At 33.7% G+C, this 115,343-nt stretch carries 123 protein-coding genes, 3 tRNA genes and 1 riboswitch (1 of these 127 running past the window's edge); of the genes, 39 read left to right on the forward strand and 87 right to left on the reverse strand.

Annotation, left to right across the window (positions count from 1 at the left end):
- Positions 1-116 precede the first annotated feature (116 nt).
- The 9 genes from AB671_RS15320 to AB671_RS15360 all read right to left on the reverse strand — a co-directional run bounded on the left by AB671_RS15320 (position 117) and on the right by AB671_RS15360 (position 9,111).
- Positions 117-1,424 (reverse strand): hypothetical protein, encoded by a 1,308-nt coding sequence (locus AB671_RS15320; protein ID WP_157444225.1) that lies wholly within the window; start codon positions 1,422-1,424, stop codon positions 117-119.
- Between the two features lie 158 nt (positions 1,425-1,582).
- The gene (locus AB671_RS15325; protein ID WP_066679796.1) at positions 1,583-2,905 is read right to left on the reverse strand and encodes a DUF58 domain-containing protein; all 1,323 of its coding nucleotides are present in this window, start codon (positions 2,903-2,905) and stop codon (positions 1,583-1,585) included.
- Positions 2,906-2,959: 54 nt separating this feature from the next.
- Complete coding sequence (locus AB671_RS15330; protein WP_066679797.1) at positions 2,960-3,310, reverse strand: four helix bundle protein; 351 nt, start codon at positions 3,308-3,310, stop codon at positions 2,960-2,962.
- Positions 3,311-3,361: 51 nt separating this feature from the next.
- The gene (locus tag AB671_RS15335; protein WP_066679798.1) at positions 3,362-4,402 is read right to left on the reverse strand and encodes an AAA family ATPase; all 1,041 of its coding nucleotides are present in this window, start codon (positions 4,400-4,402) and stop codon (positions 3,362-3,364) included.
- Positions 4,403-4,632: 230 nt separating this feature from the next.
- Positions 4,633-5,100, reverse strand: coding sequence for an IS200/IS605 family transposase (tnpA, locus tag AB671_RS15340; protein WP_066679799.1), 468 nt, complete (start codon positions 5,098-5,100; stop codon positions 4,633-4,635).
- Positions 5,101-5,218: 118 nt separating this feature from the next.
- Positions 5,219-6,376 carry a DUF4350 domain-containing protein gene (locus tag AB671_RS15345; protein ID WP_066679800.1) on the reverse strand — a complete coding sequence of 386 codons (1,158 nt, stop codon included), beginning with the start codon at positions 6,374-6,376 and terminating at the stop codon, positions 5,219-5,221.
- Positions 6,377-6,391: 15 nt separating this feature from the next.
- Positions 6,392-7,189: a DUF4129 domain-containing protein gene (locus tag AB671_RS15350; protein ID WP_066679801.1), complete on the reverse strand. Its 798-nt coding sequence runs from the start codon at positions 7,187-7,189 to the stop codon at positions 6,392-6,394.
- Positions 7,182-8,141 carry a DUF4013 domain-containing protein gene (locus tag AB671_RS15355; RefSeq protein ID WP_066679802.1) on the reverse strand — a complete coding sequence of 320 codons (960 nt, stop codon included), beginning with the start codon at positions 8,139-8,141 and terminating at the stop codon, positions 7,182-7,184. The genes AB671_RS15350 and AB671_RS15355 overlap by 8 nt, the downstream gene beginning before the upstream one ends.
- Positions 8,128-9,111: a stage II sporulation protein M gene (locus tag AB671_RS15360; protein WP_066679803.1), complete on the reverse strand. Its 984-nt coding sequence runs from the start codon at positions 9,109-9,111 to the stop codon at positions 8,128-8,130. Before AB671_RS15360 ends, AB671_RS15355 begins: the two co-directional genes overlap by 14 nt.
- A gap of 27 nt (positions 9,112-9,138) precedes the next feature.
- Between AB671_RS15360 and AB671_RS15365 the strand changes: the two genes are divergently transcribed.
- A complete protein-coding gene (locus AB671_RS15365; RefSeq protein WP_066679804.1) occupies positions 9,139-9,888 on the forward strand; it encodes an RDD family protein in 750 nt (249 codons plus the stop codon).
- A 133-nt stretch (positions 9,889-10,021) separates the two neighbouring features.
- On the opposite strand, the gene AB671_RS15370 is transcribed toward AB671_RS15365, so the two are convergent.
- Positions 10,022-10,498, reverse strand: coding sequence for a hypothetical protein (locus AB671_RS15370; protein WP_066679805.1), 477 nt, complete (start codon positions 10,496-10,498; stop codon positions 10,022-10,024).
- Positions 10,499-10,699: 201 nt separating this feature from the next.
- On the opposite strand from AB671_RS15370, the gene AB671_RS15375 reads away from it, so the two are divergent.
- Positions 10,700-10,990, forward strand: coding sequence for a GNAT family N-acetyltransferase (locus AB671_RS15375; protein ID WP_066679806.1), 291 nt, complete (start codon positions 10,700-10,702; stop codon positions 10,988-10,990).
- On the opposite strand, the gene AB671_RS15380 is transcribed toward AB671_RS15375, so the two are convergent.
- The 5 genes from AB671_RS15380 to smpB all read right to left on the reverse strand — a co-directional run bounded on the left by AB671_RS15380 (position 10,979) and on the right by smpB (position 15,782).
- Positions 10,979-11,950, reverse strand: coding sequence for a glycosyltransferase family protein (locus AB671_RS15380; protein ID WP_066679807.1), 972 nt, complete (start codon positions 11,948-11,950; stop codon positions 10,979-10,981). The two genes, AB671_RS15375 and AB671_RS15380, sit on opposite strands and share 12 nt — an antisense overlap.
- A gap of 1 nt (position 11,951) precedes the next feature.
- Positions 11,952-12,776 (reverse strand): UDP-2,3-diacylglucosamine diphosphatase, encoded by an 825-nt coding sequence (locus tag AB671_RS15385; protein ID WP_066679808.1) that lies wholly within the window; start codon positions 12,774-12,776, stop codon positions 11,952-11,954.
- Between the two features lie 144 nt (positions 12,777-12,920).
- A complete protein-coding gene (locus tag AB671_RS15390; RefSeq protein WP_066679809.1) occupies positions 12,921-13,661 on the reverse strand; it encodes a YebC/PmpR family DNA-binding transcriptional regulator in 741 nt (246 codons plus the stop codon).
- 94 nt (positions 13,662-13,755) lie between these two features.
- On the reverse strand, positions 13,756-15,246 hold the full coding sequence (locus AB671_RS15395; protein WP_066679810.1) for an OmpA family protein: 1,491 nt from the start codon (positions 15,244-15,246) through the stop codon (positions 13,756-13,758).
- 77 nt (positions 15,247-15,323) lie between these two features.
- Complete coding sequence (gene smpB, locus AB671_RS15400; protein WP_066679915.1) at positions 15,324-15,782, reverse strand: SsrA-binding protein SmpB; 459 nt, start codon at positions 15,780-15,782, stop codon at positions 15,324-15,326.
- Positions 15,783-15,900: 118 nt separating this feature from the next.
- On the opposite strand from smpB, the gene AB671_RS15405 reads away from it, so the two are divergent.
- Positions 15,901-17,523, forward strand: coding sequence for an ABC-F family ATP-binding cassette domain-containing protein (locus AB671_RS15405; protein WP_066679811.1), 1,623 nt, complete (start codon positions 15,901-15,903; stop codon positions 17,521-17,523).
- Between the two features lie 77 nt (positions 17,524-17,600).
- Here AB671_RS15405 and AB671_RS15410 read toward each other — a convergent pair whose 3' ends face one another.
- From AB671_RS15410 to AB671_RS15420, 3 genes are all read right to left on the reverse strand, one after another.
- Positions 17,601-18,416, reverse strand: a complete 816-nt coding sequence (locus AB671_RS15410; RefSeq protein WP_066679812.1) for a M48 family metallopeptidase — start codon at positions 18,414-18,416, stop codon at positions 17,601-17,603.
- Positions 18,417-18,519: 103 nt separating this feature from the next.
- Complete coding sequence (locus AB671_RS15415) at positions 18,520-19,335, reverse strand: ferritin-like domain-containing protein (protein ID WP_066679813.1); 816 nt, start codon at positions 19,333-19,335, stop codon at positions 18,520-18,522.
- Between the two features lie 19 nt (positions 19,336-19,354).
- The gene (locus AB671_RS15420; protein WP_066679814.1) at positions 19,355-20,065 is read right to left on the reverse strand and encodes a ferritin-like domain-containing protein; all 711 of its coding nucleotides are present in this window, start codon (positions 20,063-20,065) and stop codon (positions 19,355-19,357) included.
- 216 nt (positions 20,066-20,281) lie between these two features.
- On the opposite strand from AB671_RS15420, the gene recJ reads away from it, so the two are divergent.
- From recJ to AB671_RS15450, 6 genes are all read left to right on the forward strand, one after another.
- Positions 20,282-21,994, forward strand: coding sequence for a single-stranded-DNA-specific exonuclease RecJ (gene recJ, locus AB671_RS15425; protein WP_066679815.1), 1,713 nt, complete (start codon positions 20,282-20,284; stop codon positions 21,992-21,994).
- A 36-nt stretch (positions 21,995-22,030) separates the two neighbouring features.
- Entirely contained in the window at positions 22,031-22,390 is a 360-nt protein-coding gene (locus AB671_RS15430) for a four helix bundle protein (protein ID WP_066679816.1), read from the forward strand.
- A 25-nt stretch (positions 22,391-22,415) separates the two neighbouring features.
- On the forward strand, positions 22,416-23,000 hold the full coding sequence (nadD, locus tag AB671_RS15435) for a nicotinate (nicotinamide) nucleotide adenylyltransferase (RefSeq protein WP_066679817.1): 585 nt from the start codon (positions 22,416-22,418) through the stop codon (positions 22,998-23,000).
- Between the two features lie 62 nt (positions 23,001-23,062).
- Positions 23,063-23,401, forward strand: a complete 339-nt coding sequence (locus AB671_RS15440) for a DUF3817 domain-containing protein (RefSeq protein ID WP_066679818.1) — start codon at positions 23,063-23,065, stop codon at positions 23,399-23,401.
- Between the two features lie 239 nt (positions 23,402-23,640).
- Positions 23,641-25,887 (forward strand): TonB-dependent receptor domain-containing protein, encoded by a 2,247-nt coding sequence (locus AB671_RS15445; protein ID WP_066679819.1) that lies wholly within the window; start codon positions 23,641-23,643, stop codon positions 25,885-25,887.
- Positions 25,888-25,960: 73 nt separating this feature from the next.
- A complete protein-coding gene (locus AB671_RS15450) occupies positions 25,961-26,812 on the forward strand; it encodes an alpha/beta hydrolase (RefSeq protein ID WP_066679820.1) in 852 nt (283 codons plus the stop codon).
- 43 nt (positions 26,813-26,855) lie between these two features.
- On the opposite strand, the gene AB671_RS15455 is transcribed toward AB671_RS15450, so the two are convergent.
- From AB671_RS15455 to eno, 7 genes are all read right to left on the reverse strand, one after another.
- Entirely contained in the window at positions 26,856-28,613 is a 1,758-nt protein-coding gene (locus AB671_RS15455) for a discoidin domain-containing protein (RefSeq protein WP_066679821.1), read from the reverse strand.
- Between the two features lie 120 nt (positions 28,614-28,733).
- Positions 28,734-29,657 carry a citrulline utilization hydrolase CtlX gene (gene ctlX / locus AB671_RS15460; protein WP_066679822.1) on the reverse strand — a complete coding sequence of 308 codons (924 nt, stop codon included), beginning with the start codon at positions 29,655-29,657 and terminating at the stop codon, positions 28,734-28,736.
- 64 nt (positions 29,658-29,721) lie between these two features.
- Positions 29,722-30,636 carry a dimethylarginine dimethylaminohydrolase family protein gene (locus AB671_RS15465; protein ID WP_066679823.1) on the reverse strand — a complete coding sequence of 305 codons (915 nt, stop codon included), beginning with the start codon at positions 30,634-30,636 and terminating at the stop codon, positions 29,722-29,724.
- Positions 30,637-30,977: 341 nt separating this feature from the next.
- Positions 30,978-33,149 carry a TonB-dependent receptor domain-containing protein gene (locus AB671_RS15470; RefSeq protein WP_066679824.1) on the reverse strand — a complete coding sequence of 724 codons (2,172 nt, stop codon included), beginning with the start codon at positions 33,147-33,149 and terminating at the stop codon, positions 30,978-30,980.
- A gap of 80 nt (positions 33,150-33,229) precedes the next feature.
- Complete coding sequence (locus AB671_RS15475) at positions 33,230-34,198, reverse strand: helix-turn-helix domain-containing protein (protein ID WP_228391046.1); 969 nt, start codon at positions 34,196-34,198, stop codon at positions 33,230-33,232.
- A 543-nt stretch (positions 34,199-34,741) separates the two neighbouring features.
- Positions 34,742-36,028, reverse strand: a complete 1,287-nt coding sequence (locus tag AB671_RS15480) for a citrate synthase (RefSeq protein ID WP_066679826.1) — start codon at positions 36,026-36,028, stop codon at positions 34,742-34,744.
- 89 nt (positions 36,029-36,117) lie between these two features.
- Positions 36,118-37,410: a phosphopyruvate hydratase gene (gene eno / locus AB671_RS15485; protein WP_066679827.1), complete on the reverse strand. Its 1,293-nt coding sequence runs from the start codon at positions 37,408-37,410 to the stop codon at positions 36,118-36,120.
- 148 nt (positions 37,411-37,558) lie between these two features.
- Here eno and AB671_RS15490 point away from each other — a divergent pair, with 148 nt between their 5' ends.
- The gene (locus tag AB671_RS15490; protein ID WP_066679828.1) at positions 37,559-37,978 is read left to right on the forward strand and encodes a hypothetical protein; all 420 of its coding nucleotides are present in this window, start codon (positions 37,559-37,561) and stop codon (positions 37,976-37,978) included.
- Positions 37,979-38,035: 57 nt separating this feature from the next.
- On the opposite strand, the gene rplQ is transcribed toward AB671_RS15490, so the two are convergent.
- From rplQ to rplC, 28 genes are all read right to left on the reverse strand, one after another.
- Positions 38,036-38,554 carry a 50S ribosomal protein L17 gene (rplQ, locus tag AB671_RS15495; RefSeq protein ID WP_066679829.1) on the reverse strand — a complete coding sequence of 173 codons (519 nt, stop codon included), beginning with the start codon at positions 38,552-38,554 and terminating at the stop codon, positions 38,036-38,038.
- 6 nt (positions 38,555-38,560) lie between these two features.
- Positions 38,561-39,556: a DNA-directed RNA polymerase subunit alpha gene (locus AB671_RS15500; RefSeq protein ID WP_066679830.1), complete on the reverse strand. Its 996-nt coding sequence runs from the start codon at positions 39,554-39,556 to the stop codon at positions 38,561-38,563.
- 33 nt (positions 39,557-39,589) lie between these two features.
- Positions 39,590-40,198 carry a 30S ribosomal protein S4 gene (gene rpsD / locus AB671_RS15505; protein WP_066679831.1) on the reverse strand — a complete coding sequence of 203 codons (609 nt, stop codon included), beginning with the start codon at positions 40,196-40,198 and terminating at the stop codon, positions 39,590-39,592.
- Positions 40,199-40,217: 19 nt separating this feature from the next.
- Positions 40,218-40,607, reverse strand: a complete 390-nt coding sequence (gene rpsK / locus AB671_RS15510) for a 30S ribosomal protein S11 (RefSeq protein WP_066679832.1) — start codon at positions 40,605-40,607, stop codon at positions 40,218-40,220.
- A gap of 12 nt (positions 40,608-40,619) precedes the next feature.
- Complete coding sequence (gene rpsM, locus AB671_RS15515) at positions 40,620-40,997, reverse strand: 30S ribosomal protein S13 (protein ID WP_034678036.1); 378 nt, start codon at positions 40,995-40,997, stop codon at positions 40,620-40,622.
- Between the two features lie 3 nt (positions 40,998-41,000).
- Positions 41,001-41,117 carry a 50S ribosomal protein L36 gene (gene rpmJ, locus AB671_RS15520; RefSeq protein WP_007839480.1) on the reverse strand — a complete coding sequence of 39 codons (117 nt, stop codon included), beginning with the start codon at positions 41,115-41,117 and terminating at the stop codon, positions 41,001-41,003.
- A gap of 112 nt (positions 41,118-41,229) precedes the next feature.
- A complete protein-coding gene (infA, locus tag AB671_RS15525) occupies positions 41,230-41,445 on the reverse strand; it encodes a translation initiation factor IF-1 (protein ID WP_055861802.1) in 216 nt (71 codons plus the stop codon).
- A 3-nt stretch (positions 41,446-41,448) separates the two neighbouring features.
- Entirely contained in the window at positions 41,449-42,828 is a 1,380-nt protein-coding gene (gene secY, locus AB671_RS15530; RefSeq protein ID WP_066679833.1) for a preprotein translocase subunit SecY, read from the reverse strand.
- Positions 42,829-42,837: 9 nt separating this feature from the next.
- A complete protein-coding gene (gene rplO / locus AB671_RS15535; protein WP_066679834.1) occupies positions 42,838-43,287 on the reverse strand; it encodes a 50S ribosomal protein L15 in 450 nt (149 codons plus the stop codon).
- Between the two features lie 19 nt (positions 43,288-43,306).
- Positions 43,307-43,483: a 50S ribosomal protein L30 gene (gene rpmD, locus AB671_RS15540; RefSeq protein WP_007839493.1), complete on the reverse strand. Its 177-nt coding sequence runs from the start codon at positions 43,481-43,483 to the stop codon at positions 43,307-43,309.
- Positions 43,484-43,493: 10 nt separating this feature from the next.
- Entirely contained in the window at positions 43,494-44,015 is a 522-nt protein-coding gene (gene rpsE / locus AB671_RS15545; RefSeq protein WP_056026804.1) for a 30S ribosomal protein S5, read from the reverse strand.
- An 18-nt stretch (positions 44,016-44,033) separates the two neighbouring features.
- Entirely contained in the window at positions 44,034-44,387 is a 354-nt protein-coding gene (rplR, locus tag AB671_RS15550) for a 50S ribosomal protein L18 (RefSeq protein WP_066679835.1), read from the reverse strand.
- A 14-nt stretch (positions 44,388-44,401) separates the two neighbouring features.
- Positions 44,402-44,947, reverse strand: coding sequence for a 50S ribosomal protein L6 (gene rplF / locus AB671_RS15555; protein ID WP_066679836.1), 546 nt, complete (start codon positions 44,945-44,947; stop codon positions 44,402-44,404).
- 17 nt (positions 44,948-44,964) lie between these two features.
- Positions 44,965-45,363: a 30S ribosomal protein S8 gene (gene rpsH, locus AB671_RS15560; RefSeq protein ID WP_066679837.1), complete on the reverse strand. Its 399-nt coding sequence runs from the start codon at positions 45,361-45,363 to the stop codon at positions 44,965-44,967.
- 148 nt (positions 45,364-45,511) lie between these two features.
- On the reverse strand, positions 45,512-45,781 hold the full coding sequence (gene rpsN, locus AB671_RS15565) for a 30S ribosomal protein S14 (RefSeq protein WP_047442254.1): 270 nt from the start codon (positions 45,779-45,781) through the stop codon (positions 45,512-45,514).
- Positions 45,782-45,784: 3 nt separating this feature from the next.
- Positions 45,785-46,336 carry a 50S ribosomal protein L5 gene (rplE, locus tag AB671_RS15570; RefSeq protein WP_066679838.1) on the reverse strand — a complete coding sequence of 184 codons (552 nt, stop codon included), beginning with the start codon at positions 46,334-46,336 and terminating at the stop codon, positions 45,785-45,787.
- Positions 46,337-46,347: 11 nt separating this feature from the next.
- Entirely contained in the window at positions 46,348-46,674 is a 327-nt protein-coding gene (rplX, locus tag AB671_RS15575) for a 50S ribosomal protein L24 (RefSeq protein ID WP_066679839.1), read from the reverse strand.
- Between the two features lie 19 nt (positions 46,675-46,693).
- Positions 46,694-47,062: a 50S ribosomal protein L14 gene (gene rplN, locus AB671_RS15580; RefSeq protein ID WP_034684837.1), complete on the reverse strand. Its 369-nt coding sequence runs from the start codon at positions 47,060-47,062 to the stop codon at positions 46,694-46,696.
- Between the two features lie 2 nt (positions 47,063-47,064).
- Complete coding sequence (gene rpsQ, locus AB671_RS15585) at positions 47,065-47,319, reverse strand: 30S ribosomal protein S17 (RefSeq protein WP_027383312.1); 255 nt, start codon at positions 47,317-47,319, stop codon at positions 47,065-47,067.
- An 11-nt stretch (positions 47,320-47,330) separates the two neighbouring features.
- Positions 47,331-47,516, reverse strand: coding sequence for a 50S ribosomal protein L29 (gene rpmC / locus AB671_RS15590; protein ID WP_066679840.1), 186 nt, complete (start codon positions 47,514-47,516; stop codon positions 47,331-47,333).
- A 12-nt stretch (positions 47,517-47,528) separates the two neighbouring features.
- Complete coding sequence (gene rplP / locus AB671_RS15595; protein ID WP_066679841.1) at positions 47,529-47,954, reverse strand: 50S ribosomal protein L16; 426 nt, start codon at positions 47,952-47,954, stop codon at positions 47,529-47,531.
- Between the two features lie 78 nt (positions 47,955-48,032).
- Positions 48,033-48,779, reverse strand: coding sequence for a 30S ribosomal protein S3 (gene rpsC, locus AB671_RS15600; RefSeq protein WP_066679842.1), 747 nt, complete (start codon positions 48,777-48,779; stop codon positions 48,033-48,035).
- Positions 48,780-48,787: 8 nt separating this feature from the next.
- Positions 48,788-49,186 carry a 50S ribosomal protein L22 gene (gene rplV, locus AB671_RS15605; RefSeq protein WP_066679843.1) on the reverse strand — a complete coding sequence of 133 codons (399 nt, stop codon included), beginning with the start codon at positions 49,184-49,186 and terminating at the stop codon, positions 48,788-48,790.
- 2 nt (positions 49,187-49,188) lie between these two features.
- A complete protein-coding gene (gene rpsS / locus AB671_RS15610) occupies positions 49,189-49,467 on the reverse strand; it encodes a 30S ribosomal protein S19 (protein WP_066679844.1) in 279 nt (92 codons plus the stop codon).
- 2 nt (positions 49,468-49,469) lie between these two features.
- Positions 49,470-50,291: a 50S ribosomal protein L2 gene (gene rplB, locus AB671_RS15615; protein ID WP_066679845.1), complete on the reverse strand. Its 822-nt coding sequence runs from the start codon at positions 50,289-50,291 to the stop codon at positions 49,470-49,472.
- Between the two features lie 22 nt (positions 50,292-50,313).
- A complete protein-coding gene (gene rplW / locus AB671_RS15620; protein WP_047442263.1) occupies positions 50,314-50,604 on the reverse strand; it encodes a 50S ribosomal protein L23 in 291 nt (96 codons plus the stop codon).
- A gap of 3 nt (positions 50,605-50,607) precedes the next feature.
- Positions 50,608-51,237, reverse strand: a complete 630-nt coding sequence (rplD, locus tag AB671_RS15625; RefSeq protein ID WP_066679846.1) for a 50S ribosomal protein L4 — start codon at positions 51,235-51,237, stop codon at positions 50,608-50,610.
- Positions 51,228-51,854 (reverse strand): 50S ribosomal protein L3, encoded by a 627-nt coding sequence (gene rplC, locus AB671_RS15630; protein WP_066679847.1) that lies wholly within the window; start codon positions 51,852-51,854, stop codon positions 51,228-51,230. Before rplC ends, rplD begins: the two co-directional genes overlap by 10 nt.
- A gap of 240 nt (positions 51,855-52,094) precedes the next feature.
- Here rplC and AB671_RS15635 point away from each other — a divergent pair, with 240 nt between their 5' ends.
- The 3 genes from AB671_RS15635 (at position 52,095) to AB671_RS15645 (ending at position 56,383) form a co-directional block, all read left to right on the forward strand.
- Positions 52,095-52,508: a hypothetical protein gene (locus tag AB671_RS15635; RefSeq protein ID WP_066679848.1), complete on the forward strand. Its 414-nt coding sequence runs from the start codon at positions 52,095-52,097 to the stop codon at positions 52,506-52,508.
- Positions 52,508-53,479, forward strand: a complete 972-nt coding sequence (locus tag AB671_RS15640) for a hypothetical protein (RefSeq protein ID WP_066679849.1) — start codon at positions 52,508-52,510, stop codon at positions 53,477-53,479. Before AB671_RS15635 ends, AB671_RS15640 begins: the two co-directional genes overlap by 1 nt.
- 198 nt (positions 53,480-53,677) lie before the next feature.
- Positions 53,678-56,383, forward strand: coding sequence for a hypothetical protein (locus AB671_RS15645; RefSeq protein WP_066679850.1), 2,706 nt, complete (start codon positions 53,678-53,680; stop codon positions 56,381-56,383).
- Positions 56,384-56,426: 43 nt separating this feature from the next.
- On the opposite strand, the gene AB671_RS15650 is transcribed toward AB671_RS15645, so the two are convergent.
- From AB671_RS15650 to rpsL, 8 genes are all read right to left on the reverse strand, one after another.
- The gene (locus tag AB671_RS15650; protein ID WP_066679851.1) at positions 56,427-57,263 is read right to left on the reverse strand and encodes a GLPGLI family protein; all 837 of its coding nucleotides are present in this window, start codon (positions 57,261-57,263) and stop codon (positions 56,427-56,429) included.
- A 354-nt stretch (positions 57,264-57,617) separates the two neighbouring features.
- Entirely contained in the window at positions 57,618-58,103 is a 486-nt protein-coding gene (locus AB671_RS15655; RefSeq protein WP_066679916.1) for a low affinity iron permease family protein, read from the reverse strand.
- 130 nt (positions 58,104-58,233) lie between these two features.
- Positions 58,234-60,417 carry a TonB-dependent siderophore receptor gene (locus AB671_RS15660; protein ID WP_066679852.1) on the reverse strand — a complete coding sequence of 728 codons (2,184 nt, stop codon included), beginning with the start codon at positions 60,415-60,417 and terminating at the stop codon, positions 58,234-58,236.
- Positions 60,418-60,553: 136 nt separating this feature from the next.
- Complete coding sequence (locus AB671_RS15665; protein WP_066679853.1) at positions 60,554-61,381, reverse strand: GLPGLI family protein; 828 nt, start codon at positions 61,379-61,381, stop codon at positions 60,554-60,556.
- Between the two features lie 185 nt (positions 61,382-61,566).
- Positions 61,567-61,872 carry a 30S ribosomal protein S10 gene (gene rpsJ, locus AB671_RS15670; RefSeq protein WP_002661363.1) on the reverse strand — a complete coding sequence of 102 codons (306 nt, stop codon included), beginning with the start codon at positions 61,870-61,872 and terminating at the stop codon, positions 61,567-61,569.
- 19 nt (positions 61,873-61,891) lie between these two features.
- A complete protein-coding gene (gene fusA / locus AB671_RS15675; RefSeq protein ID WP_066679854.1) occupies positions 61,892-64,009 on the reverse strand; it encodes an elongation factor G in 2,118 nt (705 codons plus the stop codon).
- A 6-nt stretch (positions 64,010-64,015) separates the two neighbouring features.
- Positions 64,016-64,492 carry a 30S ribosomal protein S7 gene (rpsG, locus tag AB671_RS15680; protein WP_027387226.1) on the reverse strand — a complete coding sequence of 159 codons (477 nt, stop codon included), beginning with the start codon at positions 64,490-64,492 and terminating at the stop codon, positions 64,016-64,018.
- Positions 64,493-64,515: 23 nt separating this feature from the next.
- Positions 64,516-64,929: a 30S ribosomal protein S12 gene (gene rpsL / locus AB671_RS15685; protein WP_027383325.1), complete on the reverse strand. Its 414-nt coding sequence runs from the start codon at positions 64,927-64,929 to the stop codon at positions 64,516-64,518.
- A gap of 393 nt (positions 64,930-65,322) precedes the next feature.
- Here rpsL and AB671_RS15690 point away from each other — a divergent pair, with 393 nt between their 5' ends.
- From AB671_RS15690 to AB671_RS15725, 8 genes are all read left to right on the forward strand, one after another.
- Entirely contained in the window at positions 65,323-65,799 is a 477-nt protein-coding gene (locus AB671_RS15690; RefSeq protein ID WP_066679855.1) for a Dps family protein, read from the forward strand.
- 96 nt (positions 65,800-65,895) lie between these two features.
- Positions 65,896-67,074 (forward strand): nicotinate phosphoribosyltransferase, encoded by a 1,179-nt coding sequence (gene pncB / locus AB671_RS15695; RefSeq protein WP_066679856.1) that lies wholly within the window; start codon positions 65,896-65,898, stop codon positions 67,072-67,074.
- Between the two features lie 11 nt (positions 67,075-67,085).
- Positions 67,086-67,595 (forward strand): YciI family protein, encoded by a 510-nt coding sequence (locus tag AB671_RS15700; protein WP_228390967.1) that lies wholly within the window; start codon positions 67,086-67,088, stop codon positions 67,593-67,595.
- A gap of 10 nt (positions 67,596-67,605) precedes the next feature.
- A complete protein-coding gene (locus tag AB671_RS15705) occupies positions 67,606-68,346 on the forward strand; it encodes a hypothetical protein (RefSeq protein ID WP_157444226.1) in 741 nt (246 codons plus the stop codon).
- Between the two features lie 66 nt (positions 68,347-68,412).
- Positions 68,413-69,291 carry an alpha/beta hydrolase family protein gene (locus AB671_RS15710; RefSeq protein WP_066679858.1) on the forward strand — a complete coding sequence of 293 codons (879 nt, stop codon included), beginning with the start codon at positions 68,413-68,415 and terminating at the stop codon, positions 69,289-69,291.
- A 147-nt stretch (positions 69,292-69,438) separates the two neighbouring features.
- On the forward strand, positions 69,439-70,194 hold the full coding sequence (locus tag AB671_RS15715; protein WP_066679859.1) for a DUF5995 family protein: 756 nt from the start codon (positions 69,439-69,441) through the stop codon (positions 70,192-70,194).
- Between the two features lie 275 nt (positions 70,195-70,469).
- Positions 70,470-71,963 (forward strand): DNA recombination protein RmuC, encoded by a 1,494-nt coding sequence (rmuC, locus tag AB671_RS15720; RefSeq protein WP_066679860.1) that lies wholly within the window; start codon positions 70,470-70,472, stop codon positions 71,961-71,963.
- A gap of 158 nt (positions 71,964-72,121) precedes the next feature.
- Positions 72,122-72,889: an RNA methyltransferase gene (locus AB671_RS15725; protein ID WP_066679861.1), complete on the forward strand. Its 768-nt coding sequence runs from the start codon at positions 72,122-72,124 to the stop codon at positions 72,887-72,889.
- 74 nt (positions 72,890-72,963) lie between these two features.
- Here the strand turns inward: AB671_RS15725 and AB671_RS15730 are convergent, their stop codons facing one another.
- On the reverse strand, positions 72,964-73,191 hold the full coding sequence (locus tag AB671_RS15730; protein ID WP_066679862.1) for a hypothetical protein: 228 nt from the start codon (positions 73,189-73,191) through the stop codon (positions 72,964-72,966).
- Between the two features lie 184 nt (positions 73,192-73,375).
- Between AB671_RS15730 and AB671_RS15735 the strand changes: the two genes are divergently transcribed.
- Both AB671_RS15735 and AB671_RS15740 read left to right on the forward strand, forming a co-directional pair.
- Positions 73,376-74,542 carry a hypothetical protein gene (locus AB671_RS15735; RefSeq protein WP_066679863.1) on the forward strand — a complete coding sequence of 389 codons (1,167 nt, stop codon included), beginning with the start codon at positions 73,376-73,378 and terminating at the stop codon, positions 74,540-74,542.
- A complete protein-coding gene (locus AB671_RS15740; RefSeq protein WP_066679864.1) occupies positions 74,526-75,107 on the forward strand; it encodes a hypothetical protein in 582 nt (193 codons plus the stop codon). The genes AB671_RS15735 and AB671_RS15740 overlap by 17 nt, the downstream gene beginning before the upstream one ends.
- Here the strand turns inward: AB671_RS15740 and AB671_RS15745 are convergent.
- Together AB671_RS15745 and AB671_RS15750 are read right to left on the reverse strand one after the other, a co-directional pair.
- Complete coding sequence (locus AB671_RS15745) at positions 75,056-75,631, reverse strand: 5-formyltetrahydrofolate cyclo-ligase (protein ID WP_066679865.1); 576 nt, start codon at positions 75,629-75,631, stop codon at positions 75,056-75,058. The two genes, AB671_RS15740 and AB671_RS15745, sit on opposite strands and share 52 nt — an antisense overlap.
- 202 nt (positions 75,632-75,833) lie before the next feature.
- On the reverse strand, positions 75,834-77,186 hold the full coding sequence (locus tag AB671_RS15750) for a rhodanese-related sulfurtransferase (protein ID WP_066679866.1): 1,353 nt from the start codon (positions 77,184-77,186) through the stop codon (positions 75,834-75,836).
- Between the two features lie 293 nt (positions 77,187-77,479).
- On the opposite strand from AB671_RS15750, the gene AB671_RS15755 reads away from it, so the two are divergent.
- Positions 77,480-79,015: a trypsin-like peptidase domain-containing protein gene (locus AB671_RS15755; RefSeq protein ID WP_066679867.1), complete on the forward strand. Its 1,536-nt coding sequence runs from the start codon at positions 77,480-77,482 to the stop codon at positions 79,013-79,015.
- Positions 79,016-79,082: 67 nt separating this feature from the next.
- On the opposite strand, the gene AB671_RS15760 is transcribed toward AB671_RS15755, so the two are convergent.
- The 4 genes from AB671_RS15760 to AB671_RS15775 all read right to left on the reverse strand — a co-directional run bounded on the left by AB671_RS15760 (position 79,083) and on the right by AB671_RS15775 (position 83,650).
- Entirely contained in the window at positions 79,083-79,916 is an 834-nt protein-coding gene (locus AB671_RS15760; protein ID WP_066679868.1) for a GLPGLI family protein, read from the reverse strand.
- A gap of 198 nt (positions 79,917-80,114) precedes the next feature.
- Positions 80,115-80,567, reverse strand: a complete 453-nt coding sequence (locus tag AB671_RS15765) for a hypothetical protein (RefSeq protein ID WP_066679869.1) — start codon at positions 80,565-80,567, stop codon at positions 80,115-80,117.
- Complete coding sequence (locus tag AB671_RS15770; RefSeq protein ID WP_066679870.1) at positions 80,567-80,947, reverse strand: RidA family protein; 381 nt, start codon at positions 80,945-80,947, stop codon at positions 80,567-80,569. The genes AB671_RS15765 and AB671_RS15770 overlap by 1 nt, the downstream gene beginning before the upstream one ends.
- Before the next feature lie 114 nt (positions 80,948-81,061).
- Positions 81,062-83,650, reverse strand: coding sequence for a putative LPS assembly protein LptD (locus tag AB671_RS15775; RefSeq protein ID WP_066679871.1), 2,589 nt, complete (start codon positions 83,648-83,650; stop codon positions 81,062-81,064).
- Positions 83,651-83,702: 52 nt separating this feature from the next.
- Here AB671_RS15775 and AB671_RS15780 point away from each other — a divergent pair, with 52 nt between their 5' ends.
- The 12 genes from AB671_RS15780 to AB671_RS15835 all read left to right on the forward strand — a co-directional run bounded on the left by AB671_RS15780 (position 83,703) and on the right by AB671_RS15835 (position 93,252).
- Entirely contained in the window at positions 83,703-84,995 is a 1,293-nt protein-coding gene (locus tag AB671_RS15780; RefSeq protein ID WP_066679872.1) for an N-acetylmuramoyl-L-alanine amidase, read from the forward strand.
- A 55-nt stretch (positions 84,996-85,050) separates the two neighbouring features.
- Positions 85,051-85,125 (forward strand) — tRNA-Glu (locus AB671_RS15785).
- 175 nt (positions 85,126-85,300) lie between these two features.
- A complete protein-coding gene (locus AB671_RS15790; protein WP_066679873.1) occupies positions 85,301-85,864 on the forward strand; it encodes a hypothetical protein in 564 nt (187 codons plus the stop codon).
- Positions 85,865-85,870: 6 nt separating this feature from the next.
- Positions 85,871-87,994, forward strand: a complete 2,124-nt coding sequence (locus AB671_RS15795; RefSeq protein WP_066679874.1) for a cation:proton antiporter — start codon at positions 85,871-85,873, stop codon at positions 87,992-87,994.
- Positions 87,995-88,198: 204 nt separating this feature from the next.
- Complete coding sequence (locus tag AB671_RS15800; protein ID WP_066679875.1) at positions 88,199-88,519, forward strand: hypothetical protein; 321 nt, start codon at positions 88,199-88,201, stop codon at positions 88,517-88,519.
- Positions 88,520-88,596: 77 nt separating this feature from the next.
- Complete coding sequence (rpsT, locus tag AB671_RS15805; RefSeq protein WP_066679876.1) at positions 88,597-88,851, forward strand: 30S ribosomal protein S20; 255 nt, start codon at positions 88,597-88,599, stop codon at positions 88,849-88,851.
- Between the two features lie 10 nt (positions 88,852-88,861).
- Positions 88,862-88,933: transfer RNA gene (locus tag AB671_RS15810), tRNA-Glu, on the forward strand.
- A 97-nt stretch (positions 88,934-89,030) separates the two neighbouring features.
- A tRNA-Glu gene (locus AB671_RS15815) sits at positions 89,031-89,102 on the forward strand.
- A 50-nt stretch (positions 89,103-89,152) separates the two neighbouring features.
- On the forward strand, positions 89,153-89,980 hold the full coding sequence (locus AB671_RS15820; protein WP_066679877.1) for a helix-turn-helix domain-containing protein: 828 nt from the start codon (positions 89,153-89,155) through the stop codon (positions 89,978-89,980).
- 97 nt (positions 89,981-90,077) lie between these two features.
- Positions 90,078-91,274: a multidrug effflux MFS transporter gene (locus AB671_RS15825; RefSeq protein WP_066679878.1), complete on the forward strand. Its 1,197-nt coding sequence runs from the start codon at positions 90,078-90,080 to the stop codon at positions 91,272-91,274.
- A 67-nt stretch (positions 91,275-91,341) separates the two neighbouring features.
- Positions 91,342-91,998, forward strand: a complete 657-nt coding sequence (locus AB671_RS15830) for a FadR/GntR family transcriptional regulator (protein ID WP_066679879.1) — start codon at positions 91,342-91,344, stop codon at positions 91,996-91,998.
- Between the two features lie 48 nt (positions 91,999-92,046).
- Positions 92,047-93,252 carry an MFS transporter gene (locus AB671_RS15835; RefSeq protein WP_066679880.1) on the forward strand — a complete coding sequence of 402 codons (1,206 nt, stop codon included), beginning with the start codon at positions 92,047-92,049 and terminating at the stop codon, positions 93,250-93,252.
- Positions 93,253-93,355: 103 nt separating this feature from the next.
- On the opposite strand, the gene AB671_RS15840 is transcribed toward AB671_RS15835, so the two are convergent.
- From AB671_RS15840 to AB671_RS15850, 3 genes are read right to left on the reverse strand one after another with little or no spacing between them, the layout of a single operon-like run.
- Positions 93,356-94,297 (reverse strand): transporter, encoded by a 942-nt coding sequence (locus tag AB671_RS15840; RefSeq protein WP_066679881.1) that lies wholly within the window; start codon positions 94,295-94,297, stop codon positions 93,356-93,358.
- Between the two features lie 12 nt (positions 94,298-94,309).
- Positions 94,310-95,365 carry a cytochrome-c peroxidase gene (locus AB671_RS15845; RefSeq protein WP_066679882.1) on the reverse strand — a complete coding sequence of 352 codons (1,056 nt, stop codon included), beginning with the start codon at positions 95,363-95,365 and terminating at the stop codon, positions 94,310-94,312.
- The gene (locus AB671_RS15850; protein WP_066679883.1) at positions 95,349-96,176 is read right to left on the reverse strand and encodes an MbnP family protein; all 828 of its coding nucleotides are present in this window, start codon (positions 96,174-96,176) and stop codon (positions 95,349-95,351) included. The genes AB671_RS15845 and AB671_RS15850 overlap by 17 nt, the downstream gene beginning before the upstream one ends.
- Positions 96,177-96,468: 292 nt before the next feature.
- On the opposite strand from AB671_RS15850, the gene AB671_RS22320 reads away from it, so the two are divergent.
- Positions 96,469-96,627: a hypothetical protein gene (locus AB671_RS22320; RefSeq protein ID WP_157444227.1), complete on the forward strand. Its 159-nt coding sequence runs from the start codon at positions 96,469-96,471 to the stop codon at positions 96,625-96,627.
- On the opposite strand, the gene AB671_RS15855 is transcribed toward AB671_RS22320, so the two are convergent.
- The 10 genes from AB671_RS15855 to AB671_RS15895 form a co-directional block, all read right to left on the reverse strand.
- Positions 96,624-96,992, reverse strand: a complete 369-nt coding sequence (locus AB671_RS15855; RefSeq protein WP_066679884.1) for a hypothetical protein — start codon at positions 96,990-96,992, stop codon at positions 96,624-96,626. The two genes, AB671_RS22320 and AB671_RS15855, sit on opposite strands and share 4 nt — an antisense overlap.
- A gap of 4 nt (positions 96,993-96,996) precedes the next feature.
- Positions 96,997-97,671: a superoxide dismutase gene (locus AB671_RS15860; RefSeq protein ID WP_066679885.1), complete on the reverse strand. Its 675-nt coding sequence runs from the start codon at positions 97,669-97,671 to the stop codon at positions 96,997-96,999.
- A gap of 123 nt (positions 97,672-97,794) precedes the next feature.
- Complete coding sequence (locus AB671_RS15865) at positions 97,795-98,478, reverse strand: SCO family protein (RefSeq protein ID WP_185114109.1); 684 nt, start codon at positions 98,476-98,478, stop codon at positions 97,795-97,797.
- On the reverse strand, positions 98,465-98,740 hold the full coding sequence (locus AB671_RS15870) for a YHS domain-containing protein (RefSeq protein ID WP_066679886.1): 276 nt from the start codon (positions 98,738-98,740) through the stop codon (positions 98,465-98,467). The genes AB671_RS15865 and AB671_RS15870 overlap by 14 nt, the downstream gene beginning before the upstream one ends.
- Before the next feature lie 82 nt (positions 98,741-98,822).
- Entirely contained in the window at positions 98,823-99,185 is a 363-nt protein-coding gene (locus AB671_RS15875; RefSeq protein WP_066679887.1) for a hypothetical protein, read from the reverse strand.
- A 134-nt stretch (positions 99,186-99,319) separates the two neighbouring features.
- Positions 99,320-99,490, reverse strand: coding sequence for a hypothetical protein (locus tag AB671_RS22325; protein WP_157444228.1), 171 nt, complete (start codon positions 99,488-99,490; stop codon positions 99,320-99,322).
- The gene (locus AB671_RS15880; protein ID WP_082987331.1) at positions 99,490-101,436 is read right to left on the reverse strand and encodes a heavy metal translocating P-type ATPase; all 1,947 of its coding nucleotides are present in this window, start codon (positions 101,434-101,436) and stop codon (positions 99,490-99,492) included. Before AB671_RS15880 ends, AB671_RS22325 begins: the two co-directional genes overlap by 1 nt.
- A gap of 44 nt (positions 101,437-101,480) precedes the next feature.
- Entirely contained in the window at positions 101,481-101,900 is a 420-nt protein-coding gene (locus tag AB671_RS15885) for a Fur family transcriptional regulator (RefSeq protein WP_066679888.1), read from the reverse strand.
- A gap of 120 nt (positions 101,901-102,020) precedes the next feature.
- Positions 102,021-103,514 (reverse strand): RagB/SusD family nutrient uptake outer membrane protein, encoded by a 1,494-nt coding sequence (locus AB671_RS15890; protein WP_066679889.1) that lies wholly within the window; start codon positions 103,512-103,514, stop codon positions 102,021-102,023.
- A 19-nt stretch (positions 103,515-103,533) separates the two neighbouring features.
- Positions 103,534-106,452, reverse strand: coding sequence for a SusC/RagA family TonB-linked outer membrane protein (locus tag AB671_RS15895; RefSeq protein WP_066679890.1), 2,919 nt, complete (start codon positions 106,450-106,452; stop codon positions 103,534-103,536).
- Positions 106,453-106,535: 83 nt separating this feature from the next.
- A riboswitch (SAM riboswitch) is annotated at positions 106,536-106,632 on the reverse strand.
- Positions 106,633-106,873: 241 nt separating this feature from the next.
- Here AB671_RS15895 and AB671_RS15900 point away from each other — a divergent pair.
- Both AB671_RS15900 and AB671_RS15905 read left to right on the forward strand, forming a co-directional pair.
- On the forward strand, positions 106,874-107,296 hold the full coding sequence (locus tag AB671_RS15900; RefSeq protein ID WP_066679891.1) for a type II 3-dehydroquinate dehydratase: 423 nt from the start codon (positions 106,874-106,876) through the stop codon (positions 107,294-107,296).
- A gap of 30 nt (positions 107,297-107,326) precedes the next feature.
- On the forward strand, positions 107,327-107,770 hold the full coding sequence (locus AB671_RS15905; protein ID WP_066679892.1) for a hypothetical protein: 444 nt from the start codon (positions 107,327-107,329) through the stop codon (positions 107,768-107,770).
- Between the two features lie 58 nt (positions 107,771-107,828).
- Here the strand turns inward: AB671_RS15905 and pckA are convergent, their stop codons facing one another.
- The 6 genes from pckA to AB671_RS15935 form a co-directional block, all read right to left on the reverse strand.
- Entirely contained in the window at positions 107,829-109,445 is a 1,617-nt protein-coding gene (gene pckA, locus AB671_RS15910; RefSeq protein WP_066679920.1) for a phosphoenolpyruvate carboxykinase (ATP), read from the reverse strand.
- Positions 109,446-109,572: 127 nt separating this feature from the next.
- Entirely contained in the window at positions 109,573-110,478 is a 906-nt protein-coding gene (locus AB671_RS15915; RefSeq protein WP_066679893.1) for a GYDIA family GHMP kinase, read from the reverse strand.
- Positions 110,479-110,488: 10 nt separating this feature from the next.
- The gene (gene fabD, locus AB671_RS15920) at positions 110,489-111,364 is read right to left on the reverse strand and encodes an ACP S-malonyltransferase (protein WP_066679894.1); all 876 of its coding nucleotides are present in this window, start codon (positions 111,362-111,364) and stop codon (positions 110,489-110,491) included.
- Between the two features lie 54 nt (positions 111,365-111,418).
- Positions 111,419-113,149, reverse strand: coding sequence for a LysM peptidoglycan-binding domain-containing protein (locus tag AB671_RS15925; RefSeq protein WP_066679895.1), 1,731 nt, complete (start codon positions 113,147-113,149; stop codon positions 111,419-111,421).
- A gap of 37 nt (positions 113,150-113,186) precedes the next feature.
- Positions 113,187-114,773 carry a bacillithiol biosynthesis cysteine-adding enzyme BshC gene (gene bshC, locus AB671_RS15930; protein WP_066679896.1) on the reverse strand — a complete coding sequence of 529 codons (1,587 nt, stop codon included), beginning with the start codon at positions 114,771-114,773 and terminating at the stop codon, positions 113,187-113,189.
- 12 nt (positions 114,774-114,785) lie between these two features.
- Positions 114,786-115,343 carry the end of a putative porin gene (locus tag AB671_RS15935; RefSeq protein ID WP_066679897.1) on the reverse strand. Its footprint extends 1,383 nt past the window's final position, so only the last 558 of its 1,941 coding nucleotides appear in the window; its start codon lies beyond the right edge, outside the window — the gene reads right to left on this strand; it ends in the stop codon at positions 114,786-114,788.

Below are 115,343 nucleotides of genomic sequence, written 5' to 3' on the forward strand. Positions count from 1 at the left end.
TTGCTTGTTGCTTGTTGCTTGTTGCTTGTTGCTTGTTGCTTGTTGCTTGTTGCTTGTTGCTTGTTGCTTGTTGCTTGTTGCTTGTTGCAAAATTATAAATACTTGACGACATTTAATTATTTTATCAAAACCTTTTCATTTTTTATTAAAATCTGATAATCACAATTCTTTTGTCTTTCCCAATTATGAATTATAATATTTTTAGGATCAATCCCATTTTTAAAAGCAAGTTCTTTACTTTCCCAATGATTAAAAAAAAGAGGCTCTCGTAATATAAAATTGGTATTATTTTCAACTTCTTTATATACATCAAAATCTACACAAACACTCCCCTTTTCTATATTATTTTCATCAAGTTTAATTTTAATTTTTCTGAAAATATTATTATTAAAATCATTTGCGTAAATCCAAGAATTTTTCACCCCTAGATTGCCTATAATTAAAACTAAACTAAATATAGAGAACACAAGAGCAATTCCATTTTTTTTGAATTTGGTTTGCCCTATAAAATACAGAAGAAAGCATAGGAGCGATATCGTAAAAAACAATCGTACAGAGCCTAAATTGCGATTCTCAAATCCGAATAAAGTGGGCATGTATGTTGAAAAAATAAAAATTCCAAAGCTAAAAATGAAGCCACAAAACGCGAGTATTGCAACCTTTTTTATTTTTTTTGAATTGAGATGAAAATCAAAGTTTTTTAATACATTAAAAACACCATATGAGAGGAATATTGCAATAGCCCACTCAAAAATGCTTATTTTCCCGATATTGATAAAACTTCTATAAATTGCAACAAAATAATCTCTAAAAATCATTTTTCCTGACCACACTATGATTTTGAAATTCCTTTGCATATCAAAAATATTGGAGACCGAATCTCTTTGATATGAGTTTGTAAAAAAGTACACCTGTGCAAATTTCCGATAAATTAATAGCAACCCTAAAGTCAATAGAGCATATATAATTTTCTTTTTATTCTCTTTAATCAATAAAATATTGATCAAAATTCCCATAAAAAATATCTCATACGATAATATGGAAAGGATAAATAACAGAGAACTTAGAATTAGATTTTTCTTAACTACGATAAAATAAATACTTAATACATAAAAAATTGTAGCCACATTAGAATTCAACATGATTGGCGAAAACTGTATCGACGTTCCAATCATTGAAACAGCATAAAACAAAATAGCCAAACAAGCGATCTCTTTGGCTAAGATTTTATTTAATACAAAATAAATAGTTAGTATAGATAAAGGAAAAAAAAGAAGTCCTGAGAAATATATTTGGGCATTGTTTTGTGAAAGAAAAATAATTGTACCTGTAATAAAACCAGATACAGGCCTTGCCGACATGGTAGAAGAATTTACAAAAGAAGCGATATAATCAAAATAATTTTGATTTATATCTTTTGCCAAATAAATCATTGCTAGATCATCTGCCAATACAACATTTGAGCTATAGATCGCGTACAGCGTGTAAAATACATAAAAAAAGACCAAAAAAAATAAGAGAATAAAACTCTTTTCATAATTACTTTTACTCATTCTTCAATTTTGTGTTTAATCGGTATTAGCTACAAGATCCCTCTTGCTTTTATCTCAAGATATTTGTTGATCACATCCACATTCAGATTCTCAGGAAGTGTGTAGACTGAGTAAATACCATATTTTCTTAATTCCTGAATGATGAGTTTTTTCTCAAATTCAAATTTCTCGGCAATGATTTCGTCATAAATTCCCTGCATACTTTCGGGATCGGTATGTATCAGTTTCTGAATTTCAGTATTTTTAAAGAAAACGACCACCAACAAATGGTTCTTGGCAATTCCTCTCAAATATTTCATTTGTCTGTTTAGGCCGTCCAAAGTTTCAAAATTGGTAAAAAGCAAAACCAAGCTTCTCTGATTAATAGAGTATTTTACATCCTGATACAATCTGTTGAAATCACTTTCAAAAAAATCGGTTTTAATGTTATATAAAGCTTCAGAAATTTTTCTTAATTGTCCCGATTTATTTTCGGCGGCTACTTTATTTTCAGCTTTTTTAGAAAATGTCATCATTCCGGCACGGTCACCTTTTTTCAAAATAATATGAGACAATGCCATGGTTGCATTGATCGAATAATCGAGAAGACTTAAGCCATTAAAAGGCATTTTCATTGTTCTTCCTTTATCTATCAGCATAAAAATACGTTGCGATTTTTCGTCCTGAAACTGATTCACCATCAAACGATTGGTTTTCGAGGTCGCTTTCCAGTTAATCGTTCTCACATCATCTCCAGGAACATATTCTTTGATTTGCTCAAACTCCATCGTGTGTCCCAGTTTTCTGATCTTTTTAATCCCGCCTAATAGAAATTCGTTCTGAAGCGCCATCAATTCATATTTTCTTAAATGAACGAACGACGGATAAGAAGCCAAGGAAGTATCTCTCTGGAATATAAATCTTTTTGAAATGAAACCAATTGGCGAGGAAGCATAAATATTTAAAGCTCCAAAATTATACTCTCCACGTTCTTTTGGTTCTAAAAAATATTGAAATAATGTGTTTTTCCCAGACTGAATTTCCTTCTTAATCAAAAAATCTCTCTTCTGAAACTGAAAAGGGATTTCATCAATCACCTTTACATTGATTTTAAAACTATAATTATTTTTAATATCAACTTTTACTGCATTTTCATCGCCATTTGATAATTTTTCGGGTAAAATTCTTTGTGCTAAAACCGCTTCTTTTTGCCTGAAAACAAGTAAATAATCAACAAAAGCAGTAAGGAAAATCAACAATAAAAGACCGTGCCCCAGAATCATAAAAAACGGAAAGAAAAACGCTAAAACATAGAGCATTCCCACACCGATGAGTGCGAAAAAAAAGCGGGTATTGATGTATAGTTTTTTCAAGGTTGCAGATTTTAGGTTTTAGGTTGCAGTTAAATACCGTTTAAATATTTTAAGTTATTTTAATGAATTGATAAGTCCGTTTAGCATTTTTGAAATTTCAATAATATCCTGATTTAATTTTAAATAATGTTCTTCACTTAAAAATTTAAGATTTTGGGCAATAATTAATTGGGTTTCGACTTCTGCGCAACTTCCTCTTGCTATTTTTAGAAATTGTAAATAATCGGCAACGCTTCTCCTTGAGTTTCCTTCAGCAATATTAGACGGAATTGAAATTGAAGCTCTTCTGATTTGTGATGTCAATCCGTACATTTCATCTTTAGGAAAATTATTTGTCACTTCATAAATTTCAGTAACGAAATTTATCGATTTTTGCCAAACCAAAAGCTCTTTAAAATTAGCCATACCTAAATATTTTAAACTCGAATCATTACCCTAAAATCTTTTACCTGTAACCTACCTCGGAATCTCAATTCCTTCCAAAATCTGTCTGATAATTTCATCGGCCGTCAAACCTTCCATTTCTCTTTCCGGCGAAACGATTACTCTGTGTCTTAAAACAGCGTAACTGGCTTCTTTGATGTCTTCAGGAGTTACAAAATCTCTGCCTCTCAATGCTGCAAAAGCTTTTGAAGCCGTTAATAATGCTAAACTTGCTCTTGGTGAAGCTCCCAAATACAAGAATTGATTTTCTCTCGTATTGATGATAATTTTAGCGATGTATTCAATCAGTTGAGATTCAACAATAATTTCTTTTACTAATTTCTGATAATTATTTAACTGTTGTGCTGTAATTACTTTATTGACAGCTTCAGTTTTATCTTCAAGTCTGTTATCATGCTGATTTTTGATAATTGCAACTTCCTGCTCAAGATTCGGGTAACCTACATTGATTTTAAATAAAAATCGGTCAAGTTGAGCTTCCGGAAGTCTATAGGTTCCTTCATGCTCAATCGGGTTTTGAGTAGCGACCACAAGAAAAGGTTCATCCATTTCGTAACGGGTTCCGTCAATTGTAATTTGCTTCTCTTCCATTACTTCAAACAAAGCCGCTTGAGTTTTTGCAGGAGAACGGTTGATCTCGTCAATCAAGATAAAGCTTGAAAAAATAGGACCTTTTTTAAACTCAAATTCAGAATTTTTCATACTGAAAATGGATGTTCCCAAAATATCTGAAGGCATTAAATCCGGCGTAAACTGTATTCTGCTGAAATCTACATCAATTGTTTTTGCCAGTAATTTTGCCGTAATTGTTTTTGCTACTCCCGGAACGCCTTCAATCAAAACGTGTCCGTTTGAAAGTAAAGCTGCCAAAAGATGTTCGACCATATTTTCCTGCCCTACAATTACTTTTGCAATCTCCGTTTTTACTTTATTTAAATTTTCACGAAGTTCAATCATATCAATTCTTGATTGAAATTCTCCCTGATCTTTTTGTTCTTTATTTAAATTGATAGAATTTTGAATTCCTAAATCCTGATCATTATAATTTTCCATTTTGTTTTGTTTTTTTATTGTCTTTGAATACTATGATGTTTCGCTCCTACGGAGCTCATTTTTCATATTTCTACTCTTTTTCTACAAAGGTCAGGCTCTTACGGAGCCTTCCTACATTCCAATTATTTTCTATTTTAAATTTCAGTTTAAAGATAGTAAACTCCGTAGGAGTTCAACCTTTGTAGCAGGTTTTATGTACTAATTAGCGGAGCTCCGTAGGAGCGGCACCTTTAATCATCATAAAATTCAAAAACGTATTCATTTTTATAATCAATTTCAAATTTTGTTAAAAACTCAATATACTCTTCTTTAAAAGATTGTTTCTCGTGGTGTTTTTTCTGATTCAAAATATACTTCACTACAGAATCAATTTGGCTTTTTGAATAAGAAAATGCGCCATAACCTTCCTGCCAATGAAATTTCCCTGTAAACCAATTTTTTTCATTAATGAGTTTTGAAGAATTAGATTTAATATCTCTCACAAGATTAGGAATAAGAATATTCAAATCATTATAACCAATTAAAATATGAACATGATCCGGATTTGCATAAATCGCTAAAAGCTTTTGATGATTATTCTGGACAATTCCTGTAATATATTTTTCCAAACGCTCCCGAAACTCTTCACGAATTTGCCTTTCTCTACCTTTTACGGCAAAAATTAGCTGAATGAAAATTTGTGAATAGGTATTCGGCATTTTTGAAAATTTTTAAGATTATAATTTTTAAGGTTTCGCTCCTACGGAGCTCATTTCCACATTTCTATTTTTTTTCTACGAAGGTCAGACTCCTACGGAGCCTTCCTCATTACCATTCTTATTTTAAAATTTCATCCAAGAGACTGTTTATTCTTGCCAAGTCTTCTTTCATTACACTTGCATAAGGGTCTTGTGCTTTTCTGATCAGAACGATTGCTTCATTAACTATTTCTGTAGATTTTCCGGTTTTCAACTGAAGTTTTTTTGCAAATTCTTCGTCTAAGTTTTGTGTATCGATAAGAAAATCAAGTCTTACTTTATTTAAAAAATATTGGGCTTTTTTCGCCATCATATCATGGAAATCTCCTTCCTGTAAATAGAGATTCCCAATACTTTTCACAAAATCGGCGGAAGTATTTTTCAGTGGTTCAATGATAGGAACAACTCGCTGTTTTCGTTTTACATTAAACAAAATAAATAAAAGCAAACCTCCTAACAAGACCCACCAAGCATATTTCAAAGCAGGATTAGAAAGCACAAAACGCAATAATGAACTCGATTCTTTGGTATTGCTTTCTACAAACCATAATGTTTCTCTGTCGCTCAAATATGAAAAAATACTTTGCGCATATCTTACATTTCCTGATTGTAAAAGATAGTAATTCGTTAAAAAAAGCGGTTCACAATGCACATAAATTGTTCCTTTTCCAAATGTAGCTTTGATAAAATTTGCCTGGTCATCATTATTTTCTTCAACTGTTTTTCCTAAAATCTGAACACTCGGTTTAATGTATGAAAAGCCTCTTCCCGATGGGAATTTATCTAATTTAATAAAATCATTCTGATATTTTTTATCAGTCAGTTTCAGAACATTTTGGTCTTCGTAGGAAATTTTCGAACCATAAAAACCAATGGTATCCGAAATATTTTTTGGTAGTCGATTCGCAATAATCATCGCATCTGAACCTTTGGAAACTTCATCTAAAATTTTATTCCAAGATTCAGGATCCATTTCGCTTTCTACGATGAGAATATTGTGTGGTTTCTTATCCTTTTCTTTATAATAATTGTAAGGCGCAACATCAATTTTCGTGAGATTGTTTTTTAATAAATCTTTTACTTCTTTATTAAAAACAAAGAGACCGAAAGGAGATTTTTGATTAACATCATAATTTTTTCGCCAGTCTGTAACTTCCTTTTTATTGACTTCAAACAATGCCAAAATCACCATAATAATGATGAAAACAAGAGCATATATTTTGAAATTTTTATTCATTTTTAAGAAGTTTAATTAAGGTTTGAATCCGTGAAACTGGTTTTTAAATTTGCCATAACTCTCCGCATCAATATTGAACTCGCCATACCAAACATAATCAAAAATATAGGAAAGATTGTAAAACTCATTTTTAAGATGTGCAGCTTTTAATTCGGCAACGTAATCTTTATTTGTTTTTTCAGGATTCCAAAGAATAAGTTTTTTATCACTTAACTTTTTAAGAATATATAAAAATTGATATCTAACTGCTGAACGGTAATCCCCTTCATTTTCAAACTTGGCAATACTTTGTGGAAAATTGATTTCATGAATGTTTTCACGAAGTTCTTCTTCGTTGATTTCGATTTTTTTATTCCTTTTACCGAAAAATAAACTTCCGTTGGTTCCTATTAAATATTTAACGATAAAATAAAGTAAAAACCCAACCAAAATAATCGCAAAAAGACGGATAACAACACCCGTAATCTGTGAAGAAGTTTCTAAACTGATTTCACCAAAAATACTTTGAAGCAGTTTAGCAAGTTTACGTTGAAGTTTTTCAAAAAACGATTCTCTGGGTTTTGAGGTAGAATAATCAAACTCATTTCCTTTGTATCTTGAAGGCAGATTTTCTTTAAACTTCTTAGGAAAAACCGTATTTTCAGTTTGAGGATTGGCTTTTAAAATAGAATCTGCGACATACATGTTTTTGTAATGCGATGTCACTATAGAATCATCAACATACACTTCAGAAAAATCATCTTCTTCATACTCCTGAGATTTTAAAACCCCAAGATTCAGAAAAATCAATAAAAAAAACAGAAACTTATTCATTGATGCCAATCGTTTCAATTTCTTCCAATTCTACTTTCTGGTGAAAATCTCTGCGACTGTCATAGTACATCAATCCAGAATTCACATACATTAAATTCGATAAAAAAAATGAGACCAACAAAGAAACTCCATACATTACAAACATCATTATTCCGAAACTTCCGGCAAATGGGTTTTGTTCAAAATTTGCATCAGGCGCAGTAGTCGTGATTTTCAGCATGAAAAAAATCATGGGTATTGCAGTAAAAATGGTCGTAATTACATAAAGAATTATTGAAATAACAACCGTAGAACCCCAATATTTCCAGAATGGAGATCTTTCTCTTCCATTCGTGTAAGAAAACTGTGAACGAATGGAGTAACTTAAACTTTCAAAAAAAACTCTTTTGCTGTTAAAGTAATCGTACATTAAAAAGGTAACCACATTAAATAATACAGGATAAACTAAAAGTATAAGAAAGAATCCGATAACAATTAATATCATCGCATAAGAAATTCCCATTACAATAAGAGAGAGCGGCGTCACAACGAAAACCATTCCTAGACAAAGCTTTCCTATTTTGCCTGCATTTTTCTTAAAATCACCGAGAATATCATCCGTTTTTATTTTCACCTCTCCTTCTGCCAATCTTTTAAGGTAAAAAACAGGGAAAAGATAATTGACAATCATCATGATTAAAAAAAGCAAGAAAGTAAGCAATCCTACTACGACAAACATTCCGATATTATCTTCAAAATATGATTCGAAATAATAACTTTCGCCACTCATATTGGAGCCTAAAATCTGCATAATCAGTTCTCTGTAACCAAAAATAAATACAGCCACCATCAGAATAAGCAAAAGCCCATTCAGCAGAATATAATTTCTGAAATAGTTTTTACCGTATAATTTGAAAAAGGTAAAACTGTCGCTGATAAATGTTCCGAAATCTCTTTTTTTATAAAATTGCATCTTTGATCGTGTTTTTTATTCTTCGGTTAACAATATGTGGATAAACAAAATAATAAAAGCCAATAATACCCAAACATCCAAAAATGATAAAAAGATTGAGTGACAAAGGCATGTTTAAAGCATGTCTCGTAACGTAGCCTTCGATAATTCCGGCACAAATGGTAAAGGGAATTGTACTTAAAAATATTTTAAATGAATTTTTAAATCCGTTTTTAAAAGAATTAAATCTGGAAAGTGTTTTCGGAAAAAGAATAGATGTTCCGAGAATTAAACCACACATTCCTTCAACCACCATACTGAAAATTTCAAATGTTCCGTGAAGCCAGATTCCTCTTGCGCTGTCTCCTAAAGCCCCGTGTTCATAGAAAAAGTACTGAAAAGTTCCCAGCATCATAGAATTTTGCATTAGAAGATACAAAGTTCCGACTCCTCCCAAAATACCGTAAATGTATAATTTTGCACCGACGATAATGTTGTTGAAAGTAATTCCTATGGTACTTCCCCAAGTTGAACCATCCTGATAAACGCCCACTGCATTTCCATTTTTGATGTTTTCGATGGTCATATTCACATAACCTTCACTTAAGATAAGATTCGCAAAATCTTTATCATAAATTGCAGAAAGAACGCCGATCAGCATAAAAAATATAAAGAATAAAAATGAGTAGATCAAGTATCTTCTGTTTTCGTAAACAATTAAAGGAACCTCTGTTTTAAAGAAATAAACAAGTCTATTTTCTTCAACTCTTTTCGTCTTATAAATTTTCTGAAAGATCTGAGAAGAAAGATGATTCAAATAAACAACTGTATTACTTTTGGGATAGTAAGTCTGGGCGAAAGAAAGGTCGTTGACTAGGTTAATATACAACGAAGACAGGTCATCAGGATTTTTTTTAATTTTCCCTTGAACAACCTGCTCAATTCCCAACCATTTTTCTTTATTTTGTTTAATGAAATAAACTTCTCTCATAATTGTAAGGCTAAAATAATAAAAATTATGTCTCAAATTGCGATTAACACCTCCCAAAATGTAAATATTAATTTTATCACCGCAAGTATCGGAGAACGAATGGTAGCCTACATTTTAGACACTCTCATCAAAGGGGCTTATCTTGTGGCAACGTTCTATTTATTTTTCAGCGTTTTCAATTTAGGATATATTTTAGACGGTTTAGATTCGTGGTCACAAAATGCAATTTACATCGTTCTCACATTACCTGTTGCTCTCTATCCTCTTGTTTTGGAAAGTTTAATGGAAGGGCAAACTCCTGGAAAAAAAGTAATGAAAATACGGGTGGTAAAAATAGATGGCTATCAGGCAAGTTTCGGAGATTATCTGATCCGTTGGGTTTTCAGATTGATTGACACAACCTTCGCAGGAGTGGTAGGTTTAATTTCTATGATTGTTTCTAAAAACAATCAGCGATTAGGAGACATTGCTTCCGGAACTGCCGTCATCTCACTCAAAAACAACATCAATATTTCTCATACTATCCTTGAAAATATCAACCACGACTACATTCCAACCTTTTCACAGGTAATTGGATTAAGCGATAATGATATGAGAATTATTAAAGATAATTATTTAAAAGCTCTTAAAATTGACGACCGACAAGTCATCACGAAGCTTTCGGACAAAATAAAAAGTATTCTAAAACTGGAAGTAGATCCAACGAAAATGACAGAAAGACAGTTTATAGGAATTATTATTAAAGATTACAATTATTATACAGGGAAAGATAGTTAAATGGTAAATTCTGCTTCAAAAACAAATTGATAATATCACAAATTTTAAATTTCCTTTATAAATCATTCAAACTTAACAGCTTTTAAAGAATCTGCTAGGTTTACTAATAAAGACCGTTTAAAACTCACTAAAATTACTGCAGAAGAGCCCAAACTCCCACACCAATACCTGCATAAACAGCAATAGTAATAATATCAGCGATGGGTTGTGAAAAGCGTTTTTCAGCAATTTTCTCGGCATTGATTTGATTCTTATGGAATTTCAGAACTTTCTCACGGCTACGAACTGGATGAACAACAAGACTATCTCCTTCCCATCGATCAACGATTACTTTATAGGCTCTTCCATCAACATCAATTTTCACATTTTTATTGGGGGCAAGTTTCTCCTGAATATTAATTGGGGGGGCTGTTTGTTGTGGGTTTAGGCTTTGATTTTGAGATTTTGCCTTTACACTTTCTGTTTGCATGGAAGCAATATTTGGGAGAGCTTTACTACTTTTAGATTCCTGCTTATTATCGGCTGCCACATCCACAGTTTTTTTAACCTGATACGTATAACAACTCACAAGAGAAAGTGATAAAATGATGAGATAAAGATATTTTCGCATTAGCCAAATTTAAGAATTAAACGGAATATTTAAGATTTTCTTTTAAAAGATTCTATAAAAAAATAAATTCCGCGAAAATTTTGTACAATCTAAGTAAATTAGCATGTGAAGCGAATTAACTATTCACAATCACTTCATCATAGGAGCTTATTTCCAATCGGTGCAGTTTTTGTAGTTTTAAATTTAATTAAAATATAAACTATGAAATTCGTCAACAACAAATCTGGAAACGGCGGTGTAATCACACTCAACAACGAAATAAAAGAAGTAGGCAGAGTAACTTATACCATTTTTCCTGAAGAAAATAAACTAATCATTTCTTTCGTATTAGTACATCCCGAATTTGAAGGTCGCGGATTGGGAAAATTTTTAGTGGAAGAAGCGATTAAATTTTCAAGAGAAAACAATTGGAAAGTGTATCCACATTGTTCTTACGCAAGAGCTGTAATGAAAAGAATGAACGATGTAGAAGATATTTTTTTACAAAGCTAAAACATCTTTCACCAGAATATCTTCAATATCATCGGGATAATTTACCTGAAAATGCAAATCTGAGGCAACCCAGTTTGTAATCTCCACTCGATTTAAAATTTTAGAATTTGGAATTCCCATTTTGTCTAAAGCACAGGCATTACACTCCTGCTCGTATTGATTGTGAATGGGAATTACAAAGAGTTTTTTATCCATAAAAAGAGCTTCAGCCGGAGTTTCAAATCCTGCATTGCATAAAATCCCGTCGCAGTTTTCGAAATATTTTAAATATTGAATTTCATCAATGGGAAAAACCTCAACATTTTTCTCCTTTCTCTGAAGTTTGCTGTGTTTTGAAAAAACTTTCCACTCTACTGGAACTTCGCTTAAAACTTTAATGATATTTTCATCAGAAAAACTGGGAAGATACACCACATAAAATCCTTTTTTATCAGGATTCAAATTTCTTATCTTTTTCCTGATTACTGGTTTTTTAATTTGTGGATGATAATTTTCAAAATGAAAACCAATTTTTCGTTCACTCGGAACGTAATATTTTAAAATCAATTCTCCGAAAAAATCTTTTTTTGCAGGTTTGGGGGTTTCTTTAAAGCTCATTGAAGCTTGGTGACTGAGTTCAATCATGTTTAAACCTTTCGTTTTACAAGCCCAACCCGTTAATGGCTCATAATCGTTAATAATTAAATCGTATTTCGTTAAATCGATTTGTTTAATGGTTTTAAAAGCTTCAAGGAAATTATTTTCTAAAAGGATTTTTTTATAGGAAATTCCGCCCGTTTTGTTATAAAGAAGAGATATGCCTTTGTGCTGAAAGTTAATCGGAAAATCGGCCTTTAATTGAGATTGATGGCCACTTATAAAAGTATCAACGGAAGCATATTTTTTAAGAATAGGAATAATTTCCTGCGCACGTGCAACATGACCGTTCCCTGTTCCCTGAAATGCGTACAAAACTTTCATATTAAGTAAATTGGGTTACAATTTTCAATAAATCAGAGCTGTTGATATCCTGAATTTCTTCAGATTCATCATCTTTCAACAAATGTTTATGATCTTCATAATGAAAGATCTTCCATTCATTGTCATTAAATTCGAGAGCTGATAAATTTTCTATCCAATCTCCAGAATTTAAATAAATACAAGAACCTTTTTTATTAGAAACTTTGCGCATCTGAGGCTGATGGATATGGCCACAAACTACATAATCGTATCCGTTATCAATAGCAAGTTCAGAAGCCGTTAATTCAAAATCGCCAATATACTTTACTGCCTTTTTTACGTTATTCTTAATCTTCTTTGAAAAAGAGTATTTTTCTCTCCCCATTTTTTCTAAAAACCAATTGACAACATTATTGATAACAATTAAAAGGTCATATCCTTTTCCGCCAAGCTTAGCGATCCATTTTGAATGCTGAACTGAGGCATCAAAGACATCACCATGAAAAATCCATGTTTTTTTATCGTTGATTTCCAGGCAAAGTTTATTGCAGACCTTTAGCTTCCCCAATTCAAAATCGGTAAACTTTCTGAACATTTCATCATGATTACCGGTAATATAATAGACATCTGTGTTTTTTGTAGCTAATGAAATAATCTTTTTGATCACTTTTAAATGAGGCTTAGGGAAGTAAGACTTTTTAAACTGCCAAATATCAATAATGTCACCATTTAAAACTAATGTTTTCGGTTGAATAGAATTTAGATACCGTAGAAGTTCTTTGGCCTTACATCCGTAAGTTCCCAAATGTACATCCGAAATAACAACAAGTTCAACGTTTCTTTTCAATTGCAGATATTTATCTTACTAATGATCAAATGTGATCGCCATATCAATTAGTGTTTATATTGACCAAGGATGGCGATTTCACAATTGATTCTTATGCAAAGAAACTAATTGAAAATGAACTGTATATGAATGCTATATTATTTTTTATAAAGATTCCAGAAGTTCTTCTGTAATTTCCATGTTATGATAAACGTTTTGCACATCATCATCCTCTTCGAAACGGTCTAGCATTTTCATATTAGCTTTAAACTGATCTAGAGTAACTTCTTTTGTATTATTTGGAATTCTCTGTAATTCAGCACTTTTAGCTTCTATTTTCAGTTCATCTAATTTGTGAGACAAAGAACCGAAATCTTCAAAAGCAGTTGTAATCATTACTTCTTCATCATCTTTTTCAACATCTTCTGCACCACCATCGATCATTTCCATTTCAAAATCATCCCAATCCATTGTTACTTTAGCTAAATCGATAGTGAAAATTCCTTTTCTGTCAAAAATAAAAGCTAGCTCCCCATTCTTTCCTAGGTTACCATCAAACTTATTGAAAATTGCTCTTACGTTGGCAACCGTTCTTGTTGTATTGTTGGTTGTACATTCAACAAAGAATGCTACACCACCTTGTCCATATCCTTCATAAGTGATCTCTTCATAGTTTTCAGCATCTGCACCAGCTGCCTTTTTGATTGCTCTTTCAACATTATCTTTGGGCATATTGGCACCCTTTGCATTTTGGATACATCTTCTCAATGCAGGATTAGCTTCTGGATCTGTTCCTCCAGCTTTTACCGCTAAGGCAATATCTTTTCCTATTTTAGAGAATGTTTTGGCCATTTTATCCCAACGTGCCATTTTTGAGGCTTTTCTATATTCAAATGCTCTTCCCATTTTGTAATTTAAATTTTGACAAAATTACTTAAAATCAACAACAAAAAAAAATACCCCCAGAAACCTGGAGGTATTTATTATTTAGAAAAATTAATTATTTTTTCTTTTTAGCTGGAGCTTTTTTCTTAGCTGGAGCTTTTTTAGTTGGTAAGTCAGACTTTTTGTAAGCTTCCCACTCTGAACCTCCAGAGATTGCTCTTACAACAACTTTTCTATCAGCTTGTCTTTCAGCATCAGAAGCAGTTTCAGGAACTTTAGCTTCTTGCTCACCAATACCGATTGATTTCAATACAGCAGGGTTTACACCTCTAGCTTCTAAAGCAGCAACTACTGAAGCAGCTCTTTGTCTAGATAAGTTCAAGTTATAAACATCACTACCTTTTTTGTCAGTCATACCAACAATTACAAAGTTTTGGTTTGCACCTTCTTCTTTGATGATTCTAGCAGCTTGATCTAATTTACCGCTAGATTGAGGTCTGATAGTAGCTTTGTTGAAATCAAATAATAAATCTCTAAACTCTTCAGTTACTCTTTCTTCAATTGGCACTATTACTACTGGAGGAGGACATCCGTTGAATTCTGGAACACCAGGAACTGTAGGACATGCATCATCTTTATCTAAGATACCGTCACCGTCTGTATCTGGCCAAGGACAACCGTTATTTTCTGCAGGACCTGCAACTGTAGGACAAGCATCATCTTTGTCGATAATACCATCACCATCAGTATCTGGCCAAGGACAACCACCGTTTTCAACTGGACCAGCAACATCTGGACACTGATCGTCTTTATCTGGAACTCCATCACCGTCTGTATCTGGACATCCTTGGAATTCTGGTAAACCTGGTGTATCTGGACATAAATCGTCTTTATCTAAGATACCATCCTTATCTCTATCTCTGTTTCCGAATCTAAAGTTCAAAGAAGCAGAAGCTTGCCAAAAGTTAGCATAACTAGCCTTATCAGTTGGAGTAGAAACATAATCACCTTGAACACCTAAACCAAAGTTTTTAGTCAACCAGAAGTTAACACCTGCACCTGTAGATACAGTAAAGTGGTTTGCTTTACCCATCTGAACTGTTCCATCATCGATACTAGTCATTTCCGCAGGATTTCCATTAATGAAAGTTTGTCTTGGGAAAGAAAGAGCAGTGTAATCATGTCTTAAATAGTTTGCACCTACTCTTAAGTAAGGGTCAAACCAAGACTCTTCGTCCCAAAGTAAACCAGCAGCTTTAGCTTGGAAACCAAGACCAGTCATTAGCATGAATTCTTTCCCCATGTTAAGACTTTTGTTCTCAACATTTCCAACAGAAGTCTGCCAATCAATAACTAAACCTTTACCGATGTTTCTAGCAACTGTTAATTTAGAAAGTGGTGGTGTAATAGAAAAATTGTTCATATTGAACATATTTTTCGTCAAATTAGTAGCAGAAAACGTATTACTAAAAGTACCACGCTGTGCTGTATGGTTTTCCGCATGAGCACCAACTCCGATCATCCACGGATTGTTGGTAGTCTGAGCGAAAACAGTAGAGGCAACTGTAAGCGCCAATGCTGAAATTCCTAATTTTAGATTTTTCATAGAATTAAATGATTAAATAATTGATATTGCAAAATAAATATAATTTTTCTTTATAAACAAAGTTTTCAGGATGATTTTTAACTTTTCTTTAATATTCTGTCGAGGTTTCTTTTGTTTTCTCTATCTTTTATTGCTTCTCTTTTATCAAAGAGTTTTTTACCTCTTCCGAGTGCAATAAGAATTTTAGCCTTACCCGCATCATTAATATAAAGTTTCAAAGGAATCATCGTGTTCCCTGCATCCTTAAGTTTTTTTTCAAATTTTAACAATTCTCGTTTGTGCAAGAGCAACTTCCGTTCCCTTTTTGTTTTATGATTATAAAAAGTACCCAATTTATACTCATCAATCATCATATTAATGATATACAATTCACCATCGATGAATTGGCAAAAAGATTCTGTAATAGAAGCTTTAGAAGAGCGTAAAGATTTAATTTCGGTACCTGTCAATACCATTCCCGCTTCTATTTCTTCGAGAATTTCATATTCAAACCTAGCTCTTTTATTAAGTATCCTAACTGTTTTTTCAATCTTCATTATGATAAATTTTGTTACTAAATATACAAAATTTGCTTTCATATAAAAACTTGAGTATTACATTATTATAATTTACCCAAATTCTTTTCGTAATTTTGCGCCAAATTTACAAAACTATATGTTAACAGTATCTAATTTATCTTTACAATTCGGGAAAAGAGTTCTTTTTGATGACGTAAACATTATGTTTACCAAAGGAAACTGCTACGGAATCATCGGAGCAAATGGAGCAGGAAAGTCTACATTCCTTAAAATATTAACTGGAAAGCAAGATCCAACGACAGGACATGTATCTCTGGAACCAGGGAAAAGAATGTCAGTTTTGGAGCAAGATCACTTTGCATACGATCAATTTACTGTTCTTGAAGCTGTATTAAGAGGAAATACAAAATTATTTGAAATAAAAGAAGAGATGGACGCTTTGTACGCCAAAGAAGATTTCTCTGACGAAGATGGTATAAAAGCTGGAGAACTAGGTGTAGTTTATGATGAAATGGGTGGCTGGAACTCTGAATCTGATGCACAAACAATGCTTTCAAATGTAGGTATCAAAGACGACATGCATTGGCAGACAATGGGAGAACTTGAGAATAAAGACAAAGTAAAAGTTCTTTTGGCTCAGGCTCTTTTTGGAAATCCTGATGTATTGATTCTGGATGAACCTACCAATGACCTTGATATCGAAACAATTGCTTGGCTAGAAAACTTCCTTGCAGACTACGAAAATACAGTAATCGTTGTATCTCACGACCGTCACTTCTTAGATACCGTTTGTACTCACATTGGAGATTTAGATTATGCTAAATTAAACCTTTATACAGGAAACTACTCTTTCTGGTATCAAGCTTCTCAGTTGGCAACAAGACAAAGAGCTCAGGCTAACAAAAAAGCGGAAGAAAAGAAGAAAGAACTTCAGGATTTCATCGCAAGATTTAGTTCAAACGTTGCAAAAGCTAAACAGGCTACTGCAAGAAAGAAAATGATCGACAAGCTAAACATCGATGATATCAAGCCATCTTCAAGAAGATATCCTGCCATTATTTTCGAAATGGAAAGAGAAGCCGGAGATCAGATTTTAGATGTAAAAGGTCTTGAAAAAACAAAAGACGGAGAATTATTGTTCTCTAATATTGATTTAAATCTTAAAAAAGGGGATAAAGTTGCTGTTTTATCTAAAAATTCATTAGCAATTACCGAATTTTTCGAAATTTTAGCCGGAAATAATAATCCAGACAAAGGAAATGTTGCATGGGGAGTTACTACAAACCAATCGCATATGCCTTTAGATAATACTAAATTCTTCCAAGAGGATATTAGCTTAGTAGATTGGTTGAGACAATTTACCAAAAATGACGAAGAGCGTCACGAAGAATTCATGAGAGGATTCTTAGGAAGAATGCTTTTCTCTGGTGATGAAGCTTTAAAATCTTGTAAAGTACTTTCAGGAGGTGAAAAAATGAGATGTATGTTCAGCAGAATGATGCTTCAGAAAGCAAACGTTCTTTTATTAGACGAACCTACCAACCACTTAGACCTTGAAAGTATCACGACTTTGAACAACTCATTGTCTAACTTTAAAGGAAATCTTTTATTGGCATCTCATGACCACGAAATGCTTTCAACGGTCTGTAACAGAATCATCGAATTGACTCCAAACGGAATTATCGACAGAGAAATGACTTACGACGAATATCTTGCTGATAAAAAGATCAAAGAACTAAGAGAAAAAATGTATTCTTAATTTTAGAAGAACATTAAAATTCATAAAAAAATCCTCAATTAATTTTGAGGATTTTTTTTGTAATATTTAGTTCACAATTATTTTGTCAGTTTAGTTTTAGGCAAAGAAACCGTTCCCGGATCTTTCCATAAACCATCTTTTTCAGCACGCTTTTTCACTGCTTCTGCCCTTTTATTGCTATCAGGATGCGAATTAAACATTTTCTGAAATCCTGACTGAGCCGTTCCTCCCTCAGATAATAAAGCTAATTTTTTAAATGCTGTGTAAGCCCCAACAACATTATAATTATTTGCTTTCATAAAATCATAAGAATAGGTATCGGCTTGAGATTCTTGTTTTTTACTGTGAGAAGCATCCAAAAATTCATTTGCCATTTTTCCAACCTGACTTTCGTTTAACACAGCAACCGTACCAGAGGCAGCTGAACCAGCTTCCAAAGCTGCGGCTTTTAAATAAGCCGATTTAATTGCATCTTTTGTATCTTCATTTTTAACGTGACCAATTTCATGACCAATTACCGCCAATAATTCATCATCCGTCATAATATCCATTAAAGAAGAAAAAACACGTACACTCCCATCTGCACAAGCAAATGCATTAATATCTTTCACTTTATAAACTTTATAATTCAGGTTTAAACCATCCTGAGATTTGTGTTTTCCAAAAAGTTTATTCAGCCTTACGGTGTAAGGATCTTTCGGACCTGCGACCGGATTATTCTTATCCATATAATCTACCGATTCTTTAGATAATTTTATGGCATCAGCATTAGAGAATGATAAAGCTGACGCACCTTTAGAGACAACCCCTGCAGCTTTTCCAAGATTGATTTTCTGAGCCTGAACGCCCGTGACAGCACTTATTAGAAGTGCAGAAATTAATATTTTTTTCATACTAAATAATTTGTGTGGTGAAGATAATACTTTTCATTAAAACAAAATCCTTTTCCGGAAATTTACCGAAAAAGGATTAAAGAATTTATGCTAATTTATGTTGTTAAACAATAAACAAACCTGCAATTGCCGCTGCATCTGAACCGCTGAGAACCTCATCATAAGCTGCAGATCCGGCCGCAGCTCCAAAAGCAGTTGCAGTATTAAATCCAGCTTGTAATGTCACATCTTCTCCTGCATAAACAGCATTTGTTGCAGCAGGCATATTTCCGCCATTTGCTAATTCTATCCAGCCTTTATTGGCGCGCATTCTTCGCACCTGAGAAGCATGTCTCGCTTCCACTGAGTGAATCTGTAAAGCAGCCTGAAGGACAGCTTTATTAGACATTACATTTCCTGCCTGACCTTTGTAAGCCCTTACACCAGTATCTTCAAAAGCTTGCGCCAAAATCATAAACTGTTGATAATTGGTAAAAGGTGTAAAATTTCCTCCTGCTGTAAAATCGAAAGTAGGTTTTGCTCCAGGAGTTTCTCCTAAAGAAGTTAATGTTGCTTTTAGAAAAGCAACGTGAGCTGCTTCATGTTTAGAGATTTGCATAAAAACAGTACGGTCTGCGGTAGGAATCAAAGTTCCTGCATTCAGTCCTAATCTGTAATACTCATCTTCTAAATATTCCAGCGTTAATGCTAATTGAAGGGCATCTGTTAAAGCACTTTTCTTCGCATTACCGGGCATATTATCGTTAAAAGTTTCTGCTTTTGCGGTAGTGGTCATTAAACCAGCCAAACCTAATGGTAAAGCTGCAACTGCGGCTTTCTTTCCAAATGCTGAAATATCTGAAAGCGAACCTGATCTAGACGTTTGTCTTGTAAAAAAAGAATCGTCTGAAAGTTTATCTAGTAATTTAAGAATATTCATAATAATAGATTTAATTTGATTAGTTGATACCTTGTTCTTTCCAAGTGAATGGAGTTTTTATAAATCCTCCAGCTGCCATTACAATATCTTTTGGCTCTTTGGCAACATCAAGTCCGTTTGCATTGATCACATCATCTCCTGAAAATGCAGCAGTTCCCGGATTGATTAAATCTCTGATTGCTGAAGCATGTCTTGCTTCCACAGAAACAATTTTTCCGGCAATCACTAAATATGCAGGATTCGAAATATATTTTCCGGCCGCATTATATGCTGCAACACCAGTATCTTCCAAAGCCTTTGCTGTAGCCAAAACTGAGTTTCTATCATTAAAATTCACATTCGTATACTGAAATTCTAATGTAGGTAAAACATTATTCGTGACACCAGAAATGGCTGCCTTGAAAAAATCACGGTGTATAACTTCATGGTGATAAAGATCTGTAAGCACTTCTTTTTCAGCATTTGAAATACCGGAATAAAAGTTATTAACAACTTTAGTATAAAAATCTGCTTCTAATTGCTCAAGAGCATATGCATAATTGAGAACACCTACATCACCTGTTCCCAAATCAAATATTTTGTTAGGTTCCATGTATTCGAAATCGTCGTCATCGCAGCCTATCAAAGTAAGGCCGGCAACGGCAATACCAATGCCGCTCAGTTTTAGAAAGTTTCTTCTGCCGGTATCCAGAGTTGCTCCCTGGTTAGAAACTTGAATTGGTTTTTTCATAATATAATTTTTAAATGGGTTTAGTATTTAAAATTACTTACGAGACTCTCAACGCTTTGGTTTTATTAAATTGTAAAAAAAATTAAAATTCATTAAAAACTTAATTGAAAAAACACCACTTCTATTGAAAATAATTCAACATTAAAAGAAGAATGAATTTGAATTTGAGCAGACATTTCAATAGCTTTTAAAATAAATTTTACCTATTTTTGTGACATGAGCCAAAAATGGATTTATAAACCCGAACCTGATGAAGAAATTGTAGATGGATTGAGTTCGTCGCTTGGTTTTGGAACTTTTGAATCCAAACTATTAGTTCTCAGAGGAATCGACAATTATCAAAAGGCGAGAGAATTTTTCAAGCCTAATATCTCCGATATCCACAGTCCTTTTCTGATGGCAGATATGCAAAAAGCAGTAGAACGCATTGCAACAGCTATAGAAAATGGAGAAAAAATCATGGTTTACGGAGATTACGACGTAGACGGAACGACTGCCGTTGCGCTGATGTATCTTTATCTTAGAAAAATTGTTCAAAAAAAATATTTAGATTATTATATTCCAGACCGGAATTCTGAAGGATACGGAATTTCTACTGAAGGTATCGACTTTGCAAAGGAAAATGGCTTTTCGCTTATTATTGCATTGGATTGCGGAATTAAGGCGATTGACATGATTAATTATGCCAAAACCAAAGATATCGAGTTTATTATTTGCGATCATCACTTACCCGGAGATGAAATTCCAGATGCAACAGCCGTTTTAGACCCGAAAAGGGTTGACTGCCGATATCCTTTTAAAGAACTTTCAGGATGTGGGGTAGGTTTTAAACTATGCCAAGGTCTGAATACTATTTATAAAATCCCAGAATCTGAACTGTTTGAATTGACAGATCTTCTGGCAATTTCTATTGCTGCAGATATTGTTTCGATGACAGGAGAAAACAGAGTTTTAGCAAAAATGGGACTTAAAATGCTCAGAAAAACCCGAAACATGGGACTGAGACTTTTGATTCCGGAAGATAAACTTTCTCATTTTGAAATTTCAAATATTGTTTTTGAAATTGCACCAAAAATCAACGCTGCCGGAAGAATTTCCCAAGGAAAAGCTGCCGTAGAATTGATGGTTTCAGACAATCTGAAACACGCTCATCAAATCGTAAGCGACATTATGAATCTTAATGATGAAAGGCGTGAACTCGACATGAATTCTACCCTTTCAGCGCTTAATCAAATCATAGAATCACAACAACAGACAAAATTCTCAACCATCGTTTACCATCCTGAATGGAATAAAGGTGTGATAGGAATTGTTGCCTCAAGACTTACCGAAACTTACTATAAACCTACATTGGTTTTCACAGACGGAAATAATGGTGAAATGGTAGCTTCTGCACGATCTGTCTCAGATTTTGATGTACATGAAGCATTGGACTTATGCTCGGAATACTTCCTGAAATTTGGAGGTCACCATGCTGCTGCAGGACTTTCTATGGAGAAATCGAAGTTTGAGGATTTCAAAATTAAATTTGAAAGAATTGTTGGTGAAAAAATTAAAGACCATCAAAGAGAGCCATCAATTACCATAGATGCAGATATAGATGCAGATGAAATTAATAGAGATTTTATTAATTTCCACAGAAAACTGGCTCCGTTTGGACCTCAGAATATGAAGCCTAATTTAGTTTTAAGAAATCAAAAAATTTCCGGTTACCTAAAAACAATGGGTAAAGATAATAATCACCTTAAGTTTTATATCAAACAAGAATCTACCGGAAGAAATATAGAATGTATTGGTTTTAAATTAGGCCAATTTGCCGATGATTTTAGAACTAAAAATTTCGATATAGCTTTTACACTAGAAGAAAATCATTGGAAAGGAAATGTAACGCATTGCCTGAATATTAAAGATGTGAAATTTCTGGATTAGGTTTTAGGAGTTAGGTTTTAGGGATTATAAAAACATATGGGAAATTATAAGGAATTAATTGTTTGGCAGAAATCTGTAGATCTTGTAACAGATATTTATTCTTGTACCAAAAATTTTCCAAAAGAAGAGCTCTATTCTTTAACCAGTCAAATTCGCCGTTCATCAATTTCAATTCCGTCGAATATTGCAGAGGGACATTCCAGAAGATCACAAATTGATTACCTACAATTTTTAAAAATAGCGAGAGGAAGTTGTGCAGAATTTGAAACTCAATTAATAATCTCGAAAAATCTAAATTATTTAAATACTGATGAGTTTGATCATTTAAGTAAAAAATCAGAAGAAATCGCGAAAATGTTGAACGCACTTATCACTAAACTGCAAACTAATTCCTAAAACCTAATTCCTAAGCCCTGAAATAATGAAAAAAATCGGCTTATTTTTCGGATCATTTAACCCAATTCATATCGGGCATTTGATATTGGCGAACTATATTCTTGAAAATTCGGATATGAATGAATTGTGGTTTGTAGTGAGTCCGCAAAATCCTTTTAAAGAAAAAAAGTCACTTCTGAAAGATCACAACAGGCTTGACATGGTAGAACTTGCCATCAAAAATTATCCCGATATGCGTGCTTCAAATGTAGAGTTCTCACTTCCTACACCAAGTTACACCATCGATACTTTAACCTATCTGAAAGAAAAACACCCAGACTATTCTTTTAGTTTAATAATGGGTGAAGATAATCTTGGAAGTTTACACAAATGGAAAAATTCTGATTTATTGATAAAAAATCATCACATCATTGTTTATCCTAGAGTTTTTGAAGGTGACAAAAAAGATTCTAAATACATAAACCACGAAAATATTTCGCTTGTAAAAGCACCTGTGATTGAGTTATCTGCAACTGAAATTCGCAATATGATTCAGCAAGGTAAAAATGTAAGACCGATGCTTCCGCCTGAAGTTTTTGAATATTTGGATGGAAGTAGTTTTTACAAATAGTTGTTAGTTGTTAGTTGTTAGTTGTTAGTTGTTAGTTGTTAGTCAAAATTAATCTTTGTTTAATGGAATTTTTAGAAAAGTTTTTCGCAAAATATGGTCAGGAAAAAGTCATCAAGTGGTTTAAGCAAATCTGTTTAGCTGAAGCCATTTCATGGTTTTTCCTTTTTACTGCGATGATCTGGATCCGTGTCGACCCTGAAGGTATTTTGCCGATTGTATATATAAGCACAATTGGGAGTATTCACGGATTATTTTTTACGCTTTACCTGCTATTTCTTCCTTCCACAAGAAAAATATATACTTGGGATGATGAAGATTCTGTCTTTGCTCTCATCGCTGCCTTTTTTCCTTTTGCCACAATTTGGATTGACAAAAAGCTGGCGCGTTTCGATAGGGAATAATTAAATTTTTAAAAAAAATCACTTCAACTGTAACAAATCTACTGTTACAGTTGTCTTATTATGTAGAAACTCAAAATTCCACAAATTCCAATAATAAATTTTAACCATTGATAATCAAATATTTACAATCAAAATAAAAACATTTACACTACTTTGTATTGCATGATACTATATTTATTACATATCTTTGCAATGTAAAATAACAAGGAATACAAGCTTCTAAACTAAAAAATATAATTATGAAAACTCAAATATTCATCGCAGCCCTTTTCTTTAGCGGACTTACTTTTGCCCAGGAAAAAAAATCAGATTCAGTAAAAACTCAAAAAATAGAAGAAGTTGTATTAAAAAAGCAAGTTTTCAAAAAGCAAAGCGACCGTTTTGTATATGATGTAGCTGCATCTCCTGTAACAAAGGGTAATACGACGTTTGATCTATTGAGACAAACGCCTTTACTTTCTACAACAGATGATAAAACTTTAAAAATTGTGGGGAAAAATAATGCCCTTATCTACATTAACGGTAGAAAAACTAATATGGATGCAGAGTCTGTTACTCAGTTTCTGAAAAATACTCCCGCAGAAAACATTCAGAAAATTGAAGTCATTACCGTTCCTGGAAGTGAATTTCAGGTAGAATCTTCAGACGGGATCATTAATATTATTCTTAAAAAGAAAATGAGCGACGGCCTGAACGGAAACATGAGAATGTCTAATACTCAAAATAAATACAACGCCAGTTCTGCAAGCTTCTCTGCAAACTACAGAAAAGATAAACTTGGAATCAGTGCAAATCTAAGCGGAGGAGAAAATATTCAGGCTCAAAGTTACATTTTAAGAAATGGAACCGATCTCGTAAAAAATGAATCAACAGGGGATATTGACGATCCTAACAAAAACCTTGGTGGATATTTAAACTTTGACTATCAATTAAATGATAAAAGTAATTTAGCTTTATCTTGGAATACCTGGGCTAATAAAAGTTATGGCTCAACAGTTGAACTTTTAAATAATTTAAATGTCTATAATAAAGACGGAAGTTTATCAAAAACAGATCTTACCCGCTCTAGCAATATTGAAAACGCAAGAAATTATAATAACTCAGTTAATTTAAACTACGAATTAAAGACAGATTCTTTAGGAAGTAAATTAAATTTGAATGCCGCTTATCTTATCTATAAAAGATTTCAAAATTCACAGAACAGAACTTTAGTTCATGATACTTCAGGAAGCTTTACTCAACTCAGACAAAATGTAATTCAGGATCTTCCTCAAATCGTCAACAATTTTTCAAGTACAGTAGATTATATTAAAAAATTCAAAAATGACTTTACGGCTTCTGTAGGAGGAAATTTTAATACTACTAAAACGGATAATGATACAAAGAATTTTTTCAAATATTATGATGAAAATGGAAAATTTAATAACACTAAACCAGATCTTAATCATTTTATTTATGACGAACAGATCTATGGAGCTTACATTACTTTAGAAAAGAAATTTTCAGATAAATTTTCGGGAAAAGTAGGAACTAGATACGAAATCACAAAAAGCTTGGGTACCTCTGAAATCCCTAATAAAGAGATGCAGAAATTTGAAAGAAACTACAACAATCTACTTCCATATTTAAGCTTAAATTATACAGTTAATGACAAAAATAACATTTCGTATGCATTTTCGAGCAGAATGAGAAGACCAAGTTTTTGGGAACTGAATCCCGTGAAAAATATTCTTACGCAGGATAATTATACTCAAAATAACCCTTTTGTAAAAGCTTCGTCAACTTATAATCAAGAATTGACTTATATGTTTAAAAATTCTTATTTCTTGATTTTAAATCATTCTTACTTTAAAGATGTAATTACTCAAGTTCCGCTTCAGAGAGATATTGTAAGAGATGGTGTAACGTACAGACAATTGGCATACATCAGAACTAATTTTGGCGACAAACAAGAAATGTCTGCAATGTTGGGAATGAACAAAACATTTTTTAATCAATATTTGACAACCAATTTCAATATCGGAGTACAGCACAATGTAAACAACGGAACTTTGAATACAGACCCTACATCTGGGCAGGTTTTTGACACTTATATTAACAATAGAAAATCAACAAGTATTCTTATTCAAACCAATAACACTATTCGTTTAGATAAAAAGAAAACCTGGTTTTTGGGCGTAAATTATTTCTTCGTAGACAAGCAACAAATCGAATTGGGAATGCTTAAAAATCTTTCAAGCCTTGATTTAAGTTTAAAGAAAAACTGGAACGACTGGACCTTTGCATTAAATATTACCGACGTGCTTAGAACCAACATCGTAGAAATTGAAGATTACCAAGCCAACGGAAATTACAATTACGTAAGAAATGACCAATTCAGAAGAGGCGGAACATTCAGCATCACTTATAATTTCGGAAACCAGAAAGTGAAAAAAGTAAGAGACATCGAAGGCGCATCAGACGCTATTAAAAGCAGAACACGTTAACATTCAATCTTCATATATTTTATTTTGTACAGAAACCTGCCAAGAAATTGGTGGGTTTCGTTTATATTTAAGTATGAATAAATTTTTAGCCCTTTTATTTTTCGTTTTACTGTTGAGTTGTAAAGAAAAAACAGTAAATATAAGTAAAGACATTACTTTCGATAAACAAATGGATGTCTCTTACGGAAATAATTCCGAACAAAAATTAGATTTATATATTCCCAAAAACACCCAACAAAATAAAGACCTATTCATCATCATTCATGGTGGAGGTTGGAAGGGAGGAAACAAATCTCAGCTTACTTATTTCACTTTATCGATGATGGAGAAATTCCCTAAAAGTGTTTTTGCGAACATTAATTACAGATTGGCTTCAGAAAATCGTTTCGGCATTCCAAACCAGACCGATGATATTGATAACGTAATTTTATTTTTAGAGAAAACATTAAAATATAAACCCAATATTATTCTTCTCGGAAACAGTGCAGGTGGTCATTTATCTATGCTTTATTCATATAAATTTGATTATAATAAAAGAATAAAAGCAGTGATAAATATCGTCGGTCCAGCCGATTTATCAGATCCAAGTTTTAAAAATTATTATGATTATTCATTTGTAGAAAATCATTTGGTTGATCCAGCTATACTTTCTAAGGGAATTTCTATGGAAAATTTTGCAAGCCCAGTTTATTGGATTGCTAAAACGGCTCCACCAACCCTATCTTTTTACGGAAATAATGACACTGTAATTCCATTGTCACAAAAAAATATTTTAGATCCAGCTTTAAACAAAAACGGTGTTTTTAATCAATCTTTCGAATTTCCCGGTGGACATCTCGATTGGGCGAATGAGAAAAATGCTCCGTTTGTAATCAATTCGATTAGTGAGTTTTTAAAGCAAATTGACAAAAATAAAACGCCCTGAAAAATTTCAAAGCGTTTTATTATTTAATTAAATATTTTAAAGTTTATTCAGACTTCACAACTTCCGTTCTCTCAGAAACTCCATTCGCATTAAATGCTTCTATCTGGAAATAATAAGAATCTACTCTATCTGCTCCAGTAAAGAAATACTCGTTTTTACCGTACACCATAATGCTCCCGTATAATTTATCCGGAGATTTTCCCCAATAAATAACATAACCATCGGCTTCTGAATTTTGCTGCCATTTCATCCAGATGCTTCTTCTTTCACCATATTTTTTCGGGTCGGCTCTTAACGGAACAAAGTTTTGAACTTTCGCAGGTTTTGCACCCGCTCCTTTTCCAAAAACTCTGAAACCGCTTAATGCAAATTTTCCGGTCGGCATTTTCAGATTTTCCATTTTTAAAAATCTTGCTTCGGCTGGTTTTTCTAATTCTACATAATCGTGAGGAACATCTTTTGTGTTCTTACTTTTATCAACAATTACTTTCCATTTTTTACCGTCATTGGAACCAAATATTTTATACTGATGCATTTTACCTTCCGTTTTTCCCATAAACTCAACATCCTGATCTGCATAATTTATCTGGATTGCATTAATGGTAGAAACTTCACCTAAATCGGTCTGAAACCATTCTTCTGAATTTCCGGTTTTTGCACTCCAATAGGTTTTAATATCTTCATCTACCGCATTATTAGAATGATAACCACCTAAAGTGGACGAAACCTGAACGGGCTTGTTATAATTCAACAACATCCAACCGGTGAAAAGTCCTTTCGAAAAATCTTTTCCCTGCGCAAACTGCGGAAGCAAAGTCGGATAATCACCATAAGCAGTATTGGTGTACATCACATCATCTTTATCAAAACCTGCAGGCCAGATTCCTAGACGTCTTTCAAAATTATTTTTAGTGGAAATAAAAATGGTAGAAACATGCCACCAGTTCTTAAAATTATCTTCAAAAGTAGCACCGTGCCCCGCTCCTCTTGCAAAACCTCCTGGTTTATAAGAAAACGGATTATGCTGTTGGTATTCGTAACCTTCCAACGGGTTTTTAGAAACATACACTCCGTCAGAATATCCGCTGAATTCTGTTGCCGGAGCACCATACTGCATGTAATATTTGTCTTTATATTTGGTTACCCAAGCTCCTTCCACAAAAGGTTGCAAGAAAACATTGTCATTATATTCACCGAATCTTTCCCAACCGTGATCTTCTGGTTTTAATCTTAAAATAGGTTTTACAAAACCTTCAGACTGTAAGTTTTTAACTTTCACTTCAGTTCCTAAAAGAGGCCACTCGTTGCTAGATCCCCAATACAAATAGAGTTTATTTTTGTCTTCATCATAATGAAAAGCAGGATCCCAAGCTCCCACTTTTAAAGTATCTACAGCAATTTTCCAGTCGTCTTTTGTAGGATTGGTAGATTTCCAAATCGGAAAATCCTGTTCCCAGGTAGAGCCGTAAACGTATAACGTATCTTTCATCGCCCAAACTGCAGGAGCGTTCAGATCGTGCGTATATTTATTGTCTCTCAGGAATTTTCTTTTCACAAATTTCCAGTCGAGCATATTATCGCTGTACCAATACCCTTCCTGATTGGTTGAAAAAAGGAAAAGCTTTTTTTGAAAGTTAACAATCACAGGATCTGCAGTTGCACGATGCTTTCCTTGTTTTGAAAAAACTTCAAAAGGCGTATAGCCATAATCGATATTAATAGGATTGCAATACGTTTTTTGCTGCGCATTCGAAAAAAAGCATAGAAGTATTACCATGCTGAAATATAATCTCTTACTCATAATCAAACTTTATATTTCTACAAATTTAAAGTTTTTTAAACGGTTTGCTTCGTATCTAAGCATAAAAAACTTCTGACCTTTAGAAAGCCAGAAGTTATAATCTATTTGAATTAAAATGCTTTATTTTTTAGGTAAAAAAACCTCAGCTAACATACATCTTGCGCTTCCGCCTCCGTTTACTTCAATCGTATTTAGATCTGAATAGATGATCTCGCAATATTTTTCGATATTTGAAATTTGTTCAGCATTCAAAGACTGGTATGCAGTCTGACTCATCACCAAATACTTTTCACCATCTTTATTCTGTACCTGAAGCATGTTCCCAGCAAATTGCTGCATTTGTTCTTCAGAAATTTCAATGATCTCTTTTCCTGAATTCTTAATGGTTTCAATGACTTTACTTCTTTCCAATTCAGAATCAATACAGTCAAGACAAATTACCACGAATTGATCTGCAACACACATCATTACATTGGTATGATAAATTGGAAGTCTCTCTTCTCCAACCGTTTGAAACGAATGGAAAACAACAGGTGTAAATCTGTATTTAGTACAAAACTCTCTGAATAAACCTTCATCAAGCCTTAAAGAAATCGATCCGTAGGCAATTCTGTTGTCATGATCGAAGATCATACTTCCCGTTCCTTCCAAAAAATGTCCCTGAATTTCAGGCAATGACCAATCATCAATTTCAGAAACTTCAAAACCTTGATCTTTGATTGTCTCGATAATATCTTCTCTTCGCTCTACTCTTCTGTTTGAAGCGAACATCGGATATAAAACCACTTTTCCATCCTTGTGGAAACTTACCCAATTGTTTGGAAAAATAGAATCCGGAGTATGTGGATCGATGGTGTCTTTAACGGTAATCACGTTAACTCCTTTGTTTCTCAGTTTTTCAACAAAAATTTTAAATTCAGCCAAAGCTTTTGACTGAATATCTGCACCTTTCTGCTCTACCTGAAAATAATTATTCTCTGCCGTTTCTGCATTATAACCGAATGCGATCGGCTCTATCATTAGTACTGTATCTGTTGTCTGCATTTTATCAATTTAAAAATTAAATGATTGAAAGATTAAAAAAATTCGCTAAAACTCTCCAACATAATTAATCTCTCACCAAAGGCATCGTAGAACATCTCAACAAGCCTCCCATTTTAGAGATCTCTCTGTAAGGAATTTCTTCAACGGTCATTCCCCAAACATCTCTCAAATGATTGTTCATTCTTGTGAAAGCTTTATCTGAAACTACAACTTCAGGAGAAATAGAGAAAATATTTGGAAACATTTCAAACATTTCTTCATCCGTTACGTGGAAACAATTTTCTTCACCGAAGATATCAATGATCAGATTGTAATCGCTTTCGTCAACAAAACCGTTCTTGTAAATAATACACTTATCTGTACCAATCGGATTAAAGGTACAATCTAAATGCAAAATTCCCTGATAAGGTTCTTTATCATTTTTCTTTAATTCAAGATCAATGATTCTCTTTTTAGGAAAATATTCTTTAAGAATTTCAATGGCGTATTCGTTGGTTCTTGCCGTTTTATAATTTCTATAATCTTCGCTGAAGCACGTTCCAATGAAAATAAAATCATTCCACACAATGACATCTCCACCTTCAATGTGAGCTGTTTCCGGAAGATTGATAATTTTTCTCCAGGCCACTTCTTCAAAAACTTTTTTGTAAGCTTCCTGCTCGTCTGCTCTGTCGGCAATTACATTAGAGATGATCATTTTATCATCGATCACAAAAGCAACATCTCTTGCAAAGACCTGATTATAATCTTCAATAATATCCGGGCGGAAAACCTGAACATCATATTTTTTTAAAACCGCTTCAAAAGCATTCATTTCGTTAATGATATCTTCTTCTTTCGGATAGTTGTTGTGCTCTATGGTGTAATATGACTTGGCATCATAACTTTCTTCCAAAGTAGGAACACCTCCCATAGAATTGGGTTGACCTAAAACCACAGACCTCAGTCTTCCGGTTTCGTTTTTAATATTTAATTTCATAAAGAATGAGAATTAAGCAAATATAATCAAACCCATGTGATGCTGAAAGTTTTAAAATGTTTTATCAATGAAAGTAGTATTTTACACTAAAAATTATTTTATATCAAGTTTTAATACTTGCGCTTTCTAAAATAACAAGTATTTACTTTTGATATAAAAACATTTTCCAGATATTTATTTATGAAAAAGTTGTTTATTCTTTGCCTATATCCAAAAAATCACTCGAGATTTACTCTCTTTTTTCCTTTAAAATATAAACAAGGTCTAAAACATATTAATTATGCGACCTTTTTTCCTTATAATTAAAACTAAAGATCGGCTTATACAAAAGATGGTTTCGTTTACCTGGTTCTGTTTTCTTCCTCTGACTTTTGTATATTTTTCATCTGATATTTTGAGCTTCCAAAATTGTAACTTAATGACAAGATCAACTTTTGGGTATCCCACCAGTGTGTAAATCGGGTATCCATGATTTGTTTATGCCTAAATTCTAATCGTTGGTCGTAAGAATCGAAAATATTGTTAAAGCTTATTTTCGTATTCAGTTTATTATCAAGCCATGATTTTTGCACTGAAATATCCACGGTATATCTTGGCTTAATTATATATAAACTATTCCCGGTTTTAGATTCATAATTTGAAAAAAGATTAATTGTATAGCCTTTAGATAAAGAAAAGACCTGATTCAATCTTACCTCATAATTATAAATTTTCAATGCAAAAACTTCATCCAGATACGGTCTGAATTCGTAATTGTAGTATCCCGCAAACTGGGTATTTATGTTCCACCATTTTGCTATTTTTATAGGAAAACTCATTTCTAAACTGGCAAAATTGCGATAAGGTAGGTTGGTTCCTAAAAATTCAAGCACATTCGTTTTGGGATCGTAGATAGGATACCGAGTCATCACATCTGTTTCTTTCCCAATAGTAAAACTTGTAACCCAATTTTTATATCGATAAGCTGCTTTAATCTGATTGGTAAAAGAAGGTTGCAGGTAAGGATTTCCAATCCAATAATTCAACGGACTGTAATAAAACCTGAACGGATTAAGCTGCGAGAAAACCGGTCTTGTAATTTTTCTACTGTAAGACAATGAAAGCTCACTAGATTTGTTGAAGGCATAACTTGCACTAAAAGAAGGCAACCATTTCAGATAATTCCTTGAGACCACAGAATCTACGGTTACCGCATTAGAAATACTTTGAGTATTTTCAAATCTCAATCCTGCATTGATCTGAAACTTATTAAATTTCTGACTGTACGCCCAATATCCTGCAAATATTTTCTCTTTATATGAAAATTGATTGCTTCTCGTCGGATCAAAAATAAATTGTTTATTTATTGACAACGTATCATAACTGATCATATTATTCGTCTTAGTATCACTCAATTTTAGACCCGCCTCGAAAGTGGCCTCTCCTATTTTCTGAGAAGCATCAATTTGCCCTGTGTAAATATTAATTTTGTTGAGCAGATCAGATTTCCAATAGGATAAAAGCTGTGAAGTCGGCTTATCGCTATTCAGAAAATCATCTTCTTGCTTATTTTTAACCGAAAGATAGTTGCCTAAAAAGTTTAGCTTAAAATTTTTATGTTGGAAAGAATAATCTGTAGTTATTCCGTAATTATCTTGAAAATAGTTAATCGGGTTTTTACTTTCTGTATTAAAAATCAACTGGGTTTCATCTTTATTGACCGTATACAATGAGCCTAGACGAATCCGCTCACTGTCTCTGAAGTTACCCCTTCCATTTACTCCAAACCTATTTTTATCATTTAATTTATAATCGATTCCCATCTGAAAAGTATAAATTTCTACGTCATCTTTTTGATAGGTCTGCGTTCTCATAACGTTCGTATTTGCTAAACGCTGAAGAGCATTATAGCGGTATGTTGAGATCCCATTGTTGTAACCGAACTGTACATTATAGCTTATTTTTTCTGTGTTATAAGAAAGATTAAGGCTATTTTCTTTATAATTAAATTTGTTGATACTGGTGTTTCCAATATAGTTTCCTATCCATCCTAGATTGGTGTTTTTCTTTAATTTAATATCAATAATCCCTTTGAATTCGGCGTCATATTTTGAAGATGGATTGGTATTTACTTCAAGGGATCCTACCATTTCCGGTGACAGAGACCTTAAATAAGACTGTAATTCCTGAGTGCTCATGACAACAGGTTTTCCATTGATAAAAATTGCAGGGCTAATTCTTCCGCCAATAAAAATTCCGTCTTCAGAATCTACCGTCACACCCGGAGTTTTTCTTAGAACTTCGAGAATATTTGTTGATGTTTTAAAATCTTTATTCCCGGAAACGCTCATCACAATATTTCCTTGATTGAGTTTTAGACCTCTACGAGAAGACTGAATAATAACTTCTGAAATTGTTGCGACCGAATCTTTTTGTTGTATAGAATCGGGAACTTTCGCATTGAGAATTTCCTGAGACTTTGCAAAAAATGATAAGAATAACAATAGGATAAAGATCCATAATTTGGAGTTCATAAGCTTTAAATTTTATGAAACCAAAAGTATTGGATGTGGACGAAAATGAGGTTTTGAAGTTTAAATTCCGAAGTACAGAATTATAAATTTGAACCCTGAAACCTTGTATCAGAAGTCGTTTGAGATTGTTTATACAATAGCGGTGTTGTACTCATTATTTTCTTGAAAGTAGAAAAGAATGTAGATTTAGAATTGAATCCTACTTCATATCCGATCTCTTCAATTTTAAGATAAGATCCATTTTCAATTTTTTCACACGCTTCATTGATTCTGTATTCATTGATGTAAGTGGAAAAACTTTTACCCAAATTATCATTTAGTAATTGTGAAAGCTGATGTGTTGAAATATTCATTTTCAAAGCCAGATCACTTAATTTCAAATTTGGATTTTTATATAATTCTTCCATATTCATCAACCTTTCTAATTTTGAAACAAAGTTTTCAGCCTGTTGATTAGGTATCTTTTTATTGGAATATTTACTTTCTTCTTTTACAGTTGTCGATTTGTTTTTACTGTTGAAAAAGATCAAAACATTTCCATATAAAAGCAAAGAAAAAACAAGACTTCCGCCCGCACAATATACTTGGATCAATCCTGTAGACATCAGTTGATATGCTAAAAAGATGATCACATTACTTGCTAAAATAGGAAGGAGAAGTTGACTAGGTTTTTTAGCTTCTTTTTTTGAAAAAATAAAATATTCATAAACCGATAGAAAAATAAAAACCGTCCAAACACCATAAATAAATCTCGCAAAATTTTCATTCCAGGTAATAGGGAAAATTAAATACAAGAGACCAACTGCACCAAGAATAAGTGTTAGAATACCAAACGAATTTCCAGCATTTTTAAGATTAAACTGTTCTTGTAAAAAAGAAGAACGGACATAATAGTACAAAGCCGGACCAGTAAAAAACAGGGCCGATAAACCAAAAAGTGGAATAATTTTAGGCCAATCCGGATAAAAATAAATACATACAGAAATTCCTACACGGATGCTTAATGTCAATAAAATTAATCCTAAGAAGAAATCCGGAATATGTTTCATTTTTTTCACAAACAATAGGTAAATCCCAAGCAGAAGCCCGTTAAAAGCTCCTATTACGCTGAAAAAAAATAACATCTGTTGTCCGAAACTCATTGTTTATTACCATTTTACGAATCGTAAATTTAATAAATTTCTTATATCCAAATTTAGATAATCTTGTAAAATATTATTTATTAGGAATATTTTTCACCTACTAAGCATTACATGATTTGATTTTTAAATTTTCAATGAAAAAATAGAATATATTATATAACATTGTTTCCGATGAAAAACACAAACAAATTGACTTATATAGTGTTTATAGGATAAATTAAAAGGTCGCTCCGCTGGAGCTTTGCTTTTGTAAACTTCATTTTTTCTATTAACAGTAAATCCCGATGGGATCAAATATAGTTCCAGAGGAGCGACCTATTAATTGTATTTTAATTTTTATCGGACAGCAATGATGATGTAATTATAAAACTAGTTTTTATCTCAAATAATTAATACAAAAAATCCCAAAGCAAAAAACTTTGGGATTTATATTTATCTGAGAAAACAATATTATCTGTTTGCAATATCGATATAATCTCTTTTTTGAGCTCCTTGGTAAACCTGTCTTGGTCTTCCGATTGGGTCTCCTTTTAGTCTCATTTCTTTCCATTGAGCGATCCATCCCGGAAGTCTTCCTAATGCAAACATTACTGTAAACATTTCTGTAGGAATTCCTAATGCTCTGTAGATGATTCCAGAATAGAAATCTACGTTTGGATATAATTTTCTTTCGATGAAGTATTCGTCTTCAAGAGCTACTTTTTCTAACTGCATTGCAATATCAAGCGCTTTGTCTTCAATTCCTAAAGCTGCTAACAAATCGTCTGCTGCTTTTTTGATGATTTTTGCTCTTGGGTCGAAGTTTTTGTATACTCTGTGTCCGAATCCCATCAAACGGAAGCTATCGTTTTTATCTTTCGCTTTAGCTACCCATTTGTTAACATCACCACCGTCTTTTTCGATTAATTCAAGCATTTCGATAACCGCTTGGTTTGCACCACCGTGAAGTGGTCCCCAAAGTGCAGAAATACCAGCAGAAACTGAAGCAAAAAGACCTGTGTGAGCAGAACCTACCATTCTTACTGTAGATGTAGAACAGTTTTGCTCGTGGTCAGCGTGAAGGATTAACAATTTATTTAAAGCAGCAGTAACTACAGGATTGATTACAAACTCTTCGTTTGGTAATCTGAAAGCCATTTTATAGAAGTTTTCTACATAATCAAGGCTGTTATCTCCGTGGTTTAATGGTAAACCAAGAGTTTTTCTGTACGTCCAAGCTGCAAGGTGAGCAAATTTAGCAATCAATAATTCTGCTGCAAGATCCATCTCTTCTTTAGACTGTACATTAACCGATTTAGGGTTAAATGCTGTTAACGCAGAAGTTAAAGTAGACAAAACTCCCATTGGGTGAGCAGAACGAGGGAAAGCATCGATGATCTTTTTCATCTCCTCTGCTACGAAGTTATATTTTTTGATGTTACCGTTGAAAGTAGCAAGCTGATCTTCTGTAGGCAATTCACCGTGTAATAAAAGATACATTACCTCAGTAAAGTTTGATTTTTCAGCGATTTGCTCGATAGGATAACCTCTATAGAACAATTCTCCCTGGTCACCATCAAGATAAGTGATCTCGCTTAATGTAGCACCTGTATTTTTGTACCCTAAATCTAAGGTAATAAGACCCGTTTGGTCTCTTAATTTTGAAATATCTATTCCTCTGTCTCCTATTGTACTATCTACGATAGGATATTCATACGAATTACCGTCGTAATTCAATACCACTTTGTTGTCTGACATTATTTAATTTATTTTGTTTAAATATACTATTAATTATAAAACACGGCAAACAAAAAATTTCGCTTGCCGTTATTTATAAATTCAATGAATTATCTTTTGATTTTAAAAGCATCCAATCCTGGGAAATAAGCTGTATCTCCTAAAGCTTCTTCGATTCTTAATAATTGGTTGTATTTTGCCATTCTGTCTGATCTAGAAGCCGAACCAGTTTTGATTTGACCACAGTTCATCGCAACCGCAAGATCAGCAATAGTAGAATCTTCAGTTTCACCAGATCTGTGAGACATTACTGAAGTAAACCTGTTGTGCTGAGCCATTTGTACTGCATCCATTGTTTCAGTAAGAGAACCAATTTGGTTTACTTTAACCAAGATTGAGTTTGCAATTCCTTCATTTACCCCTCTTGATAATCTTTCAACATTGGTTACGAATAAATCGTCACCAACTAGCTGTACTCTGTCACCAATTTTATCAGTTAACATTTTCCAACCTTCCCAGTCATTTTCCTGCATACCATCTTCGATAGAGATAATTGGATATTTGTTTGCCAACTCAGCAAGGTAAGAAACCTGCTCGCTGCTTGAGAACTGAGGCGCATCTGCAGTCTGGAATTTTCTGTAATCGTAAATTCCGTCTTTGTAGAATTCTGAAGCTGCACAGTCTAATGCAATCATTACATCGTCACCAGGTTTGTAACCTGCTTTTTCAATTGCCTGAAGCAAAGTATCTAAAGCATCTTCAGTTCCTTTGAAAGTTGGTGCAAAACCACCTTCGTCACCTACCGCAGTAGAAAGACCTCTTGAATGAAGAATAGATTTCAGGTTATGGAAAATCTCAGTTCCTTTTCTCAATGCATGAGAGAAAGAATCAGCTTTTACCGGCATTACCATAAATTCCTGGAAAGCAATCGGTGCATCTGAGTGAGAACCACCATTAATCACATTCATCATTGGAACCGGAAGTGTATTTGCATTTACACCACCAATATATTTGTATAAAGGCATTTTAAGCTCAGCAGCAGCAGCTTTTGCAGCAGCTAAAGAAACACCAAGAATAGCATTTGCTCCTAAGTTTCCTTTATTGTTTGTACCATCCAATTCGATCATAATCTGGTCGATAAGATTCTGATCAAAAACCGGAAGACCCACCAATTCTGGTGCAATTACTTCTCTTACATTTTCTACAGCTTTAGAAACACCTTTTCCCATCCATTCTGAACCGCCATCACGCAATTCAACTGCTTCATGCTCTCCTGTAGATGCACCTGAAGGAACAGCTGCACGACCCATCGCACCACCTTCCGTAAATACATCAACTTCAACTGTAGGATTTCCTCTTGAATCCAAAATTTGTCTCGCTTCTATGTAAGAAATGTAACTCATTTTTTGTCTATTTTATAGTTTATACAAATTTACTCAAAAATTAATTTTTTTCACTTAATTAGCGGCCTCTTTTCTTTAAATATGAGTTAAATTTTAGTTAATTTTACATTAGTAACAATATGCACTACAACAGATAAATTTAAATATTATGATTAAAAAAATTATTACAGTCACTATAATGTCATCTTTAATAATTGCTTGCAAGAAAGAAGAGAATAAAGAAGTTATAAAAGCTGATCCAGCACCCACAGAAATTCTTACTGATAATGGAGCTATAGATTCTACGATTGCGTATAAAACCGATATTGAAGGTAATAAAAGCATAAAAACAGATTTCGTTTACAAAGCGACCGACAAGTCTTTGGTAAAAGTAGTTTTCAATTATGACCCTAAAAACAGAACGGTTTCTATTACCAATAACAATAAAACATTCGTATTGGAAAAATCTGAAACTAAAGTACATGAAACAATTTATAAAAAAGATGATATGACTGCTACTGTAAAAGGAGATAGCTTAATCATTCATCAAGGAAAAAATATTATAGAATTGGAAAGAACTAAAATTTAAAGCACAAAAAAAACCGCTCAGAAATCTGAACGGTTTTTTTATATATCTGAATGAATATTATTCTCCAGCTTTTTCTTCAGTAGAATCTGTTGATTCAGCTTTAGCCTCTTCAACTTTTTCTTCTGCTACAGGAGCAGCTTCAACAGCTACTTTTGCAGTAGTAGATCTTCTACTTCTTCTTGTCGTCTTTTTCTCCTCAGCATTAGGATTGTAAAGTTCGTTGAAATCAACAAGCTCGATAAGAGCCATGTCAGCAGCATCACCTTTTCTGAAACCAGTTTTGATGATTCTTGTATAACCTCCGTTTCTTTCTGCGATTTTTGGAGCTACTGATCTGAAAAGTTCAGTAACAGCCTCTTTACTTTGAAGATATGAAAAAACAATTCTTCTATTGTGTGTAGTATCTTCTTTTGCCTTTGTTAATAGAGGCTCAACATATACTCTTAAAGCTTTAGCTTTAGCTACAGTAGTGTTGATTCTCTTATGCTCAATTAGAGAACAAGCCATATTAGAAAGTAACGCGCTTCTGTGAGAAGAAGTTCTTCCTAAGTGATTGAATTTTTTACCGTGTCTCATTATTATTTAATTATCAGCGTCTAATTTATATTTTGCAACGTCAAAACCGAAGTTAAGACCTTTTGAATGCACCAATTCTTCTAGTTCTGTCAAAGATTTTTTACCAAAATTTCTGAATTTCATCAAATCAGACTTACTGTAAGAAACAAGCTCACCAAGAGTTTCTACTTCAGCTGCTTTCAGACAGTTTAGGGCTCTTACAGAAAGATCCATATCTGCTAATTTAGACTTAAGTAATTGTCTTGTGTGAAGAGTTTCTTCATCGTACTGGATAGATGCTTTTACAGCTTCAGTCTCCAACGTGATTCTCTCATCAGAGAACAACATGAAGTGATAAATTAATATCTTAGAAGCTTCAGTTAAAGCATTCTGAGGGCTTATAGAGCCATCAGTTTCTATATCTAATACAAGTTTTTCGTAGTCTGTTTTTTGCTCTACACGGTAATTTTCAATACTATACTGTACTTTTTTGATCGGCGTAAAGATAGAGTCAATAGCAATAGTTCCTACAGGAGCATTGTTTGACTTATTTTGTTCGGAAGGAACATACCCTCTTCCCTTTTCTATGTTGAACGTAATTTCAAAAGTGACATCCGAGTTTAGGTTACAGATCATCAATTCAGGATTCAAGATTTCAAATCCGTTGATAGACTGTCCTAAGTCTCCAGCAGTAATAACAGTTTGACCAGAAACTTTAGCAACCACCTGCTCTGAAGCCTGGTTTTCTGCTGTAGCTTTAAGTCTTACTTGCTTAAGGTTAAGAATAATTTCGGTAACGTCTTCAATTACTCCTGGGATAGTTGAAAATTCGTGCTCTACACCTTCTATTTTGATAGATGAAATAGCGTATCCTTCCAGAGAAGAAAGCAACACTCTTCTCAAAGCATTACCGATTGTAAGCCCGAAACCTGGTTCTAAAGGACGAAATTCGAATTGACCTTTAAATTCATCAGAGTTAAGTAGAATTACTTTATCGGGTTTTATGAATTGTAAAATTGCCATATTATTGGGTTGAGCAAAAATTTGATTAAAAAATTATTTAGAGTAAAGTTCGACGATAAGCTGTTCCTTGATGTCTTCCGGGATTTGGATTCTTTCAGGAGCAGAAATGAAGGTACCTTCTTTTTTCTCGTCATTGAACTGTAACCACTCATAATTTGCTTTTGATGCCAAAGCATCAGCAACAACTTCAAGAGACTTAGATTTTTCTCTTACAGCGATTACATCACCAGCTTTCACTAAATAAGATGGAATGTTAAGGATCTCACCATTCACAGTAATGTGTCTGTGAGAAGTTAACTGTCTTGCTCCAGATCTAGTTTTAGCAAAACCTAATCTGTAAACAACGTTATCCAATCTTGATTCGCAAAGTTGTAATAGTACTTCCCCAGTTACTCCTTTACTTCTGTGTGCTTTTTCAAATAAGTTTGCAAATTGTCTCTCTAAAATACCGTAAGTATATTTAGCTTTTTGCTTTTCCATCAACTGGACAGCATATTCTGATTTCTTTGCTCCTCTTCTTTTGTTAACGCCATGTTGTCCTGGCGGTTGGTTTTTTCTTTTCTCGAAGTTTTTATCATCTCCGTAGATTGCAGCACCAAACTTTCTAGCAATCTTAGTTTTAGGTCCAATATATCTTGCCATAATGGGTAAATTCTAAAAATTAAACTCTTCTTCTTTTCGGTGGTCTACATCCATTGTGTGGCATTGGAGTAACGTCAATAATTTCGCTAACTTCGATACCTGAATTGTGAATAGTTCTGATAGCAGACTCTCTACCTGCACCAGGACCTTTCACATACACCTTTACTCTTCTAAGACCCGCTTCGTGAGCTACAGTAGAGCAATTTTCTGCTGCCATTTGAGCAGCAAAAGGAGTGTTCTTTTTAGAACCTCTGAACCCCATTTTACCGGCAGATGCCCAAGAGATAACCTCTCCGCTTTTATTTGTTAAAGAAATGATGATGTTATTGAAAGAAGCTTGAATATGCGCTTCACCAATAGCCTCAACTTTTACTTTTCTTTTTTTAACTACTTTAGTTTGTTTTGCCATAATTCCTAACGATTATTTACTTGCTTTTTTCTTGTTAGCAACTGTTTTTCTCTTTCCTTTACGGGTTCTCGAGTTGTTTTTCGTTCTCTGGCCTCTTAAAGGTAGTCCTAGTCTGTGACGTATTCCTCGTTGGCATCCTATGTCCATTAATCGCTTAATGTTCAATTGCACTTCAGATCTAAGCTCTCCCTCCACTTTAATGTTTTCTGAGATATAAGTTCTGATTGCAGCCAATTCATCGTCATTCCATTCGTTGACTTTCTTGTCTTCGCTGATACCGGCAGCCTTAAGGATTTCAGAAGAAGTACTTCTTCCAACTCCATAGATGTAAGTTAAACCGATAACACCTCTTTTGTTTTTTGGTAAATCAATACCTGAAATTCTCGCCATAATTTAGCCTTGTCTTTGTTTAAATTTGGGGTTTTTCTTGTTGATTACAAATAGTACACCTTTTCTGCGTACAATTTTGCAATCAGCACTTCTTTTTTTAATTGATGCTCTAACTTTCATTTTGAAAATTTTTGTTTTTTTTACTAGTCAAATGCAATCAGTGATTTCACTTGAAAATATTCATTTTTAACAAGAGCCAAATGGAGACCCGAAGATCCCATTTGGCATTTGTTTAATATCTAAATGTAATTCTCCCCTTCGTAAGATCGTAAGGAGACATTTCTAATTTTACCTTATCACCAGGTAATAGTTTAATATAATGCATACGCATTTTGCCAGAGATATGAGCAATAAGTACATGCCCATTTTCTAACTCTACGCGGAACTGAGCGTTCGAAAGTGCTTCCGTTATAACGCCATCTTGTTCGATATGTTTTTGTTTTGCCATAAATTAATATCCAGTCGATCTTGATAATTTAGACTGCATTAAGCCATCATAATGATGATTCAGCAGATAAGTGTTAATCTGTTGAACAGTATCTAATACTACTCCAACCATAATTAGCAACGAAGTTCCCCCAAAAAATAAGGCGAACGCATCTGTCTGAACAAGACTTCCATGCACAATTGCTGGAAGGACTGCAAAGATAGATAAAAATATTGCACCTGGCAAAGTAATTTTTGATAAAATATCATCTAGATAATCAGCAGTCTCTTTACCGGGTCTTACTTTAGGTACCAAACCACCATTTCTCTTAAGATCATCGGCCATTTGGTTTACCGGAATTGTAATTGCGGTATAGAAAAATGAAAAGATAATAATCAATAGCGCAAACAATACATTATATTGCCAGCTAAAAACGTTTTTGAAACCTGCAAGAAAAGTATTAGACTCATCTACTTTAGTTAACAAACCAGGTACGAACATCAATGCCTGAGCAAAGATAATCGGCATTACACCAGCTGCGTTTACTTTTAGTGGAATCCACTGTCTTGCTCCTTGCATAAGATTTCTATTTACACCTCCCCTTGCCTGAGCTCTGCTTACATACTGAATAGGGATTTTCCTCACTGCAACAGATAATACTACTGCCAAAAGAACCACCAACATCCAGAATATTACTTCAATCATAATCATGATAGAACCTAAACCTCCTTTTCCATTCTGAACAGCGATTTCTTGTACAAATGCTTCTGGTAATCTAGATAAAATACCTACCATAATAAGGATAGAAATACCATTTCCAATACCTTTATCGGTAATTTTTTCACCTAGCCACATTGCAAATACAGAACCACCTACCAAGATAACAATACTTGGTAACCAGAACATAATAGAATTTGGATCTACAAAATATGCAGACTGGAACTGAGCATAAGGTAAAAATAATTGAGTAATAGAAGTTAAATAAGAAGGTGCTTGTACAAGACAAACCCCAATTGTTAACCATCTAGTAATTTGATTCAATGTGTTTCTACCAGACTCTCCGTCTTTTTGAAGTTTCTGAAGATAAGGAATTGCCATCCCCATCAACTGAACAATAATAGAAGCAGAAATATAAGGCATGATGCCTAACGCCATTACGGAAGCGTGGCTGAAAGCTCCTCCCGTAAACGACGAAAGCAAGCCAAGGAGACCTGCTCCTTGCTTGTTACCGCCTTGATTTTTATAATGCTCTAAGAGATCTCCTACTTCTGCAAGGTTAATTGCAGGTAAAGAGATGAAAGATGCGAATCTATACACAAGGATAATCCCTAAAGTAAATAGAATTTTATCTCTAAGTTCCTTAAGACTCCAAATATTTTTGAGGGTTTGTATAAATTCTTTCATTAGTAATTATTATAAGGTAATTGCTTTTCCACCTGCTTTAGCAATAAGCTCTTCAGCAGATTTAGTGAATTTGTCAGCAGTAATTGAAACCGCAGATTTCAATTCTCCTCTCCCCATAATTTTCACTATTTCATTTTTAGTAGCCAGACCGTGCTGTACCAAAACTTCTTTTGTAATATCTCCTGTTACAGATTTATTTTCAATTAAAATTTGGATATCATCAAGATTAATAGCTCTGTATTCTTTTCTGTTTACGTTTTTGAAACCGAATTTAGGTAATCTTCTTTGTAAAGGCATCTGTCCTCCTTCAAAACCGATTTTCTGAGAATAACCAGCTCTTGCTTTCTGACCTTTGTGACCTTTTGTAGAAGTACCTCCTTTTCCACTACCTTGTCCTCTACCAATTCTTTTTGAACTAAATGTAGAACCTGCAGCAGGCTTTATGTTGTTTAAATTCATTTTAAAATTATTTTAAAAATTATTTTTGAACTTCAAGTAAGTGACTAACTGCAGCTATCATTCCTAAAATAGAAGGAGTAGCTTCGTGCTCTACAACTTGGTGAAGTTTCTTAAATCCTAATGCTTCAAGCGTTCTCTTTTGGGTTTTTGTTCTACCAATAGCGCTTCTTACTTGTTTTACTTTAATTGTTGCCATTGTTTATTTATTAACCGTTAAACACTTTAGTTAGAGAAACTCCTCTCATTCTTGCAATCTCTTCTGGTCTTCTGATGTCTAACAATGCTTTGAAAGTTGCCTTTACCACATTGTGAGGGTTTGAAGATCCTTTAGATTTTGAAAGGATATCGTGAATACCAGCAGATTCTAATACCGCTCTTACCGCACCACCTGCGATAAGACCTGTACCGTGAGAAGCAGGTCTCAAGAAGATATCTGCACCACCGTATCTTGCAGTAGTCTGGTGAGGGATTGTATGGTTCATTACAGGAACTTTTACTAAGTTTTTCTTAGCATCTTCTACTGCCTTAGCAATAGCAGAAGCAACTTCCTTAGATTTTCCTAAACCAAAACCGATAGTTCCAGCTTCGTCTCCTACAACAACAATTGCAGAAAATCCGAAAGCTCTACCTCCTTTAGTTACTTTAGTAACTCTATTTACTGAAACGAGACGATCTTTAAGTTCTAATCCTCCCGGTTTTACTCTTTCTATATTATCTAGTCCTAACATATTTCCGAAATTTAATGATTAGAATTTAAGTCCTCCTTCTCTCGCACCGTCAGCTAAAGCTTTCACTCTACCGTGGTATACGAATCCGTTTCTATCAAATACAATAGTTTCAATTCCTGCAGCAAGAGCTTTAGCAGCGATTGCTTTACCTACAGCAGCAGAAACTTCACTTTTTGTTCCGTTAGCATCTACTCCTTTCTCTCTAGAAGAAGCTGAAGCTAAAGTTTTTCCGTCTTTATCGTCGATTAACTGAGCGTAAATTTCCTTATTACTCTTATATACAGATAATCTTGGCAAATCAGCAGATCCAGAGATTTTTCCTCTTACTCTTCTTTTGATTCTTATTCTTTTTTCTAATTTACTTAGTGCCATTTTCTTAAATTTTATTAAGCAGATTTACCAGCTTTACGTCTTACAATTTCTCCTACGAATTTCACACCTTTTCCTTTGTATGGCTCAGGTTTTCTGAAAGATCTGATCTTTGCAGCTACCATCCCTAGAAGTTGGTTGTCGTGAGACGTTAAAGTAATAATTGGGTTTTTACCTTTTTCAGTCAATGTATCAACTTTCACTTCGCTAGGAAGTTCTAAAACGATACCGTGAGAGAATCCTAAAGCTAACTCAAGTTTTTGACCTGCGTGAGAAGCTCTGTATCCTACCCCTACTAATTCTAGTTTCTTTTCGAAACCTTTTTCAACACCTAGGATCATATTAGCGATCAACGCTCTATATAAACCGTGAAGTGCTCTGTGTTGTTTAGCATCAGATGGTCTGTTAACAGTTAACGTACCTTCGTTTTGCTCAATTGTAATTCCTTCTGTAAGCTCCTGAGAAAGTTCTCCTTTAGGACCTTTTACTGTAACTACACCTTCTTTTTCAGAAACTGTGATACCAGCTGGAATTGTTATAATTGCTTTACCAATTCTTGACATTTTCCTTTGATTAAAAATTAATAAACATAGCAGATTACTTCACCGCCTACTTTCTCTTCTCTAGCTTTCTTGTCAGTCATTACTCCTTTAGAAGTAGAGATGATAGAAATACCCAAACCGTTTAGTACTCTTGGAAGTTCACCTGAACCTTTGTACTGTCTCAAACCTGGTCTAGAAGCTCTTTGGATAGACTTAATAGCTGGTTTGTTAGTTTGCTTATCGTACTTCAAAGCGATTTTGATTGTTCCTTGAACAGCGTTCTCTTCAAACTTAAAGTTTAAGATATACCCTTGATCAAATAAAATCTTAGTAATCTCCTTTTTGATTTTCGATGCAGGAATTTCCACCACTTTGTGGCCTGCGCTTTGTGCGTTCCTTACTCTAGTTAGGAAATCTGAAATTGGATCTGTTACCATTTCTTTGTTTTAAATTATTGGTTAAAGAACAATCAGTTTTGAAAAGACTTGAAGATTAAAATATCAGACTTCAGAAAATCTTAGGTCTGATATTTATTTCTTTAGTATCTCGACAACTTAATTGTCCCGATTTTTTAATTAGTAATTATTACCAACTAGCTTTTTTAACTCCCGGGATAAGACCGTTATTTGCCATTTCTCTGAAAGTAACTCTCGAAATACCAAACGTTCTCATATATCCTCTTGGTCTACCTGTTAATTTACATCTGTTGTGTAATCTTACAGGAGAAGCATTTTTAGGTAATTTCTGAAGTCCTTCATAATCACCAGCTTCTTTAAGAGCTTTTCTTTTTTCAGCGTATTTAGCTACAGTAGCTTCTCTTTTGCGCTCACGCGCTTTCATTGATTCTTTAGCCATCTCTTAGTTCTTTTTGAAAGGTAAACCGAAGTGAGTTAATAATGCTTTAGCTTCTTTATCTGTTTTCGCAGTGGTAACGAAAGTAATGTCCATCCCTTGGATTTTCTTTACTTTGTCGATCACGATTTCAGGGAAGATGATTTGCTCAGTAATACCTAAGTTATAGTTACCTCTACCGTCGAAACCGTCAGCCTTGATACCAGAAAAATCTCTGATACGTGGTAAAGCTGAAGCAGTAAGTCTGTCTAAGAATTCGTACATTTTGTGAGCTCTAAGAGTTACCTTAGCCCCTACAGGCATACCTTTTCTTAATTTGAAAGCAGCTTCATCTTTCTTAGAGATAGTACCAACAGCCTTTTGACCAGTGATATTTGTAAGTTCTTCTACAGCATAATCGATGATTTTTTTGTCTGCAGTAGCATCACCTAAACCTTGAGATAAAATAATTTTCTCTAGTCTTGGTACCTGCATTACAGATTTGTATCCGAATTCTTCCATCATTGCTGGAACAATCGTTTCATTATATGCTTTTTTGGGTCTTGCTATAAATTCCATGTGTTATTTAATTATAAAGTTTCACCCGTTTTTTTGTTGATCCTTACTTTCTTATCTCCTTCGATTTTGTAACCGATCTTGATAGCTTTTCCGTCTTTACCAACTAAAGCTACGTTTGAGATATGAATAGAAGCTTCCTTCTCAGTGATTCCTCCTTGAGGGTTAGAAGCTGAAGGCTTAACGTGTTTTTTAACGATGTTAAGTCCTGCAACGATAACTCTAGGGTCTCTTCCTTCTTTTTTAATCACTTCAATAACTTCACCAGTACCCCCTTTAAGACCTTGCTTTCCAGTAGTTACGATTACGTTATCTCCTCTTTTTATTTTTAACTTTGACATTTTTTTAAAATTTTAAATATTAAAGTACTTCAGGAGCTAATGAAATGATTTTCATATATTCTTTGTCTCTCAACTCACGAGCAACCGGTCCGAAAACACGTGTTCCTCTCATTTCTCCTCCAGCGTTTAGTAAAACACAAGCATTGTCTTCGAATTTGATGTATGAACCATCTTTTCTTCTAACTGCTTTTTTAGTTCTTACTACTACTGCTTTAGATACTTGACCTTTTTTTGCGTTTCCAGATGGTGTAGAATCTTTAATAGTAACTACAATTTTATCACCAACTGAAGCATATCTTCTTCTGGTACCTCCCAGAACTCTGATCACTAGTACTTCTTTAGCACCTGTGTTATCAGCAACTTTTAATCTTGATTCTGTTTGTAACATTATTACTTAGCTTTTTCAATGATTCTTACTAATCTCCATCTCTTACTCTTGCTTAAAGGTCTTGTTTCTGTAATTAATACAGTATCCCCTTCTGTGCATTCGTTGTTTTCGTCGTGTGCAGTATATTTTTTCGTTTTCAAAACGAATTTACCGTACATTGGGTGCTTTACTCTTGTAGTTTCACTAACAACAATAGTTTTTTCCATTTTATTGCTGGAAACCACTCCGATTCTTTCTTTTCTTAAATTTCTATCCATTGTAAAAAGGATTATTGTTTGTTAGTTAACTCAGTGTTTAGTCTTGCGATTGTCTTTCTCAAATCTCTGATTTGAATTGGATTTTCAAGAGGACTGATTTTGTGAGCTAATTTCATTTTAGAGAAAGTAGCTTTAGCTTCAGTCAATTTAGCTTGAACATCTTCAGCGCTTAGATTTTTAATTTCAGCTTGTTTCATAATACTCAGAGATTAAAGAGGTTTAACAAAATCGTTAGCAACTACAAATCTAGTCGTAACTGGTAATTTTTGTGCAGCAAGTCTTAATGCTTCTTTAGCGATATCGTAAGATACACCTCCGATTTCGAACATAATTTTACCTGGCTTTACTACAGCTACCCAATATTCTACAGCACCTTTACCTTTACCCATCCTTACTTCGGCAGGTTTTTTAGTAATAGGCTTATCTGGAAATATTTTGATCCATAGTTGACCTTCTCTTTTCATATATCTTGTAGCAGCGATACGAGCAGCTTCGATCTGTCTAGCAGTGATCCAAGCACCTTCGTTAGCTTTGATTCCGAAAGTTCCATAAGCAAGTTGATTACCTCTTTGAGCAATCCCCTTCATTTTCATCTTATGAACTCTACGGAATTTGGTTCTTTTTGGTTGTAACATAATTTCTTAAATTTTAGATTTTAGAATTTAGATTTTAAAAAAGTAACGGTCATTTAAAAACTATCCTCTAAAATTTTTTTAATTATTTTTTTTATCTCTTGAAGGTCTTCTGTTATCTCTATCTCCTCCTCTTTCTCTGTTTCCACCACCTGAAGGACCACCTTTCTTTTGTTGTCCTACTAATGGCATAAGATCTCTCTTACCGTAAACTTCTCCTTTCATGATCCAAACTTTAACTCCTAACTTACCGTATTGAGTTAATGCCTCACCGATATGATAGTCGATATCTGCTCTGAAAGTAGACAATGGGATTCTTCCGTCTTTGAAAGACTCAGATCTTGCCATTTCAGCACCGTTCAATCTACCAGAGATTTGAACTTTGATACCTTCAGCACCCATTCTCATTGTAGAAGCGATAGCCATTTTCACAGCTCTTCTGTAAGAGATTCTGTTTTCGATTTGCTTAGCGATACTGTCTGCAACTAATACTGCATCAAGCTCAGGTCTTTTGATTTCGAAAATATTGATTTGAATATCCTTTTTAGTAAGTTTCTTCAATTCTTCTTTTAACTTGTCAACTTCCTGACCTCCTTTACCGATGATAAGTCCCGGTCTAGCAGTAGTGATTGTTACAGTTACTAATTTAAGTGTTCTTTCAATATAAATTTTTGAAATACCACCTTTAGATAATCTTGCTTCAAGGTATCTTCTGATTTTGTAGTCTTCAGCGATTCTATCACCGTAGTTTTTACCACCAAACCAGTTTGAATCCCATCCTCTGATGATACCTAATCTGTTACCAATTGGATTTGTCTTCTGTCCCATACCTTGAATTAATTTTCTTTTGTTCCTAAGATTAGTGTAATGTGGTTTGATCTTTTTCTGATTCTGTACCCTCTACCTTGTGGAGCTGGTCTTAGTCTCTTCAATTGTCTTGCACTGTCTACAAAAATTTCTTTAACGATAAGGTTAGCTTCTTCGATATCTGCACCTTCGTTCTTAGATTGCCAGTTAGCCATCGCAGAAAGAAGTACTTTCTCTAATTTGTTTGAAGCGTCTTTTTTCGAATATTTTAGGATGCTTAAAGCTTTTTCAACTTCTACCCCTCTGATGATATCAGCTACTAATCTCATCTTTCTTGGAGATGAAGGGCAATCATTGTGTAATGCTTTTACTACATCTTGATTTGTTAATTTACGTGCTAATGCACTTTCTCTTTTTCTTGATCCCATGATTATCTGCTTCCTTTGTTTTTGTTACCACCATGACCTCTGAAAGATCTTGTTGGAGAAAATTCGCCTAGCTTATGACCAACCATGTTTTCTGTAACGTAAACCGGGATAAAAGATTTCCCGTTGTGTACAGCAATAGTTTGTCCTACAAAGTCTGGAGAGATCATTGATGCTCTAGACCAAGTTTTGATAACAGTCTTCTTACCAGACTCTACATTTGCCTGAACCTTCTTATCTAAAGTATAGTGAATGAATGGTCCTTTTTTAAGTGATCTTGCCATAATTATTTTCTTTTAGATACGATGTAACGGTTAGACACTTTGTTTTTCTTTCTAGTTTTGTAACCTTTAGCCGGCATACCGTTTCTAGATCTTGGGTGACCTCCAGAAGAACGTCCTTCACCACCTCCCATTGGGTGATCTACAGGGTTCATTACAACTGGTCTTGTTCTAGGTCTTCTACCTAACCATCTGCTTCTACCAGCCTTACCTGATACAGTCAACTGGTGGTCAGAGTTAGATACAGATCCAACCATTGCATAACACTCAGTAAGGATCATTCTAGATTCTCCTGAAGGCAATTTAATGATTGCATATTTTCCGTCTCTTGAAGTCAACTGAGCTGAAGAACCAGCACTTCTTGCTAAAATAGCACCTTGACCAGGCTTCATTTCAACACAAGAAATTACAGTACCCAATGGAATGTTTTTCAATTTCATTGCGTTACCGATGTTCGGTTCTACGCTTTCGCCAGAAATAATTTTTTGGTCAACTTTGATACCGTTTGGAGCGATGATATATCTCTTCTCTCCGTCTGCATACTCCACTAAAGCGATGAAAGCAGTTCTGTTTGGATCATATTCTACAGTTTTTACCGTTGCTTCAACATCATGCTTGTTTCTTTTGAAGTCGATAATTCTGTATTTCTTTTTGTGTCCACCTCCGGTGTAACGCATGGTCATTTTACCAGTTTGGTTACGTCCACCTGACTTACTAATACCAACAGTTAGAGATTTCTCTGGTTTGTTAGTAGTAATTTCCTCAAAATTGTTTACAATTCTGAATCTCTGTCCTGGGGTGATAGGTTTTAATTTTCTAACAGACATTACTATTATTTATAATTAATAATTAATTTACAGCAAAAATATCAATTACTTCTCCTTCAGCAAGAGTAATAACTGCTTTTTTCAATTTGTTTGTCTTTCCTACTTGAAGACCTTTTTTCGTGTATTTCGAAGAAACTTTAGGAGCATAAATCATGGTTCTAACGTCTGCTACTTTCACACCGTAAGCTTGCTCAATTGCATTTTTAATCTGGATTTTATTCGCCTTAGGTTGCACTAAGAAAGAATAAGCACCTCTTAAATCTGTAAGATAGTTTGCTTTTTCTGAAATAACTGGTTTAATAATTAGTGACATGATTTATTTCTTTAAATTTTCCTGGAATTTTTCAACTGCACCTTCTAAGAAAACGATCTCACCTGCATTGATTAAGTCATAAGAAGAAATTTCGTTGAATTTCATAACTTTAGTCTTAGGTAAGTTTCTTGAAGATAAATATACATTCTTGTTAGTATCAGCCAAAATGAATAGAGACTTCTTGTCATTCAATGCCAAAGCATTCAATACCGTGATGAAATCTTTAGTTTTAGGAGCAGCAATGCTTAAACCTTCAACAATTCTGATGCTGTTGTCTCTCATTTTCTGAGAAAGAACAGATTTTTTAGCTAATCTCTTAAGAGCTTTGTTCAATTTGAATCTATAGTCTCTTGGCTTAGGACCGAATACTCTACCTCCACCTCTAAAAGTAGGAGATTTAATATCACCGTATCTAGCAGAACCAGATCCTTTTTGCTTCTTAAGTTTTTTAGTAGAAGCAGTAATTTCGCTTCTCTCTTTTGATTTATGAGTACCTTGACGCTGTGCAGCAAGATATTGTTTTACTTCTAAGTAAACCGCGTGCTTGTTTGGCTCAATTCCGAAGATAGATTCGTCTAGAGTTACTTTCTTTCCGGTTTCTTTTCCTGATGTATTTAATACTACTAATTCCATTTTCTGATAATTACATAAGAATTTTTAGCTCCCGGAACAGCACCTTTTACTACTAAAAGATTTTGTTCTTGATCCACTTTTAATACTTGAAGGTTTTGTACAGTTACCTGCTTACCTCCCATTCTACCTGCCATTCTCATTCCTTTGAATACTCTTGAAGGATCTGATCCAGCACCGATAGAACCTGGAGCTCTAAGTCTGTTGTGCTGACCATGAGTAGCTTGCATTACACCTCCAAATCCGTGTCTTTTAACAACACCTTGGAAACCTTTACCTTTAGAAGTACCTGTTACGTCAACAAATTCACCTTCAGCGAATAAGTCTACAGTTACGTCTACACCTACAGTAACTTGGTCTACGAATTCTCTGTAGAATTCTACCAACTTAGCTTTAGGAGTTGAACCAGCCTTTTTAAAGTGACCGGCTAACGCTTTACCAACGTTCTTTTCACTCTTGTCATCGAAACCTAACTGAACAGATTTATATCCGTCCTTTTCAATGGTTCTGACCTGTAAAACTGAGCAAGGACCTGCCTGAATAACGGTACACGGCATATTTTTGCCGTTTTCGTCAAACAGAGAAGTCATCCCAATTTTTTTTCCAATAATACCTGACATTATTTATATAATATGTTATAAAATTTTCTTGTATTCACCTTCATTTTTCGAGTTCTCAAATAATTACCAAGTTTGAATTGGGCATATTCCTCCCCTAAAATGAGTGTGCAAATGTATGAATAAAATTTAATTTGACAAAAATTTCTTGTAAATATTTTGATTTTTAATCATTTAGAGATTTGCACGGATTTTGAAAAGAGTTTCTTCTGAATAATTTTTTAATTTTGAGAAAAAAGTAATATGAAAAACATTTTCACCACATTCATTTTATTCTTCGGAGTCATTTCTTTTGCACAGACCGCCATTCCATTCACAGGAAAAAGAAGTTTCAATATTGAAGACGGAGCCAGCGGATCCGGAACACCCTCCTATTATTTAGATGTAAAGAAAAACGGGAACGTTCATTTCGGTTTTCTGCAAATCAATCAGGCCGACGGAAAAGAAACCAAAGAAGAGATGAATGCCGGAAAATACAATCCTAAAGTAATGAAGGTACATTTCAAAACATATAACGAGACCTTCTATGTAAAATTTAATAAAGAGAAAATCTACCTTACCGATGAAAAAGGTAAAATCAAAAAATCAGACGACTGTTGTCCTGTTTCTGAAATGGCAGAAATGAATTGTCCTTGCGAAAGTATTCTTTATAAATAATGAGAATTTTATATTACCTTTTGGCTTTTTTGCTTATTTTTTCATGCAGCAAACAAGAAAAACATCCTTACACATTTTATTACTGGAAGACGCATCTTACATTTAATGATATTGAAAAGAAAGCTTTAGCAAAAGCCAATCAGCCCTTCTTATATACAAGATTTTTTGATGTTGATAAAGTAAACGGAAAATTTGAGCCTGTTGCTGTGATTACGCAAGACAAAAGTTTTAAAACAGAAAAAAAAATTGTTCCGACCGTGTTTATTACCAATCGAAGTTTTATTAATATTCAAAAAGAAGAAATACCCTTTTTGGCAGAAAAAATAAATGATTTAATTAAAAAGAAGACCACTGATTACAATCTTAAAGTCAATCAGGAAATTCAAATTGATTGTGATTGGACAGCAGGAACAAAAGATGATTATTTTGAATTTTTAAAACAGTTAAAAAAGATTTCACAAAAAGAAATTACCTGCACTTTAAGGCTTCATCAGGTAAAAGATAAAAATCTTACCGGAATTCCGCCCGTTGAAAAACTGTACCTGATGTGCTACTCTACTTCTTCGCCTTTGGAAAATTCAGATAAAAATTCAATTTTAGATTTGAATATTATGAAAAGTTATTTATCGAAGCTGGAAGAGTATCCTGTCAAAAAAATTGAAGTCGCACTCCCGATTTATTCGTGGGGAATTGTCACCAACCATTTAGGAAAACATAAACTCATTAATGCACTTTCGGCAAAAGATTTGGATAATCCAGATTTCAAAAAAATTTCAGATAACGAAATTGAAATTCTGAAAGACGGTTTTTATTTTGGAAACTTCTTAAACAAAGGATTCAAAATAAAAGTGGAAGAAATTTCCCAAGAACAACTTAACAGCGCAACCGAATTTTTAGACAAAAAAATTAGCACTTACAACATTATATATTATCAATTAGATGGTAAATTTGTAGAAGGACGGAAATTTTAGAATGAAGGAGGCTGGAAGCTTGATGATGGAAGTTTTCAAGTATGCATAAATTAAAAATCCGTGCAAATCTGTGTGATTTGTGGAAATTATTTTCTCTTGCAGCTTATACATATAAAATTTAAAATTATGAAGAAGCCTTGTCAAGGTTTAAAACCTTGACAAGGCTTTCAAAAAACAAACAAAACACTAAAAATTAATATGAAAAAGTATATCATTTCACTTGCGGTTGCATCGCTTTTCTACACCAGAACTGAAGCTTGTGCATGGTCTGATCCGGATTATGATTATTTCAATCTTTTCACACAGAGCATTATAAAAGATAAATCGTATCTGCCTTTTTTACATAACTATTCTGACCGATTTTACACCAATTACAAACCGTCTCAGATTCCTAATGAAAATATAGAATCGTGGAAGAAATTCTTCGGCAATCAGCTGAGCTATACTGAGACCGATTATCTGGTGAATAAAATCTCAATGGCAGATTTGAATGATCTGAAAAAAGGCAATCCTAATAATCAATTATTAAAAAAATTAGGGACAGGATTTTATGCAAAATACCGTGAAGCGATAGATTATTTAATCGAGGCAAAATATTTGGAACCCTACATGAAAATAAATTATGTAGAAAGTCCGGATTCTTTTTATTACCGAGAAAATGAAAGTGAGAAAAACGCGACTCAATTAGATTACAACAAAACTGTTTCGGCTTTAACTTCTTTATACAACGCAGCCAAAAATCCAGAAATCAAACAGCGGTACGGTTATCAGTTGGTGAGATTCAATCATTATACGAGAAATTTTGATGCAGCTTTGGAGACATTCAAAAAATACGTACAATCTATTTCGTTAAAAGGTGCACCTTATTATATGGCGCTCGATCAATTGGCGGGAGCGCAAAGAGGTCTGGAAATGGGAAGTGAGGCCAACTGGAATTTCTTTCAGGTTTTTATGAAATCTAAAAGCCGTAAGGAATCTGCATTTATATCGATGAAACTTTCAGACACGGCTTCTTTCAACAACATTATGAAAAGAGCGGGAACGAATGAGGAGAAAAACATGGCATATTTTCTTTTAGGTTATGAAGATTTTACCAACCCTATTCCGATGATGGAAAAGATGTACGACATTGATCCCGATTCTGAAATTCTGAAAGTAATGGCAGCAAGAAGCATCAATGAACTGGAAAGAAATTATCTTCCAACGTATTATTATGCTTCAAAAGATTCTAAATCAACTTCAGATAAAAAAGGAAACGTAACAGCCGAAAAACCGGAAGTAAAGAAAAAGGAACTGAGTTTTTGGCAGAAAATCGTTCTCTTCTTTAAAAACCTTTTTGGCGGAAAGAAATCTGATACAACCAATGATAAAGCTAAGCAAAGCAACGATGAATTGTTCGAAAATCCGGACAGGATTCCAACTTATGTAAAGAACAACGCTAATTATTACTCTCAGGATGAAAATCAGAAAGATTTCTTAGATGACCTGGAAAAATTCACCGCCAAAACAAAAGAAAAATCCAAAGACGAATATTGGCAGATTGCAGATGCTTATTTAAAATTTCTTAAAAAAGATTACAAAAAAAGCAATGATATTTTAGCAGATATCAAAACCAGCAATCCTGAATATCTTGAAGAAATTAAGAGAATGAAAGTGCTGAATGACATTGTTTCGCAGCCCAAAATTGATGCAGATTACGAAGATCATTTAATGAAAGATTACGCTGAATATTTTGTAGAAAAAGCACCTGTAAAAAAAGACAGCACAGAAACCAATGATTACGATTATTATGGTGAAGCTCCGTCAACTGCAGATTTCCTGAAAGATGTTTTAGCCAACCGTTATTTCCTTCAAGGCGAAGATGGGAAATCTTATCTAATGAATAATAAACTTTCTGACCTTCAGTACAACCCAAATTCAAGCCTGGTAAAAAGTATTGAAGAGTTTTACAGAAAACCGAATAAAACCCAATTTGAGCAACAAATCATTGCTAAAAATCTTGATGACGTAGGAAATATTGATGCGTTCTTTGCTAACATTTATGGTGACAGAGCAATGAGATTGGCTGATTTCGATAAGGCAAAATCTTATTATCAAAAAGCAGTAAACTTCTCAGGAATTCCGAGAGACAATTATGAAAAATATAATCCTGAAACCGGAAAATATGAAAAACTGGTTTACAATGGTGAAAATTATGACGGTTACCGAAATATTCCGAATTTAGTTTTCGGACATAATGTTTGGGAAAGTTTCCAAAGTCCAGAATCACAAAGTATGAAAGCAGAAGATTACACCGCATTTCCATTCATCAAAAACAAAATGAATAAACTGGAATTGGCAGATGCATTAATTCAGCTTAAAAAAATAGGAAACGGAAAAGATGCAAAAGCTGCTCAAGCCAATCAGTTAATCGGAAATCTTTTGTACAACACTTCTATTCTTGGATATTACAGAGAACTTTTTGTGATGGATGTCGACAACAGCAACGGCGGAAAATATGATTTCTGGAATACAAAAAGAGAAAATCCGTATCAGTATTATTACAAGAATTTCACCTACACGACTTTTATAGAACCTGATAATTTTGATTTGGCTATCAATTATTATAAAAAATCGTACGACCTTTCTAATGACAGAGAACAGAAAGCAAGAGTGCTTTTCCAGATGGCAAGTGCAGAACAGGGGAAATATTATCAGTATGAAGCTAAAAACCAAGCAAACATTGATTATGCTGACCCTAAATGGTCTGAGAAAAATGATGCTCACGAAAAACAGATGGCTGATTTGAAAAACCAGAAATACAGAACTTATTTTACACAACTGAAATCTCAATATTCAAATACGGAAACCGCCAGAGAACTTCTGGGAAGTTGTACGTATTTCGATTATTTTATGAAGAGATAAACTATAAAATTAAAGCCTTACAAATTTTGTAAGGCTTTAATTTTTATTCTAATTCAAAAGGATCGTAAAGAAGAGGTTTTGATTTAACCACCATCGGTGAACCATCTTCATTTACAGCTTTACCATGAAAAGCACCCGGGTTATCGTGATACGTTTTCTCAACTTCTCTAAATTTTGCTCTGCTTATTCTAAGTATTTCTTTATCGTTTCGTAAATAAATATCCATTGGTTTTTTATCAATTCTAACTGCTATAAAATGATATTTATTTTGTGAATCTTCAAGCTCTAAAATCAAACCAGGCAATCCTTCAAAAACATAAGGACCGTTGTTTATGGGAACTTCCATTGTGTACCAAGCGATAAATTCTCTTCCTCGGTATTTTACGGTTGCTTTTTTACAGCTATAATCAAGAATTTTCTTCGATTCGTTATGAAGTTGCCATTTCAATTCAGACTGAATTTCTTCATACTCGTATTTTGTTTTATATCTTTTTTGATAAGTAACTTTTTTATCGACTGTCGATTTTAAACTTTCCATAGTCCATAAAGGATTATAAGTAAAAAGTTGATTCATTTCTTTTACTCCAACACTTTCGAGATGAGAAAATTTTTCAGACAAAGAATCTTTCGCTAATGTTTTTGTATCGCTGAACTTTGAATAGTTTTCACCAATTTGTAACACACACAACCCTTCTCTTGGATTTTGAGAAATTTTTGCGTCTTTTAAAAATTTAAACTGATAATAAATATTAAGATCGCTCTTCTCAAAAACCTTTGCACTGTAAGATGATGCTTTCATCGAAAAATCACCAAGAATTTTAGTTTGCTGAGCAGAAATTAAAGCCGAACCAAAAATGAAAATTGAAATAAAAAACTTCATCCTATAAAAACTTTAGACAAAAGTAAGATGAAAAATTAATTTGTTCTAATTTATTATTAAAAATAACACTTCGGTGTGATAAATAATCTAAGTTCAAAATAAGAAATGGAGCAAAATATTTTGTCACGCAAAGATTTTAATTTTTAAGTTTATTATTTTAAGGTGCAAAGAATGGCGACAAAGTCGCTGATGAAGCTTGAATAAACGAGTGCTTCATAAAAATCAATTTATTGATTCCCATCTTTGCTCCTTAAAAATAAGATTTGCAAAAATCAAGCTTTGCGTTAAATCTATAACAATTTCACAATAGATAGTTTACTTCTACAGCTTAATCCGAATTCACATTAAATAAGTTTATTTTTTTTGCTTCGATAGCCATTCCTCATGCTTTTTTTTAAAAAACTCATGCTTATAATCCTGATTTCTTTTTGCGGCATCTATAGAATGTGAAGCATGAATATCTTCATCTTCTTCAGCAAAATCAGCGAGCTTTTCGTAATAACAATGTAATTGGTCGAGTTCTTTTTCGGTAAGGTCTTCTATATCGACAATTCGGTTGCTTGCTTTTTCGTTGGCAGCGATCAATTCATTTAATTTAATCTGAATCGCTTTAGAATCTTTATTTTGAGATTTCTGAATCAGGAAAACCATCAGAAAAGTAATAATCGTTGTTCCGGTATTGATAACCAACTGCCAAGTTTCGGAATAATTAAAAACCGGTCCAGAAACTGCCCAAATCACCACAATAGCAACCGCTCCCAAAAACGCATACGAACTGCCCGTAAATTTTGTTGCCCAGTTTGAAAATCTCTCGAAAACACTGCTATCTGATTTTGCCATTATTTTTTTATTAAAAGTAACAAAAAACATGCATCTGTAGAGACAAGTATTTAATTAAAAAAAGGAAAGCCCCTGAAAAAATTCAGAGACTCTCCCGATATAGATAAAACTATTACTTGAAAATTATCTATTAAAATTTATAATTGATTTGTGCTGAGAAATTTCTTGGCTGAATCTGGTCGATATAACCACCTCTGAAATATGAGTTGTATCCTACAGAATCAAAGATATTATTGAAGAAAACTCTTAAGCCTAATCCGTTTTTAAATTTATATCCAACCTGTGCGTCTACTGTTGTATAATCTGGCATGTTGAATGGTTTTTCTTCTGGCTGTGTACCATTCACATGTCCTTCTGCAATAGTAAATGTTTGCTTGTAATCATCCACTGGTCTTGTACCTACATAATAAATACCTGCTCCAATATCAAGACCTTCTAAAATTCCTTGATTGAATTTATAGTTTAGCCATCCATTAGCCGAATGTTTCGGAGTATTGATTGGCGCAGAACCATTAACGAACGAAGGGCTATCCTGATATTGAGCATCTACATACGCCCAACCTGTCATGATCTGTAAGTTGGGAAGAATCTTTCCAATCAATTCTACTTCCATCCCTCTTCTTTTCAGTTCTCCTGCTAAAGCATATTTTCCAGTCCTGTTGTTTCCGTTTAGAATCTCGTATGATAAATTATCTGTTTCTATATCAAAAAAGGTAAGATTGAAACGTAATTTCTCATTTAGCCAATCAGATTTAATTCCGGCTTCCCATTGTTTTGTGGTTGAAGCACCTACAGTTCCTCCTGTTGCCAAAACATTATTGGCACTTCGCAAACCTGTAGTGGTAGTATATGATCCAAAAACATTCATATTTTCGATTGGCGAAATCATTAATCCAAAAGATGGATTCCAAGCGTAATTTTTGTCTTTATCTGAACCATTTAATCTGCTGTAACGTAATCCTAAATGCGCCTTTAAGTATTTATTAAAAGTAATTACATCCTGAGCCATTAAACCCATTGTTGGCGTTAAAGCATTTACTATAGGATCTTTTTTAACCAAAGTAAAGTTTCCAGCATCAATATTTGAAGGAAGAATATTATTAATATCATTCAAAACGTTAATCTGGTCAACATCTTTTGAATCATAAGAAGTTGTAGTTACATCAGATTCTTTCCAATCAAAACCAACCTGAAAAGTGTGCTTCATAAAACCTGTCATTACATCTGCACCAATGAAATCAAATTGAAAAACTTTATTTAAATCTTCACGTTCAGATTTTGCCAAAGTTCTGTTTCTAATTTCATTCGGATTATTTCGATCGATTGGAGCCAAAGCTGCCCCTACGATATTGGTGTTATAAGAAGAGCTCATAAACGCAGCTCTTACTTTTAATTTATCAGTAAGTCTTCTTGTTGCAGTGGTAGAGAAATTAAAGGTCTCTGTAGCTGCATTGTCAGTTGAAAAACCTAAAAATTTTCTTCCAGGCATTTTGTAAATTGCCTCAATATCTCCTTTTGCTAAATTTACAGTTCCTCTATCGGGAGTTGTATTGTTCTTCATGTAATCCATTTCGGCAACGATCTCCGTCTTGTCGTCCGGACGGAAAGCTACTGATGGATTCACATAAATACGATCTGTATTTACAAATCTTCTGAAACTATTATTATCTTGGTAAGCTGCATTTAAACGAACCGCAATCTTACCTTTATTATCCAAAACTCTTTGAAAATCTACAGTCGGTCTGTAAAAATCCCAACTTCCGTATCTGAAACCAACATTAGTTTCATTAATAAACTTTGGAATTTTGGTCACCACATTGATCACTCCTCCTGCAGAACCAAGACCGTCACCAATTCCCTGCGTAACTGCAGCTGAACCTTTGATCACCTGAATACTTTCTACACCCTGCATATCGGTAAGCATTCCTCCGGTACGGAAATCAGAATCCATCATGACTCCGTTTTTCAAAACAGGAACACCACGATATCCTCTTATAGACATACTTTCTCTGGTTCCGCCATAGCTTCCGAATTGAGTGACACCAGGAATATTTTTTGCAACATCAGTTACGGTAAGTCCACCCAGATCTTCAATTACTTTGTGAGAAACTACAGAGATGCTTTGAATTTGATCTCTTGGTTTAAGAGGTAATCTTGTAATCACTTCCAAACCTTCAGGTTGTTTGTTTTTTTCTCCAAAAAGTTCTACCTCTTCAATTGTGGTCTCTTTTCTGATTGTATCATTTGCTTTTTGTTGTGCTTTAGAAAAAGCCACACCCAAAATTAGCAATGAGACAGATACCGTTTTTTTCATTTCATAAATTTGAAACAAAAATATTATTTTTATTAATTCTAAATAAATTATATCAAGTGACAATTATCACTTATGTTAAATTTACACAAAAAAAACACTTCGTTTTTAAAGAATTTCCAAAATACGGGATTGTATTTTAATTTACAGGGTATTTTATCGCTTTATCGATCTCGATGGGATTGTTTTCTCTAAGCATGGTTTTTCGCCTTTCATCCGACATGCCTTTTAGTTGGTCTAAACTTTTTATCTGAACACTCGAAACGTAAAAGGTATTTTCAGGATTTGTATTAGATTTAAAGGCTTCCGCAATATCCTGTAGCGGATTATTGTAAAGTTCTAACTGTTTTTTTGCAATGACTTTTTCAGTCACGGAAAGTGGTTTTTTCCCAGCAAAACTTTCAAGGAATTTGGCTTCATAAGTTTTAGGAAACTTCATACTTTTTGAAAGCTTAAACATAAAGTTATTTTTGTCATCTTCAATCTCGAAAATCAATCCCGGAAGTCCACGGAATTTGTATGGTCCTTCACTCAGATTAACGTCCTTAGAAAACCATGCAATCCAATTTCTTCCCCCAAAAATTGTGGTTGCTTTTTGCAATGTATATTGACCATCTACTTTTGTATCATTCAAAAGTTTCCAAGTCATCTTGTCTGTTGATTTTAAAGAGAAAAGATCATTCAATAAGATTAATGAAGTATTTTCAAAAGAACCTTTTTTTCTTATAAGGGCAGGAAGATGATCATCCCATCTCGATACATTTTGATCTCTAATAATATTTAAAGAATCTGTTTCAGCATAAGAATAAGGATAAAATTTAACATCATTAGGATTGACATCCAAGATCATATTTTCGGCAGCCAATTCTGTTGCTGTTGAATCTAATTTGTAGTGAAACTGATAAACGAATCGATGTGTTTGTGCTGAAATGATCAAAGGAAACAATAATAGGATCAGTTTTTTCATATTTAATTTTAATCAAAAATATCAATATTGTTTGAATTAACATTAATTTATCACTAACTATTTAGTTAAAATATTTTTTTAAAATTTAAAACAAAAAAAATCCCTCTTCTTTCGAAAAGGGATTTAATATTTAAGGTGTTGCTAAAAAACTTCCGACTTACATCATCCATCTTCCAGCATATTTATCACACTTTAATTTCAACGTCTACACCTGAAGGAAGTTCTAATTTCATTAGAGCATCAACAGTTTTAGAAGAAGAAGAGTAGATATCCATCAATCTCTTGTGAGCTGATAATTGGAACTGCTCTCTTGCTTTTTTGTTTACGTGAGGAGATCTCAACACTGTGAAGATTCTCTTATTCGTTGGCAATGGAATTGGTCCGTTTACAACAGCACCAGTAGCCTTTACCGTTTTTACGATTTTCTCAGCAGACTTGTCTACCAAGTTGTAATCGTAAGATTTTAGTTTTATTCTGATTCTTTGTGACATTTCTTGTACTTTAAAAAAATTAACCTTTTGCTTTAGCAATGATATCTTCAGCAACGTTTTGAGGAGTTGCTTGGTACTTCTCTAATTCCATAGAAGAAGTAGCTCTTCCTGATGAAAGTGTTCTTAGAGTAGTTACATAACCAAACATTTCAGACAATGGAACTGAACCTTTGATAACAACGGCACCGTTCTTTTCTTCTTGTCCACTGATTGTACCTCTTCTCTTGTTAAGGTCACCAATGATGTTACCCATATATTCTTCTGGAGTTACAACCTCCAATTTCATAATAGGCTCCATAATTACTGGCTTAGCAGCACGTCCCGCTTCTTTAAATCCTAATTTAGCAGCTAATTCGAAAGAAAGAGCATCAGAATCCACCGCGTGGAAAGATCCGTCTTTAAGAACAACTTTAATACCTTCAACTTCGAAACCAGCCAAAGGACCGTTTTTCATTGCAGCTTTAAAGCCTTTTTCAATAGCAGGAACAAATTCTCTAGGAACGTTACCACCTTTGATTTCGTTAATAAATTCTAGACCAATTTTACCTTCGTCAGCAGGGCCTAATTCGAATACGATATCAGCAAATTTACCTTTACCACCAGATTGTTTTTTGTAAACTTCTCTGTGCTGAGCAACTTTTGTAAGATTTTCTTTGTATTCTACCTGAGGCTGTCCTTGGTTAACTTCTACTTTGAATTCTCTTCTCATACGGTCTACAAGAATGTCAAGGTGAAGTTCACCCATTCCTGAAATGATCGTTTGACCAGAAGCTTCGTCAGTTTTAACCTGGAAAGTAGGATCTTCTTCAGCTAATTTAGCCAAAGCGTTACCCATTTTATCCTGGTCAGCTTTAGTTTTAGGTTCAACAGCGATACCAATTACTGGATCAGGGAAAACCATCGATTCTAGAACGATTGGGTGTTTCTCATCACACATTGTATCACCAGTTTTAATAGATTTGAAACCTACAGCTGCACCAATATCTCCTGCTTCAATATATTCTACAGGATTTTGCTTGTTAGCGTGCATCTGATAGATTCTAGAGATTCTTTCTTTATCTCCTGAACGAGTGTTCAAGATATAAGAACCTGCATCTAGTCTTCCAGAGTATGCTCTGAAGAATGCTAATCTTCCTACGAAAGGATCGGTAGCAATCTTAAATGCTAATGCAGAGAAAGGCTCATCTACAGATGGTTTTCTTGTAATATCAAGATCTGTTCTTGGGTCTGTACCTTTGATATCATCTTTATCCAATGGAGAAGGCAAGTATTTACATACTGCATCCAACATAAACTGTACTCCTTTATTCTTGAATGAAGAACCACAAGTCATTGGGATAATAGAAAGATCGATAGTAGCTTTTCTAAGAGCTTCGTTGATTTCGTCTTCTGAAATTGAATCTGGATCTTCGAAGAATTTCTCCATCAAAGTATCATCATAATCAGCAACAGCTTCAACTAATTTCTCTCTGTATTCCAGAACTTCAGCCTTCATGTCTTCAGGAATTGGCACTACTTCGAAAGTAGCTCCTTGTCCTGCTTCATCCCAGATGATCGCTCTGTTTTTAATTAAGTCTACAACACCTTTGAAATCTTCTTCAGCACCGATTGGTAAAACGATTGGAACTGCGTTTGATCCTAACATTGTCTTAACTTGGTTTACCACGTTAAGGAAGTCAGCACCTTGTCTGTCCATTTTGTTTACGAATCCCATTCTTGCAACTTTGTAGTTGTCAGCAAGTCTCCAGTTTGTTTCAGACTGAGGCTCTACTCCATCTACTGCAGAGAATAAGAATACCAAACCATCTAATACTCTCAAAGATCTGTTTACTTCTACTGTGAAGTCAACGTGTCCTGGTGTATCGATGATGTTGAAGTGATAAGGTTTAGTTTCTGGTAATTTCTTACCTTGATCTGTAGGGAAGTTCCAAGAACAAGTAGTTGCAGCAGAAGTAATTGTAATACCTCTTTCAGCTTCCTGCTCCATCCAGTCCATTGTAGAAGCACCATCATGTACTTCACCAATTTTGTGGTTTACTCCCGTATAGAATAAAATCCTTTCTGTAGTGGTAGTTTTACCAGCATCAATGTGCGCAGCAATACCAATATTTCTTGTAAATTTAAGATCTCTACTCATTTCTAATTAGAATTTAAAGTGAGAGAAAGCTTTGTTAGCTTCCGCCATTTTGTGAGTATCAGATTTTTTCTTGTAAGCAGCACCTTCTTCTCTTGAAGCGGCAACTACTTCGTTAGCTAATTTCAAAGCCATAGACTTATCATTTCTCTTTTTAGAGTAGCTAATTAACCATTTCATTGCCATAGAAATTTTTCTATCAGCTCTGATCGGCATAGGAATCTGGAAGTTTGCTCCACCTACTCTTCTAGAACGTACTTCTACGTGAGGCATAACGTTAGTTAATGCATCTTTCCAGATTTCAAGGGCAGTCTTTTCAGTTTCTCCTTTTTTAGTTTCTACGATATCTAATGCATCATAGAATATTTTGAATGCGATTGACTTCTTACCGTCAAGCATCAAGTTGTTTACGAATCTAGTTACCAATTGATCATTAAATTTTGGATCTGGTAACAACGGTCTTTTTTTCGCTTTTGTCTTTCTCATTGTTTCTGTACCTTATTTAATGATTATTTTTTCTTTCCTTTAGCCGGTGCAGCTGCAGCTTGACCTGGCTTAGGTCTCTTAGCTCCGTACTTAGATCTTCTTTGAGTTCTTCCGCTTACTCCAGCAGTATCTAACGCACCTCTTACGATGTGGTATCTAACTCCTGGTAAATCTTTTACTCTCCCCCCGCGTACCAATACTATCGAGTGCTCTTGAAGATTATGTCCTTCACCTGGGATATAGGCGTTAACTTCTTTACCGTTTGAAAGTCTTACCCTTGCAACTTTTCTAAGTGCAGAGTTAGGTTTCTTAGGTGTGGTAGTATATACTCTCGTACATACACCTCGTCTTTGTGGACAAGAATCAAGTGCAGCCGATTTACTCTTCTTGGTAAGTGCGACTCTTCCTTTTCTAACTAATTGTTGAATAGTAGGCATTTAATTGCTTTTATTTTAGGGTGCAAAAATATGAATAATTTTTTAATTGACAAGTAGTTATGTAGAAATAATAATCTTAACTCATTTCAAACTAACCATATGATAATGTATAATTTACATCATACAGGGGCATACAGCAAAATATAAGGAAATATAAAACTCAAAAACAAAAGTATAAATTTAGCGGGAAAGCATATAAAATTCATGATTTATTACATATCCAAAAAACTTCAACCCATTTCATATATAAGGATGTCTTTATTTTGTTTATCTTAACACTATCCAAATTATTCTAAATCATAATGAAAAAAGCTGCCATCGTTATCATCTATGAAGCTATAATAATTTCGGCACAATATTTCCTGCATTAGAAACATCAAAAAAAATAAACTTATGAAAAATGCCAACATTATCGGTTTAAAAGAAGCCGACTGTCAAAACATTTCAGAAAAACTGAATATCCTACTTGCCAACTATTCTGTATTTTACCAGAACACAAGAGGTTCTCACTGGAATATTAAAGGAGACCAATTTTTCACTCTGCATCCTAAATTTGAAGAATTATACAACAGTTTAGTTTTAAAAATAGATGAGATTGCAGAACGTATATTAACTTTAGGAGCAACTCCGGCGCACAATTATTCGGATTACCTTCAGGTTTCTACGATTAAAGAAAGCAAAGAAGTAAGTGACGGTAATAAAAGCGTAGAGATTATTCTGAATTCTTTCAAAGTGGTCATCGATTTACAAAGAGAACTTTTAGACATTACAGACAAAGCTGGCGACGAAGGCACCAACTCTCAAATGAGCGACTATATTACAGAGCAGGAAAAAGAAGTCTGGATGTACAATTCTTATTTAGGGAAGTAAAAACAGAACAAAAATCATTACAATATTTAAAAAATCGTCTTACATTTAGACGATTTTTATTTTAAATGAACTAAATTTGTGTTAAAATTACACAATATGCAACATATGACTTTCAACTCCATTCTAGACAACGATTTCTATAAAATAACCATGCAAAATGCAGTGGTAAAACTTTTTCCAAGTCAAATTGTAAAATACGAATTTATCAATCGTGGAAAACACCATTTTCCTGAAGGTTTTGATCATGCTTTAAGAGAAACTGTCAATAAAATGGCAGAACTCAAACTGACTAAAGACGAGAAAAAGTTTCTAGCTAAAACCTGTCCTTATTTAAACCTACCCTATCTTGATTTCCTCGAAGGTTATCATTACGATCCATCTGAAGTAAAAATTGTACAAACTGGAAATGACTTATCAGTTACTGTTGAAGGACTTTGGTACCGAACAATTCTTTGGGAAGTTCCATTACTGGCTTTGATTAGTGAATTGCATTACGAAATGAATCACATGGAAAGAGATTCTAACGAAATCGTAATGGCAAAAACGCTGGAAAAAGCAGATTCGCTAAACAAGCTGGGAGTTAACTTCGCAGAATTTGGTACAAGAAGAAGACATTCTTATAAGGTACAAAATTTGGTAATGGAAGCTTTAACCCAGAAAAAAGACTCTACATTTATAGGAAGCTCCAACGTACATTTCGCAATGAAATATGGTGTAAAACCTATTGGAACCCACGCTCACGAATGGTTTATGTTCCACGGAGCCGAGTTTGGATTTAAAATGGCCAACGAATTAGCCCTTGAACATTGGGTTGATGTTTATCGTGGGGATTTGGGAGTTGCTCTTTCAGACACTTACACCACTGATGTTTTTTTCCAGCAATTCGATAAAAAATTTGCAAAACTTTTTGATGGTGTTCGTCACGACAGTGGTGATGCATTAGAATTTGCCGACAAAACGATCGCTCACTACAAACGACATGGAATTAATCCTTTATTTAAATATATTATTTTTTCTGATGCTTTAAATCTTGAAAAAGTAGAAGAAATCACCAATTACTGTAAAGGTAAAATCGGTGTTTCTTTTGGGATTGGAACTAACCTTACGAATGATGTCGGTTTAAAACCAATGAACATCGTGATGAAACTTATCGGCGTACAATCTCTCAACAACGAATGGATCCCTACCGTAAAACTTTCTGATGAACATGGAAAATACACAGGTGACCCTAAAATGATTGAATTGGCAAAAGAATTTTTAAGAATTAAAGATTAAAAACATTTAATATGATGAAAAATTTATTTCTACTAAGCGGAATTACATTCACTTTAATCTCCTGCTCTATTCAAACCAAAGCTCAAGATGGTAAACCCGGACAAAATGGAACTTCATCCAATTCTAAATTATCATTTAATCAAAAACTGGCAGATTCTTTAGGAGCAGATAAATATGGAATGAAAGCTTACACCATCGTTATGCTCACAACCGGCTCAGCAAAAATTGATGATAAAGAGAAAAAAGCAGAGCTGATGAAAGGTCATATGGAAAACATCGGCAAACTAGCTAAAGAAGGAAAAATTATTGTTGCCGGGCCCTTTTTAGAAAAAAATAAAGAAAACTACCGCGGAATGTTCATCTTCAACACCAAGTCAAAAGAAGAAGCCGAATCTTGGGTAAAAACCGATTCCGCCGTTGCAGCCGGAATTTTCAGTTATGAAATATTTCCTTGGTACGGTTCCGCAGCTTTACCTTTGTATTTAAAACATCATGATGAAATTTCGAAAGAAAATCCTTAAATCTTTTTCGATGAAATTATATTGCATCTTATTATTTCTATTGATGCTGATTAATTGCAATAAAGAACCCAAAGTTTTTGAATTCACCACAGAAACTGTTGATAAAAATATCGCAAAAGAACTAGAACTGATAAAAAACCAGAAACCTTACGGATTAGTTTTTCAAGATGAAAAATATGAAGTCTGGAATAACTGCTCCGGAGAATGGGGTGGAACAATTTATTTTAAAAATAAACACAATGGAAAAATTCGTTATGCACAATCTACCTGCGCAGTTTCAGTAAATAAAATTGGTGATAAATATTATATTTCAAACGCATCTACTCACTTGTATGAAAAATCCTCTATCTTGGAAATCATAAATCCTGAGAAAATGGAATTGACTTTAAGATTACCCCCTTTTCATCCGGAAATTGAAACAAGAGAATATGAAACCAAAAGCAATTTAGGAACAAAAACAATTGTAGATTCTGTAGGTGTATCTATTTTGACAAGTTTTGTTTATAAGAATAATTTATATTCAATATTAAAAAACTACAAAAACGACATAATAACTATTTCAAAAGTTGAGAACACTAAATTCAAAACAGTACAAACATTAGACGGCTTAATTTTAAATGGTTCTCCACAGATTCTAAAAGAATCGGAAAACCATCAAAAACTTTATTTTCAACATCCTAAAAGTGGTATTTTAGATGTAAAAGACAACAAAATAAAATTTACATTTTACAAAAAACAATTGAAAATATAATCTCGTAAATCTTTGAGTAATTTCTAATCTAACCTCGCAGACAATAGCAATTATAATTCTCTAATAATGAAAAGAAAATATAACACAAAAGTTCAAATACATTTCATTTTATGCATCCTTACCACTTTATTATTTTCATGTGAAACAAAATCACAAAAAAACGATAGTACATATTTGAATGAAAAGAAACACTTTCATTCAAAATTAATTAAAAAAGAAAAAGCTCCTCAAGAATATGAAGACCTAGTAAGCACAAAGGATCTATTAAGAGTAGAATATCCTTCAAATGGAATTAATTTAAAAGCATTAATTATCAAAAAAAATATTGACTCAACGAAGCGAAAGCCTATTCTTGTCTATTTACATGGAGGTTTTGCATTGGGAGAACAAGATTTATTAGACTGTCAAGTTTTTACAAAGAAAGGTTATATCGTATTTGCTCCAAGTTATAGAGGTGAAAATGGAAATGGTGGAAACTTTGAATTATTTCAAGGAGAAGTTGATGATGCAAAGGAAGCAATAAAATGGATTGCAAAACAACCATTTGCAGACAGCACTAAAATATATGTATTTGGACACAGTATTGGCGGAGGAGTATCTTCATTACTATCTTTAGAAAACAATGTTCCAATTGCAAAAAGCGGAAGTAACGGCGGTTTATATACACCAGATTTTTATGGTTGGGAAGACATAATTCCTTTTGATAATAAAAATCCATTAGAGGGTAAAATGAGAGTTTTAGTAGAAAATATTCCTTCGATGCAAATTAATCATTATGCCATTGTCGGGAAAGAAGATGAAGGATTATACGATTTAAAAGATGAACTTAACGCTATATCACATAATTCAAAATTAAAACTTGTTTACATTGATGGAGATCATTTCACAAGCTTAGAACCAGCAATGAAAAAGTTTATTGAAATAATAAATAACGAGAAAAAATAAGATTGAAACGAAAAAAGGCTTATCAAAACAGGCATAAATAAATTCAATTAAACTTTACAGTTTTTAATAAATTTCACTATTAAAAATCAATACCTTAAATAGCATTCGAGTTTATTTTTTGTTATCTTTATTCAAAACTATACCATCATGAAAACCATAGAAGAAGTCTTAAAAAAATTAGACGAAATTATTCTTTGGAGCAAAGCAAACAAAAGTCCTGTAGGATATTTTGCGTGCACTTATCGAATAATGACCGCACAGGTTTTGAAAGGAATTCAACAGAAAAAATTTGAAGACAATCCGAGAATGACTCTGCTTGACATCGCTTTTGCAACAAGATATTTGGACGCATGGGAAAACTATAGCAAAGGAAAAAAATGTACAAATTCTTGGTATTTAGCTTTTGAAGCCGCAAAAAATAAAGATCTTCTGATTCTTCAGCATATTTTCCTTGGCATGAATGCGCACATCAATTTAGATTTGGGAATTTCCGCAGCATCGATTATGCCTTACCGAAAGATCAATCCACTGAAAAAAGATTTTGAAAACATCAATTCAGTTATTGCATCAATCAACCAGAATGTTCAGGATTCTTTAAATAAGATTTGCTATCCAGTCAATCTCATCGACAAACTTTCTAACGGAAAAGATAATGTGATTTTAGATTTTGCCATCTCAAAAGCAAGAGATACTTCTTGGGCAACGGCTGTGATTTCTTCTAATACACCTAATTTCTTAAAAGAATCGGTTATTAACATTGTCGACTACGCTGCAGCAAAAGTTGCTTCGCAGATTTTAAATCCAAAATTACTCTCCCCTAGTTTATCAAAAGAATTGAAAAAATGCGAGAGCAATGATGTTGTGAAAAATATTGAGATTTTAGAAAAAACAAAAACTATTTAATTATTAAACTTGTTTAAACTTTTTATTTAACCACAAAAGAGGCAAAAGATTTAGATATTTCTTTTTAAAGTTAATTAGTACAAAGAAAAAAGCACTCAAAAACCTTTAAAAATCTTTGATTTTTCATTCTTTTGAGAACTTTGATTATCTAATAATATCTCTATAATTATCTTTTGCTCCTTTTGTGGTTAAATTTCAAATTAGTTTAAACAGCTTTATTAAGTATTAAGGTTTCCCATAAAGAAAATCTTTTTTTGTTTTTGTAATTTTGAAAAATGGAAATCACTTATCTGATCATTGGATGTTTTGCCGGAGGAATTATCGGCTCTATCTTAATTTATTTTGTTTTGAAATCGTCTATGGTTTCGAGAAGTTCTTATGATGAATTGAATTATTTAAATATTAAGACTAAAGCAGATTTAGAAAATTTAAACCTGAAGATTCAGGATTTAGATCAAATCATTAAAAATGAAAAAGATTTAAACCTTCAACAATCTGATTTATCGAACGATCTTAAAAATGAATTCTCAAAAATTTCTGCAGAAAACACTTTTCTTCAAACTCAATTTGGTGATCAAAAGCTTTTAAACCAAAAACAAAACATTCAAATTGAATTAATCCTTAATGAAAAGCAGAGTTTATATGCTAAAAATTCAGAACTAACAGCTCAAAATGAAGGTTTACAAAAATCTTTAGAAACTCAGAAAGAAGAAATCAAAAAAATTCAGGAAGAAGGGAAATTGCAGTTTGAAAATTTGGCCAATAAGATTTTAGAAGAAAAAACAGAAAAATTCACGACTGTCAATCAAAATAATCTTAAAAATATTCTTGAGCCTTTTCAGGAGAAGATCAATGATTTAAAAAATAAAGTCAATGAAGCTTATGAAAAGGAAAATAAAGAACGTTTTTCTCTTGCTGAAAAAGTGAAAGAATTAGCGTTGCTTAACCAGCAAATTTCCGAAGACGCTAAAAAACTGACCAAAGCTCTGAAAGGAGAAAGTAAAACACAGGGGAATTGGGGAGAAATGATCCTGGAAAGCATTTTAGAGAAATCAGGATTGGTAAAAGGAAGAGAATATTTCCTGGAGCACGAACTTAGAGATGAAGATAACAAAGCTTTGTTTTCAGAGTTTTCTGGTAAAAAAATGCGTCCTGATGCGGTGGTAAAATATCCTGACGAAAGAAATGTGATCATCGATTCTAAAGTTTCTTTAACTGCCTTCACCGAACTTGTAGACGAAACAGATGCGGATATTTACCAAATAAAAGTGAATCAGCATTTATCTTCCATCAAAACCCACATTAGTCAGTTGAGTCAAAAAGCGTATGACGATTACGGAAAATCTTTAGACTTTGTGATGATGTTCATTCCCAGCGAACCAGCTTACATCGCCGCCATGCAAGCCGATCAAAATCTTTGGAATTTCGCTTATGAGAAAAGAATTTTACTTTTAAATCCCAGCAATCTTATTACTTCATTAAAACTGATTGCCGATCTTTGGAAAAGAGAATATCAAAACAGAAATTCTATGGAAATTGCTGAGCGTGGCGCTAAATTATACGACAAATTCGCAGGCTTTGTAGAAAACCTTGAAAAGGTTGGAAAAAATCTAGATCTGGCAAAAAATGTTTACAATGATGCTTACAAACAGCTATACACAGGAAATGACAACCTGATTATCCAGACGCAAAAATTGAAATCTTTAGGAATTAAAAATAAAAAAGAGCTTCCACAAAGCTTAATCGGAAATATAAATGATGATTTATAATTGTCAATTGTCAATGGCGAATTTGGTTTTGAATTAAAATTAACGAGCGAAGCGAATTGCCCCTTCACAATTCACATTTAAACGATTATACATAATCAATGATTGATAAGTCTGATGTAAATCTTATTTTTGCATGAATTATCAATCATTTATCACTTATGATCATCGAAAGTTTTCAGAACGAAAAGATAAAACACATCACAAAACTTCTTACAGACAACCGTTTTCGTAAAAAATCGGAAGTATTTGTGGTTGAAGGGCAACAGGAAAATGAAAGAGCTCAGAAGTATGATTTTGAAGCTGTCGAATTTTATATCTGTGAAAGCATTTTTAAAGGAAATACACCTAAAGAAAAAGTTCATTTGGTAAGCGACAAAGTGTATGAAAAAATTGCTTATCGCGGAAGCTCTGAAGGAATCATTGGAGTTTATAAAACTCAAGAATCTTATTTAAATAAATTTCATCCAAAAGAAAATTCAACTGTAATTATTGTTGAAGGCGTTGAAAAGCCAGGAAATCTAGGCGCAATTCTAAGAAGTTGTGAAGCTTTTGGAATTGATGCTTTAATTGTTGCAGATGGAAAGACCGATTTCTATAATCCAAATGTTATTCGATCAAGTGTAGGATGTCTTTTTGGAATGCAGATATTTCAGGCTGACAATAACGAAGTCTTTGAATTTTTACAGAAAAACAACTTCAACATCTATACAACTATTATGGATGAGACTTCCAAAGATATGTTTGAAAGAGACTTTACAAAACGTTCTGCCGTTTTATTTGGTACTGAACATTCCGGATTGAGTGATTTTTGGTACGATAAAGGTCAAAATACATTGATACCTATGACCGGAAGTATAGACTCATTAAACCTGAGCAATGCAGTAGCAATTACCTGCTATGAAACATTAAGACAAAAGAAAGCTTAACGCTTTAAAATTATAAGACACAAAAAAACCGTTTCGCTGAGCGAAACGGTTCTTTATTCTTCAATCGTAACTGATTAGTGAGCAGCTGGAGCAGCAACTTTAGCAGTAGAATCGATCGCTTTAGTAGCTGAATCAGCAACTTTAGTAATTGAATCTTTAGCAGCACCTGCAGTAGAGTCGATTTGCTCAGTAGCTGAATCAACTTTAGCGTTTAAAGAATCAGCTCCAGTTGTAGCTTCACCTTTTTTACATGCAACTAAAGAGATAACAGCGATAGCAGCTACGAATAATGACTTTTTCATAATAAATTAAATTTAATTTTGTTAATATTGTTTTTTAAATCTTTTTCTCTGTTCGGTTATTTGAACAAGACAAAGGTATAGCAGATATAAAATTTGTTTATGAAAAATAATTGTAATAACTTTGTAAAACAGTTTTACAAATAAAATACAATGAAAATCAACAACTTAACTACTTTTTTATAAAGTGACAGATTTAGACCTCTTACATTTTGAGCAGCTCAAAAAAGACGTTCAAGCTCAATATTTGAAAGAATACACCCCTTCTTACGATGAAATATCTAAGTGGAAGGGTATTGATATTATATATTTTCAGGAAGACCTTAGGAAAAAAGCCAAAGGTAACATCAGTGAAAAGTCTTTTTACACCTATTTTAAATCTTCTCCCGTTTCAAAATTACCCCGTATTGACATGCTCAATTTATTGAGTATTTATGCGGGTTACGACTCTTGGTATGACTTTAAAAAGAATCATCTTTTTGCAGGAGAATTACTAAGCGAAGAGAAAGATTTGAGCGACGATGAACTGAAAGAATTAGAAAAAACTATTTCAAGTGCATTAAACTTACCTAAAACTGAAGAAGAACCTAAAAAAATAGTAACAGGCAATCAAGAAAACGCAGTTTTACAAGAAAACAATACTGATAATCAAATAATTGAAAAAAAACAACCTATTTTAGAATCTTCGCAAATAACAGAAGTAAAGCCATTAAAAAAGAACCACCAAAGAGCAGCTTGGATTGCTGCAGCATCAGTTTTTGTCATTTTATTGGGGCTTTTAGGTTTTAAGGACGAAATTTTTCAAAAAACTTATAAGTATTGTTTTACGGATGCCGACAGAAATCTAAATGTACAGCGAGATATTGAGATAAAAGTCATTAAAGAAAACGAATCTCCTATTTTATATAGAATAAAACCCGGAGAATGCTTCATCTATCCAACAAAGGATAAAACTCTGAAAATGCAGATCAGCTCAACTGTATATGAAGATCTTGAAGTCAATAGAAATCTTGAAAACGCGCCTGAAGAAGAGACCATAGAGCTGAAACCGGATGATTATAAAATGGCGCTCTATTATTTCTCTATAAAAGACATCAACGGAGAAAATTCTGAACAGCTTATCAAGCAAAAAAGAAAGCAGCTGGAAAACCTTATTAGCAATACAGCCACTATAACACAGGTCTATGACAGTGATATCTATGGTCTTGAAACTTTAGACAAACAAGACTATATTACTTTGGTAACCACACCTACCACTTCATTAAAAAACCTGAACGTTATTGAAATGAAAAAAGATAAAGGAAAAATAGTATCTATCAAATTTAAAATCTCAAACCATGAAAACAATAAATAACTTTTTGTTTTTAACGATACTTCTTGGCATCATAATGATTGCTTGCACAAAAAAAGAAGAAAATAACAACGTAAGCGACCTCGAAAAACTAAGAAATACAAATAACATCAATGTATTGATGGACAGTACACAGGCAATTAATTCTATTACTTTGCAAAAAGTACAAGACGTGCTTGACCTGTCTACTCTTTATCTTTCCGGAAATAAGAAAACCGAAATAGATACCGCCATCTATTCAAAGATTGAAAAATATTTTCAGAAATCTGATTCTACTACCTTTAAAGGACTTTTTAAAGAGCTTGAAAGCCTGAAAGTAAAAAAGGTGAAGGTAAGCAACATAAATGTGTTTAAGAAAATAAATGATAAAGACACTCTAGATTTCGCAAAATTCAATGTGGAATATATTGGTGACAAAAATAAATCGATTGGGAATTTTGAAAGAAGTGCACAATACACTCTGGTTTCTAAAACCAACGAAAAAAATAAAGAATTTAAGTTTTATTTTATTAAGTTCTACTCAGATTTGCTAGCAAAAGACAGTACATCTGTAGGCGTTACAAGATAGTCTAAGGAAATATCATTTTCCCAAACATCATCAATTATATCATCGGGGTTAAAATAATTAACTCCGATTTTTTTTGATTTTCTTGAAATATTTTCAAAAAATTGATCATAAAAACCTTTTCCATACCCTACTCTATTTCCCTTGGTGTCACAATAAAGAAGTGGTGTAATCACAAAATCAAAATCTAAAACTTCTGAATCTATATTTGAAAGAGGTTCAGAAATCCCCCAATTATTTAGATTAAATTCAGTATCCTGAAAAATTTCAACAGAAATTAATTTTGCATTTACAATCTTAGGAACATAGACTTTAATATTTTGGCTTAAAAAGTAATCAATAAAAATTTTGGTATTGATTTCTTTAAACTTCTCGATTGGAATGAAAATATGGATTTTTTGAGCAGAAACCGGTTTAAAATAATTAATGAAATTTTTAAAAATTCTTTCAGATAAATGAGAAACCTCATCTTGTGACAATGTTTTTCTTTTTTCAAGATATTTTTTTCTGATTTCCGATTTTTTCATTTTCAAATTTATAAAAAATAGCATTATACAAAACTATTTTAGAGATAGCGCTCCTACGGAGCGCAAAATTCGTCATAACACTTTATAACATTTCTACACAGATAAAACTCCTACGGAGTTTTCTAATGACATTTAATTTAACAAAAAAAGGTTGCGCTCTGATGGAGTGCAACCTTTATATAATTATCAATCTAAGGATCAACTATCCCAAAATTTTATATATTTTATCTGATAAACGTACTCTGAACGGAAGTTCAAAAGTAATCTGATCTCCTGATTTTGCATTTTCACAAGAGTTACCATCAACAAAAATCTCAGTGATTGTAATTTCCTGCTCTCCCGTTGTAGGACCAGAAATTAAAACTTTATCTCCAACTGAAAGCTCATTTTCAATTAAAAACTGTGCAATCTTTGATTTGGTATAGTAATGTTCTGCTTTACCAATCAATGTTTTCTTGATTGCAATTTTCTGTCTAATATTTTTAGAATCAACTTTGGCTAAAGGTTTATTAGGTAAATCTCCTGAATTTTTAAAGGTCAGAGCATCAGATTTCCCTTTTCTGAACACTTTATTTCCAACCTGCAATCCTTTTCTTAATGCTACTTGTTCTTCCGCCGGCAAATGGGTTATTTCTAAACATTCTGTAGAACAACAGTTTTCCATCGCCGTTTTACAGTCATCACATTGTATAAATAATAAATGACAAGCATCATTAGCACAGTTGGTGTGATTATCACAAGGTTTTCCACATTGGTGACACTGAGAAATAATATCGTCTGTAATTCTTTCGCCTAATCGGTGATCAAACACAAAGTTTTTACCAATAAATTTACTTTCAATATTTTCTTCCTTGATTTGACGGGTATATTCAATAATTCCGCCTTCTAATTGAAAAACATTTTTAAAACCTTGATGTTTGAAATAAGCGCTCGCTTTTTCACAACGAATTCCGCCTGTACAATACATCAAAAGATTTTTATCTTCTTTAAAATCCTGAAGCTGTTCGTTGATAATCGGTAAACTTTCTCTGAAGTTTTCCACATCGGGAGTAATAGCTCCTTCAAAATGTCCTACTTCACTTTCGTAATGGTTTCTAAAATCAACGACAATTGTATTGGGATCAACCAATAAATCATTAAACTCCTGTGCTTTTAAATGAACTCCTTTATTGGTTACATCAAAAGTATCATCATTCAAACCATCGGCAACAATTTTATGTCTTACCTTAATCGTTAATTTCAAGAAAGAATGGTTGTCTTGTTCTACTGCAACATTAAGACGAATTCCTTTCATGAAATCATAAACTTCCAGCGTATTTCGAAAATCTTCCAACTGATCTGCAGGAATACTCATCTGAGCATTAATTCCTTCATGGGCAACATAGATACGTCCCAATGCATCGAGTGCATTCCAGGCTATAAATAAATCGTCGCGAAATTTTTTGGGATTTTCAATTTTGGCATACGCATAGAAAGATAAAGTAAGGCGTTGCTTACCAGCTTCATCAATAAGTTGAGCTCTTTCTTCTGCGCTTAAGGTGTTATACAGTTGCATGCTATAAACGGTTTAAGTGAGAAAAATTATTTTGGCAAAGATAAGAATTTTTCATCGAGTTTATAAAACTGATAATTATCACACCCGTTTAGAAATGGTAAAATTGTCAGTTATTTTTTTTAATTAATTCTTAAGCTTTGTTAATAATAACAGTCAAATTACGACTTAAGATATAAAATGATACAATGCTCGTTAAATTTTAGTTAAAACAGTAACACAGCATAGTAATTGCATACTTATTTAACATTAAATTTGTGTTCAATATTACTATAAATAAAAAAATAAGACATACAATGAAGAGTACTTTTAAAAAACTTTTACCATTTGCCTTCGTAGGAATTCTTTCAGGAGCTACTACCGTTGGCGTGCAACAATATTTAAGTCACAACTCTAATAACGTTGACGAATCTTATTTCACAAAATCTACCAATGCCTCTTTTGTAGGAATGAATACTGCAAACGTAGGCGATGATTTTGTGAAAGCATCCAAAACTACTGTCCCGGCAGTAGTAACAATTAAAAACTATCAGAATAGAGCATCTAGCAGAGCTTCTGACCAGGATTTGTTTGATTTCTTTTTTGGTGATCCGTTTGGTGGAAAAGGTCAGCAAAGACAGAAACAGCAGCAACAGCAGCAAACACCAGAGAATATACCTTCTGGTTTAGGTTCGGGAGTAATTATTTCTCCGGATGGATATATTATTTCAAATAACCACGTTGTAGCGGGAGCCAATAAGCTTGAAGTTGTTCTAAGCAACAAAAAATCTTATATCGCAACTTTAGTGGGTACTGATCCCAACACTGATATTTCTTTATTAAAAATCGAAGAAAAAGGACTTCCTTTTTTAAATTTTGCTAATTCTGACAATGTTGAAGTTGGGCAATGGGTCTTAGCAGTAGGTAACCCTCTTGGGTTGAACTCTACTGTTACCGCAGGAATTATTTCTGCAAAAGGAAGAGGAATAGGAATTTTGAGTGGGCAAGGTAAAGCAACAAACCCTATTGAAAGCTTCATTCAAACCGATGCCGCTATTAACCCTGGAAACTCAGGAGGAGCATTGGTAAATGTAAATGGAGATTTGATTGGAATTAACTCCGCTATTTCGTCTACCAACGGGTATTATCAAGGGTACGGATTTGCGGTTCCAGCGAATTTAGCAAGAAAGATTATTGAGGATATTAAGAAATTCGGTATTGTACAAAGAGGTTTCTTAGGTGTAAATTCTTTAGATTTGTCTAACGACCAACAGGTTGCATTTTACAACAGAGAGAAGAAAACCAATATTAAAACAGGTTCTGGAGTTTATATTACAGGTCTTCCTGACAATAGCGGTGCACAAGATGCCGGAATGAAAGTGGGAGACATTATTACTAAAATTGACGGAGCCAACATTACGGATTTTGCAGATTTATCTATCGCAATCGGAAGTAAAAGACCAGGTGATAAAGTACAGGTTACTTACTCAAGAAACGGAAAAGAAACAACATCAACTGTTACACTAAAAGATCAAAAAGGCGGAACTTCTACAAGAACAAAAGCTGACCTTACCGTAACTGAAAAAATAGGTGCCGAGTTCCAAAGCCTGGATGACAGAACGAAAGCTTACTACGGATTAAATAGCGGAATTGTTGCGAAAAATGTAATTGAAGGAAGCGAAATGGCAAAAGCAGGAATCGTAGATAATTATATCATCACAGATATTAATGGAAAACCTGTAAATTCTCAGAAAGATGTAGAAAGTATATTGAATAAATTCTCAGGAACAGTTCAGATAAAATATATGGACGACTACGGTAGAAATTATACCAGAGGATTCAAAATGCCTTAATAAAAGCAAACAACTGATAAATAAAAACGCTGCAGACTTTAAAATCTGCAGCGTTTTTTTGTTGATATTAATTAGGATATATTATCGCTTTATCTAATTCGAGAGGATTATTGAAAGACTTTATTTTTATCCTTTCATTCTTTTCCGCCGGTTTTAGCTGTTCTTTCGTTAAAATTGTACCATCTTCCAATTGCAATTTCTTTCCCTCTGGAATACTTAATCCTCCATTGAAAACATATTTAAAAGGACTTTGATAGAGTTCTAATTTTAAATTATTTAGTTTTTTATAATTTGTGATTATTGCTTTTGCTTTAATACCACTCAACGTAAAGCTTTCATAGTTTTTAGGTATTTTTTCATTTTTTATAAGTTTAAAAACATAATTTTTTTTAGTATCATAAAGCTCTACAATGAGTCCCGGCAAACCATTAAACTTATACGGACCATATGATATCGGAATTTCCTGAGCAAACCAAGCAACCCATTTTCTTCCTCCAAAATTTGTTTCTGCTTTTTGTAATTTCAATTCATTGATACTCTTTGTACTATCCAAGATTTTCCATTGCATGTCTACAGACTCATCTATTTTGTAAAAATTCACATCCCCTATATATTCGTAGTTCTCATAAAAAGAATTCTTGTTTTTATGAGAAAAAAATGAAGTTAATCTATATCCTTTAAAACCATAATGTTTTGTGCTATTATAAATAGAATCATTTATATAATAAATCCTGTTATAATATGTAATTCCTTCTGGGTTCACATCTAAATTGTAATTTTCTTTTATCATTTCAACATTGGTAGAATCTTTTTTATAGTGCACTTCATAAATAAATCTATCATTCTGAGAATACACTAAAAAGATTTGTAATAATAAAAGAAATACGAGAAGTCTTTTCATAATTGTGGTTTAAAGATGGGGATATATTAATTTAACGTCTAGTAAAATTACGGATAAGCCCTTAATTTTAACCTATAGAAAAGGAGAAAAAAGACATATACCCGCTTTCATTTAAATAAAAAATGACGGATACTTAAAGATAGGTATTAGATACCCATAGTAAAAAATAAACGCTGCGATGTGCAGCGTTTATTATATTTATGATTTATTCATTTTCTCAGCAATTCTCTTCTTTTTATTCCTTTCATAAATTATTTCTACAATTTTGCCTCCCATCCAAGCAAACGGAAAGAAGACCAGAAAAATAGAAATTTTATAAAATGTAGGATGATAAGGAAGAATAATTACATCAAGCATTGCAATAAAAAGCATGATGAAACCAATAAGAATCGCATAAGCTACTTTTGCATATTTTACAATCATGGCGGTAACAACTCCACCCACAGTAGTTCCCAATCCTGAAATAAAAAGCAGGAATCCGAAGAAGGCATCATTATTTTTCATGCTTTCTAAAAATCTCTGCCAATGCTCAAACGGAGCAAATGCTTCAAAAGTAACCCACTTAGGAAAAGCCCTTATACCAAGAGTAATAATAAGCCCTGCTATAGCAAGACCTACCAAAACTGCAAATGTATTTCTTATAAAATTCATTAATCCTGATGTGCAATCATAGAAATTTCGATATCAACATTTTTTGGCAGACAAGAAACCTGTACCGTTTCACGTGCTGGGAAGCTTTCAGCATCAAGATAAGATGCATAAATATCATTCATTACCGCAAAATCATCCATACTTTTAAGGAAAATGCTTGCTTTCACAACATTTTTAAATGTCATTCCCGCTTCTGTAAGAATTGCCTCAAGGTTTTTCATTACCTGATGAGTTTCTTTTTCAATTCCTTCTACCAGTTTACCTGTTGCAGGATCTACCGGGATTTGCCCTGAAATATACAAAACTCCGTTGGCAAGATTTGCTTGAGAATAAGGTCCGATAGCTGCAGGAGCATTCACTGTATTGATGATTGTTTTCATATATAGATTTATTTACTTTAAAATTCATACCAAACCGCTTCAATTGATTCACGATTTGATTATTTTTTATTTTGGGTGCAAAGATAAAATTTATATTGTAAAATCAGTATGACTTTAGAAAGGTGCATTAGGTTGGGTAAAACTTCTGTCTTTATACTTCAATGCATCACTTAATATATTTGCTTTAATACCGATAAAGAAGTCGTATACTTTATACTGACCAAAAGGCACCCAGTTAAAATTAATGGTAAAGCTTCGCTGATCTCTCGAGAAACCAATCCTTGTATACGCCAATTCTTTTGAGACCATATCATAATGGGTACTACCATTGATATTCCAGTAAGGAGTAAGCTTTAAACTTCCATCCAAACCTATCGAAGCCATTTTAGTCGCTGTTCTCGTTAAGTTTCTTGAATATTGATAATTGGCATTCACATTTAACGTCCAAGCCTGATCAAAATGAGCATAATTATCATCATCAAAGAAATAATTTTCGTTTCTGATCTCTCCTTTTTGCGAATAAGTTTTGGCATAATCTTTTTTCTCACCAAATAACTCGTTGCTTAATGGGTAAGAAAGCTGCACGTTGAAACCCTGTACACTAAACGAACCAAAATCTTCGGTTCTAATCCCGCTATCTGATCCCGGAGCAAATAATATCTTATAAGGCTCAATCGTTAAACTTGTATTAACGCTTAATTTATTATCAAAGAAAGAAGACTGCCCACTTACCGAAATAATCGACCAGGGATGACTTTTTGCTGCAAAATTGTAGTTTCCGCTTACGTTCAAAGATTCAAAAATTTTCATTTTTTTCACACCGGTAGAATCGCTTTTAGATTTTACCTTCATTTCGATATTGTTACCGATGTTATAATTTAAAGCACCTACCATACCAGTAGTTGGTGTTCCTACAATTCCTTTATCAAAAATAGAATATGGCGTTAAAGCACCATTGGCATTATAAAAATTTTTAAAATATCCGAACTGCTCGCCACCAAAATCTGGTGAGTAAGAAAAACCGATACTTGGTGTCATCATGTGTCGTATCGCTTGTATTGTAGACCCTTTCTTGAAATTTGCCTGTCCGTACAATTGAGTCTGCACACTTACTGTCGTAGAAAAAATACTATATCCTGCAATCTGCTTATTAATTTGATCCACCTCTATATTCTGAATGGGGTCATAAAACTTAGTAAGCGTTTTCGTTGTTAAAGCATTATCAATAGTAGCTCCCAAACTGAAAGTGAAATACTTCGCAAAAGTAGTGTTGGTTCCTAGTGCAATATTATTTTTCAGCCCGGTTTGCATTTTATCCCACATTGCATTGGTAAACAACTCTCCTTCATCAGTACTCACGAAATTTGATAAATTCAAACCTGTATTTACTGTAATATTTTCAAGCAAACCAGATCTTACTCCGGTTTTAGATTTAAATAAATAAAACTGATTGATGGCTACGTTCATTTGAGGCAAACGTAAATCTGCCAATCCTGTAGCAAAATTCTGAGAATATGAAGCGGTACCTGTAATGGTTGCCGGAAGCTTCAAAAATCTTTTGGTAAGGGTAAGTGTAGAGTTTTGCTGAGTTCTCAATACACTTTGATCCATAATATAGTTGTTGTTCACCGTATTATTATAGAACGTCTGGCTTGTAACATCTACGGATGCTGAAAATGTAAGAAAAGGATTCGCTTTTGTATCTTGAGTGTGCCTCCAAGCAATTCTATATGTTCCTGTTTTGCTGTAATTATCAAGACCTTTAATTCCACGAACTGTATTTCCGATATCTGCTGAGAAGTTACCTGAATATCTGTATTTTTTAAGATAATTCATTTCCGGTCTCACCGTCCAGCTTCCTTTTGTATAGATATCTGCAAGAACTTTTAGATCGAAATGTTCCCCAATCGGTTGATAATACCCTATTCCATTCAAGAAAAAACCTACATCTTCTCTTTCACCAAAACTTGGAATAAGAATACCGGCCGCTCTTTTACTTGAAAACGGTAAAATAGCAAATGGTAAAATCAAAGGCGTCGGAACATCTTCGATATACATTTGTGCCGGACCTACAATTAAAGATGAACTGTTTTTCCCTTTCTGCATTTTGATATAAGATGCTAAAAGGTGATAATCGGGTCTTGTATCTTTTTTGTCTATATAGTAAGAATCGGTCGTAAATTCTGCATGTCGCATGACGAACACAGAATCGTTGTATTTTTTGGTTTTATCGGCTACAATTAAACCTTCACTTTCCTCAGTTCTTGCGTTATAGGCAATTGCTTCTCTGGTTTTTGTATTATAGTTAAAGCTTTCAACCTCATACTTCTTCCCTCCCTGATTGACTTGAGCAAGCTCAAATACTTTCCCTAAAGAATCTAATTTTCCGCGGGCAAAAATTAAACTTCGTTCTTCATCGATAGAGATATAATCTGCATCTATCTGCATATCCTGATATTTTACCTGAGCATTTTTATTCAGATAAATCATTCTCTTAGGCACATCTCTCCGGATATCATCTGCCTTATAGTCTACTACAGCTTGTAAAGATTCTTTCGGCGCAACAATGGTATCCTTTTTGGAAATAGTATCATTAATTACCGTAGCTTTAATAACTTTTTTAGGACTGTTCTGTGCTAAAAAACTGTTAAAAATTAGGATAATTAAAAATTGTAATATATTTTTGAAGACGGTTTTGTCCAATTTTGTTTTGTATAATTTGGCTCAAAATTAATATAATTTTTACAACTGTATGATGTACCAACTAAATTTTAAAACAATTTTAGCATTTCTACTGATATTCTTCACCTCTTTTGCTTTTGCTCAAAAAAAGTTTACTGTAGTTTTAGATGCAGGACACGGAGGAAGCGATACCGGAGCCAACAGAAATTATTCTGACATAGGCCTTGTTCAGGAGAAAAATGTTACATTGGGAATTGTTCTTAAATTAGGAGCAATGCTCGAAAAGAATAAAGAGTTTAAGGTTATTTACACCCGAAAAATAGATGAGTATCCTTCTTTAACAGATAGAACTAATACTGCTAACCGAAGCAAAGCAGATTTATTTATTTCTGTACATGTCAACTCTTCACCAAGCCGCTCTGCAACAGCTAGAGGAACCGAAACTTTTGTACAAGGTCCTGCCCAAAACAGAGAAAATCTTGAAGTAGCAAAACAGGAAAACAATGTAATCTACCTCGATGAAAAAGATAAAGAGACATTTGCATCTTATGACGCATCTTCACCAGAATCTTTAATTGCTTTAAAATTACAGCAAAGTAAATATCTTGAAAACAGCCTAATTGTAGGAAGCTTCGTAGAAGGAAATTTTGAAAAAAGCGGCCGTTTTTCTCGTGGGGTAAAACAGGAAAACTTACACATTCTGAGAAGAAGCGCCATGCCTTCGATACTTATTGAAACAGGGTTCGTAAATAACTATGAAGACGCTGCATTTTTAAATTCAGAAAAGGGGCAAGAGGAAACTGCAGAAAATATCTATAAAGCTATTATTGATTACAAAAAAGCAGTAGACAGAAAAGGAGGTGTACAAATTGTCACCAAAAAACCTGAGCCTGAAAAACCTGCAGAAGTAGCTTTAAAAAACGACTTCAGAATTTTACTAATGACGATGCCAATAAAATATAATGATGGCGACCCTGAGTTAAAAGGATTAAACTACATCCTTACGATTAAAGAAAACGGACTGTACAAATATTATTATAGCGTAACCAATATGGCATCTGTAAAAGATATTAATCTTAAAACGGCTAAAGATGCAGGTTTCAGAAACTCTTATGCCGTAGGATTTATGCCAAATCAAAAACTGAGTATCGGATATTACAACATCGAAGTGTATGTTGGAAAAGACAAATTGAGTTCAAATTCATTCATCCTTCAAACCCTGAAAGATGTAGAAAGAAACAAATCAAACGGAATGTTTTATTACACTTACGGAAAAGTTTACACCTTGGAAGATGCCGTAAAACTTCAAAAAGAACTAGAAGACAAGGGAATAAAAAACACCGTTATTCAGAAGAATTTTAAATAAACCTTATAATTTTGAAGTTTAAAAGTTTATTTATACTTTTGCAACCTCAAAATTTGGTCTATTCGTCTAGTGGTCAGGACTCAAGGTTTTCATCCTTGCAACAGGAGTTCGATTCTCCTATAGACTACCAAAAAGCGCTCATTTAAGAGCGCTTTTTTTATGCATTCTCTTCATTTTCCAAAGGAAAAATTCAAAAAAAACAATTGCTAAAACTTTAATCTTTATCTTTTAGGTTATTCAATTCCCGAAGCAAGGCTCGAAGCTTTCTATAAAATTTTCGTACATTTAGGCTACAACTTATTTTTATGAAAAATTCAATACTCTTAATTTTCCTCTCATTATTATTTGTTAGCTGCAACTACAAAGACAAAGAAAACGCTCTTAATTTGAGAGAAAAACAGTTATTGGATAAAGAAAAATCATTTGCACAAAAAGAAGCAGATTACCAATCTTTATTAAAAATGAGAGATAGTATTTTCAGTAAAAAAGATGCAGACTCCATAAAAATAGTACGCTGGCCTCAGGAAATTGCAGGCTCCTGGATAGGAAAAGTGATTTGCACAGAATCTAACTGCAGTGATTATGTAGTGGGAGATCAGCGAACCGACACTTGGGAATTTGCAAGCGACTCTTTACAGCTTTTTTCAAAGATCATCAATAACAATAACCTTGTACGCCTTTACTCCGGAAAATTTGAAAACAATGAGATCAAATTGAATTTCAAAACAGATTCTACGGCTAAAAAGAAAGTAGACATGAATGTTTTATTGAATGATATTTCAGACACAAAAATTAAAGGGATAAGAACCATCGCTGTTGACAATTGTATGGCAAAATTCTCGGTTGAATTAGTACGTTCCACAAAATAAGCACAGATGACATTACTAAGCATACACAACCTCAGTTTCCCCATTGAAGATCCGGTCTTGAAGTTTCTTTTGGTACTCATCATCATTCTTGCAGCACCCCTTTTACTCAATAAAATAAAAGTTCCTCATTTGCTGGGATTAATTATCGCAGGAGCCGTTATTGGACCCAACGGATTTAATGTTTTGGCCAGAGACAGCAGCATTGTAGTAACCGGAACTACCGGGCTACTCTACATTATGTTTCTTGCTGGTCTAGAGATCGATATGGGAGATTTCAAGAAAAACAAATGGAAAAGTCTCACTTTTGGGATCTACACATTTATTGTTCCTTTCATTTTAGGATATCTAGGGGCTATTTACATTCTAAATTTATCAGTTTTAACCTCAATACTTTTTGCCAGTCTGTTTTCGTCACATACTTTAATTGCTTATCCTTTGGTCAGCAAATTAGGGATTGCTAAAAACCCTGCCGTCAATATTACTGTTGGCGGAACGATGATCACCGATGTTTTAGCTTTATTGGTTCTCGCCATCATTGTCGGTATGTCTCAGGGTGATGTAGGAACAGAATTTTGGGTAAAACTGTCAGTTTCGTTTATTGTTTTTGCATTGGTGGTCTTGGTCATTTTCCCGATGATCGGAAGGTGGTTTTTCAAAAAAGTAGATGATAAGATCTCGCAGTATATTTTCGTATTGGTGATGATCTATCTGGCTGCTATGTTAGCCGAATTAGCCGGAGTAGAAGCTATTATCGGAGCATTCTTTGCAGGTTTAGCTTTAAACAGACTTATTCCACATACTTCTTCTTTAATGAATCGTGTAGAATTTGTAGGAAATGCTATTTTCATCCCTTTTTTCCTAATCAGTGTAGGAATGTTGATTGATTTTAAAGTTTTTTTTGAAAGTTGGGAAACTTTGGAGGTTGCCGCCATCATGCTTGTCGCTTCTATTGGAGGAAAATATCTTTCTGCAGTTGCCACGCAAAAAACATTCAGGCTTTCTAAAGAAGAAGGCAAATTAATTTTCGGTTTAAGTTCAGCTTCTGCAGCAGCAACGTTAGCTTCTGTCATGGTTGGTTACAACATCATACTTTCTGAAACTGAAACTGGAGAACCTATTAGATTATTAAACGAACACGTTCTTAACGGAAGTATTTTATTAATTCTTATTTCCTGCACCATCTCATCATTTATCTCAATGTCGAGCGCACAAAAAATTGCAGAACAGGATAATGAGGAAACTCTTTCCGGAAACAGCCATGAGGAGGAAAATATTCTTTTAGCTTTAAATCACGAATCGACTGTTGAAAGAATGGTGAACCTTGGAATTTTAATTAAAGCGCATTCAAATACAGAAAATTTATTTGCTTTAAATGTAATTAATGAAGACAAAAATGAATCTTCCGTAAAAAATGCTGAGAAACTTTTACATCATGCAACAGATATGGCAGCGGCGGCAGATGTAAAAATGCAACCCCTAAAAAGATACGACAATGATGTGATCAATGGAGTAAACAATGTGATCAAAGAACAAAACATCACCGATCTTATTATTGGATTAGAAGACAGCAAAGGTTTTTCGCCTTCTTTCACCGATAATCTTTACAATGGGTATTTGCAGCGGGATGATGTAAATGTTTTGGTGTATCATGCAACTCAACCTTTAGCTACGATAAAAAATCATGCGGTGATGATCCCTGAAAACGCACACAAAGAAGCCGGATTTTTCCATGCCTTATTGAGAGTTTGGAATATGGCAAGAAATTCTGGAGCCACAATTACTTTTTATGCTTCAGAAGAGATTTTAAATATTTTGCAGAGAATCATTAAAAAAGCCAACATTGAAGCAGAATTCATCATTATGAACACCTGGAAAGACGGCGAGCAAACAGCAACTCAACTTAAAGACAATGAAGCCCTTATTCTTTTTATGGCAAAAAGAGGAATGAAATCTTATATTCCTCAAATGCGATTTATACCTGAACTTCTTAATAAGTATCTGAGTGAAAAAAATTATTTGTTGATCTTCCCTTTTTCGGAATTCGATAATGCAAATTCGGAAAAAAGATCGGTAGGAAATCACAATGATTTTATGGAAATAGGAAATATCATAAAAAAAATATTCAAATAAAAAGTCTATAAACCAATCAAGTAGTAATAAAGGTCAATAATTTCTCAAACAAAATTAAATTTGATTTTGTTTGAAATGTGAAAAAACACTACTTTTGCAAAAGTTTAATCATTGAGACATAAGTCGACAGGATAAAAACTGGTAAATTTTACTCTCTCGAGAGTAAATAAGCACAGGCCTCACAAGACGACCAAATTTTACATCATGCCGAATTTAAAAATTCAAGAAGCACAGCTTCTTTTTAATAAAATTCGCTCTAACCCGAAAGGGTATGATTTAAAAACTAGTACGGAAGGGATTACAGGCAAGGATGATAAAATTAGTTTCAAACTCTACAGGAGCGGAGAAAAAAGTATTTTTGAAGTAACCATCGACGGACTTACTTTTTCCAACTCTACCGGAGAATGGAATAATGCAATGATAATGTTGGAAAACATCATCAATAAATTAGGAAAAGAAACTGAAAATATTAAAGTACAACAAGCCTTAGACAAGCTTAAAAAGTACCTTTCAGAAGAAAACTAAAAATATTTTAAAATAATTAAAAATAAATTTGGTGGGTAACAAAAAAGTCTATACATTTGCACTCACATTTAAACGATATGGCTAATCATAAATCAGCACTTAAGAGAATAAGACAAAACGAAGTTAGAAGAGTTCGTAACAGATACTACCACAAGACTGCTAGAACAGCTCTAAAAGTTTTAAGAAACGAAGAAAACAAAGCAGCAGCTACTGAGCAATTGCCTAAAGTTATCGCTTTGTTAGACAAATTAGCTAAGAAAAACATTATTCACAAGAATAAGGCAGCTAACTTGAAAAGTAAATTGACTAAGCACGTTAATAAATTAGCGTAATTATATAGTAGGCCCGTTCGTCTATCGGTTAGGACCTCAGGTTTTCATCCTGGTAAGAGGGGTTCGACTCCCCTACGGGCTACTAATTTTAATTGCTACTAACCGAGTAATTAAGTAAGAGTTGAAACTTATAAAAACAAAAAAGCTAACCCTGTAGATTTATTTACAGATTGGTAGATGGCCCGTTCGTCTATCGGTTAGGACCTCAGGTTTTCATCCTGGTAAGAGGGGTTCGACTCCCCTACGGGCTACAAAAGAGATTTCATATTTTGAAATCTCTTTTTTTTTGTAAATTTATTCTATGAATGAGATTCAGAACAAAAATATTCCCACTCATCATTTAAGTTTTGAAGAATTTCAATACGCTACACTAGAAAATGGGCATCCAGAAAACTTTGATGATGTTCACCGCCACAATTTTTTCGAAATCATTTGGTTTGAAAAAACAAGCAGCGAAAGTATTCTTTATATAGATTTTGAAAAATACTCTGTAAGTGAACATTCAATATGTGTATTGCTTCCCGGACAAGTTTTTAAAATGGATTTAAAAGAAGAGAAAGGACATGTTTTAGCAATAAGTAAAGAGATTTTTGAAGAGATATGTTCAACTGAATCTCTGCAGCTAAAACCGATTTCGCCATTCATAATTAATAAAGAAGATATTGAAAATTGTCGATTATTAATTACTATTCTTAGAGAGGAATATCTGGGTAGATCAAGAAATAATTTTATTAAAGCAATCTTAAGAGCGTTCATTTTATTAGTGACTGACAAACTGAGCCTTCAAAGATCTAAAAATATTGATCTTCAAAGGATGGAGTTTCTTACAGATTTGATTAATGAAAACTACACTTCGCAAAAAGAGACCGATTTCTACGCAGAATCTTTGAACATTACAACTCATCATTTGAATCATGTTGTAAGAAAATTGAGAGGAACGACTGTCAAAAAATTAGTATCTCAAAGAATCGTGCTCGAAGCCAAAAGAGAATTATCTTATGGGCAGAAGAGTATAAAAGAAATTTCCTATCAATTAGGATTCACAGATTCCTCATATTTTTCTAGGCTTTTTAAAAAACAAACCGGTTTTTCTCCCGAAATTTTTAAAACTGAAAATTCTAGAGGATAAATAATTTCAAGAATATTCAGTTTGTGCTTATCAATCTTCAGTTTGGATATTGAAATATAAAGGGATCTTTATCAGCTTTGCATTTTAAATATTACTTATGAGAAACTTCAGTATTGTTGTTTTTATATTGGCTTTACTCAACGCTTTAGAATCATTAAGCATTGATCTTTATTTGCCTGCTTTTCCTATTATGGCTGAGATATTCAATACAGAGATCGGTAATATTCAGATTTCTATATCTACTTTTTTCGCAGGGTTCGCTATAGGACAATTATTATGGGGACCATTATCTGACAAGAAAGGGCGAAAGCCTATTTTATACGCAGGAGTTCTTCTTTTTATCATGGCAACAACGGCAATAATTTTCACCAGTAATGTTTATGTCCTATGGATACTTCGCTTTATTCAGGCATTTGGCGGAAGTGCCGGAATCGTTGTAGGGAGAGCAATTGTCACCGACATGTATGAGCGGAAAAAAGCAATTTCTATTTTTTCTACGCAATCACAAATTAGTGGTATTGCACCTATTTTAGCACCAATAATTGGAAGTTTACTCTTAAAATTTTGGGGTTGGGAAAGTGCATTTGTTGTTCTGTCATTATTAGGTGCGATCTCCTTGCTTCTAATTATAAAATACATCCCAGAAACCAATAAAAAAGCAGCGAAACAAGAAGGCATCGTTGAAGAAAATATTTTAAGGTCACAAATAAAATATATATTAGCCAATAGAGAATTTATTAAAAATACAATCATCGGAAGTATTGCATTTGCATCACTGATTATTTACATTTCAAATTCACCTTTTCTATTCATGCAGATCCATGGATTTAGTTCAGAAAAATACAGTTTAATATTTGCTTTTAATTCCATTGCATTGATACTTGCTGCTTATTTTACACCGAAACTTCTATTCCGTTTTAGCGAATCTCAAATAATGTCTTTCGCAGTCTTCTTGCTTACGATCTCAACTTTATTACACATATTAGCCTCCTATTTTCACTTATCAGCCATTATCGAAATTATTTTTCTCTACATATCGATTTTTGCAATTGGTCTATTATTTCCTATTACCACAGCGGGAGCTTTATCGTCTTTCAAAGAAGGAAAGGGAGTGGCTTCTGCCTTATTAGGCTTTTTACAATTGATTACCACTTTTATACTATCTGCCATGGTAGGATTACTAAAATCTGATTCGGCAATGCCTATGGTTATTACGCGTGCTATGCTTTCTATCATCGCTTTCGCCATCATTTGTATTGAATTTAAAAAGAGTAAAATTCTTAATGAAAATTAAATTACTTTAAAAATTACAATTAAAAATTCTATCTTTGCAATTCATCAGATGATATGATGTTTTTATCATGCAGATTCAAAGAAAAACTTTAGCACAGGAAGTAGCCGAAAGATTGATCGAAGGAATATCCAACGATGAATATGTTATTGGCGAAAAACTGCCAATTGAACCTGAGCTGATGAAGATCTATGGTGTGGGCCGCTCTAGTATTCGTGAGGCGATAAAGATTTTATCAATTCAGGGAATTCTTAATGTACAGCAAGGTGTAGGAACTTTTGTAGTTTCTAAAAATGCTCACGAATCTTTAGAATCTCAAATGAATAAAGCTCAGATCGAGGAAGTACAGGAAGTACGTTCACTGCTTGATTCTAAAATTGCAGCAAAAGCAGCGATCAACCGAACTGAAAAAGATCTAGGAACAATTCAAAATTATCTGAATCTTAGAAATCAATTTGCAGAAGAAAATCTGGCGACAGAATGTTATCAGACAGATATTAATTTCCATTTAGCCATTGCAGAAGCTTGCGGAAATGATCTTTTAAAAGAAATCTACAAAATAGCAACGAAACATATTATGAGTTCTTTCGAAACAAGACATCATAACAATACAGAATCATTTAAAATTTCTCAGAAAATACATACCGACCTTTATTTGTCTATTGAAAACGGAGATGCTGAGAAAGCTGCTATCATTGCTCAAAAAATAGTAGATCAGATCTATTAAAAAAATTTAACAAAATTCATCAGATGATATGATGAATAAAATAATAACATGGAAAATATTACTACCAAAACAATTGACACCACAAAAATTGTTTATCCTATCCTCTTTATGATCAGTTTTTCACATTTTTTGAATGACCTGATCCAATCTACGATTCCTTCATTGTATCCTATTTTGAAAGGAGAATTCAGTCTATCTTTTTCACAAATTGGAATCATCACATTAGTATTTCAACTCACCGCATCTATTTTGCAGCCTTTTGTTGGGATTTATACTGATAAAAAACCAAATCCCAGGTCTTTAGCGATCGGAATGGCATTATCAATGGCTGGATTGCTTTTGTTGGCTGCAGCTCATCAATATTATGTAATTCTAATTTCAGTAGCATTAATAGGAATGGGATCTTCTATCTTTCATCCTGAAGCTTCAAGGGTTGCGCAATTGGCATCGGGCGGACAAAAAGGATTGGCCCAATCTATATTTCAGGTAGGTGGAAATTCAGGAAGTGCAATAGGACCGCTTTTGGTAGCATTGATTATTCTTCCTTTGGGACAAGGTTACGTAGGATTGTTTGCCATCGCAGCTTTCATCGGAATTATTGTATTATGGAGAATCGGAAACTGGTATGCTGAAAGACTATCATTAAAAAAATCTGCTAAACACCCAAGTGATATTATTGAGATACAGCTTTCCCGCAAAAAGATTTTGTTTTCTGTATCCATTTTATTGGCTCTTATTTTTTCAAAGTACATTTACCTGGCTTCAATGACCAATTATTTTACCTTCTTTTTGATTGATAAATTCCATGTTTCGGTACAAGATTCTCAACTTTATTTGTTCATATTTTTAGCGGCAGTTGCTGTTGGAACAATTTTAGGGGGAAAATTAGGAGATAAATATGGCAGGAAGAAGATCATATGGGCTTCTATTTTGGGAGCCGCACCATTTACTCTCTGCCTTCCTTATCTTTCATTATTTTGGACGATCATTTTCGCTGTTTTAATAGGATTGATCATAGCTTCAGCATTTTCCGCAATATTAGTTTACGCCACAGACCTTATACCCAATAAAATCGGATTGGTTGCCGGATTATTCTTCGGTTTCATGTTTGGAATGGGTGGAATTGGTTCTGCAATATTAGGCGCCGTTGCAGATGATACCAGTATAGAATTTGTATTTAAAATTTGCGCATTCTTACCTTTAATGGGGATCATCACTGCATTTTTACCCAATATAAAAGGACATAAAAAATAGCCTCACCAAAGCTGATGAGGACTACATAAAATTTAAATTAAATAGAATTTTAGGTTTAAAGATCATTTATAAAAATGGCTTTTCCTAAAATTCTATTTTTTATTTAAATCCCAAAGTTGATAAAAACACTGAATATGGATTTCGCCTCAATATCTCCTGCTGCCAAATTGGTGTAAGTAGGAAGCATTAATTCTGTTCCCAGACTCAATTTTTTAAAGGAAGCTTCAAAGCCCATTTTTCCATACAAAGCACTTCCTGCAGTTTTCGGAAGGTTTTCTTTATATTGACGGTTTCTGTCATAAACTTCGCCCTGAAAACCGGCTTTTCCAGAGATAATGGTTTTCTCATCTCTAAAAATTTCATAAAATCCGGTGGCTGAATAATTCCATTGATTGCCAAACTGGTAGTGTTTCTTATTCTCAGTTTTTATGGTATAATCAGTGTTTAGAAGTACAGCCACTTTATTTTTCTGAAATCTGTAATTCAAAACAGCCTGATAATCCCAACTTCCGGTTCCCAACTGAAAACTTGGATTAACTCCTGAAACTCCTTTTTCATCAAATTTACCGAGTGGAACTTTCACTCCTACTCCACCATTCAGCTCATGTGTATTGTCTTTTGAATTGATTAGTTTGTAAATTCCCATCAGATTAAAATCGCCAATCCCTTTGATATTAATGTCACCCTGCAAAGTTTTCTTTTCATGAAAATGAAACGGTAAACTTGCATAAACACTTAATTTTTGAGTTAAAGGAACTTTAGCCCAAATCTGAATGGTATTAAAATATTGGTCTTGGGTCAAATCTTTCACAAATAAATTTTCTTTTGCTTTGTAATGTTGAGCAAAATATTTAATACCGATAAACTGAGGATTTAAGAGCGACTCAAAACCGGAAGAGCCGTTTCCTGCAGCACATCCGCAAGCATCACATTCATTAAATAAAATTTCACTCAGATTGTTTGGAATATACAAACTGTCATTGATTGATTTAGCCTGATTTAAATTAAATAAAACCAAACTTAAGATTAAAAATATCTTCTTCATTTTAATTAAAATTTATTCCGCAAACTTGGGATTAGAAATAAAACTTTTGTCGGACAAAGTCTTTAGAAAAGCAATAATGAATTGCTTTTCCTGAGCGTTCATCGCAATTCCTAGATGATCATTCTGTTTCAGTTGCGGGTCAAGATTGGGATCATCTTCTACATTATCTGAATAGAAATTGAGCACTGCTTCCAACGTATAAAATCTTCCGTCGTGCATGTAAGGCGAAGTATATTCTACATTTCTCAAACTCGGAACTCTGAATTTCATCCAGTCATTTTGGTTAAGCGTCACCCGATGTCGTCCTGCATCTTTGAACTGAGTATTGTAATACATCCCGGTATTCCTAAAACTTTCATCGGTAAATAATTCTCCGCTGTGACAAGACGCGCATTTTTGCTGAAACAAAGCCATTCCTTGAGATTCTTCAGAGTTTAACTTTTCTTTTCCCTGCTTGAAACGGTCATATTTTGAATCAGCAGAAATTAAAGTAACCATAAACTGAGACAATGCTTTCAAAACTCTTTCTCCTGTCATATTTTCGTCTCCATAAGCCTGTTTAAACAATTTTCTGTAAACCTCATCTTTGCTGAGTTTTGCAATTGCTTCAGGCATAGAGCTATCCATTTCGTTTACATCCGTCATCGGAATGATCGGTTGTTGGTTTAAATTATGAATTACGCCATCCCACATGTATCGTTTCAAAAACGCCATATTTTGGATCGGTGGTGCATTTCTGATCCCTAATCTGTCATCAATTCCGTGACTTACCGTGTGACCGTGATGGGTAAACGCATTTTCCTGAATATGACAAAAACCACATGAAATCGTATTGTTTCTGGAAAGTCTGCCTTCATAAAATAATTTTCTTCCCAACTCCACTCCATTTTTTGTGATAGGATTTTCTGTTGAGTCGAAAGTAATTTCCGGAAAATAAGAAGGAAACTGAAGATGAACAGTTTCATCTTTTTCTAAAGGTTGAATAACTTCTTCAGAACACGAGATGAAATTCAGAAAAGAAATAAAGACCAGTCCGATTTTAAAAATCTGCTTAATCATTGTGAACATGGTCTACTTTAAACATTTTGGTTAAATTATTCGTCACATTCACCAAATGCTGATTAGAACCCATGGCCATATCATTTGTTGTGGAAAGGCTTATTGCTGTTTCTCCGCTTAAATATTGATTAAAATCTGCCAAAATATGAATGGAAGGTTTTATACTTGCAGAAACTCTTGCTGTTGTGGGAAGGTCTAAAATTACTTCACGATATAAATCCGGAGTATTGTTTGCGGTAACATTTCCCATGTTTCCGGTGTGATTCATAAATTCTGTATTAGCAGAACCTATCCCGTATTTTCCTTCCAATTTCACGAAAATATATCCTGCAGCCCAAGACCAGGTGAGACTTTCTTTTTTAGCTTTTTCCCAAAATTCTGCCTGTCCGTTTTGTCCGAGTAAATACGCGTTCTGACTGATTCCCAATCCGAATTTTATTTTTTTATAATTGTTTTTTGGAATTTCATCTAAATCTACATAAACAATTCCCGCAACTGCCTTTTCCTGATTGATGATAAAAGCACCTTTATCAGGATTATTTTCGTGGTATTTAAATTCATTTCCGTTTTCATCGATTAAACTGATGTTGCTGATGACGTATTTTAAAGTTGAAAACTGATGTTTTTGTCCGTTTGAAGAGGTTTGCGTTGTCTGATTGAAAACAATATCTCCTAAATTATTGAAACCGTTTTCGAACTTCAGCTGAATTTTTCCTTTTGTTTCTGGTGATGAATCTTCTTCATCGCTGTTTCTACATGATGTAAAAGTGAAAAAAGTAAAGGCAATAAATAATAATGATAAAAATTTATAAATTTTCATTTTTTGATTTTTTAGTGATAAATATGTTAGCTTAATTCAGGATAAGAAATATTGATAACAGTTTGTAATCTTTAAAATTTGAAAAGATTTTTTTACGCAAAGATTCTTGTATTTAAACTTTATATTTTAGAAAGCAAAGGCAAATAAATTTGCATCGCGAAGCGTGAGCAACAGCTTTATCAATCAATTTATTGATTTTTCTTTGCCTACTTAAATCAAAATTATTTTAATACTTCTTTGCGTTAAATAACTAACTATTGATATTCATTATTTAACCTGAACTCAAATTATATTGAGACGCCCCATCGCGATAGGGATGGAAGCGGTTATCCTTTTTTTGGATTCTGACGCTAGGAAGAATCTAAAAAAAGATATGAGCGGACAGCCCGACCCAAGCGGCTGGAAAAGCCAAGGAAAGGGAATCGCCCAAAATAATAAAAAGGAATACTAAAAAACCGGCGGTCTGAAAATGTGTTTTAAAAACAGAAACGAGTAGCCTGTTTTGTAAAGAAAATTGGTTGTAGAAAAGATTGACTTTTCTGTGGAATTAACGGTTATAATTTCAGGAAGGACGTAGATGTCGAGTAATTTCTGCCCTGAATTTTTTGTTTTGTGTAAAGGCGAAGAATCGGTATCGGTGGTTTTTGATAATTGTTTAGCAAGGTAACATTTACCATTACAGTTGAGCGTAACATTTTTTCTGTTGACGCAGAGTTCTTCGCTGATATATTGATAATTTACAGCATACTCCACCAACGGAATCAGAGGCCTGAAAACCGTAAAAAAGGTAAGAAATATGCTGCAAATTAAATTCAAAAGATTATTTTTTGCTTAACGCTTCGTCATATCTTCTGCTGATCTCTTTCCAGTTGGTTACGTTCCAGATCGCAGTTAAATAATCCGCTCTTTTGTTCTGATATTTCAGATAATAAGCGTGCTCCCAAACGTCGATCCCGAAGATTGGAGTTCCTTTTTCTTCTACAACATCCATCAAAGGGTTATCTTGGTTTGGTGTTGAAGAAACGAATAATTTTCCGCTTTTATCAACAGAAAGCCATGCCCAACCCGAACCGAAACGGTCTGCTCCGGCTTTGCTCATTTTTTCTTTAAAAGCATCTATGCTTCCGAAAGCATCGGTAATTGCTTTTGTTAATTTTGCAGATGGTTTTGTGTCTTTTTGTGGTGTAAGAACCGTCCAGAACAACTCGTGGTTGTAGTGACCTCCCGCATTATTTCTTACAGCCATTGGTAAAGTTCCCGCTTTTGAAAGAATTTCAAATAAAGTTTGCTTTTCCTGTGGAGTTCCGGCAATTGCTTTATTCAAATTGGCAACATAAGCTGCAGCATGTTTTGAATAGTGAATTTCCATAGTTTGTGCATCGATATTACCTTCCAATGCATTGTATGCGTACGGTAAAGGCGTCTGCTTAAACTGTGCAAACGCAAACTGCGCCGCAAAAACCGCACTTAGTGCAGCGATTTTAAAAATCTTCATAACTTTTTGTTTATATGGTTTAACATTTATTTTTTAATCTGGGTTGGAAGCAGGGTGATGGAAGATAGATGTCTTTTTTCGGTGCCGTCAAAACTTCCAGTATCTAACTTCAAACTTCCTGCCTTATTTTAATAATTTCTTGATATCCTCAATTAAAATTTCCCGATCGGGATGAAATTTTCCGTTCAATTTAGGCATTTTTCCTTCGGCGTCTTCATAATTCAACCCTGAATAATAGAGAATCGGCATATTTTCTTTGTTGTAGCGACAACGGATATTTCCTTCTTTATCAACTAAAGCGATCATTCCGCTGTGATTGAGATTTTCGCTTTCATCTTCTTTGTCACCGACATAAATGTCAAACTTATCAGCAAGATCTCCAATATAAGTTCGGTCACCTGTCAGAAAATGCCAGTTGGGAGATTTTGCGCCAATCTTTTGCGCGTGTTGTTTTAATAATTCGGGAGTATCATTTTCAGGGTCGATGCTTATTGAAATAATTCCAAAATCGGGATCATTGATCTCATCTTCAATAAATCTCATATTGGTATTCATCACCGGACAAATCGTTGGGCATTTGCTGAAGAAAAATTCAACTAAATATACTTTCCCAAGCATATCTTTATTGGTGATCTTTTTATTGTTCTGATCCGTCAGTTCAAAATCCGGAACTTTCATCACGGTATAAAGACTGCTTTTAAAATAGCTCATCCCAACACCAATTCCCAAAAACAACAATGCAATAACCGCAATCGGAATAATGATTTTCTTTTTTGCGCTGCTCTCGGTCTTTTTATTTTTGGACATACTTCTCAGGATTTTTCTTAAACTCATCCTTACAGTAGCTACTGCAAAAACCGTACGTTTTTCCTTTGTAAACTACCGTGTCTTTCATATCGTCTTCCGTTTTCATCTCACAGATCGGATCGATAGCATTGGCAAACTTTACTTTTTGAGCAGTCGTTTTGGTAGTTGTATTTTTCTTTTTATGCTTTACTTTAGGCGTTTCCTGCGCACAGGCGAATAATGAAACAGACAATAATGCTGTTAAGATAACTTTAGATGTCATTAAATAGAATTTAAAATTAAGTTTAATTAATATGAATATAAGCCTTGATAAAGATCAAAACTAAAGTTTCAGGTCAAACAAATTAAACTAAAGGAGGATGGAATATTCGGGAAAAATATTCTGAAGAATGTAATTGAATATGATTTGAATTCGGCTTTTCTGATTTTAAATCAGCTTTACCGATATTTGAAAATGACAGGATTTCATGAGATAAAAAAACATCTAAACCTGCAATCTTAATATTTTGAGCATTATTAGATTCCTTTTCGGTCTTTGCTAATTCTTTTTTTATAAAACACTTTCCTTTACAATCAGATTCTATAATTTTTCTCTTCTCACAAAGGTTTTTCACAATGTAATCGTAATTGATTGCATAATTTAACATTGGCAAAACGGGACGAATTGCAATGGTAAATACGATGAAAAAGGATAAGAAAAACTTCAAGTATCAATCTTTAGTACAAATATAGTGTACAAAATTTGTTTATGCATTAATTTATGATGAAAGTCAGGTAAGATGGACGTTTTTATTTCCCCACAGATTGCACGGATTTGCACAGATGTCTGCATTGATTATTTTTAAATCTGCTCTATCTCCAAAATCTGCGTGAGATAAATTTTGGCTAAAGCCGAATGCAATTTAAAATTAAAAGATGGGCTAAAGCCCATCCCTATTGATGAAAAATTATTAGAAACTTTTGTAGTCTGTTTGGAAACTTCCAGCATCGAGCTTCTGTCTTCCAGCATCATTAAAACTTCATTCTCTGAATTCTCACTGCATTTAAGATTGCCAATAATGCAACCCCAACATCAGCAAAAACAGCTTCCCACATCGTTGCCAAACCTCCTGCTCCTAAAACTAAAACAATAGCTTTCACTGCAAATGCTAAAATTATATTTTGCCAAACTATCTTTTTAGTTTGCTTTCCGATATTGATTGCCATTGGGATTTTGCTCGGTTTGTCATCCTGGATTACGACATCGGCAGTTTCAATGGTTGCATCACTTCCCAATCCGCCCATCGCAATTCCGACATCGCTTAAAGCAACAACGGGAGCATCATTTACTCCATCACCAACAAAAGCAACAGTTTGATTTTTTGCTTTCAGTTCTTTGACTTTATTTACTTTATCTTCGGGAAGTAAGTCTCCGAAAGCATTTTCAATTCCCAATTCATTGGCTACAAATTGTACAACAGAAGTTTTATCGCCGCTCAACATCGTCGTTTTTACATTCAATGCTTTTAGTTTATTGATCGTTAACTGAGCATCTTCTTTGATGGAATCTGCGATGGTAAGATATCCAACAAACTTTTTATCATAAGCAACTGCAATTAAAGTATAAACAATATTTTCAGTTTTCAGATTGTAGCTAATGTTAAATTTATCCATCAGCTTAAAGTTTCCAACCAACAATTCTTTTCCGCTAATCGTTGCTTTTAAACCGTGACCTGCAATTTCTTCTACATCTTCCAGTTGAATCGAATGATCAATTTCGCCCACAAACTGATGAATAGCAGTTGCTACAGGATGTGTGCTCTGGCTTTCAAGTGTATTGACCAGTTTTAAAATTTCATCTTTATTAAATTCATTTCCAAAATTCACTTCCTGAACCTTGAAAACGCCTTCAGTCATCGTTCCTGTTTTATCCATCACAACGTTTTGAACATTCGCCAAAACATCCAGAAAATTACTTCCTTTAAACAAGATTCCGTTTTTGCTACCCGCTCCAATTCCGCCAAAATAACCCAATGGAATGGAAATCACCAATGCACAAGGACAAGAGATCACTAAGAAAATCAACGCTCGGTACAGCCAACTTTTAAACTGATAATCTTCAACGAAAAAATAAGGTAAAAAAGTAATTCCAATCGCCAGAAATACAACAATAGGAGTATAAACTTTAGCAAATTTTCTGATAAATAATTCTGTAGGAGCTTTTTGAGAGGTCGCATTCTGAACCATTTCTAAAATTTTACTCAGTTTACTGTCTTTATAAGCGGTCGTCACTTTTACCTGACTGACAGTATTTAGATTGATCATTCCGGCTAAAACCATTTCGCCTTTAAATCTTGTATCAGGTTTACTTTCTCCGGTAAGAGCGGAGGTATTGAAAGAAGATTTCTCAGAAAGTAATTCACCATCCAAACCCAGTTTTTCGCCAGATTTTAATTGAATAATATCGCCAATATTTACTTTTTCAGCTTTTATAACTTTGGGAGTTCCATTTTCTAAAACGGTTACTTCATCAGGACGCTGATCGAGAAGAGATTTAATATTGGTTTTTGCTTTCGTAACAGCCATTGCCTGAAAAACTTCACCCACAGAATAAAACAGCATCACAGCAACACCTTCAGGATATTCTCCAATCGCAAAAGCACCAATTGTAGCAATTCCCATCAGAAAAAATTCTGAGAAAACATCGCCTTTAACAATACTTTCGTAGGCTTCTTTTAAAACAGGAATTCCCACAGGAATATAGGCTATCAAATACCAAACAAGACGCACCCAACCGTTAAACCAATTGTTTTCAATGAAATTATCAAACGTAATTCCTATTAAAAGCAAAACAAATGATATGATTGCCGGCAAGAAAAGCTGAAGCGTTGATTTATCTTGAACCTCGTGGGAATGATCATGGTCGTGACCTTCGTGGTTATGCTCTTTTTTAGGTTTTGTAGTGCAACATTCTTCCATAACAAATAATTTTAAACAAATATAGAGTGAACGCGAATGCAATACTATTGCAAACTTTCGAGACAGTTTTCGCAAATACCTTTGGCAAAAAGCCTTATTTCATCAATTCTAAAATCGGTTTTCATGCTTTCGGGGAAAGAAATATCTTCTTTGCAAGTCGTTTGTTTGCAGATCTTGCAGTAGAAATGCAAATGCCAGTCTTTATGCGTTTTTTCGTTGCAATCATCATGACAAAGCTTGTATTTTGTTGTTGTATTTTCCTGAATGCTGTGAACAATTCCTTTTTCTTCGAAGGTTTTTAATGTTCTGTAAATTGTGGTTCGATCCGCATTTTCAAAATAATTTTCGATCTCGGACAAAGACAAAGCTGTTTCTTGTGAACTTAAAAAATCGTAAACCAAGATCCTCATACTCGTAGGTTTGGTATTTTTGTCGATGAGCTTATTTTCGATCTTTTGTTTCATAATATTAAGCTTTCATTGGTAAAAGCCTTTCAAAGTTAGCTTTTTAGAATATATTTTAATGTTTTAAATCAAAAAAAAGAGCCTTTGCATTTCTACAAAGACTCCAAAATAAAATCAAAACTATAAATTTGGATTGTTCTCAATTTCTTTCTGCGGAATTGAAAACAAATAATATCTGCTATTGGGCGCAAAAGCCGACTGATCAGGGAATGCAAAAACAGAATGTCCTCTTCCATTAACCGTTTTCACCGTACCATTTGGCGTTGTGATCTGCACCTGAATTGGTTGTCCACTTGAGTTTACATAAGCTTTTCTCTCCACTTTCCCTTGTGTTCTGATGATGTCTGAAAGAGAAAAACCTTCTCCGAACAATTCTTTTCTTCTTTCAATCAAAACTTCTTTAATGACATCATTTTGAGCAAGTGAACCTGTATAAACATTGGCTTTTCTTGCTGTTTTTAGTTGGTTTAAAATTGCAACAGCATTGGCAACATTTCCGCTTCTTGCTTCGGCTTCGGCTTCAATTAAATACATTTCAGCAGCTCTCATGAAAACGATATCGGCAATTAAATTAGCTTTAAACTTAAATTTAGCATATCTCAAAAGCCCTTCTCTTCCAGGTAAACCATCCCAAGAAAATAAAGAAGAACGGATATCATTTGTATCAAACAGATCTTTAAAATAAGGATCTGCCATAAAACTGTAATAATAACTTCCCGAAGATGAAACATCTAAAAAGTGGAATGCATAGCTTTCACCAGACTGTTCTTGAGTTTGTGCATGTCCCCAGATCCATTCTCCGTTGGTAATATCATTGAAACCTTCTTTGTATTTTTCGGCATTCATCAGCGGAAATCCTGTTTTGGCAATTTGTGCAGAAGCTACAGCTTTCGTCCACTCCCCTGTATTCAGATACACTCTTGCTAAAAGTCCGTTAACTACAGAGCGATCGATTTTATCTTTGTTATTTCTAGAATAATTTTGAAGCAATTGGTTAGCATCGGTCAAATCACTTTTAATTAAACTATAAATCTCTTCAAGACTTGCTTTTTTCTTTCCTACAGAATTAGTCGTTGCAGGTTCAGTATAAATGGGAGCTGTGGGTGCATTTTTATCTTTTAAATAACTGAACTGATAGAAACTTGCAAGATTCCAGTAACAGAAAGCACGCAAAGCTTTTGCCTGACCTTTCACCTGATTTTTCTTTTCCTGAGTTCCTTCTGCTGCATCAATTTTTGCGATCACATTATTCATATTATTGATAACAGAATACAAAGATGTCCAGATATAAAGTGATCTACCTCCTGTATTATTCACCAGATCAGTAAATGCATACGCTGATGGAAAACCATATTTATTGGTCAAAACAGCAACATCACTTCCCATTGCATCGCTGGTTCTTAAAACCGTTGAATATCCTATATTGGCATACGTTGTTCCGTCATCATTAAATTTTGCCCAAGTTCCATTGATTACTGTTTCTGCACTTTCGGCAGTTTTAAAAATTTCAGCTTCATCTGCCTGATTTGTGGGAGCCGTTTCCAAATCGTTTTCACAGCTTACCAGAGAAATCGAAGCAATTAAAGCAAAAGATATGTATATTAATTTTTTCATTGTTTAAATTTTAAATATGTTAAAGCGTAGCCTGTACACCAAAAGTTACGGTTCTCATTGCAGGATATCTGTAGTATGTTGTTCCGTCTAAGGTTTGCTCAGGATCCATTCCTTTATGTTTATAGAATGTGAAAAGATTTTCTGCCTGAACATACACTCTTAGTTTTTTCAACCCAATCTTTTCAAAATAATCAGACGGAAGCGTGTATCCTAAGCTTACATTTTTAATTCTTGCATAGGTTCCAGAATATAAGAATCTTGACGAAGCGGAAGTCCAATTATTGGTTGTTGTGCTTAAAGCCGGAACATCCGTATTTGTATTTTCAGGAGTCCATCGGTTTAACATTTCAGAGCTCCACGCTCTTCCTGCAGCACTTCCATTATGCATCAACATGGTATAATCGGTATCGAGAATTTTACCTCCCAAACTGAAAGTCAATAATCCTGAAAAATCAAAATCTTTATATCTGATGCTGGTTGTAAGACCTCCCATTACTTTAGGCAAAGAAGAACCCTGCAAAGTTTTTGTAGCTTTTGCATACTCAGAAGTCGTTCCTTCTACTGTATTTCCGTTTGCATCAGTGGTAATTGTTTTCCAAAGCGGATTTCCGTTAGTCGGATCAACTCCCATCCATTCAGGAATAAAGAAATCATAAATAGAACCTCCAACCTGCAAACGTTTTGTTCCACTAACAATTGAACCTTTCGGAAGCTTTGTAATTTCATTTTTTAAAGTACTCAGATTCACATCAACATTCCATTCGAAATCATTTGTTTTTACAGGAGTTGTAAATAGAGAAAATTCAAAACCTGTGTTTTTTAACTCTCCGATATTTGCCTGATAACCGCTAAAACCAACTGACGGAGCCAAAGGCATATCAAACAAAAGATCTTTACTCTGACGCTGGAAATATTCTACATTCCCTTTAATTCTGTTTTTCAGAATCGCAAATTCTAACCCCACATTTAAGTTGAGATTGGTTTCCCATTTCAGATCCGGAGTCGGAAGTCTGCTTGCAACCGTACCGCCTTCACCAAGATTGTTATAAAATGTATACAAACTTTGGTACGCATAATACGTGCTCAATTTGTCATTTCCCTGACCACCATAACTTGCACGAAGCGTCAACTGATTAAAAATATTTAAATCTTTAATGAAATCTTCATTCGAAGCTTTCCATGATCCACCCACTGACCAGAAAGTTCCCCATCTGTTTTCAGGAGAAAATCTTGAAGAACCATCTGCTCTTACCGATCCGGAAATGAAATATTTATTTTTAAAATCATACTCCGCTTTTCCTAAGTAACTTAAAAGTCCCAATTTATCACTGCTTCCGCTAAATCCACCTAACAAAGCTGCTGCATCAGGTTCATAATAATAGGGAAGTGAAAACTGACTTCTGTTTCCTGAAATGGTTTGAAATTCATAATGATAAAATTCTTGACCCGCTAAAATATTAAAGTGATGCTGGTTGAATTTTTTATCAAAAGTCAGAATATTACTGGTTGTATAAGACAGCGTTCTTGAGTTTGTTTTTGTTACCGAACCACCGATTTCGCTTCCCTGTCCGATCAAAGGATTGGAATAAAAGTGACCGTTGTAATTAACCAAATCAACAGAAAAACTAGATTTAAACTTTAATTCCGGTAAGAAAGTAAAGTCTAAAAATCCTTTTCCTGAAAAGTTATCTTCACGGTTTTCATTTTTATCTAAAGGTAACGTTGCTGCAGCATTTTGATTCTGTAAAGCACTTGTAGGACGGTATTTTCCAAAGTCATAGATATAATTTCCATTGGCATCTAATCGGTGACTTCCGTCTGCATTTCTTTCGTAATAAGGATAAAACGACGGAATCACTCTTGCCGCATTAATGATATTATCCGTTCTGGAATCTGAAGAAGGCGGCGCTTCCTGAAGACTGTTGGTATAACTTAAATTAGCACCAACGTTTAACCATTTTTTAACTTCAGAATTTATTTTAAGCCTTGTACTGTATTTCGTAAAACCTGATCCAATCGCAATTCCTTTATCGTCAAGATATCCTAATGAGAAATAGTAATTGCTCTTTTCGCTCCCGCCACTAAAATCTAAATCTGCCTGACTTCTTGCCGCCACTCTCTGAAGAATATCTCTCCAGTCATCGTTCCATAAAGCAGTAGCTCCAGGCAAAAGCTTACCGTCAGTTCCTACAGGTTTTGCATAATTTGAACCGTATGGGTTAATTCCTAAACCATTGCTTCCAGAAATCAAAGCATCACTCGCCATTTGTGCCGCCTGTTGAGAAGTAACCTGGCTAGATTTAAAGCCATTTCTCAAAGCTTCCCAATACAATTGAAAATATTGATCTGTATTTACCTGCTCGTAATCTTTAACAGCTCTGGTAGAAAAACCCTGACTAATATTGAAATTCACTTTTGCCTCACCCTTTTTTCCGGATTTTGTAGTAATAATAATTACTCCGTTGGCTCCTCTTGAACCATAAAGTGAACTTGCCGTAGCATCTTTCAAAACACTGATCGATTCAATATCATTTGGGCTTATCGAATTGATATTTCCGTCAAAAGGAATTCCGTCTACCACAAACAAAGGATTGCTTGAAGCGCTCACCGAACCAATTCCACGAATACGGATAGATGCCGTTGCACCCGGTTGTCCAGAAGCACTTACCGCCTGAAGACCCGGAACCTGTCCTTCCAAAGCTTTGGTAATATTGGTAACCGGTCTGTTGTTTATTTTTTCACTAGAAATTGTTGCCACAGAACCTGTGTAACTTGTTTTTTTCGCTTTTCCGTAAGCGACAACTACTACTTCATCTATATCTTGTTCGCGAAGTGTATCTTTTTTTGCTTCCTGACCATTAATGTTGATTATTCCTAAGAAAAATACTGCAACAGGTGGAATCCAAGCTTTAGAATTAATTAAATTTTTGTTAACCATAATTCATTTCATTTATCAAATTTTAAAAATTAACCCTTTACAGAAAAGACAACAAAGGGCATCGATAAATACGATGAACCAATTGCTTATTTTTCCTTTAAAGGCTGAATGTAACACCTTGCAAAGAGCAGGTTGTTAAGATTTCACAGGGTCAGTTCCCTCCATCTTTCTTTATAAGCCGATCGAAATATGTTTGCAAATCTAAAAACAATTAGTCTACAAAACAAGTAGACTTTAAGATTTGAGATTATTATTTAATGAAAATTAACTTAAAATATTCTTAAAAAACGGTTAAATAGGGAGTTATAGAATTTATCAAATTCTTAAATATGATAAATATCATTAAAAATAATGTAATTCTAAAAATGATTTAAAATAGAAAAGCTTTCCACTTATTAAAAAAACTTTATAAATTTATGCTATGAAAGTTTTAATTATAAATGGTCCTAATCTCAATCTGTTAGGCACAAGAGAACCTGAAATTTATGGCAGTGTTTCTATGGAAGAGTATTTAGAAAAATTAAAGTCTGAATTTCCCGCTCACGAATTGAATTATTATCAATCGAATATTGAAGGCGAGCTGATCAACAGACTTCAGGTAGATGATTTTGACGCGGTTATTATTAATCCAGGAGCTTTCACACATTACTCTTATGCAATTGCGGATTGTTTAAAGAATATTCAGAAACCGAAAGTAGAAGTTCACATCAGCAATATTTACAAAAGAGAAGAATTTAGGCAAAAATCAGTAACAGCAGCATGTACAGATGCAGTCTTGTCCGGCTTTGGAATGGAAGGATATCGATTGGCGGTTTTGAGTTTGATTAGCAATAAAAATATTTAATTGAAGAGATACTTTTTTAAATTTATTTTAATGTCAGTAATTATTCTTGGAATTATTACGCCCTATATTGATTACTTTGTTGTAACTCAAATGTTTTTTTTGCTAATTCCTTTTATAGGCATATTATTATTTTCTTTAATACTTTTTATAACTAATCTATTTAAAAATAGAAAAAATGTATTTACGCTTAAATCGACCAAAATAATTACAATAATTCCTTTATTTTTATTAGCACAAATAATTTCAGTATTTATTATTCACAAGGTTCAGCGATTTAGATCAGAACAAATTATTGAGAATCTTAAAAGTAATTACAAATATTATCCTCAAAAGCTTCCTACTAATTACGGAATCAAATATTATAAATTAAAAGATTTAAACGAATTCCGGATAGAATATGAGAGAGGATTTTTTGTTCGAGAGGTTTACGATAGTACTGTGAAGACTTGGGAAAGTTACGGATGGAATGACTAAAGTTTTTAACTAAAATAAAAAAGGCTCATCAAATTTGATGAGCCTTTCTTCACTATTTCTAAATGGTCTGTTCCTGCAATTGAGGCCCAGAAGCAATCAGCTTTTTACCTTCGTCAGTATTACAATACTGCTCGAAGTTTTTGATATATTTTGCAGCAAGATCTTTTGCTTTTTCTTCCCATTCTGCAACATCGCTATAAGTATCTCTAGGATCTAAAATTCCTTCAGAAACATTTGGCAATGAAGTTGGAATTTCTAAATTCATTACCGGAATAGTTGTTTTTTCAGCTTTTTCAATTGATCCGTCGATGATAGCATCAATGATTGCTCTTGTATCTTTTAATGAAATTCTTTTTCCGGTACCGTTCCATCCAGTGTTTACCAGATAAGCTTTTGCACCGTGCTCTTTCATTTTTCCGATCAATGTTTTAGAATACATTGTAGGGTGTAATGTTAAGAACGCTTCACCAAATGCTGGTGAGAAAGATGGTTCTGGTTCAGTAATACCTCTTTCAGTACCTGCTAATTTTGAAGTATACCCGCAAAGGAAGTGATATTGAGCTTGGTTTTCATCTAAAATAGAAACCGGAGGCAATACTCCGAAAGCATCAGCAGAAAGATAAACAATCTTACTTGCGTGACCTGCTTTAGAAGGTAAAACGATTTTGTTGATATGATAAATCGGGTAAGAAACTCTTGTGTTTTCAGTGATAGATCCGTCTGTGTAATCAGCAACACCGTCGTGTACCACAACGTTTTCAAGAAGTGCATCTCTTTTTATTGCTCTGAAAATATCTGGTTCTTTTTCTGCTGATAAATCGATTACTTTCGCATAACAACCACCTTCGTAATTGAAAACTCCGTTGTTATCCCAACCGTGCTCGTCATCACCAATTAAATATCTTTTAGGATCTGCAGACAAAGTAGTTTTTCCTGTTCCAGAAAGTCCGAAGAATAACGCTACATCTCCTTCTTCTCCTACGTTTGCAGAACAGTGCATTGATGCCATTCCTTTTAACGGAAGGTAATAATTCATCATTGCGAACATTCCTTTTTTCATTTCGCCACCATACCAAGTTCCTCCAATGATTTGAAGTTTTTCAGTAAGGTTAAACATGACAAAGTTTTCAGAATTCAGTTCTTGTGCTTCCCAGTTAGGGTTTGTCGTTTTTGATCCGTTGATTACTGTAAAATCCGGCTCTCCAAAGTTTTCTAACTCGAAGTGAGAAGGACGGATAAACATATTGGTAACGAAATGCGCCTGCCAAGCAACTTCAACGATAAATCTTACTTTTAATCTTGTGTCGGTATTGGTTCCACAAAAAGTATCAACTACATAAATCTTTTTCGCATCAGAAAGTTGAGTCAATACCAAATCTTTACATGATTCGAAAATTTCAGGTGTTGTAGGTAAATTTACTTTACCATCCCAGAAAATAGTATCTTTTGTAACATCATCCTGAACAATATACCTGTCTTTAGGCGAACGACCAGTGAAAATTCCTGTTTTTACAGATACCGCGCCAGATTCTGTAAGTTCAGCTTTCTCAAAACCCTGATTTTCAGGTGAAATTTCCGCTTGATATAACTCTTCATATGAAGGATTATAAATTAATTCGTAATCTCCTTTAATTCCTAATTTTTGTAAATCTTGGACGATTTTAGCGTTTTTCATTTTACTTATATTTTCTTTTTCTTTTTGTTTGTTCAACAAGATGAATATTAACAAATTGTTAAACGTGGATAAATATAAACATATAAGCGAAAATGACAAATAAAAAATAATAGATATAATAAATTGATTAACAATCAATTATATCATCCCATTCAAAAATAGTAGTGAAACCTTTTCCCCAAAAATAGTCCTTAAACCCTACAAATTTTGAGCTCATTACAAAATCTCCACCCCAAGCCCCCAAACTTTTAACAAAACTAGGGCAATCTGAGAAAAACCTTGACTTAACTGTCGGAATTTCAATAAAATCTGAAATTTTTTGTTCATGTAACATCATTAGTTCTGAAAAATTTTCCAATTCATCACATAACAAAATATTTCTTGTGAGATTAGAAAATTCATCAACCATAATTTGAGACTTTATTTTTGACCTGTAAAGTTGAATCGCCTCGCGACTATCTTGCTTCTGATTGAGGTGAATAAAAATCAACTCATTTTTAAATTTTGGATTGAAATTTATGTTCTCAAAATGTATTTCGGGTTTGTTCTGAAACAACACCGCAGATTTTGCATTAGCCACAGCAATATCGTATCCGCTTCCCCCCAAACTTATAGAATTTAAATGGAAAGGGTTGGTCTCCGACCATTCTGCAAGATTGTTCATTAAAGTAGAACTGCTTCCCAAACCATAATCTGAAGGAAACTGAAGATTTGTTTTTAATTGATAGGTATCGGTGCTTTTAAATTTAGTTTCAGAAAGACTCTGAACATTTTTAAGAGTTTTAAGAATAAACTCTGCGCTTTGATCGATATTGGTTTCTACAATCTGCCATGTTTTATAATCTATGACAGCCTTTAACCATAATTTGTTTTGATGATAAGCTTCCCAGAAAACAAACGATTTTCCGTCCTGCTTTTCTTCAAAAAAAAACTCCTGTCCTAGCTTTGTGGGTACCGCTAAGACAAGAGCTCCGTCTACAGCGAAATATTCTGAAGTAAGCATAAGCTTTCCCGGTGAATATATTTCGCCCATTTTATTTTAATTAGATAGCAGAAGCAGATGCTACTGTATTATCAATTTTCTTAATCAATCCCTGAAGTGTTTTTCCAGGACCAACTTCTACAAAGTTTGTAGCACCGTCTTTGATCATATTCTGAACAGACTGCGTCCATTTTACAGGCCCCGTTAACTGAGCGATAAGATTAGCTTTAATCTGATCCGGATCTGTAACAGCAGTTGTTGTAATATTCTGATAAACAGGAATAGTTGCTTTTCTGAATTTAGTATTTTCAATAGCTGCTGCCAATCTTTCTTGTGCAGGTTGCATTAATGGTGAATGAAAAGCTCCGTTTACCGGTAGTAATAATGCTCTTTTTGCACCAGCTTCTTTTAGTTTGATACAAGCCTCTTCTACCGCAACTGTTTCACCTGAAATCACCAATTGTCCTGGACAGTTGTAATTTGCAGGAACCACTACTCCACTGATTGATGCACAAATTTCTTCTACTTTAGCATCATCCAAGCCTAAAATAGCCGCCATAGAACTTGGGTTTGCATCACAAGCAGCCTGCATGGCTTTTGCTCTTTCTGAAACCAATTTTAAACCATCATCAAAAGATAAAACTCCGTTGGCTACCAACGCAGAAAATTCTCCCAAAGAGTGACCTGCAACCATTTCAGCTCCAAGGCCGTTCACAGCTTTTAATGCAGCAACCGAGTGTATGAATATTGAAGGTTGTGTAACCTCTGTTTTCTTAAGATCCTCATCTGTTCCCCTAAACATAAGGGAAAGAATATCAAAACCTAAAATTTCGTTAGCAGATTCCATCAGGTCTTTAATGTCTTTACGGGAGTCGTATAATTCTTGTCCCATACCTACAAACTGTGATCCCTGACCAGGAAATATAAGTGCTTTCATTTATTTATTTAAAGTTTAATATCAATTATAGTTTAATAATGTCCTTAAAGAATTTTAAGGAACTAATCTGATCACGCGGAAGCCTGTATTTACATAAGCCCCGTTTGATTTAGACTTTACAAATTCAAATTTAGTAGCCAACTGAGTCTGCACTTTATTGATTTGTTTAAAAATCTCTCCTTTTTTGTTTTCTCTTGTCAGCATGTCATTTACCACATCAAAACCAATTACGGCATATTTACCTGGAGTTTTGCAGTATTTTGATTTGTATGCGGCTAAAATTTCTTTTTCAAAATTTCCGTCAGTATTGATTTTTCTGTCCATTAAATAAACCAAACTTGCCTGACTCAATTCATCCACTTTTTTATCGAAACTCGGCACAGCATACATACTAAATGCTTTAATACCTTGCACTTCTTTAGACAAAGCAATTATTTTATTTGAAAAAGCCTCGCCTACTGTATCATTATCACTTGCCAAAATTGCAATAACCGGAGCAGATTGTCCTGTCATCATATTCTGATCCAATTGGATCTCTGAAGCTGTATTTACAATAGTAACCTGAGCGTTTTTAACATTTTTCTCGAGGCTAGACTTCAGATAATTAGCATTCTCTTTTTTAGCGTCTGCAACAATATAAATTTTCTGATTAGAATAGACCGATTTTACCTCTTCAGCAATTTTATCGGCATATGTTTGACTGTTGGTTTCAACAATAATCAGATTGCTGTAATTATATAATTCCGGTGAGTTGGCAAATGGAGCTACTACAGGGATTTTCTGAGTCTTAGTAAAATCTAAAAGATCAATAACATTTGACTTAAAGAAAGGTCCGATAATTAAATCGGTATTATTTGGATTGATTTGTGATAGTGAGCTTTTAAATGAAGCTTCGTTACCAGAATCAACAATTTTTATATCTAATTTTTGTCCGGCAGCAGCATTTCTTTCGATTGCTAATTTTGCACCGGTAAGGAAATCTGTCGCCATCGCACGGTACTGAGTTTCGTTGGTGCTATAACCAAACGGAAGCATCAAAACAACACTTAAAGCATCACCGTTCTTTTTGATATATGCAGCATCTAGCTTTCTGATTTTCAAAGTCATTCCAGCTTTTAATCCTTTTGATAATTCAGGATTTAATGCAATTAATTCGTCAATTGTAACTCCGAATTTATTGACAATTGAAAAAACGGTATCTCCTTGTTCAACGGTATACGTAGCATATTCATCCTGGTTAGAATGAGAATTTTCAGACGAAGACCTTTCGTTCCCGGAATCTATTTTAGTTTTGTTATTATTTACCGTAGTAGATTCAGTGGAAGTTTCTACAGGTTTTGTTACTGTAGTAGCGACTGCCTGATTTCCACCGTATTTTTTGATGCTATCGAGAGGCAAAGTAATCTCGTCTCCAATCTTCATGTGAGAATCAAGCTCTGGATTGAGTTTTCTCAAATCAGTTTCAGAAATTCTATACTGTTTTGTAATTCCGTAAACCGTTTGTTTTGGTTGAAGAATGATTTTCCCAGTTTTCGAAGAAGTGTTTACAACAGGAGTTTTTGTAGCAACCGCATTTGCAGTTCCCGATTTTACGTTAACTACATCTCCAATCGCAAGTTTTCCGTCTTTTACTTTAGGATTCAACTTCAACAACTCGTCTACAGAAATTCCGTATTTCTTTGAAATATTGTAGGGAGTATCACCTTTTATAACCGTGTGTGTTTTCTGAGCCGTTAAACCAAGAAACAAACATAAACCAGATAGTACAAAAAACCTCTTAATCATTTTCGATATTATAATTTACAAAAATACTTCTTTAAAATTAAATGGCAACAATTATTAATTTTGAATCTTCTACCACCATTTCTTCCATGCAAAATTCTACCCACGAATATCCGAAATCTGCAAAGAATACAGAGAAATTATATATTCTTTCCTGCCACGTTTTTGAAGGATGAACATCTAAAAACAGATTTTCTAAACGCTCCAACAATTCATTTTGTTTTATTTTTTCAGCACGAAGAAGTCTTTTTTTCATTCTTTGGAAAGATTTCAATTGCCTTGTTTCTTCTGCTTTTACAAGATTTCCAAAAGACTGGTCTGTATTTTCTGCCTTATTTTTCAATTCTGAAAACTGTTTCGTAAGAAGATTTTCTTTTTCATTAAGCAAATGAAGAATTTCATTATTGTCTAAAATCTTATCATTCGTTATTTTTATGAAATTCTGAAAGAAGTCATCCAGTTTTAAATTTAATTTTTCGATTTTTCCGATGGTCTTTTCTTTTAAAAACAACATCGAGTTTCTCGGAATTAGAATTGGGAAAGGTAAATTGAGTTTAGCAAAATAATCTTTCAGCTCAAGCCAATACATGATTTCGGCATTTCCACCAATGTATGCAAGATTCGGCAAAACCGTTTCCTGATAAACAGGTCGCATCAATGCATTTGGACTAAACTTTTCGGGATAGTTTTCAAGCTCGTTTAAAATTTCTTCTTTCGTAAACTGAATATTTTTATCAACAACGATATAATTTTCACCGTCAAAATCTATTCTGTCGCGGGTTTCAGAAAGATAAAATAAATTAATTTCACGCGGATTTACCTGAACTTTACCATATTTATTCGTCAGAAATTCGACTTTATCTTTTGAGTTTTTATGTAAGCTAAAATTCTCAAGTTCATCTTTAAAAACATTTTTAATCTGATTTTTCAGTGCTTTGGAATCACCATCAAGAATCAACAAACCAAAATCTGAAAACAACCTGTTAACCAAAGTCTGAATAGCTTTCGTTAAAGTATTTCCATTTTTGTAAGCTTCTTTAAGCATTAAAATAAGCTCAGTTCCAAAAATAGAATCTTTAAATTCTTTTTCAAATTCAGAAATAAAAAAAGTATCGCTGATTTGAATTCTTCCAACTGCACTTCCTGACCTTTCGTTGATTTCGTAATAATTATTCTCGGTTTTAAAATGATTGATTTCTGCAAAATCGTGGTCTTCAGAAGCCATCCAATACACCGGAACAAAATTAAAATCAGGGAAATTCTGCTGTAAATACATACAGGTCTTTATCGTCTGAAGAATTTTGTACACAAAAAAAACAGGTCCGGAAAACAGATTAAGCTGGTGACCGGTTGTAATGGTGAATGTATTTTTATGCTTAAGATTTTCTAAGTTCTCTGTCTGCTTAGAAGACAACTTAAAATCTGAAAGCTGTGATTTTATCGTTTCAGATAGAATTTCTCTTTTTTCTAATGTAAAAGAGTTTTGTTTTGAATGAATTTGCTGAGCGAAATTTTCAAGCGAAAAAGTATGTGCTTCAAATCCTTCTATATCATGATTCAGGAAATCTTTTACCAATTTTGGAATACTTTCGATTTCGCTGAATGCTATTTTGTTTATTATTTTCAACCTGATTAAATTTTAGTTGAACAGATACCATAAAATTCCGATATTCAGTCTAAAATCATAGACCGGATAATGTGGAAATGCATATGATTTGTTTGGTGAAATGACCGTTCCTATTTGCTGACCTTCGATAAAGAAAAACATTCTTTTCACTTTCATATTAACATACAAGTCTGCGATTGGCTGTCCTCCGATTGAGAAAGAATCTGCGCTTGGCAAAATATATTCGTTAAGAATCGGGAAATATTCTCGTGTCGCAAATTTTGAGAAGTAATATACTTTTAAACCTGCCTGAATTTCTGCTGCATTTTTGAATGCTTTAGACTGAAAGAAAAAGTTAGCTCTTCCTATAAAAGAAGGCAATGGCAACAATTCTTTATTTGTTAAAACATTTTGAAACTGTAATCTTGTATTTAAATGAAATTTACCGTAGCTGAATGTAGCATCACCTCCAATCTGAGAAATATTTACAGAATTTGCGCTCTGTCTCGGCATTGCTGCAGCATCAAAATAAGTATAATTATCTACTCTAAAATAGTTGGCAAACAATTCTGTTTTAAACCATTTTAAATT

This window comes from Chryseobacterium sp. BGARF1 (genome assembly GCF_001677955.1).
Classification (GTDB): Bacteria; Bacteroidota; Bacteroidia; order Flavobacteriales; family Weeksellaceae; genus Chryseobacterium.

What these genes read in the sequence shown, in the direction of transcription:
- AB671_RS15330 (WP_066679797.1), bottom strand. Translation starts at nt 3,310, where the DNA reads ATGGCTAATTTTAAAGAGCTTTTGGTTTGGCAAAAATCGATAAATTTC.
- AB671_RS15335 (WP_066679798.1), bottom strand. Translation starts at nt 4,402, where the DNA reads ATGGAAAATTATAATGATCAGGATTTAGGAATTCAAAATTCTATCAAT.
- tnpA (WP_066679799.1), bottom strand. Translation starts at nt 5,100, where the DNA reads ATGCCGAATACCTATTCACAAATTTTCATTCAGCTAATTTTTGCCGTA.
- AB671_RS15345 (WP_066679800.1), bottom strand. Translation starts at nt 6,376, where the DNA reads ATGAATAAAAATTTCAAAATATATGCTCTTGTTTTCATCATTATTATG.
- AB671_RS15350 (WP_066679801.1), bottom strand. Translation starts at nt 7,189, where the DNA reads ATGAATAAGTTTCTGTTTTTTTTATTGATTTTTCTGAATCTTGGGGTT.
- AB671_RS15355 (WP_066679802.1), bottom strand. Translation starts at nt 8,141, where the DNA reads ATGCAATTTTATAAAAAAAGAGATTTCGGAACATTTATCAGCGACAGT.
- AB671_RS15360 (WP_066679803.1), bottom strand. Translation starts at nt 9,111, where the DNA reads ATGAGAGAAGTTTATTTCATTAAACAAAATAAAGAAAAATGGTTGGGA.
- AB671_RS15365 (WP_066679804.1), top strand. Translation starts at nt 9,139, where the DNA reads ATGTCTCAAATTGCGATTAACACCTCCCAAAATGTAAATATTAATTTT.
- AB671_RS15370 (WP_066679805.1), bottom strand. Translation starts at nt 10,498, where the DNA reads ATGCGAAAATATCTTTATCTCATCATTTTATCACTTTCTCTTGTGAGT.
- AB671_RS15375 (WP_066679806.1), top strand. Translation starts at nt 10,700, where the DNA reads ATGAAATTCGTCAACAACAAATCTGGAAACGGCGGTGTAATCACACTC.
- AB671_RS15380 (WP_066679807.1), bottom strand. Translation starts at nt 11,950, where the DNA reads ATGAAAGTTTTGTACGCATTTCAGGGAACAGGGAACGGTCATGTTGCA.
- AB671_RS15390 (WP_066679809.1), bottom strand. Translation starts at nt 13,661, where the DNA reads ATGGGAAGAGCATTTGAATATAGAAAAGCCTCAAAAATGGCACGTTGG.
- AB671_RS15395 (WP_066679810.1), bottom strand. Translation starts at nt 15,246, where the DNA reads ATGAAAAATCTAAAATTAGGAATTTCAGCATTGGCGCTTACAGTTGCC.
- smpB (WP_066679915.1), bottom strand. Translation starts at nt 15,782, where the DNA reads ATGAAGATTGAAAAAACAGTTAGGATACTTAATAAAAGAGCTAGGTTT.
- AB671_RS15405 (WP_066679811.1), top strand. Translation starts at nt 15,901, where the DNA reads ATGTTAACAGTATCTAATTTATCTTTACAATTCGGGAAAAGAGTTCTT.
- AB671_RS15410 (WP_066679812.1), bottom strand. Translation starts at nt 18,416, where the DNA reads ATGAAAAAAATATTAATTTCTGCACTTCTAATAAGTGCTGTCACGGGC.
- AB671_RS15415 (WP_066679813.1), bottom strand. Translation starts at nt 19,335, where the DNA reads ATGAATATTCTTAAATTACTAGATAAACTTTCAGACGATTCTTTTTTT.
- AB671_RS15420 (WP_066679814.1), bottom strand. Translation starts at nt 20,065, where the DNA reads ATGAAAAAACCAATTCAAGTTTCTAACCAGGGAGCAACTCTGGATACC.
- recJ (WP_066679815.1), top strand. Translation starts at nt 20,282, where the DNA reads ATGAGCCAAAAATGGATTTATAAACCCGAACCTGATGAAGAAATTGTA.
- AB671_RS15430 (WP_066679816.1), top strand. Translation starts at nt 22,031, where the DNA reads ATGGGAAATTATAAGGAATTAATTGTTTGGCAGAAATCTGTAGATCTT.
- nadD (WP_066679817.1), top strand. Translation starts at nt 22,416, where the DNA reads ATGAAAAAAATCGGCTTATTTTTCGGATCATTTAACCCAATTCATATC.
- AB671_RS15440 (WP_066679818.1), top strand. Translation starts at nt 23,063, where the DNA reads ATGGAATTTTTAGAAAAGTTTTTCGCAAAATATGGTCAGGAAAAAGTC.
- AB671_RS15445 (WP_066679819.1), top strand. Translation starts at nt 23,641, where the DNA reads ATGAAAACTCAAATATTCATCGCAGCCCTTTTCTTTAGCGGACTTACT.
- AB671_RS15450 (WP_066679820.1), top strand. Translation starts at nt 25,961, where the DNA reads ATGAATAAATTTTTAGCCCTTTTATTTTTCGTTTTACTGTTGAGTTGT.
- AB671_RS15455 (WP_066679821.1), bottom strand. Translation starts at nt 28,613, where the DNA reads ATGAGTAAGAGATTATATTTCAGCATGGTAATACTTCTATGCTTTTTT.
- ctlX (WP_066679822.1), bottom strand. Translation starts at nt 29,657, where the DNA reads ATGCAGACAACAGATACAGTACTAATGATAGAGCCGATCGCATTCGGT.
- AB671_RS15465 (WP_066679823.1), bottom strand. Translation starts at nt 30,636, where the DNA reads ATGAAATTAAATATTAAAAACGAAACCGGAAGACTGAGGTCTGTGGTT.
- AB671_RS15470 (WP_066679824.1), bottom strand. Translation starts at nt 33,149, where the DNA reads ATGAACTCCAAATTATGGATCTTTATCCTATTGTTATTCTTATCATTT.
- AB671_RS15475 (WP_228391046.1), bottom strand. Translation starts at nt 34,198, where the DNA reads ATGAAACATATTCCGGATTTCTTCTTAGGATTAATTTTATTGACATTA.
- AB671_RS15480 (WP_066679826.1), bottom strand. Translation starts at nt 36,028, where the DNA reads ATGTCAGACAACAAAGTGGTATTGAATTACGACGGTAATTCGTATGAA.
- eno (WP_066679827.1), bottom strand. Translation starts at nt 37,410, where the DNA reads ATGAGTTACATTTCTTACATAGAAGCGAGACAAATTTTGGATTCAAGA.
- AB671_RS15490 (WP_066679828.1), top strand. Translation starts at nt 37,559, where the DNA reads ATGATTAAAAAAATTATTACAGTCACTATAATGTCATCTTTAATAATT.
- rplQ (WP_066679829.1), bottom strand. Translation starts at nt 38,554, where the DNA reads ATGAGACACGGTAAAAAATTCAATCACTTAGGAAGAACTTCTTCTCAC.
- AB671_RS15500 (WP_066679830.1), bottom strand. Translation starts at nt 39,556, where the DNA reads ATGGCAATTTTACAATTCATAAAACCCGATAAAGTAATTCTACTTAAC.
- rpsD (WP_066679831.1), bottom strand. Translation starts at nt 40,198, where the DNA reads ATGGCAAGATATATTGGACCTAAAACTAAGATTGCTAGAAAGTTTGGT.
- rpsK (WP_066679832.1), bottom strand. Translation starts at nt 40,607, where the DNA reads ATGGCAAAACAAACTAAAGTAGTTAAAAAAAGAAAAGTAAAAGTTGAG.
- rpsM (WP_034678036.1), bottom strand. Translation starts at nt 40,997, where the DNA reads ATGGCGAGAATTTCAGGTATTGATTTACCAAAAAACAAAAGAGGTGTT.
- rpmJ (WP_007839480.1), bottom strand. Translation starts at nt 41,117, where the DNA reads ATGAAAGTTAGAGCATCAATTAAAAAAAGAAGTGCTGATTGCAAAATT.
- infA (WP_055861802.1), bottom strand. Translation starts at nt 41,445, where the DNA reads ATGGCAAAACAAAAACATATCGAACAAGATGGCGTTATAACGGAAGCA.
- secY (WP_066679833.1), bottom strand. Translation starts at nt 42,828, where the DNA reads ATGAAAGAATTTATACAAACCCTCAAAAATATTTGGAGTCTTAAGGAA.
- rplO (WP_066679834.1), bottom strand. Translation starts at nt 43,287, where the DNA reads ATGAATTTAAACAACATAAAGCCTGCTGCAGGTTCTACATTTAGTTCA.
- rpmD (WP_007839493.1), bottom strand. Translation starts at nt 43,483, where the DNA reads ATGGCAACAATTAAAGTAAAACAAGTAAGAAGCGCTATTGGTAGAACA.
- rpsE (WP_056026804.1), bottom strand. Translation starts at nt 44,015, where the DNA reads ATGTTAGGACTAGATAATATAGAAAGAGTAAAACCGGGAGGATTAGAA.
- rplR (WP_066679835.1), bottom strand. Translation starts at nt 44,387, where the DNA reads ATGGCACTAAGTAAATTAGAAAAAAGAATAAGAATCAAAAGAAGAGTA.
- rplF (WP_066679836.1), bottom strand. Translation starts at nt 44,947, where the DNA reads ATGTCAAGAATTGGTAAAGCAATTATAACAATTCCAGCTGGTATCACA.
- rpsH (WP_066679837.1), bottom strand. Translation starts at nt 45,363, where the DNA reads ATGGTAACAGATCCAATTTCAGATTTCCTAACTAGAGTAAGGAACGCA.
- rpsN (WP_047442254.1), bottom strand. Translation starts at nt 45,781, where the DNA reads ATGGCTAAAGAATCAATGAAAGCGCGTGAGCGCAAAAGAGAAGCTACT.
- rplE (WP_066679838.1), bottom strand. Translation starts at nt 46,336, where the DNA reads ATGGAATTTATAGCAAGACCCAAAAAAGCATATAATGAAACGATTGTT.
- rplX (WP_066679839.1), bottom strand. Translation starts at nt 46,674, where the DNA reads ATGTCAAAGTTAAAAATAAAAAGAGGAGATAACGTAATCGTAACTACT.
- rplN (WP_034684837.1), bottom strand. Translation starts at nt 47,062, where the DNA reads ATGTTACAAACAGAATCAAGATTAAAAGTTGCTGATAACACAGGTGCT.
- rpsQ (WP_027383312.1), bottom strand. Translation starts at nt 47,319, where the DNA reads ATGGATAGAAATTTAAGAAAAGAAAGAATCGGAGTGGTTTCCAGCAAT.
- rpmC (WP_066679840.1), bottom strand. Translation starts at nt 47,516, where the DNA reads ATGAAACAAGCTGAAATTAAAAATCTAAGCGCTGAAGATGTTCAAGCT.
- rplP (WP_066679841.1), bottom strand. Translation starts at nt 47,954, where the DNA reads ATGTTACAACCAAAAAGAACCAAATTCCGTAGAGTTCATAAGATGAAA.
- rpsC (WP_066679842.1), bottom strand. Translation starts at nt 48,779, where the DNA reads ATGGGACAGAAGACAAATCCAATTGGTAACAGATTAGGTATCATCAGA.
- rplV (WP_066679843.1), bottom strand. Translation starts at nt 49,186, where the DNA reads ATGGGATCAAGAAAAAGAGAAAGTGCATTAGCACGTAAATTAACAAAT.
- rpsS (WP_066679844.1), bottom strand. Translation starts at nt 49,467, where the DNA reads ATGGCAAGATCACTTAAAAAAGGACCATTCATTCACTATACTTTAGAT.
- rplB (WP_066679845.1), bottom strand. Translation starts at nt 50,291, where the DNA reads ATGTCTGTTAGAAAATTAAAACCTATCACCCCAGGACAGAGATTCAGA.
- rplW (WP_047442263.1), bottom strand. Translation starts at nt 50,604, where the DNA reads ATGTCACTAATTATTAAACCAGTTATTTCAGAAAAAGCAAACTATCTT.
- rplD (WP_066679846.1), bottom strand. Translation starts at nt 51,237, where the DNA reads ATGGAATTAGTAGTATTAAATACATCAGGAAAAGAAACCGGAAAGAAA.
- rplC (WP_066679847.1), bottom strand. Translation starts at nt 51,854, where the DNA reads ATGTCAGGTATTATTGGAAAAAAAATTGGGATGACTTCTCTGTTTGAC.
- AB671_RS15635 (WP_066679848.1), top strand. Translation starts at nt 52,095, where the DNA reads ATGAAAAACATTTTCACCACATTCATTTTATTCTTCGGAGTCATTTCT.
- AB671_RS15640 (WP_066679849.1), top strand. Translation starts at nt 52,508, where the DNA reads ATGAGAATTTTATATTACCTTTTGGCTTTTTTGCTTATTTTTTCATGC.
- AB671_RS15645 (WP_066679850.1), top strand. Translation starts at nt 53,678, where the DNA reads ATGAAAAAGTATATCATTTCACTTGCGGTTGCATCGCTTTTCTACACC.
- AB671_RS15650 (WP_066679851.1), bottom strand. Translation starts at nt 57,263, where the DNA reads ATGAAGTTTTTTATTTCAATTTTCATTTTTGGTTCGGCTTTAATTTCT.
- AB671_RS15655 (WP_066679916.1), bottom strand. Translation starts at nt 58,103, where the DNA reads ATGGCAAAATCAGATAGCAGTGTTTTCGAGAGATTTTCAAACTGGGCA.
- AB671_RS15660 (WP_066679852.1), bottom strand. Translation starts at nt 60,417, where the DNA reads ATGAAAAAAACGGTATCTGTCTCATTGCTAATTTTGGGTGTGGCTTTT.
- AB671_RS15665 (WP_066679853.1), bottom strand. Translation starts at nt 61,381, where the DNA reads ATGAAAAAACTGATCCTATTATTGTTTCCTTTGATCATTTCAGCACAA.
- rpsJ (WP_002661363.1), bottom strand. Translation starts at nt 61,872, where the DNA reads ATGTCACAAAGAATCAGAATAAAACTAAAATCTTACGATTACAACTTG.
- fusA (WP_066679854.1), bottom strand. Translation starts at nt 64,009, where the DNA reads ATGAGTAGAGATCTTAAATTTACAAGAAATATTGGTATTGCTGCGCAC.
- rpsG (WP_027387226.1), bottom strand. Translation starts at nt 64,492, where the DNA reads ATGAGAAAGACAAAAGCGAAAAAAAGACCGTTGTTACCAGATCCAAAA.
- rpsL (WP_027383325.1), bottom strand. Translation starts at nt 64,929, where the DNA reads ATGCCTACTATTCAACAATTAGTTAGAAAAGGAAGAGTCGCACTTACC.
- AB671_RS15690 (WP_066679855.1), top strand. Translation starts at nt 65,323, where the DNA reads ATGAAAAATGCCAACATTATCGGTTTAAAAGAAGCCGACTGTCAAAAC.
- pncB (WP_066679856.1), top strand. Translation starts at nt 65,896, where the DNA reads ATGCAACATATGACTTTCAACTCCATTCTAGACAACGATTTCTATAAA.
- AB671_RS15700 (WP_228390967.1), top strand. Translation starts at nt 67,086, where the DNA reads ATGATGAAAAATTTATTTCTACTAAGCGGAATTACATTCACTTTAATC.
- AB671_RS15705 (WP_157444226.1), top strand. Translation starts at nt 67,606, where the DNA reads ATGAAATTATATTGCATCTTATTATTTCTATTGATGCTGATTAATTGC.
- AB671_RS15710 (WP_066679858.1), top strand. Translation starts at nt 68,413, where the DNA reads ATGAAAAGAAAATATAACACAAAAGTTCAAATACATTTCATTTTATGC.
- AB671_RS15715 (WP_066679859.1), top strand. Translation starts at nt 69,439, where the DNA reads ATGAAAACCATAGAAGAAGTCTTAAAAAAATTAGACGAAATTATTCTT.
- rmuC (WP_066679860.1), top strand. Translation starts at nt 70,470, where the DNA reads ATGGAAATCACTTATCTGATCATTGGATGTTTTGCCGGAGGAATTATC.
- AB671_RS15725 (WP_066679861.1), top strand. Translation starts at nt 72,122, where the DNA reads ATGATCATCGAAAGTTTTCAGAACGAAAAGATAAAACACATCACAAAA.
- AB671_RS15730 (WP_066679862.1), bottom strand. Translation starts at nt 73,191, where the DNA reads ATGAAAAAGTCATTATTCGTAGCTGCTATCGCTGTTATCTCTTTAGTT.
- AB671_RS15740 (WP_066679864.1), top strand. Translation starts at nt 74,526, where the DNA reads ATGAAAACAATAAATAACTTTTTGTTTTTAACGATACTTCTTGGCATC.
- AB671_RS15745 (WP_066679865.1), bottom strand. Translation starts at nt 75,631, where the DNA reads ATGAAAAAATCGGAAATCAGAAAAAAATATCTTGAAAAAAGAAAAACA.
- AB671_RS15750 (WP_066679866.1), bottom strand. Translation starts at nt 77,186, where the DNA reads ATGCAACTGTATAACACCTTAAGCGCAGAAGAAAGAGCTCAACTTATT.
- AB671_RS15755 (WP_066679867.1), top strand. Translation starts at nt 77,480, where the DNA reads ATGAAGAGTACTTTTAAAAAACTTTTACCATTTGCCTTCGTAGGAATT.
- AB671_RS15760 (WP_066679868.1), bottom strand. Translation starts at nt 79,916, where the DNA reads ATGAAAAGACTTCTCGTATTTCTTTTATTATTACAAATCTTTTTAGTG.
- AB671_RS15765 (WP_066679869.1), bottom strand. Translation starts at nt 80,567, where the DNA reads ATGAATTTTATAAGAAATACATTTGCAGTTTTGGTAGGTCTTGCTATA.
- AB671_RS15770 (WP_066679870.1), bottom strand. Translation starts at nt 80,947, where the DNA reads ATGAAAACAATCATCAATACAGTGAATGCTCCTGCAGCTATCGGACCT.
- AB671_RS15780 (WP_066679872.1), top strand. Translation starts at nt 83,703, where the DNA reads ATGTACCAACTAAATTTTAAAACAATTTTAGCATTTCTACTGATATTC.
- AB671_RS15790 (WP_066679873.1), top strand. Translation starts at nt 85,301, where the DNA reads ATGAAAAATTCAATACTCTTAATTTTCCTCTCATTATTATTTGTTAGC.
- AB671_RS15795 (WP_066679874.1), top strand. Translation starts at nt 85,871, where the DNA reads ATGACATTACTAAGCATACACAACCTCAGTTTCCCCATTGAAGATCCG.
- AB671_RS15800 (WP_066679875.1), top strand. Translation starts at nt 88,199, where the DNA reads ATGCCGAATTTAAAAATTCAAGAAGCACAGCTTCTTTTTAATAAAATT.
- rpsT (WP_066679876.1), top strand. Translation starts at nt 88,597, where the DNA reads ATGGCTAATCATAAATCAGCACTTAAGAGAATAAGACAAAACGAAGTT.
- AB671_RS15820 (WP_066679877.1), top strand. Translation starts at nt 89,153, where the DNA reads ATGAATGAGATTCAGAACAAAAATATTCCCACTCATCATTTAAGTTTT.
- AB671_RS15825 (WP_066679878.1), top strand. Translation starts at nt 90,078, where the DNA reads ATGAGAAACTTCAGTATTGTTGTTTTTATATTGGCTTTACTCAACGCT.
- AB671_RS15830 (WP_066679879.1), top strand. Translation starts at nt 91,342, where the DNA reads ATGCAGATTCAAAGAAAAACTTTAGCACAGGAAGTAGCCGAAAGATTG.
- AB671_RS15835 (WP_066679880.1), top strand. Translation starts at nt 92,047, where the DNA reads ATGGAAAATATTACTACCAAAACAATTGACACCACAAAAATTGTTTAT.
- AB671_RS15840 (WP_066679881.1), bottom strand. Translation starts at nt 94,297, where the DNA reads ATGAAGAAGATATTTTTAATCTTAAGTTTGGTTTTATTTAATTTAAAT.
- AB671_RS15845 (WP_066679882.1), bottom strand. Translation starts at nt 95,365, where the DNA reads ATGTTCACAATGATTAAGCAGATTTTTAAAATCGGACTGGTCTTTATT.
- AB671_RS15850 (WP_066679883.1), bottom strand. Translation starts at nt 96,176, where the DNA reads ATGAAAATTTATAAATTTTTATCATTATTATTTATTGCCTTTACTTTT.
- AB671_RS15860 (WP_066679885.1), bottom strand. Translation starts at nt 97,671, where the DNA reads ATGAAGATTTTTAAAATCGCTGCACTAAGTGCGGTTTTTGCGGCGCAG.
- AB671_RS15865 (WP_185114109.1), bottom strand. Translation starts at nt 98,478, where the DNA reads ATGTCCAAAAATAAAAAGACCGAGAGCAGCGCAAAAAAGAAAATCATT.
- AB671_RS15870 (WP_066679886.1), bottom strand. Translation starts at nt 98,740, where the DNA reads ATGACATCTAAAGTTATCTTAACAGCATTATTGTCTGTTTCATTATTC.
- AB671_RS22325 (WP_157444228.1), bottom strand. Translation starts at nt 99,490, where the DNA reads ATGATGCTGGAAGACAGAAGCTCGATGCTGGAAGTTTCCAAACAGACT.
- AB671_RS15880 (WP_082987331.1), bottom strand. Translation starts at nt 101,436, where the DNA reads ATGGAAGAATGTTGCACTACAAAACCTAAAAAAGAGCATAACCACGAA.
- AB671_RS15885 (WP_066679888.1), bottom strand. Translation starts at nt 101,900, where the DNA reads ATGAAACAAAAGATCGAAAATAAGCTCATCGACAAAAATACCAAACCT.
- AB671_RS15890 (WP_066679889.1), bottom strand. Translation starts at nt 103,514, where the DNA reads ATGAAAAAATTAATATACATATCTTTTGCTTTAATTGCTTCGATTTCT.
- AB671_RS15895 (WP_066679890.1), bottom strand. Translation starts at nt 106,452, where the DNA reads ATGGTTAACAAAAATTTAATTAATTCTAAAGCTTGGATTCCACCTGTT.
- AB671_RS15900 (WP_066679891.1), top strand. Translation starts at nt 106,874, where the DNA reads ATGAAAGTTTTAATTATAAATGGTCCTAATCTCAATCTGTTAGGCACA.
- AB671_RS15905 (WP_066679892.1), top strand. Translation starts at nt 107,327, where the DNA reads ATGTCAGTAATTATTCTTGGAATTATTACGCCCTATATTGATTACTTT.
- pckA (WP_066679920.1), bottom strand. Translation starts at nt 109,445, where the DNA reads ATGAAAAACGCTAAAATCGTCCAAGATTTACAAAAATTAGGAATTAAA.
- AB671_RS15915 (WP_066679893.1), bottom strand. Translation starts at nt 110,478, where the DNA reads ATGGGCGAAATATATTCACCGGGAAAGCTTATGCTTACTTCAGAATAT.
- fabD (WP_066679894.1), bottom strand. Translation starts at nt 111,364, where the DNA reads ATGAAAGCACTTATATTTCCTGGTCAGGGATCACAGTTTGTAGGTATG.
- AB671_RS15925 (WP_066679895.1), bottom strand. Translation starts at nt 113,149, where the DNA reads ATGATTAAGAGGTTTTTTGTACTATCTGGTTTATGTTTGTTTCTTGGT.